The 112,160-nt window shown below is 68.8% G+C and carries 100 protein-coding genes, 2 tRNA genes and 1 riboswitch (2 of these 103 running past the window's edge); of the genes, 44 read left to right on the plus strand and 58 right to left on the minus strand.

Features of this window, described 5'->3' with window-relative positions; genetic code table 11:
- The 6 genes from M0L44_RS03970 to M0L44_RS03995 form a co-directional block, all read left to right on the plus strand.
- Positions 1 to 25, plus strand: the 3' portion of a protein-coding gene (locus tag M0L44_RS03970; protein WP_252768328.1) for a gamma-butyrobetaine hydroxylase family protein. Its footprint begins 380 nt before the window's first position; the window shows 25 of its 405 coding nt (coding positions 381-405); its start codon lies beyond the left edge, outside the window; it ends in the stop codon at positions 23 to 25.
- 45 nt (positions 26 to 70) lie between these two features.
- Positions 71 to 802, plus strand: a complete 732-nt coding sequence (ubiE, locus tag M0L44_RS03975; protein WP_022983089.1) for a bifunctional demethylmenaquinone methyltransferase/2-methoxy-6-polyprenyl-1,4-benzoquinol methylase UbiE — start codon at positions 71 to 73, stop codon at positions 800 to 802.
- Between the two features lie 88 nt (positions 803 to 890).
- Entirely contained in the window at positions 891 to 1,913 is a 1,023-nt protein-coding gene (gene galE / locus M0L44_RS03980; RefSeq protein ID WP_252768330.1) for a UDP-glucose 4-epimerase GalE, read from the plus strand.
- Between the two features lie 72 nt (positions 1,914 to 1,985).
- Entirely contained in the window at positions 1,986 to 2,513 is a 528-nt protein-coding gene (locus M0L44_RS03985; protein WP_252768331.1) for a hypothetical protein, read from the plus strand.
- A 14-nt stretch (positions 2,514 to 2,527) separates the two neighbouring features.
- Positions 2,528 to 4,093: a ubiquinone biosynthesis regulatory protein kinase UbiB gene (gene ubiB, locus M0L44_RS03990; protein WP_252768332.1), complete on the plus strand. Its 1,566-nt coding sequence runs from the start codon at positions 2,528 to 2,530 to the stop codon at positions 4,091 to 4,093.
- A gap of 110 nt (positions 4,094 to 4,203) precedes the next feature.
- The gene (locus M0L44_RS03995; RefSeq protein WP_252768334.1) at positions 4,204 to 4,641 is read left to right on the plus strand and encodes a hypothetical protein; all 438 of its coding nucleotides are present in this window, start codon (positions 4,204 to 4,206) and stop codon (positions 4,639 to 4,641) included.
- A 68-nt stretch (positions 4,642 to 4,709) separates the two neighbouring features.
- Here the strand turns inward: M0L44_RS03995 and M0L44_RS04000 are convergent, their stop codons facing one another.
- On the minus strand, positions 4,710 to 5,837 hold the full coding sequence (locus M0L44_RS04000) for a polyamine ABC transporter substrate-binding protein (RefSeq protein WP_252768336.1): 1,128 nt from the start codon (positions 5,835 to 5,837) through the stop codon (positions 4,710 to 4,712).
- A gap of 146 nt (positions 5,838 to 5,983) precedes the next feature.
- Between M0L44_RS04000 and M0L44_RS04005 the strand changes: the two genes are divergently transcribed.
- The 9 genes from M0L44_RS04005 (at position 5,984) to clsB (ending at position 15,477) form a co-directional block, all read left to right on the plus strand.
- Entirely contained in the window at positions 5,984 to 6,292 is a 309-nt protein-coding gene (locus M0L44_RS04005) for an FmdB family zinc ribbon protein (RefSeq protein WP_252768337.1), read from the plus strand.
- A 13-nt stretch (positions 6,293 to 6,305) separates the two neighbouring features.
- Positions 6,306 to 6,965, plus strand: coding sequence for a DUF502 domain-containing protein (locus tag M0L44_RS04010; RefSeq protein WP_022982300.1), 660 nt, complete (start codon positions 6,306 to 6,308; stop codon positions 6,963 to 6,965).
- A 135-nt stretch (positions 6,966 to 7,100) separates the two neighbouring features.
- On the plus strand, positions 7,101 to 8,891 hold the full coding sequence (aspS, locus tag M0L44_RS04015) for an aspartate--tRNA ligase (protein WP_252768338.1): 1,791 nt from the start codon (positions 7,101 to 7,103) through the stop codon (positions 8,889 to 8,891).
- 310 nt (positions 8,892 to 9,201) lie between these two features.
- Complete coding sequence (locus tag M0L44_RS04020) at positions 9,202 to 10,389, plus strand: S53 family peptidase (protein ID WP_252768340.1); 1,188 nt, start codon at positions 9,202 to 9,204, stop codon at positions 10,387 to 10,389.
- 186 nt (positions 10,390 to 10,575) lie between these two features.
- Positions 10,576 to 11,841 (plus strand): hypothetical protein, encoded by a 1,266-nt coding sequence (locus M0L44_RS04025; protein ID WP_252768341.1) that lies wholly within the window; start codon positions 10,576 to 10,578, stop codon positions 11,839 to 11,841.
- Between the two features lie 68 nt (positions 11,842 to 11,909).
- Positions 11,910 to 12,842 (plus strand): prenyltransferase, encoded by a 933-nt coding sequence (locus M0L44_RS04030; protein WP_252768342.1) that lies wholly within the window; start codon positions 11,910 to 11,912, stop codon positions 12,840 to 12,842.
- Between the two features lie 34 nt (positions 12,843 to 12,876).
- The gene (gene nudB, locus M0L44_RS04035; RefSeq protein WP_252768343.1) at positions 12,877 to 13,359 is read left to right on the plus strand and encodes a dihydroneopterin triphosphate diphosphatase; all 483 of its coding nucleotides are present in this window, start codon (positions 12,877 to 12,879) and stop codon (positions 13,357 to 13,359) included.
- Positions 13,356 to 14,180 (plus strand): endonuclease/exonuclease/phosphatase family protein, encoded by an 825-nt coding sequence (locus tag M0L44_RS04040; protein WP_252768350.1) that lies wholly within the window; start codon positions 13,356 to 13,358, stop codon positions 14,178 to 14,180. The genes nudB and M0L44_RS04040 overlap by 4 nt, the downstream gene beginning before the upstream one ends.
- A 1-nt stretch (position 14,181) precedes the next feature.
- Positions 14,182 to 15,477, plus strand: a complete 1,296-nt coding sequence (clsB, locus tag M0L44_RS04045; RefSeq protein WP_252768351.1) for a cardiolipin synthase ClsB — start codon at positions 14,182 to 14,184, stop codon at positions 15,475 to 15,477.
- A gap of 9 nt (positions 15,478 to 15,486) precedes the next feature.
- On the opposite strand, the gene M0L44_RS04050 is transcribed toward clsB, so the two are convergent.
- The 6 genes from M0L44_RS04050 to hutC are packed head-to-tail and all read right to left on the minus strand — an operon-like array spanning position 15,487 to position 20,651.
- Positions 15,487 to 15,897, minus strand: a complete 411-nt coding sequence (locus tag M0L44_RS04050; protein ID WP_252768354.1) for a DUF805 domain-containing protein — start codon at positions 15,895 to 15,897, stop codon at positions 15,487 to 15,489.
- 33 nt (positions 15,898 to 15,930) lie between these two features.
- The gene (gene hutF / locus M0L44_RS04055) at positions 15,931 to 17,337 is read right to left on the minus strand and encodes a formimidoylglutamate deiminase (protein ID WP_252768355.1); all 1,407 of its coding nucleotides are present in this window, start codon (positions 17,335 to 17,337) and stop codon (positions 15,931 to 15,933) included.
- Positions 17,334 to 18,155, minus strand: coding sequence for an N-formylglutamate deformylase (gene hutG / locus M0L44_RS04060; RefSeq protein WP_252768357.1), 822 nt, complete (start codon positions 18,153 to 18,155; stop codon positions 17,334 to 17,336). Before hutG ends, hutF begins: the two co-directional genes overlap by 4 nt.
- Entirely contained in the window at positions 18,152 to 19,396 is a 1,245-nt protein-coding gene (gene hutI, locus M0L44_RS04065; RefSeq protein ID WP_252768358.1) for an imidazolonepropionase, read from the minus strand. Before hutI ends, hutG begins: the two co-directional genes overlap by 4 nt.
- Positions 19,393 to 19,935, minus strand: coding sequence for a HutD/Ves family protein (locus M0L44_RS04070; protein WP_252768360.1), 543 nt, complete (start codon positions 19,933 to 19,935; stop codon positions 19,393 to 19,395). Before M0L44_RS04070 ends, hutI begins: the two co-directional genes overlap by 4 nt.
- Positions 19,932 to 20,651: a histidine utilization transcriptional repressor HutC gene (gene hutC / locus M0L44_RS04075; RefSeq protein WP_252768361.1), complete on the minus strand. Its 720-nt coding sequence runs from the start codon at positions 20,649 to 20,651 to the stop codon at positions 19,932 to 19,934. The genes M0L44_RS04070 and hutC overlap by 4 nt, the downstream gene beginning before the upstream one ends.
- A gap of 87 nt (positions 20,652 to 20,738) precedes the next feature.
- Here hutC and hutU point away from each other — a divergent pair, with 87 nt between their 5' ends.
- Both hutU and hutH read left to right on the plus strand, forming a co-directional pair.
- Entirely contained in the window at positions 20,739 to 22,526 is a 1,788-nt protein-coding gene (hutU, locus tag M0L44_RS04080) for a urocanate hydratase (protein ID WP_252768362.1), read from the plus strand.
- Between the two features lie 6 nt (positions 22,527 to 22,532).
- Positions 22,533 to 24,080, plus strand: a complete 1,548-nt coding sequence (gene hutH / locus M0L44_RS04085; protein ID WP_252768363.1) for a histidine ammonia-lyase — start codon at positions 22,533 to 22,535, stop codon at positions 24,078 to 24,080.
- A 12-nt stretch (positions 24,081 to 24,092) separates the two neighbouring features.
- On the opposite strand, the gene M0L44_RS04090 is transcribed toward hutH, so the two are convergent.
- Complete coding sequence (locus M0L44_RS04090; RefSeq protein ID WP_252768365.1) at positions 24,093 to 24,707, minus strand: hypothetical protein; 615 nt, start codon at positions 24,705 to 24,707, stop codon at positions 24,093 to 24,095.
- 121 nt (positions 24,708 to 24,828) lie between these two features.
- Between M0L44_RS04090 and M0L44_RS04095 the strand changes: the two genes are divergently transcribed.
- Positions 24,829 to 26,145, plus strand: coding sequence for a winged helix-turn-helix domain-containing protein (locus M0L44_RS04095; protein ID WP_252768366.1), 1,317 nt, complete (start codon positions 24,829 to 24,831; stop codon positions 26,143 to 26,145).
- Between the two features lie 22 nt (positions 26,146 to 26,167).
- Here M0L44_RS04095 and M0L44_RS04100 read toward each other — a convergent pair whose 3' ends face one another.
- On the minus strand, positions 26,168 to 28,096 hold the full coding sequence (locus tag M0L44_RS04100) for a methyl-accepting chemotaxis protein (protein ID WP_252768368.1): 1,929 nt from the start codon (positions 28,094 to 28,096) through the stop codon (positions 26,168 to 26,170).
- A gap of 261 nt (positions 28,097 to 28,357) precedes the next feature.
- On the opposite strand from M0L44_RS04100, the gene M0L44_RS04105 reads away from it, so the two are divergent.
- The gene (locus M0L44_RS04105) at positions 28,358 to 30,223 is read left to right on the plus strand and encodes an ATP-binding protein (protein WP_252768369.1); all 1,866 of its coding nucleotides are present in this window, start codon (positions 28,358 to 28,360) and stop codon (positions 30,221 to 30,223) included.
- Here M0L44_RS04105 and M0L44_RS04110 read toward each other — a convergent pair.
- Entirely contained in the window at positions 30,158 to 31,060 is a 903-nt protein-coding gene (locus M0L44_RS04110; RefSeq protein WP_252768370.1) for a LysR substrate-binding domain-containing protein, read from the minus strand. The two genes, M0L44_RS04105 and M0L44_RS04110, sit on opposite strands and share 66 nt — an antisense overlap.
- 102 nt (positions 31,061 to 31,162) lie before the next feature.
- On the opposite strand from M0L44_RS04110, the gene M0L44_RS04115 reads away from it, so the two are divergent.
- Both M0L44_RS04115 and dkgB read left to right on the plus strand, forming a co-directional pair.
- Complete coding sequence (locus M0L44_RS04115) at positions 31,163 to 32,365, plus strand: MFS transporter (RefSeq protein ID WP_252768372.1); 1,203 nt, start codon at positions 31,163 to 31,165, stop codon at positions 32,363 to 32,365.
- Positions 32,366 to 32,420: 55 nt separating this feature from the next.
- Positions 32,421 to 33,230, plus strand: a complete 810-nt coding sequence (gene dkgB, locus M0L44_RS04120; protein WP_252768373.1) for a 2,5-didehydrogluconate reductase DkgB — start codon at positions 32,421 to 32,423, stop codon at positions 33,228 to 33,230.
- A 20-nt stretch (positions 33,231 to 33,250) separates the two neighbouring features.
- On the opposite strand, the gene M0L44_RS04125 is transcribed toward dkgB, so the two are convergent.
- The 3 genes from M0L44_RS04125 to M0L44_RS04135 all read right to left on the minus strand — a co-directional run bounded on the left by M0L44_RS04125 (position 33,251) and on the right by M0L44_RS04135 (position 35,860).
- Positions 33,251 to 33,340: transfer RNA gene (locus M0L44_RS04125), tRNA-Ser, on the minus strand.
- A gap of 71 nt (positions 33,341 to 33,411) precedes the next feature.
- Positions 33,412 to 34,749, minus strand: coding sequence for an MFS transporter (locus tag M0L44_RS04130; RefSeq protein ID WP_252768374.1), 1,338 nt, complete (start codon positions 34,747 to 34,749; stop codon positions 33,412 to 33,414).
- A 283-nt stretch (positions 34,750 to 35,032) separates the two neighbouring features.
- Positions 35,033 to 35,860: a symmetrical bis(5'-nucleosyl)-tetraphosphatase gene (locus M0L44_RS04135; RefSeq protein WP_252768375.1), complete on the minus strand. Its 828-nt coding sequence runs from the start codon at positions 35,858 to 35,860 to the stop codon at positions 35,033 to 35,035.
- A 71-nt stretch (positions 35,861 to 35,931) separates the two neighbouring features.
- Between M0L44_RS04135 and M0L44_RS04140 the strand changes: the two genes are divergently transcribed.
- Both M0L44_RS04140 and M0L44_RS04145 read left to right on the plus strand, forming a co-directional pair.
- Entirely contained in the window at positions 35,932 to 37,242 is a 1,311-nt protein-coding gene (locus tag M0L44_RS04140) for a hemolysin family protein (protein WP_252768376.1), read from the plus strand.
- Entirely contained in the window at positions 37,229 to 37,990 is a 762-nt protein-coding gene (locus tag M0L44_RS04145; RefSeq protein ID WP_252768378.1) for a SapC family protein, read from the plus strand. Before M0L44_RS04140 ends, M0L44_RS04145 begins: the two co-directional genes overlap by 14 nt.
- Here the strand turns inward: M0L44_RS04145 and M0L44_RS04150 are convergent.
- Both M0L44_RS04150 and M0L44_RS04155 read right to left on the minus strand, forming a co-directional pair.
- Positions 37,983 to 38,603: a tRNA-uridine aminocarboxypropyltransferase gene (locus M0L44_RS04150; RefSeq protein ID WP_354004093.1), complete on the minus strand. Its 621-nt coding sequence runs from the start codon at positions 38,601 to 38,603 to the stop codon at positions 37,983 to 37,985. The genes M0L44_RS04145 and M0L44_RS04150 overlap by 8 nt on opposite strands.
- 48 nt (positions 38,604 to 38,651) lie before the next feature.
- On the minus strand, positions 38,652 to 39,377 hold the full coding sequence (locus M0L44_RS04155) for a methyltransferase, TIGR04325 family (protein ID WP_252768380.1): 726 nt from the start codon (positions 39,375 to 39,377) through the stop codon (positions 38,652 to 38,654).
- A 289-nt stretch (positions 39,378 to 39,666) separates the two neighbouring features.
- Here M0L44_RS04155 and moeA point away from each other — a divergent pair, with 289 nt between their 5' ends.
- Both moeA and M0L44_RS04165 read left to right on the plus strand, forming a co-directional pair.
- Positions 39,667 to 40,941 carry a molybdopterin molybdotransferase MoeA gene (gene moeA, locus M0L44_RS04160; RefSeq protein ID WP_252768382.1) on the plus strand — a complete coding sequence of 425 codons (1,275 nt, stop codon included), beginning with the start codon at positions 39,667 to 39,669 and terminating at the stop codon, positions 40,939 to 40,941.
- Positions 40,942 to 41,006: 65 nt separating this feature from the next.
- On the plus strand, positions 41,007 to 43,061 hold the full coding sequence (locus M0L44_RS04165; protein ID WP_252768384.1) for an alpha/beta hydrolase family protein: 2,055 nt from the start codon (positions 41,007 to 41,009) through the stop codon (positions 43,059 to 43,061).
- 6 nt (positions 43,062 to 43,067) lie between these two features.
- Here the strand turns inward: M0L44_RS04165 and M0L44_RS04170 are convergent, their stop codons facing one another.
- The 4 genes from M0L44_RS04170 to M0L44_RS04185 all read right to left on the minus strand — a co-directional run bounded on the left by M0L44_RS04170 (position 43,068) and on the right by M0L44_RS04185 (position 48,671).
- Positions 43,068 to 45,095, minus strand: a complete 2,028-nt coding sequence (locus M0L44_RS04170) for a sigma-54-dependent Fis family transcriptional regulator (protein WP_252768385.1) — start codon at positions 45,093 to 45,095, stop codon at positions 43,068 to 43,070.
- 91 nt (positions 45,096 to 45,186) lie between these two features.
- A complete protein-coding gene (locus M0L44_RS04175; protein ID WP_252768388.1) occupies positions 45,187 to 47,724 on the minus strand; it encodes a GspE/PulE family protein in 2,538 nt (845 codons plus the stop codon).
- A gap of 139 nt (positions 47,725 to 47,863) precedes the next feature.
- Complete coding sequence (locus M0L44_RS04180; protein WP_252768389.1) at positions 47,864 to 48,079, minus strand: zf-HC2 domain-containing protein; 216 nt, start codon at positions 48,077 to 48,079, stop codon at positions 47,864 to 47,866.
- 19 nt (positions 48,080 to 48,098) lie between these two features.
- The gene (locus tag M0L44_RS04185; RefSeq protein ID WP_252768391.1) at positions 48,099 to 48,671 is read right to left on the minus strand and encodes a sigma-70 family RNA polymerase sigma factor; all 573 of its coding nucleotides are present in this window, start codon (positions 48,669 to 48,671) and stop codon (positions 48,099 to 48,101) included.
- 120 nt (positions 48,672 to 48,791) lie between these two features.
- Here M0L44_RS04185 and M0L44_RS04190 point away from each other — a divergent pair, with 120 nt between their 5' ends.
- The 4 genes from M0L44_RS04190 to M0L44_RS04205 are packed head-to-tail and all read left to right on the plus strand — an operon-like array spanning position 48,792 to position 51,215.
- Positions 48,792 to 49,079: a BufA1 family periplasmic bufferin-type metallophore gene (locus M0L44_RS04190; RefSeq protein WP_252768393.1), complete on the plus strand. Its 288-nt coding sequence runs from the start codon at positions 48,792 to 48,794 to the stop codon at positions 49,077 to 49,079.
- A complete protein-coding gene (locus M0L44_RS04195) occupies positions 49,076 to 49,963 on the plus strand; it encodes an MbnB/TglH/ChrH family RiPP precursor modification enzyme (RefSeq protein ID WP_252768395.1) in 888 nt (295 codons plus the stop codon). Before M0L44_RS04190 ends, M0L44_RS04195 begins: the two co-directional genes overlap by 4 nt.
- Positions 49,936 to 50,757: an HvfC/BufC family peptide modification chaperone gene (locus M0L44_RS04200; protein WP_252768396.1), complete on the plus strand. Its 822-nt coding sequence runs from the start codon at positions 49,936 to 49,938 to the stop codon at positions 50,755 to 50,757. The genes M0L44_RS04195 and M0L44_RS04200 overlap by 28 nt, the downstream gene beginning before the upstream one ends.
- A complete protein-coding gene (locus tag M0L44_RS04205) occupies positions 50,754 to 51,215 on the plus strand; it encodes a DoxX family protein (protein ID WP_252768398.1) in 462 nt (153 codons plus the stop codon). Before M0L44_RS04200 ends, M0L44_RS04205 begins: the two co-directional genes overlap by 4 nt.
- Here the strand turns inward: M0L44_RS04205 and tolA are convergent.
- The 10 genes from tolA to ribD form a co-directional block, all read right to left on the minus strand.
- Complete coding sequence (gene tolA / locus M0L44_RS04210; protein ID WP_252768399.1) at positions 51,199 to 52,221, minus strand: cell envelope integrity protein TolA; 1,023 nt, start codon at positions 52,219 to 52,221, stop codon at positions 51,199 to 51,201. The two genes, M0L44_RS04205 and tolA, sit on opposite strands and share 17 nt — an antisense overlap.
- A 4-nt stretch (positions 52,222 to 52,225) precedes the next feature.
- Positions 52,226 to 52,654: a protein TolR gene (gene tolR, locus M0L44_RS04215; RefSeq protein ID WP_252768402.1), complete on the minus strand. Its 429-nt coding sequence runs from the start codon at positions 52,652 to 52,654 to the stop codon at positions 52,226 to 52,228.
- Positions 52,655 to 52,669: 15 nt separating this feature from the next.
- Entirely contained in the window at positions 52,670 to 53,359 is a 690-nt protein-coding gene (tolQ, locus tag M0L44_RS04220) for a protein TolQ (protein WP_252768404.1), read from the minus strand.
- Entirely contained in the window at positions 53,356 to 53,772 is a 417-nt protein-coding gene (gene ybgC / locus M0L44_RS04225) for a tol-pal system-associated acyl-CoA thioesterase (RefSeq protein ID WP_252768406.1), read from the minus strand. Before ybgC ends, tolQ begins: the two co-directional genes overlap by 4 nt.
- A 60-nt stretch (positions 53,773 to 53,832) precedes the next feature.
- On the minus strand, positions 53,833 to 54,879 hold the full coding sequence (locus M0L44_RS04230; protein WP_252768407.1) for a serine/threonine-protein kinase: 1,047 nt from the start codon (positions 54,877 to 54,879) through the stop codon (positions 53,833 to 53,835).
- 71 nt (positions 54,880 to 54,950) lie between these two features.
- The gene (locus tag M0L44_RS04235) at positions 54,951 to 56,135 is read right to left on the minus strand and encodes a pyridoxal phosphate-dependent aminotransferase (protein WP_252768409.1); all 1,185 of its coding nucleotides are present in this window, start codon (positions 56,133 to 56,135) and stop codon (positions 54,951 to 54,953) included.
- Positions 56,136 to 56,199: 64 nt separating this feature from the next.
- Positions 56,200 to 56,685 (minus strand): transcription antitermination factor NusB, encoded by a 486-nt coding sequence (nusB, locus tag M0L44_RS04240; RefSeq protein WP_252768411.1) that lies wholly within the window; start codon positions 56,683 to 56,685, stop codon positions 56,200 to 56,202.
- Entirely contained in the window at positions 56,682 to 57,146 is a 465-nt protein-coding gene (gene ribH / locus M0L44_RS04245; RefSeq protein WP_252768413.1) for a 6,7-dimethyl-8-ribityllumazine synthase, read from the minus strand. The genes nusB and ribH overlap by 4 nt, the downstream gene beginning before the upstream one ends.
- Positions 57,147 to 57,162: 16 nt before the next feature.
- Positions 57,163 to 58,263 (minus strand): bifunctional 3,4-dihydroxy-2-butanone-4-phosphate synthase/GTP cyclohydrolase II, encoded by a 1,101-nt coding sequence (ribBA, locus tag M0L44_RS04250; RefSeq protein ID WP_252768414.1) that lies wholly within the window; start codon positions 58,261 to 58,263, stop codon positions 57,163 to 57,165.
- 21 nt (positions 58,264 to 58,284) lie between these two features.
- Positions 58,285 to 59,433, minus strand: a complete 1,149-nt coding sequence (gene ribD / locus M0L44_RS04255; RefSeq protein ID WP_354004094.1) for a bifunctional diaminohydroxyphosphoribosylaminopyrimidine deaminase/5-amino-6-(5-phosphoribosylamino)uracil reductase RibD — start codon at positions 59,431 to 59,433, stop codon at positions 58,285 to 58,287.
- A gap of 207 nt (positions 59,434 to 59,640) precedes the next feature.
- Between ribD and M0L44_RS04260 the strand changes: the two genes are divergently transcribed.
- The 6 genes from M0L44_RS04260 (at position 59,641) to M0L44_RS04290 (ending at position 66,503) form a co-directional block, all read left to right on the plus strand.
- Complete coding sequence (locus tag M0L44_RS04260) at positions 59,641 to 60,171, plus strand: GspH/FimT family pseudopilin (protein ID WP_252768420.1); 531 nt, start codon at positions 59,641 to 59,643, stop codon at positions 60,169 to 60,171.
- A 3-nt stretch (positions 60,172 to 60,174) separates the two neighbouring features.
- Positions 60,175 to 60,780 (plus strand): type IV pilus modification protein PilV, encoded by a 606-nt coding sequence (gene pilV / locus M0L44_RS04265; protein WP_252768422.1) that lies wholly within the window; start codon positions 60,175 to 60,177, stop codon positions 60,778 to 60,780.
- Positions 60,781 to 60,790: 10 nt separating this feature from the next.
- Positions 60,791 to 61,645 carry a PilW family protein gene (locus M0L44_RS04270; RefSeq protein ID WP_252768423.1) on the plus strand — a complete coding sequence of 285 codons (855 nt, stop codon included), beginning with the start codon at positions 60,791 to 60,793 and terminating at the stop codon, positions 61,643 to 61,645.
- Positions 61,645 to 62,205 carry a pilus assembly PilX family protein gene (locus tag M0L44_RS04275; RefSeq protein ID WP_252768425.1) on the plus strand — a complete coding sequence of 187 codons (561 nt, stop codon included), beginning with the start codon at positions 61,645 to 61,647 and terminating at the stop codon, positions 62,203 to 62,205. The genes M0L44_RS04270 and M0L44_RS04275 overlap by 1 nt, the downstream gene beginning before the upstream one ends.
- Before the next feature lie 174 nt (positions 62,206 to 62,379).
- Complete coding sequence (locus M0L44_RS04280; protein WP_252768426.1) at positions 62,380 to 66,030, plus strand: pilus assembly protein; 3,651 nt, start codon at positions 62,380 to 62,382, stop codon at positions 66,028 to 66,030.
- 20 nt (positions 66,031 to 66,050) lie between these two features.
- A complete protein-coding gene (locus M0L44_RS04290) occupies positions 66,051 to 66,503 on the plus strand; it encodes a type IV pilin protein (protein WP_290429033.1) in 453 nt (150 codons plus the stop codon).
- 24 nt (positions 66,504 to 66,527) lie between these two features.
- Here M0L44_RS04290 and nrdR read toward each other — a convergent pair whose 3' ends face one another.
- The 3 genes from nrdR to M0L44_RS04305 form a co-directional block, all read right to left on the minus strand.
- Complete coding sequence (gene nrdR, locus M0L44_RS04295) at positions 66,528 to 66,971, minus strand: transcriptional regulator NrdR (RefSeq protein WP_022981497.1); 444 nt, start codon at positions 66,969 to 66,971, stop codon at positions 66,528 to 66,530.
- A gap of 122 nt (positions 66,972 to 67,093) precedes the next feature.
- Complete coding sequence (gene glyA / locus M0L44_RS04300; RefSeq protein WP_252768427.1) at positions 67,094 to 68,344, minus strand: serine hydroxymethyltransferase; 1,251 nt, start codon at positions 68,342 to 68,344, stop codon at positions 67,094 to 67,096.
- A gap of 61 nt (positions 68,345 to 68,405) precedes the next feature.
- Positions 68,406 to 68,565, minus strand: a riboswitch (ZMP/ZTP riboswitch).
- A gap of 11 nt (positions 68,566 to 68,576) precedes the next feature.
- Positions 68,577 to 69,476 (minus strand): lytic transglycosylase domain-containing protein, encoded by a 900-nt coding sequence (locus M0L44_RS04305; RefSeq protein WP_252768574.1) that lies wholly within the window; start codon positions 69,474 to 69,476, stop codon positions 68,577 to 68,579.
- A gap of 293 nt (positions 69,477 to 69,769) precedes the next feature.
- Here M0L44_RS04305 and M0L44_RS04310 point away from each other — a divergent pair, with 293 nt between their 5' ends.
- The 3 genes from M0L44_RS04310 (at position 69,770) to msrA (ending at position 76,040) form a co-directional block, all read left to right on the plus strand.
- Entirely contained in the window at positions 69,770 to 71,326 is a 1,557-nt protein-coding gene (locus M0L44_RS04310) for a UbiD family decarboxylase (protein WP_252768428.1), read from the plus strand.
- Between the two features lie 333 nt (positions 71,327 to 71,659).
- Positions 71,660 to 75,469 carry a DUF748 domain-containing protein gene (locus tag M0L44_RS04315; RefSeq protein ID WP_252768429.1) on the plus strand — a complete coding sequence of 1,270 codons (3,810 nt, stop codon included), beginning with the start codon at positions 71,660 to 71,662 and terminating at the stop codon, positions 75,467 to 75,469.
- A 34-nt stretch (positions 75,470 to 75,503) separates the two neighbouring features.
- Positions 75,504 to 76,040, plus strand: a complete 537-nt coding sequence (gene msrA, locus M0L44_RS04320) for a peptide-methionine (S)-S-oxide reductase MsrA (protein ID WP_252768430.1) — start codon at positions 75,504 to 75,506, stop codon at positions 76,038 to 76,040.
- A 30-nt stretch (positions 76,041 to 76,070) separates the two neighbouring features.
- Here msrA and pdxH read toward each other — a convergent pair whose 3' ends face one another.
- The gene (gene pdxH, locus M0L44_RS04325) at positions 76,071 to 76,709 is read right to left on the minus strand and encodes a pyridoxamine 5'-phosphate oxidase (protein ID WP_252768431.1); all 639 of its coding nucleotides are present in this window, start codon (positions 76,707 to 76,709) and stop codon (positions 76,071 to 76,073) included.
- Positions 76,710 to 76,822: 113 nt separating this feature from the next.
- On the opposite strand from pdxH, the gene M0L44_RS04330 reads away from it, so the two are divergent.
- Together M0L44_RS04330 and edd are read left to right on the plus strand one after the other, a co-directional pair.
- The gene (locus M0L44_RS04330) at positions 76,823 to 77,443 is read left to right on the plus strand and encodes a nucleotidyltransferase family protein (protein ID WP_252768432.1); all 621 of its coding nucleotides are present in this window, start codon (positions 76,823 to 76,825) and stop codon (positions 77,441 to 77,443) included.
- Positions 77,444 to 77,546: 103 nt separating this feature from the next.
- Positions 77,547 to 79,388: a phosphogluconate dehydratase gene (edd, locus tag M0L44_RS04335; protein WP_252768433.1), complete on the plus strand. Its 1,842-nt coding sequence runs from the start codon at positions 77,547 to 77,549 to the stop codon at positions 79,386 to 79,388.
- 9 nt (positions 79,389 to 79,397) lie between these two features.
- Here edd and M0L44_RS04340 read toward each other — a convergent pair whose 3' ends face one another.
- The 17 genes from M0L44_RS04340 to M0L44_RS04420 form a co-directional block, all read right to left on the minus strand.
- A complete protein-coding gene (locus M0L44_RS04340; protein ID WP_252768434.1) occupies positions 79,398 to 80,381 on the minus strand; it encodes an MBL fold metallo-hydrolase in 984 nt (327 codons plus the stop codon).
- A gap of 8 nt (positions 80,382 to 80,389) precedes the next feature.
- Positions 80,390 to 81,586: a hypothetical protein gene (locus M0L44_RS04345; RefSeq protein WP_252768435.1), complete on the minus strand. Its 1,197-nt coding sequence runs from the start codon at positions 81,584 to 81,586 to the stop codon at positions 80,390 to 80,392.
- Between the two features lie 125 nt (positions 81,587 to 81,711).
- Positions 81,712 to 82,137 (minus strand): ExbD/TolR family protein, encoded by a 426-nt coding sequence (locus M0L44_RS04350; protein ID WP_252768436.1) that lies wholly within the window; start codon positions 82,135 to 82,137, stop codon positions 81,712 to 81,714.
- Positions 82,138 to 82,148: 11 nt separating this feature from the next.
- Entirely contained in the window at positions 82,149 to 82,577 is a 429-nt protein-coding gene (locus M0L44_RS04355; protein WP_252768437.1) for an ExbD/TolR family protein, read from the minus strand.
- Between the two features lie 106 nt (positions 82,578 to 82,683).
- Positions 82,684 to 83,526 carry a MotA/TolQ/ExbB proton channel family protein gene (locus tag M0L44_RS04360; protein WP_252768438.1) on the minus strand — a complete coding sequence of 281 codons (843 nt, stop codon included), beginning with the start codon at positions 83,524 to 83,526 and terminating at the stop codon, positions 82,684 to 82,686.
- An 88-nt stretch (positions 83,527 to 83,614) separates the two neighbouring features.
- Positions 83,615 to 84,292: an energy transducer TonB gene (locus tag M0L44_RS04365; protein ID WP_252768439.1), complete on the minus strand. Its 678-nt coding sequence runs from the start codon at positions 84,290 to 84,292 to the stop codon at positions 83,615 to 83,617.
- 374 nt (positions 84,293 to 84,666) lie between these two features.
- Positions 84,667 to 84,742, minus strand: a tRNA-Ala gene (locus M0L44_RS04370).
- 76 nt (positions 84,743 to 84,818) lie between these two features.
- Positions 84,819 to 85,700 (minus strand): EamA family transporter RarD, encoded by an 882-nt coding sequence (gene rarD / locus M0L44_RS04375; protein WP_252768440.1) that lies wholly within the window; start codon positions 85,698 to 85,700, stop codon positions 84,819 to 84,821.
- A 74-nt stretch (positions 85,701 to 85,774) separates the two neighbouring features.
- Positions 85,775 to 86,548, minus strand: a complete 774-nt coding sequence (locus tag M0L44_RS04380) for a pseudouridine synthase (RefSeq protein ID WP_252768441.1) — start codon at positions 86,546 to 86,548, stop codon at positions 85,775 to 85,777.
- Entirely contained in the window at positions 86,549 to 86,974 is a 426-nt protein-coding gene (locus tag M0L44_RS04385; RefSeq protein WP_252768442.1) for a YchJ family protein, read from the minus strand.
- A gap of 45 nt (positions 86,975 to 87,019) precedes the next feature.
- Entirely contained in the window at positions 87,020 to 87,877 is an 858-nt protein-coding gene (locus M0L44_RS04390) for a DUF2189 domain-containing protein (protein ID WP_252768443.1), read from the minus strand.
- A 121-nt stretch (positions 87,878 to 87,998) separates the two neighbouring features.
- A complete protein-coding gene (locus M0L44_RS04395) occupies positions 87,999 to 89,693 on the minus strand; it encodes an ABC1 kinase family protein (RefSeq protein ID WP_252768444.1) in 1,695 nt (564 codons plus the stop codon).
- 38 nt (positions 89,694 to 89,731) lie between these two features.
- Positions 89,732 to 90,247, minus strand: a complete 516-nt coding sequence (gene lspA, locus M0L44_RS04400; protein ID WP_252768445.1) for a signal peptidase II — start codon at positions 90,245 to 90,247, stop codon at positions 89,732 to 89,734.
- A 12-nt stretch (positions 90,248 to 90,259) separates the two neighbouring features.
- A complete protein-coding gene (gene ileS / locus M0L44_RS04405; RefSeq protein WP_252768446.1) occupies positions 90,260 to 93,181 on the minus strand; it encodes an isoleucine--tRNA ligase in 2,922 nt (973 codons plus the stop codon).
- Between the two features lie 238 nt (positions 93,182 to 93,419).
- Positions 93,420 to 94,385 (minus strand): bifunctional riboflavin kinase/FAD synthetase, encoded by a 966-nt coding sequence (locus tag M0L44_RS04410; protein WP_252768447.1) that lies wholly within the window; start codon positions 94,383 to 94,385, stop codon positions 93,420 to 93,422.
- Between the two features lie 27 nt (positions 94,386 to 94,412).
- Positions 94,413 to 95,102, minus strand: coding sequence for a 16S rRNA pseudouridine(516) synthase (locus M0L44_RS04415; RefSeq protein WP_252768448.1), 690 nt, complete (start codon positions 95,100 to 95,102; stop codon positions 94,413 to 94,415).
- Positions 95,103 to 95,163: 61 nt separating this feature from the next.
- Entirely contained in the window at positions 95,164 to 95,658 is a 495-nt protein-coding gene (locus tag M0L44_RS04420; protein ID WP_252768449.1) for a YajQ family cyclic di-GMP-binding protein, read from the minus strand.
- Between the two features lie 62 nt (positions 95,659 to 95,720).
- On the opposite strand from M0L44_RS04420, the gene murB reads away from it, so the two are divergent.
- Positions 95,721 to 96,737 carry a UDP-N-acetylmuramate dehydrogenase gene (gene murB / locus M0L44_RS04425; RefSeq protein ID WP_252768450.1) on the plus strand — a complete coding sequence of 339 codons (1,017 nt, stop codon included), beginning with the start codon at positions 95,721 to 95,723 and terminating at the stop codon, positions 96,735 to 96,737.
- A gap of 24 nt (positions 96,738 to 96,761) precedes the next feature.
- Here murB and M0L44_RS04430 read toward each other — a convergent pair whose 3' ends face one another.
- The 4 genes from M0L44_RS04430 to M0L44_RS04445 all read right to left on the minus strand — a co-directional run bounded on the left by M0L44_RS04430 (position 96,762) and on the right by M0L44_RS04445 (position 100,584).
- Entirely contained in the window at positions 96,762 to 97,301 is a 540-nt protein-coding gene (locus M0L44_RS04430) for a 3'-5' exonuclease (RefSeq protein ID WP_252768451.1), read from the minus strand.
- 99 nt (positions 97,302 to 97,400) lie between these two features.
- Entirely contained in the window at positions 97,401 to 97,691 is a 291-nt protein-coding gene (locus M0L44_RS04435) for a GNAT family N-acetyltransferase (protein ID WP_252768452.1), read from the minus strand.
- Positions 97,692 to 97,715: 24 nt separating this feature from the next.
- The gene (locus tag M0L44_RS04440) at positions 97,716 to 99,866 is read right to left on the minus strand and encodes a prolyl oligopeptidase family serine peptidase (protein WP_435526381.1); all 2,151 of its coding nucleotides are present in this window, start codon (positions 99,864 to 99,866) and stop codon (positions 97,716 to 97,718) included.
- Positions 99,867 to 100,017: 151 nt separating this feature from the next.
- Complete coding sequence (locus M0L44_RS04445) at positions 100,018 to 100,584, minus strand: YaeQ family protein (protein WP_252768453.1); 567 nt, start codon at positions 100,582 to 100,584, stop codon at positions 100,018 to 100,020.
- A 164-nt stretch (positions 100,585 to 100,748) separates the two neighbouring features.
- Here M0L44_RS04445 and M0L44_RS04450 point away from each other — a divergent pair, with 164 nt between their 5' ends.
- Entirely contained in the window at positions 100,749 to 102,827 is a 2,079-nt protein-coding gene (locus M0L44_RS04450; protein WP_252768454.1) for a M3 family metallopeptidase, read from the plus strand.
- Here the strand turns inward: M0L44_RS04450 and M0L44_RS04455 are convergent.
- Positions 102,734 to 104,401: a DEAD/DEAH box helicase gene (locus M0L44_RS04455; protein WP_252768455.1), complete on the minus strand. Its 1,668-nt coding sequence runs from the start codon at positions 104,399 to 104,401 to the stop codon at positions 102,734 to 102,736. The two genes, M0L44_RS04450 and M0L44_RS04455, sit on opposite strands and share 94 nt — an antisense overlap.
- A gap of 505 nt (positions 104,402 to 104,906) precedes the next feature.
- Between M0L44_RS04455 and M0L44_RS04460 the strand changes: the two genes are divergently transcribed.
- Positions 104,907 to 107,108 (plus strand): TonB-dependent receptor plug domain-containing protein, encoded by a 2,202-nt coding sequence (locus tag M0L44_RS04460; RefSeq protein ID WP_252768456.1) that lies wholly within the window; start codon positions 104,907 to 104,909, stop codon positions 107,106 to 107,108.
- A 33-nt stretch (positions 107,109 to 107,141) separates the two neighbouring features.
- On the opposite strand, the gene M0L44_RS04465 is transcribed toward M0L44_RS04460, so the two are convergent.
- A complete protein-coding gene (locus M0L44_RS04465; protein WP_252768457.1) occupies positions 107,142 to 107,378 on the minus strand; it encodes an RNA-binding S4 domain-containing protein in 237 nt (78 codons plus the stop codon).
- 329 nt (positions 107,379 to 107,707) lie between these two features.
- Between M0L44_RS04465 and rsgA the strand changes: the two genes are divergently transcribed.
- Positions 107,708 to 108,793: a ribosome small subunit-dependent GTPase A gene (gene rsgA, locus M0L44_RS04470; RefSeq protein ID WP_252768458.1), complete on the plus strand. Its 1,086-nt coding sequence runs from the start codon at positions 107,708 to 107,710 to the stop codon at positions 108,791 to 108,793.
- Positions 108,794 to 108,809: 16 nt separating this feature from the next.
- Here the strand turns inward: rsgA and M0L44_RS04475 are convergent, their stop codons facing one another.
- Positions 108,810 to 111,305: an alkaline phosphatase D family protein gene (locus M0L44_RS04475; protein WP_252768459.1), complete on the minus strand. Its 2,496-nt coding sequence runs from the start codon at positions 111,303 to 111,305 to the stop codon at positions 108,810 to 108,812.
- An 88-nt stretch (positions 111,306 to 111,393) separates the two neighbouring features.
- Positions 111,394 to 112,160 carry the final stretch of a S9 family peptidase gene (locus M0L44_RS22070; protein ID WP_290429034.1) on the minus strand. Its footprint extends 1,267 nt past the window's final position, so only the last 767 of its 2,034 coding nucleotides appear in the window; the start codon falls outside the window, past its right edge; the stop codon is at positions 111,394 to 111,396.

Raw genomic sequence — 112,160 nt, forward strand, 5'->3', positions numbered from 1 at the left:
CGGTCCGTCCTGCCACTCGCACTGACCCGGGCGCCCGTCGGCGCCACCACCCATTCCAGGAAAGAGTTCCATGTCGCAGACCCACTTCGGTTTTGAAACCGTGGACGAGGCCGAGAAGGCCGGCAAGGTCAAGGGCGTGTTCGATTCGGTCGCTTCCAAGTACGACCTGATGAACGACTTCATGTCCATGGGCCTGCACCGGGTCTGGAAGGCCTACACGGTGGCGGTGGCCAACCTCAAGGAAGGCGACGCGGTGCTGGACATCGCTGGCGGCACGGGCGATCTCTCGCGCGCCTTCGCCCGCAAGGTCGGCCCGACGGGCACCGTGGTGCACACCGACATCAACGAGGCCATGCTGCGCACCGGCCGCGACCGCCTGCTCGACGAAGGCCTGTCGCTGCCGACAACGATCTGCGACGCCGAGAAGCTGCCCTTCAAGCCGGGCACCTTCGACCTGGTGAGCGTGGCCTTCGGCCTGCGCAACATGACCCACAAGGACCAGGCCCTGGCCGAGATGTGCCGGGTGCTCAAGCCGGGTGGCCGCCTGCTGGTGCTGGAGTTCTCCAAGGTCGCCAAGCCGCTGCAGAAGCCCTACGACTGGTACTCGTTCAACATCCTGCCCAAGCTGGGCCAGTGGGTGGCCGGCGATGCCGACAGCTACCGCTACCTGGCCGAGTCGATCCGCATGCACCCGGACCAGGCCACGCTCAAAGCCATGATGAAGACGGTGGGCTTCGGCCATGTGGATGTGCACAACCTGACCGGCGGCGTCGTGGCTCTGCACGTGGGCATCAAGTGCTGAGCTGAATCCCGAGGGCAGGGGAGGGCGCGGCATCGAAGGGTCCTGGCCGCGCGGCATACTGTGCGGGCTTGCATTGAACGGACCCGAGATGCCCCAGATCCTGTTGACCGGCGCGGCCGGCTACATCGCTTCCCACACCTGGCTCGCCCTGCAGGCCGCGGGCTTTGACGTCGTGGGCGTCGATGACTTTTCCAACAGCTCGCCCGAGGTGTTGCGTCGCATCGAGGCCCTGGGCGGCCGGCCGGTGGTGTTCGAGCAGGCCAATGTCTGCGACGCCGCGGCCATGGACGCCATCTTCCGCAAGCACCGCATCGACGCGGTGGTGCACTTCGCCGCCTTCAAGGCCGTGGGCGAATCGGCCGAGAAGCCGCTGGCCTACTACGCCAACAACCTCGGCGGCCTGGTCAACACCCTGCAGGTGATGCAGCGCCACGGCGTGAAGACCTTCGTCTTCAGCTCCAGCGCCACCGTCTACGGCACGCCGGTCTTCCTGCCCTACACCGAGGCCCATCCGCTGGCTGCGATGAACGTCTACGGCCGCACCAAGCTGATGGGCGAGCAGATCCTGCGCGACCTGGAGACGGCCGATCCGTCCTGGGCCATCGCCTGGCTGCGCTACTTCAACCCGGTGGGCGCCCACGAGAGCGGCCAGATGGGCGAGGACCCGCGCGGCGTGCCCAACAACCTGATGCCCTATGTGCAGCAGGTGGCGGTGGGCCGGCGAGAGTTTCTCTCCATCTTCGGTGGCGACTACGACACCCCGGACGGCACTGGCGTGCGCGACTACCTGCACGTGATGGACCTGGCCGAGGGCCATGTGGCGGCCCTGCGCTACCTGCTGGACGCGAAGAAGGGCTGCACCGTCAACCTGGGCACCGGCGTGGGCTACAGCGTGCTGGACCTGGTCCGGGCCTTCGAACGGGCCGCCGGCAAGCCCATTCCGTACAAGATCGTGGATCGCCGTGCGGGCGACCTGCCCAGCTACTACGCCGACGCCACCCTGGCCCGGACGCTGCTGGGTTGGCAGGCCCGCCGCAGCCTGGACCAGATGTGCGCCGACAGCTGGCGCTGGCAGAGCCAGAACCCGCAGGGCTACGCCCCGGGGGGCTGAGCCGCTGGCCCCCGCGCCGGGCCGATTGACCGGTCGCAGGAGCGGGCGGGAGCCCCCTCCTACAATGCCGGCATGCCTGATCCCATCGCCGCACTGACCGACCTGGTCCTGCCTGCGCTGACCGCGCGCTTCGTCCTGCTGGCCAACCATGTGCTGACGGCTGCTCCGGTGGCCCCGGAACGCCTGAAGTCCCACGCGGGGCGCGTGCTGAAGGTCGAGGTGGAAGGCTGGAGCGGCCCGCTGCCACCGCCGCCGCCGCTGGCCTTGCGGGTGACTCCCGCCGGCCTCTTCGAAGCGGCTGACGAAGCCGGTGCCGTGGCCGATGCGGACCTGCACCTGCGCCTGGATGCGTCCCGCCCGCTGGATGCCGCGCGCCGCCTGGCCGGCGGCGAGCTGCCGCCGGTGCAGATCGAGGGCGACGCCGCCTTCGCGGCCGATGTGAACTGGGTGGTGGGCAATGTGCGCTGGGACATCGCCGCCGACCTGGAGCGCGTGATGGGTCCCGGCCTGGCCGAAGGCCTCAGCCAGGCCGGCAGCCAGGCCCTGGGCGTGCTGCGCCAGATGGCCCAGGGCGTGGCCGGCTCGATGCAGCGACCCTGAGGACCGGCGCGCCCATGCGGTATTTCATGCGTCTGGCCTTCATCGTCCTGACCCTGCTGCGGCACGGGGTGGACGATCTCGTGCTTTCCCGCTTCGACCAGCACCGCTGGCTGCGGATGCTGTCCTGGGTCACGACCCGCGGCCGGCGCCTGGACGCGCCGCGCGGCCAGCGCCTGCGTCTGGCCCTGGAGGCCCTGGGCCCCATCTTCATCAAGTTCGGCCAGGTGCTCTCCACCCGGCGCGATCTGGTGCCGCCAGACATCGCCGACGAGCTGGCCCGGCTGCAGGACCGGGTGCCGCCCATTCCGGCGGCCCAGGCGCGCCGCCTGATCGAGCAGGGCCTGGGCCAGCCGATCGAGGCGGTGTTTGCCAGCTTCGAGAGCGAGGCCGTGGCCAGCGCCTCGATCGCCCAGGTGCACTTCGCGGTGCTCAAGGATGGCCGCGAGGTGGCGGTCAAGGTGCTGCGCCCGGGCATGCTGGACGTCATCGAGGACGATCTGGCCCTGCTGCACACCCTGGCCCGCTGGGTCGAGCGCCTGTCGGCCGACGGCAAGCGCCTGCGCCCGCGCGAGGTGGTGGCCGAGTTCGACGGCTATCTGCACGACGAGCTGGACCTGGTGCGCGAGGCGGCCAACGCCGCCCAGCTGCGGCGCAACATGGCCGATCTGCCGCTGATCCTGGTGCCCGAGATGCACTGGCAGTGGTGCAGCGAAACGGTCATCGTGATGGAGCGGATGAAGGGCATCCCCATCAGCCAGACCGATCGCCTGCGCGAGGCCGGCGTGGACATCCCGAAGCTGGCGCGCGACGGCGTGACCATCTTCTTCACCCAGGTCTTCCGCGACGGCTTCTTCCATGCCGACATGCACCCGGGCAACATCCAGGTCAGCGTCGATCCGGCCACCTTTGGCCGCTACATCGCGCTGGACTTCGGCATCGTCGGCACCCTGACCCAGGTCGACAAGGAGTACCTGGCGCAGAACTTCCTGGCCTTCTTCCGGCGCGACTACCAGCGCGTGGCCGAGCTGCATGTGGAAAGCGGCTGGGTGCCCCCCAACACCCGGGTGGATGCACTGGAGGCGGCGATCCGCGCCGTCTGCGAGCCGCACTTCGACCGGCCGCTGCGGGAGATCTCGCTCGGTCAGGTGCTGATGCGCCTGTTCCAGACCTCGCGCCGCTTCAATGTGGAGATCCAGCCGCAGCTGGTGCTGCTGCAGAAGACCCTGTTGAACGTCGAGGGCCTGGGCCGCGAGCTGGACCCGGACCTGGACCTCTGGTCCACCGCCAAGCCCTTCCTGGAGCGCTGGATGAACGAGCAGCTGGGTTGGCGCGCCCTGGTGCGCCAGCTCAAGGCCGAGGCGCCGCGCTACGCCCAGCTGCTGCCCGAATTGCCGCGCCTGGTGCACCAGCGCCTGCAGGAACGTCCCGGCCGCGAGCCCGATCCGGTGCTGCTGGCCCTGCTGCGCGAGCAGCGCCGCACCAACCGCCTGCTGTCCGCCGGCCTGTGGAGCGCGCTGGGCTTCCTGCTCGGCGTGATGGTGGCCCGCCTGGTGGTGCAGTTCCACGGCGGCGGCTACTGAGCGAACTGCGCATTCCGTCACACCCGGCCGCTTGCGGCCGTCCACGATCGGTCGATAGAGGGGGCAGATGCGGCCCCTGGCGGGCCGGGTGGATTGTGTGGAGGCGGATCATGCGGTGGTGTGTGGCAGGGTGGGGGCGTCCGGTGCTGGCGCTGGGCCTGGTGCTCGGCTTGGCGGCCTGCGGCGGCGGCGAAGGGGATGATGGGCTGGAGACCTACCAGGCCACAGCCTATGCCGGGACCCTGTCGGGTGGTCTGTCCGGCAGCCTGAACTTCACCGCCGAGGACAAGTACGGCAACCTGAGTGGCACGGCCACCGTGGACGGCCAGCTCTACTGCCTGAGCGGCACCCGCGAGGACGACACGGTGGACCTGGCGCTCACCGGAAGCGCCGGCCAGGGCCGGATCTCGGCCCAGATGGACGGCGAAGCCCTCCGGGGTCAATGGACGCTCACCCTGGACGGGCAGACCCGCGGCGGCACCGCGGTGGCCACCGAAGCGGCTGCGATCAGCCCGGACACGGCGGCCTGCACCACGGCCATCGACTGAAGGCTGGCCCGGACTGACCCCATGAAAAAAGCCGCCCCTCGGGGCGGCTTTGTCATGCTCGGGCCGGTTTACTTGCTGGCCTTGAAGTGGGTGAAGACCCGGGTCTGCACCCGCTTGATGTCCTGTGGCACGCTGTCCGGCGGCGTCATCTTGGCCATGTCCGTGGCGCTCAGGAAGATGCTCGGGTTGCTGGCCACGTCCTTCTTCACGAACTTCAGCGAAGCCTTGTTCGGGTTGGCGTAGAACACCTTGTTGGTCAGGCCGGCATGCACCTCGGGGCGCAGGATGTAGTTGATGAACTTCAGCGCGTTCTTCGGGTGCGGCGCATCGGCCGGAATGGCCATCGAGTCGAAGAACAGCGTGGCGCCCTTTTCCGGGATCAGCGCTTCCAGCTTGACGCCGTTCTTGGCCTCGATCGCGCGGGCGCGGGCGATGTTGATGTCACCCGAGTAGCCCATCACCGCGCACAGCGAGCCCTGGGCCATCTCGTCGATGTAGCCCGAGGACGAGAAGCGGGTCACGTAGGGGCGGACCTTCTGCAGCATGTCCTCGGCGGCCTTGTAGTCGGCGGCATTCTTGCTGAAACCTGGCTTGCCCACGTAGAGCATGGCCACTGGCAGCACCTCGGACGGTGAATCCAGGAAGCTCACGCCGCAGCCCTTGAGCTTGGCGGCGTACTTGGGATCGAAGATCAGCGACCAGGCGTTTTCCGGCATCGGCAGGTCGCCCAGGGCCTTCTTGACCTTGTCGACGTTGATGCCCACGGTGACATAGCCCCACAGCCAGTCCACCAGGTACTGGTTGCCCGGGTCCACGCTCTCCATCTGCTTGAGCAGGGCCGGGTCCAGATTGCCCCAGTTGCTCAGCTGGCTGCGGTCGAGCTTCTGGAACAGGCCGGCGGCGATCTGCTGCTTGGCGAAGTGGGCACCGGGCACCACGATGTCGTAGCCGGTCTTGCCCGCTACCAGCTTGGCATGCAGGATCTCGTTGTTGTCGTAGTTGTCGTAGTGGACCTTGATGCCGGTTTCCTTCTCGAAGTTGGCCAGCGTGTCCGGGGCGATGTAATCGGACCAGTTGTAGATGTTGAGCACCTTGGGCTCGTCGGCGGCCAGGGCGGCGCCGGCGGCCAGGCCGCCGAACAGCGCGGCCAGGGTTGCGGGCAGCCAACGGCGCCATGCAGAGGTCTTCACATCCATCTCCTTTCAGCGGGGTTGCAGCCCTGCCGGGGTGGCGCAGGGCGGGCGCATTCTAGGGCCGGCACCTGGGGGTGCGCCTGAACCTGCATCAGACATGGGGCCTCCGTATAATTCCGGGTTCATCCTGTTGTCTTCCTCTTCCAGCCATGCCGATCTACGCCTACCGATGCGCCGCCTGCGGCCACGCGAAGGACGTGCTGCAAAAGATGTCCGATGCGCCGCTGACCACCTGCCCGGCCTGCGGGGCTGAACAATTCCAGAAGCAGGTGACTGCCGCCGGGTTCCAGCTCAAGGGTTCCGGTTGGTATGCCACCGATTTCCGGGGTGGCTCGGGGGGCACCTCCGCCGCTGCGCCCGCCGCCACCTCCGCACCAGCGTCGTCCGACACTGGCGGCAGCAGCGGTGGCGACAGCGGTCCCTCCACCCCCTGTGGCGGCTCCTGCGCCTGCCACTGAACGACTGCCCCCAGTGAAGAAATACCTCATCGCCGGCCTGCTCACCTGGCTGCCCCTGGCCATCACGGTCTGGGTGCTGCTGTGGGTCCAGGGCCTGCTCGACGGCGTGTTCCGCATGCTGCTGAAGGTGGCCGGCGTGGTGCTGCCCGAAGGCGCGGCCGACGGCCTCAGCCACCTGGGCACCTGGCCGGGGATGGGGGTGCTGGTGATGCTGGTGCTGATGCTGGCCACCGGCATGTTCGTGACGAACATCTTCGGCCAGTGGTGGCTGCGCCAGTGGGATGCGCTGATGAGCCGTATCCCCATCGTCAAGTCCATCTACAGCTCGGTCAAGCAGGTCTCCGACACGCTGTTCTCGAGCAACGGCAACGCCTTCCGCGAGGCCGTGCTGGTGCCTTACCCGCATGCCGGCTCCTGGACCATCGCCTTCGTCACCGGCAAGCCCGGTGGCGAGGTGGCCGAGCAGTTGGGCGAGGAGCATGTCAGCCTGTACGTGCCCACCACGCCCAACCCGACCTCGGGCTTCTTCCTGATGATGCCGCGCCGCAGCGTGCGGCCGCTGCAGATGAGCGTGGACGAGGCCCTCAAGTACATCATCTCGATGGGCGTGGTCACGCCCCCGGCCGGGCATGCGCACGGGCCGGAGGAGGCCGACCCCAATCCGGTGGGCTGAACGCATCCGGCCCACCTCCCCGCGTTCAGTCCTGAGGGTCGCTCCCCGCCCCTGGGTCCTGTCCCCCGAATCCTTGCCGGAGCCGGCACCATCCCCGCCGTCTCCCCCCTGAATCCGAAGCACGGAGTGCATTCCATGAGAACCACGTACTGCGGCCTGGTCAGCGAAGCGCTGATGGGCGAAACCGTCACCCTGATGGGCTGGGCCCACCGCCGCCGCGACCACGGTGGCGTCATCTTCATCGACCTGCGCGACCGCGAAGGCCTGGTGCAGATCGTCTGCGACCCGGACCGTCCGGACATGTTCAAGACCGCCGAAGGCGTGCGCAACGAGTTCTGCCTGAAGATCGTGGGCAAGGTGCGGGCCCGGCCGGCCGGCACCGAGAACACCAACCTCGTGTCCGGCAAGATCGAGGTGCTGTGTCACGAACTGGAGGTGCTGAACCCCTCCGTCACGCCCCCGTTCCAGCTCGACGACGAGAACCTGTCGGAGACCGTGCGCCTGACCCATCGCGTGCTGGACCTGCGCCGCCCGCAGATGCAGCAGAACCTGAAGCTGCGCTACCGCGTGGCCATGGAGGTGCGCAAGTTCCTGGATGCGAACGGCTTCATCGACATCGAGACGCCGATGCTGACCAAGTCCACGCCCGAAGGCGCGCGCGACTATCTGGTGCCCAGCCGCGTGCACGACGGCCACTTCTTCGCGCTGCCGCAGTCGCCCCAGCTGTTCAAGCAGCTGCTGATGGTCGCGGGCTTCGACCGCTACTACCAGATCACCAAGTGCTTCCGTGACGAGGACCTGCGCGCCGACCGCCAGCCCGAGTTCACCCAGATCGACATCGAGACCTCCTTCCTGGGCGAGGAGGAGATCCGGGCCATGTTCGAAGGCATGATCCGCTCGGTGTTCAAGAACGCCATCGGCGTGGAGCTGCCGGTCTACCCGGTCATGACCTACGCCGACGCGATGTTCAAGTACGGCTCGGACAAGCCCGACCTGCGCGTCAAGCTCGAGTTCACCGAACTGACCGACGTCATGAAGGACGTCGACTTCAAGGTCTTCTCGACCCCGGCCACCACCCCGGGCGGCCGCGTGGTGGCCCTGCGCGTGCCCGGCGGCGCCGACATGTCGCGTGGCGAGATCGACGGCTACACCGAGTTCGTCAAGATCTACGGCGCCAAGGGCCTGGCCTGGATCAAGGTCAACGATGTGGCCAAGGGCCGCGACGGCCTGCAGTCGCCGGTCGTGAAGAACCTGCACGACGCCGCCATCGCCGAGACCCTGGCCCGCACCGGCGCCTGCAATGGCGACTTGATCTTCTTCGGCGCCGACAAGGCCAAGGTGGTGAACGACGCCATCGGTGCGCTGCGCATCAAGGTCGGCCACAGCGAGTTTGGCAAGTCCAAGGGCCTGTTCGACGACCGCTGGGCGCCGCTGTGGGTGGTCGACTTTCCGATGTTCGAGTACGACGAGGGTGAGGACCGCTGGAACGCCTGCCACCACCCCTTCACCAGCCCGAAGGATGGTCATGAGGAACTGATGACCACCAACCCGGGTGCCTGCGTGGCCAAGGCCTACGACATGGTGCTCAATGGCTGGGAACTGGGCGGCGGCTCGATCCGTATCCACCGCGCCGACGTGCAGGCCAAGGTCTTCGAGGCCCTGAAGATCACGCCGGAAGAGCAGCGCATCAAGTTCGGCTTCCTGCTGGACGCGCTGCAGTACGGCGCGCCGCCGCACGGTGGCCTGGCCTTCGGCCTGGACCGCCTGATCACCCTGATGACCAAGGCCGAGTCGATCCGCGACGTGATCGCCTTCCCCAAGACCCAGCGCGCCCAGTGCCTGCTGACCGGGGCCCCGTCGATGGTCGACGAGAAGCAGCTGCGCGAGCTGCACATCCGCCTGCGCAACGTCCAGGCCGCGGTCTGACCCCCTGGTCCTGACCCCAGCCCTGCTGGAAACGCCCCGGAGAGATCCGGGGCGTTTTTGCTTTCTGGGGGCCACGCGGGGCCCGCCGGGGTGACGACATAGGGGGGTGAGCGCTGTCGGACCGGGATCGACAGACTTCGGACAGGTTGACGGCCGGCCGTCGGCGCAGCATCCGTCGCCTGACACGTGGCCTCACTCGAGACCGCGGTCGCGTGACTGAAAGTGCCCCGCCGCACCGGAGGCGTTGCCCACGAGGAATGTCATCTCGGGTGACGGGGAATGTTGTGACAAATGCAGAGGAGTCAGTGGTATGCGAAGAATCAAGCTCCGTCATTGGGGCATGGCGTTGGCCGTGGCGGCCCTTCAGCTGGCAGGCGCCAGCGCAAGCGCTCAGGATCTGGCCGCCGGCCCGGTTCTCAAGAAGGTGTTGTCCCGCGAGGTTTGCGGGCATGACGTGGCCGAGGGGCATGCCCGCTGCCATTCGCACATCGTGCTGGACCGCAATGGCAATGACCTGACCGCCACCACGCCCAGTGGGCTGAGTCCGGCCAACCTGCGCTCGGCCTACAAGATCACGGGCACCGGCTCGGCATCAACGGTGATCGCCGTGGTGGATGCCTACCACTACGCCAACGCCGAATCCGATCTGGCCGTCTATCGTTCGCAGTTCGGCCTGCCGGCCTGCACCAAGGCCAATGGCTGCTTCAAGCAGGTGGACCAGAACGGTGGCACCAAGTACCCGTCGGGCAACAAGGGCTGGAACCAGGAAGCCGCGCTGGACCTGGACATGGTCAGCGCCATGTGCCCGTCCTGCAGCATCATGCTGGTCGAGGCGTCTTCCAGCAGCATGAGCAACCTGGCCACGGCCGCCAACACCGCAGCGCAGCTGAGCGGCGTGCGCGCCGTGAGCAACAGCTACGGCGGCAGCGAGTCGGGCAGCACCAGCTATGACGCCCTCTACAACCACCTGAATGTGGCCATGGTGGTGAGCTCCGGTGACAGCGGCTACGGCGTGCAGTACCCGGCCTCCTCGCCGCATGTGACCGCCGTGGGTGGCACCTCGCTGAAGACGGCCTCCAACAGCCGCGGCTGGACCGAGACCGCCTGGAGCGGCGCGGGCAGTGGTTGCAGCACCGTGTATGCCAAGCCGAGCTGGCAGACCGACAGCGGCTGTGCCCTGCGCACCGTGGCCGACGTGTCGGCCGTGGCCGATCCGGCCACCGGCGTGGCGGTGTACGGGCCCAAGAAGATCGGCACCCAGTCCGCCTGGCAGGTCTACGGCGGCACCAGCGTGGCCGCGCCCGTCATCGCCGGCATCTACGGTGTCAACGGTGGCCCGGTGACCTATGGTTCCGATCCGTACAGCCACACCAACTCGCTGTTCGACGTGACCTCCGGCAGCAACGGCAGCTGCAGCCCCAGCTACCTGTGCACCGCGGGTGTGGGCTACGACGGTCCGACCGGTCTGGGCACGCCCAACGGTTCCACCGCGTTCTGATGACGGTGGTTTGACGGGCGTCATTGGCGCCCCCTGACAGGGCCCCGCTTCGGCGGGGCTCTGTCGTTTTCAGGGCATGATGCAGGCGCAGCAGTACCGTGGGGCCTGAGCTGTACCCCTTCCTTGTCGAGCCGTCATGGGCCTCCGGGAACGGGGACTCAGGCGGCATGTGCGAAAGGGCACGCCATGTCATCACGCCGGGTACTGTCGCGGGCCTGCCGTCTCGTCTTCACACTGTGGGCCACGGCCGCAGGCGGCCTGCCCGCCGGTGCCCAGGCGACGTTGCCCGAAGTCCAGGTCTCCACCAGCCTGCTTCTGGACTATGAATTCGACTGGGGCCGCGACGGTGTGAGCTGCCCCAGTTGCAACCAGGGTGCGGGCAATGCGCGGGTGGCCTTCGTCGATTCGCTCAGGCGCCTCTGGGTGGCCGATGTGGATGTGCTCACGGGCAACTTCGTGCCCGCCAATGGCCGGGGCATCCTGGTGGACAGCAACGCGGCCTTGACCTCCACCTACCTGAACGGCCCCGAATGGGTGAACTCCCAGCTGGGGTCGCAGCTGGTCTACAACAAGTACCAGACCGGTGCCGCGCCCAGCGACCAGACCGTGGGATTGGGCGTGGCCTCCTTTGACGGCACCGCCTGGAGCTCGACCCTGCTGGGCAGCAGCCTGGGCAAGGTCAATCCCATCGGCTCCGGCGATGCCGGCGACACCGCGCCCATCCTGCACTACCAGAACACGTCCACCAGCGCAGCCTTCGCGCGCCGGGAACTGGAGCCCACCAGCCAGGTTGCGCTCTCGGTCTGCGTCGGCACCGCCAGTTCCTCCCGTCGTTCGGTGCCCGGCACCCACAAGATCATCATCACCGGGGTGGCGGGGGCCGGGCTGTACCAGATCTTCCTGTACGACATGGACACGGGCGTCACCGAGCAGTTGACGGATGAGTGGGCCAGTCTCAGCGGCGCCTTCATGTGGCCGGCACCGGAGTACGGTGGCGAGTATGTGTTCTTTGCCGTGCGTAACGGGCAGGAGATCGTTGTCTACCGCCAGCTGCCTGATGGCCAGGGCCAGCCACGCTGGACGGCCGTGCTGAGCCAGGGTATGCCGGATGCCGCCTACCCCTTTGTGTGGTCGCCGGAGTACTTTGTCCACAACGGACGCTCCTACATCTTCTTCCAGATGAACGCGAGCCCCGTGGCCTTGAACTACACCCAGCCCAGCCGCCTGGCGATGATGGGCATCACCCCGGAGACAGGGAACATCGTGATGCTGACCCCCGACGACGCCCCGGTGCGTGCGCGCACCGACCCGGAATACTTCATCACCACGCAGGGGCCCTTCATCTACTACAACCGCTATCGGACGGTCTCGGGCCTGCCGGTGTCGGAAGGGGTCTGGCGCGTGGACACGGGCCTGGGCGCGCCGGCGACCGGGCTCGGTGTGGGCCGCTGACATCGCCCTCCCGCCCGTCTTGACCAATCTCAAGCGACTGAATCGGGCGGGCCGTCATCCTTGACGGCATGAGGGAGACATCGATCCAGTCCGCTCCAGGACGCTGGCTGCTCGCCAGCCGGCCGGGGTTTGTCGTGGTGACCTTGGTGGCGGCGGCCCTGGGCATTGCCCAGGCCCAGGCCTGCGGCTGTGGCTGGGATGCTCCGGCGGCCGTGGCCACGCTGCTGCTGGCTGCGCTGGCCCATGCGGCCATCAACCTCTACAACGACTATGGCGACGCGGTGGGTGGCTCCGACGCCGTCAACACCGGGCGCCTCTTCCCCTTCAGCGGCGGCTCCCGCGTGATCCAGGACGGGGTGTTCACTGCCCAGCAGATGCGCGATGCGGCCCGCATGCTGGGTATCGTGGTGGTGGGGGGCGGTCTGGTGCTGGCGGCCCGCGCCGGTCCCGGCCTGCTGCTGGTGGGGCTGTGCGGCCTGCTGCTGGGTTGGGCCTATTCCAGCCCCCGGGTGGCCCTGATGTCGCGCGGCCTGGGCGAGCTGTCGGTGGGGCTGGCCTGGTGGGGCATCGTCGTCGGCGCGGACTATGTGCAGCGCCACGGCTTCAGCGCCATCGCCGCGCTCTCGGGGGTGAGCATGGCTCTGCTGGTCACGGCCATCCTCTGGGCGGCCGAGTTCCCGGATGCGGTGGCCGACGCCCAGGTCGGCAAGCGGACCCTGGTGGTGCGCTGGGGCCCCGTGCCGGCGGCCTGGGGCTACACGGCCCTGGTGTTGTGTGCCCACGCCTGGGTGGCGCTCTGGTGGGCCTGGCAGTGGCTACCGTCCACCGCCTGGTGGGGGTTGGGCTCGGCCCCGCTGTCGCTGGCGGCGGCGGCGCTGCTGCTGCGCCATGCCCGCCAGCCGGACCGGTTGCGGCCGGTCATGGCCCTGTCCATCGCCGCGGCGGTGCTGCACGGGGCCCTGTTGACGGCGGCCTTCGTGGCCATTGCGCGCCTGCGCTGAGGCCGGGGCCTTCCCGCCGCGCTAGGATGCTGGCATGAGCGAGAGCCCCAAGCCGCCCAAGATCCCCGAATCGGTGCTGGTGGTGATCCACACCGCCGACCTGAACGTGCTGCTGATGGAGCGGGCCGACGCGCCCGGCTACTGGCAGAGCGTGACCGGCTCCAAGGACACCCTGGACGAAGCCCTGCGCGAGACCTGCCGCCGCGAGGTGCTGGAAGAGACCGGCATCCGCATCGGCACCGATGCGGTGCCCGACGCGGCCTTGCGCGATTGGTCGCTGTCCAACGTCTATGAGATCTACCCGCGCTGGCGGCACCGCTACCCACCTGGCGTGACGCACAACACCGAGCATGTTTTTGGCCTGTGCGTGCCCGCCGGCATACCGGTCACGCTGGCACCGCGCGAACACCTGCAGTACCGCTGGCTGCCCTGGCAGGCCGCGGCCGATGCCTGCTTCTCGCCCTCGAATGCGGAGGCGATCCTGCTGTTGCCGCGTTTCGCGGTCCCCACCCCATGACGCCCGTCGCCCCGGTCCATCCCGGCCAGCTCAATGCCCTGCCGCCGGCGCGGCGCACCGACACCCCGCGCCTGCGGGTGGCCACCTACAACATCCACAAGGGCGTGCGCGGCCTGGGGCCGGGTAAGCGGCTGGAGATCCACAACCTCGGCATGGGCGTGAAGGCCCTGGATGCCGACCTGGTGTTCCTGCAGGAAGTGCGGCTGTTCAACCAGCGCGAGGCCCGGCACTTCGACCACACCTGGTTCGGCTGGCCGGAAGAAGGGCAGGCCGAGTTCCTGGCGCCCGAAGGCTACGAGGCCGCCTACCGCACCAACGCGGTCACCCGCGACGGCGAGCACGGCAATGCGCTGCTCTCGCGCTGGCCGATCGGCGAGATCCGTCACCACGACGTCTCCGACCACCGCTTCGAGCAGCGCGGCCTGCTGTACGTGCCGGTGAGCTGGCAGGGCGGGGTGGTGCACACCGTGGTGGCCCACCTGGGCCTGATCCATGCCAGCCGGGTGCGGCAGGTGCAGCGCCTGCACGACTTCATCGCCTCGCATGTGCCGGCCGGCGAGCCCCTGCTGGTGGCGGGCGACTTCAACGACTGGGGCGAACGCCTGGACACCCCGATGGCCCGTCTGGGCCTGCTGCGGGCCCGCTCGCCCGATGGTCGCCTGGCCAGCCGCCTGACCTTTCCCTCGCGGGTGCCCGTCTTCGCGCTGGACCGGGTCTACACCCGGGGCTTCCGCTGCGTGCGCAGCAGCGTGCCACGCGGGCCGGCCTGGGCCCGCATGTCCGACCACCTGCCGCTGCTGGTGGAGCTTGAGCTGAGCTGAGATGCCACCCACCGACGCGTCAGCCGATGACACGCCGGTCCATCCCGGCAGTTGGTACATCTTCTCCCGGCCGGTCTTCTTTGGCCACAACGAGGTGCGCCTGCTGCGCGGCGGCGACGAGCTGTTCCCCCGCCTGATCGAGGCCATCGGTCACTCCTTGCACGAGGTCTGGCTGGCCACCTACATCTTCTATGACGATGCCGCGGCCGAGGCCGTGGCCCAGGCCCTGGCGGCGGCCGCGCGGCGGGGCGTGCGGGTGCGCGTGGTGGTCGATGGCTTCGGCTCGCACCGCAGCCTGCCCACGCTGCAGCGCTGGCTGGAGCCGGCAGGCGTGCACTTCACCGTCTTTCGCCCGCTGGAGCGCTGGTGGAACTGGCTGCAGCCCGGGCAGATGCGCCGGCTGCACCAGAAGCTCTGCGTGGTGGATGGGCAGCGCGCCTTCATCGGCGGCATCAACCTCATCGACGACCGCAACGACATCCACCATGGCCGCAGCGAGCGGCCGCGCCTGGACTTTGCCGCCGAGGTGCACGGCCCGGCCGCCATGCCGGTGGAGCAGACGGTGCGCGCCATCTGGACCCGTGCCGCCTTTGGCGAGGACTGGCGCCAGGAGGTGCTGAACCTGGTGCGCAGCACGCGCCCCGTGCGCTCGGCCCGCCAGTACCTGCGGCAGCTGCGCATCCTGCCGCCGCATCCGGCGCTGCCTGCCGGCGATGGCGCGCCGGTGCAGGTGGCCTTCGTCGTGCGCGACAACATGCGCCAGCGCCGGGCCATCGAGCGCAGCCTGATCGACGCCATCCGCCAGGCCGAGCGCCGGATCGACCTGGTCACGCCCTACTTCTATCCGGGCCACTCGTTCCGCCGGGCCCTGATCAAGGCGGCGCGCCGGGGCGTGCGCGTGCGCCTGCTGCTGCAGGGCAAGCTGGACTACCGCATCGCCGGCCTGGCCGCCCGGGTGCTGTACGACGAGCTGCTGGTCGAGGGCATCGAGATCTACGAATACATGCCCGCCTTCCTGCACGCCAAGATGGCGCTGGCCGACGACCACTGGACCACGGTGGGCAGTTCCAACGTCGACCCGCTGTCGCTGCTGCTCAACCTGGAGGCCAATGTGGTGGTGCGCGACGAGGCACTGACCGCTGCCGCCTCGCGCGAGTTCGAGCTGGCACTCACCCAGTCGCAGCACATCACGGTGGCGCCGCTGCGCCGCGGCTGGGCGGCCATGCTGGGCCGTGGCCTGGTGGCCTGGATGGCCCACTGGTACCTGCGCCTGGCCGGCTGGAACGAACGCTACTGAATCCGCAGCTCAGACCACCGGCGGCGGGCCGTAGTCGTTGTCGCCCGGGGTGCCGCGCAGCATGCCGTTTTCGATCAACACCCACAACCAGCCCACCAGCGGGATCAGGTTGACCAGCACCCACCAGGCCGAGCGGTTGCGGTCATGCCAGCGCTTGACCGAGATGGCCAGGGCCGGCCACAGCAGCAGCAGGTTGGTCAGGCCGTCGGCCTGCTCGGCGTCCAACCCCACGATGCCCAGCAGGCCGTTGAACAGCAGCGTCATCAGCAGCAGCCACAGTACACCGTGGCGCCAGAAGGTGGCGCGCGAAATGCGGCCGCGAAAGCTCAGGTAGAGCCACAACGGCGGCAGCGGATCGGCAAAGGGGTTGCCGCCCTCGGCGGGCTGGAGCGGGGGAGAGAACAGCGCGGGCGGCGACATGGGCGCAGTATTCCATGGGGCCCGGTGGTGGCTTCAATGCCACAGCGCGGACATCAGCTGGGTGTAGGCCGAAGGCCCCTTCTCGGCCCTGCAAGAGTGGTCTGCACGCAACAGGCCGTCCCTCAGCACCCAGTCGCCGGCCACCATCACCGCCGCCCAGGGCGTGCCCGGGCCGGTCATCACCAGCGCGTCCAGCCAGCGGTCCATCGGCAGGCCGGCGCACTCGGGCGCGGCCGCGTCGGCCACCAGCAGGTCGGCCCGCGCGCCGGCCTGCAGACCCCAGGCCGCCTGGCCCGCCGCGGCCTGCCCGCCGCGCAGCGCGCTGCGCCACAGGCGGGTGCTGCCGGAGGGCTCGCCGCCGGCCGGATCGGCCGCCACATTGCGCTGCAGGCGCTGCAGGCGCTGGCCGTACTCCAGCCAGCGCAGCTCTTCCCGCCAGTCGCGGGTGACCTGGCTGTCCGAGCCGATGGCCAGCGGCACGCCCGCGGCCAGCCAGCCTGGCAGGTCGGCCAGGCCGTCGCCCAGGTTGGCCTCGGTGCCGGGGCACAGCACCACGCCTGCGCCATGGGCCGCCACCGCGGCTATTTCCTCGGGCGTGCTGTGGGTGGCGTGCACCAGCTGCCAGCGGGCGTCCAGCAGGCCCTGGGCGGCCAGCCACTGCATCGGCCGCTGGCCGGTGGCGGCCAGGCAGTCGCGCACCTCGGCGGGCTGCTCGGCCACGTGGATGTGCAGCGGCACGGCCTGGCCGGCGGCCAGCGTGGCCAGGCGCTGCAGGCTCTCGAGCCGGGCCGCGCGCAGCGAATGCACCGCCACGCCGGCATTCAGCCGCGCATGGCCCTGGGCGTTCACTGCTTGGCAGATTGCCCAGGCGCCGTCGGCATCCAGCCGGAAGCGGGCCTGGTCGGGCCGCAGCGTGGGCTGGCTGAAGCCGGCGCGCTCGTAGATCACCGGCAGCAGGGTCAGGCCGATGCCGGTGTCGGCCGCCGCGTCGATCAGCGCACGCGACAGGGTCAGCGGGTCGTCATAGGGCGTGCCGTCAGGCTGGTGCTGCAGGTAGTGGAACTCGCAGACCTGGGTGTAGCCGCCGCGCAGCAGCTCGCCGTAGAGCTGGCGGGCGATCGTGCGCAGCTCGGCCGGGCCCACCCGGCCGGCCACCCGGTACATGCGGTCGCGCCAGCTCCAGAAGTCGTCCTCGGCGCGGGTGCGCTGCTCGGCCAGGCCGGCAAAGGCGCGCTGGAAGGCGTGGCTGTGCGCATCCACCAGGCCGGGCAGCACCGGGGCCGCCAGCCGCTGCGCGCCGGGTGGGCAGGGCTGGCCCGCCTGCACCGTGGCCCAGCAGCCCTGGGCATCCACCGTCAGCAGCACATCGGCCTGCCAGCCCTCGGGCAGCCAGGCCCAGGGGGCCCACAGGGTTTGAGTCGGGGTCGTGGCGCGGCTCATGCCGTGGCCCCCGGCCGCCAGGCCAGCATCGTGTCCACCAGCCGGCCCAGCAGCGGCTGCACCTGCGCGGCGTGGGCGGCGTCCCAGGCCCAGGGCGGGGCCTCGGTCATGTAGCAGGACCAGCACATCTCCAGCTGGATGGCATGCCGGCCGCGGGCGGGCTGGCCGTAATGGCGGGTGATGTGGCCACCCTTGAAGCGGCCGTCGACCACCTGGGTGCAGGCGTCCTGGCCGGCCAGCACGTCGGCCAGGCGCTGGCGCAGCAGCGGGTCGCAGCTGCTGCCGCCCACGGTGCCCAGGTTCAGGTCGGGCAGCCTGCCTTCGAACAGCCAGGGCAGCTCGGAGCGGATGCTGTGGCCATCGAACAGCACCGCATGGCCGTGGGCGGCCTGCAGGCGGGCCAGCTCGGTGCCCAGCGCGTCGTGGTAGGGCTGCCAGTAGCGGGCGCGGCGGCGCTGCACCTCGGCCGGGTCCGGGGCCTGGCCGGCGCGGTAGAGCGACTCGCCGCTGAAGAAGCGGGTGGGGCAGAGCTCGGTGTTGTTGGCGCCGGGGTACATCGGCGCGTTGTCGGGCGGCCGGTTCAGGTCGATGACGTAGCGCGCGAAGCGCGGCACGATCAGGCTGGCGCCGCGCTCGCACACGAAGGCGTAGAGCTTCTCCAGGTGCCAGTCGGCGTCCTCGGTGGCCAGGGCGCGCGGCACGAAGGCCGCTCGCAGATCGTCCGGGATGGCGGTGCCGGCGTGCGGCACGCTCACCAGCAGCGGGCCGGTGCCGCGCCAGAGGGTGAAGGTCTCGGTCTCCAGGTCGGGGGCGTTCATGCAAGAACCTCCTGGACAGGCTGGCCGGCCCGCACGACGCGGCAGACCGGGGCGTGGCCGAAACGGTAGGCCAGTTCGTTCGGATGGTCCACCGCCCAATGGGCCCAGTCGGCCTGGCGGCCGGGGGTGAGCTGGCCCAGGTGCGCGTGCAGGCCCAGCGCCTGCGCCGCATGGCGGGTGAAACCGGCCAGGGCCTCCTCGGGCGTCAGGCGGAACAGGGTGCAGGCCATGTTCATCATCAGGAGCGGCGACAGCGTGGGCGAGGTGCCGGGGTTGTGGTCGGTGGCCAGGGCGATGGGCACGCCCGCGGCGCGCAGCGCGGCCACGGGTGGCAGCTGGGTGTCGCGCAGGAAGTAGTAGGCGCCCGGCAGCAGCACGGCCACCGTGCCGGCCGTGGCCAGGGCCTGCACGCCTGCGGCGTCCAGATGCTCCAGGTGGTCGCAGCTCAGGGCCTGGTGGCGGCAGGCCAGGGCGGTGCCGCCGCTGTCGCTCAGCTGCTCGGCATGCAGCTTGACCGGCAGGCCCAGCGCGCGGGCGCGGCTGAACAGGCGGTCGATCTGCGCGGGGCTGAAGGCGATGGCCTCGCAGAAGCCGTCCACTGCATCGACCAGGCCCTCGGCCTGCCAGCCGGGCAGCCAGTCGCACAGGGCGTCGATGTAGTCGTCGGCCCGGCCGGCGAACTCGGGCGGCAGGGCGTGGGCGCCCAGCGCGGTGGTGCGCACCGTCATCGGCAGCCGCTCGCCCACGGCCCGTGCCACGCGCAGGCAGCGCGCCTCGTCGGCCTGGCTCAGGCCGTAGCCGGACTTGATCTCCACCGTGGTCACGCCTTCGCGCAGCAGCACCCGGGCGCGGGCCAGCGTGGCGTCCAGCAGGGCGGCGTCGCTGGCGCTGCGGGTGGCCTGCACGGTCGAGCGGATGCCGCCGCCCGCACGGGCGATCTCCTCGTAGCTGGCGCCCTGCAGGCGCAGCTCGAACTCGCGCGCCCGGTTGCCGCCATAGACCAGGTGGGTGTGGCAGTCGATCAGGCCGGGGGTGACGACGCCGCCGCCCCAGTCCTGCTCGGCATCCACCGCCAGGCCGGCCGGCAGCGCGGCCGCCGGGCCGACCCAGGCGATGCGCTCGCCTTCGGTGACGATGGCGCCGTCGGGGATCCAGCCCCAGGGGCTGTCGGGGCTCAGGGTGGCCAGGTGGGCGCCGCGCCAGAGAGCGCGGTTGGGGCGGCGCACCGCGGGGGTGTTCATGGCATGTCCTCCAGGGTGAGCCACCAGGCGCGGGCCGGCGGGTCGATCTGCCAGGCGCCGGGCGCGTCATCGCTCCAGACCAGGGTGTGCGGGGGCAGGGCCAGGGGCTGGGTGCCGGCCCGCAGCGTGGTGGCTTCGGCGGTGTAGAGGCCGCGCCAGCCGGGGCCCGCCTGCCAGGGCTGTGCGGCGGGCCACAGCCGGCCCCGGCCGCCGGCCACCATCAGGTTCAGGTCGCGGGTGGGGCCGGCCAGCAGCGTGCAGTCCGGCGCCAGGGCGCCGTCGAAGGCGTGGGGCGGGCTGTCTGGCGTGAGCGGGGTGTCCATGCCCCCCAGCCGCACGCCCGCGCCGCTGAGCACCTGGAAGCTGCGGTGCACGCCGGGAAAGGGCGAGAAGGGGCCGTCGCGTTCGATGTTGGCCACGCTGACCCGCAGCCGCCAGCCGCCGGGCGCGGGCCAGGCCAGCAGCTCGCGGGTGCGGCCGCCGCCGTTGCGCCAGGGCTGATCGGGCACCTCGGCCCAGCGGACGGTGTGCAGGCTCATGGCGTGAACTCCCCCGCCAGCTGGTAGCGCCGGCCCGGGTAGACCAGGCGGCCCAGGGTGATGGCGTGCTCGCGGCTGAAGGTGCGGCGCACCACCACCAGGCAGGGCTCGTCCTCGGCGATGCCCAGCAGCCGGGCCTCCTGCGCGGTGGGGCGGGCGGCCTCGATGGCGTACTGGGCGCGCCACAGCGCGGTGGCCTCGAACAGGTACTGGGTGGGTGTGCGGCGCGTGAAGTCCTGCGCCAGATAGTCCGGCGCGGCGGCGGGGTTCACATAGCGGTCCTCGCACTGCAGGGCCACGCCGTTGTCGCGGTGCACGATCAGGGTGTGGAAGACGGTGGCCCCCTCGGCCACGCCCAGCTGGGCGGCCAGCGCGGCATGGGCGGGTTCGGCCTGCTGCAGCACCACCCCGCTGTCGTGGCGGTGGCCGCGGGCGGCGATCTCCTCGTGCACATCGTGCAGGGTCAGCGTGGCCGAGACCTTGTTGAGCGCCGCGGCGAAGGTGCCCACGCCCTGTACCCGGTCGACGAAGCCCTCGGCCTGCAGCTCCTTGAGGGCGCGGTTGACCGTCATGCGGCTGACGCCGAACTGGGCCACCAGCTCGGCCTCGGAGGGCATCTGGGCGCCCGGGGCCCAGTCACCGGCGGCGAGCCGGTCCTTGAGGTGCTGCTTGACCCGGGCGTAGGGCGCCAGGGCGGCGGAAGTGTGCGTGACCATGGTGGGGCTGATGCTACTTGCATGAGCTTGTCTAGACAAGTAGCATCCGCCCCATTCGATGTCTGGCCACCCTGTCTGGAGACCGCCATGTCCACTGCCCACACCCCTGCCGGGCCGCGCCCGGTGAAGGCGCCCACCGGCGCCACGCTGCACTGCAAGAACTGGCTGATCGAAGCCGCCTACCGGATGATCCAGAACAACCTGGACCCGGCCGTGGCCGAAAACCCCGATGCGCTGGTGGTCTATGGCGGCATCGGCAAGGCCGCGCGCAACTGGGACTGCTTCGAGCAGATCCTGGCCAGCCTGCGCAGCCTGGGCGAGGAAGAGACCCTGCTGGTGCAGAGCGGCAAGCCGGTGGGCGTGTTCCGCACCCATGCCGACGCGCCGCGGGTGCTGATCGCCAACTCCAACCTGGTGCCGCACTGGGCCACCTGGGAGCACTTCAACGAACTCGACCGCCAGGGCCTGATGATGTACGGCCAGATGACGGCCGGCAGCTGGATCTACATCGGCACCCAGGGCATCGTGCAGGGCACCTACGAGACCTTTGCCGAGGCCGGTCGCCAGCACTATTCGAGCCCCTCGCCCGCCGAGTACGGCGGTCGGTCCCCCGAGGGGACGGCGCCTGGCTTGGGGCGGCCCGGCGCTCAGGCGCCCGCGCCGGCTCCGCTGGAAGGGCGTTGGATCCTGACCGCCGGCCTGGGCGGCATGGGTGGCGCGCAGCCGCTGGCCGCCACCTTCGCCGGTGCCTGCTCGCTCAACATCGAGTGCCAGCAGTCGCGCATCGACTTCCGGCTGAAGACTCGCTACGTGGACGAGCAGGCCGCCGACCTGGACGATGCGCTGGCCCGCATTGCCAAGTACACGGCCGAGAAGAAGGCCATCTCGATCGCCCTGCTGGGCAACGCCGCCGAGATCCTGCCCGAGCTGGTGCGCCGTGTGAAGGCCGGCAGCGCGCCGCGGCCGGACATCGTGACCGACCAGACCTCGGCCCACGACCTGATCAACGGCTACCTGCCCGCCGGCTGGACGGTGGAACAGTGGAAGGCCGCCGCGGCCGACCCGGCCCAGCACGCCGACCTGAAGGCCGCCGCGGCCCGCGGCTGCGCGGTGCATGTGCAGGCCATGCTGGACTTCCAGGCCCTGGGCATCCCGACCGTGGACTACGGCAACAACATCCGCCAGGTGGCCTTCGACCAAGGGGTGAAGAACGCCTTCGACTTCCCCGGCTTCGTGCCCGCCTATGTGCGGCCGCAGTTCTGCGAAGGCCGCGGCCCCTTCCGCTGGGTGGCCCTGTCGGGCGACCCGGAGGACATCCGCAAGACCGACGCCAAGATCAAGGAACTCTTCCCCGAAGAGACCCGGGTGCACCGCTGGCTGGACATGGCCGGCGAGCGCATCGCCTTCCAGGGCCTGCCCGCGCGCATCTGCTGGCTGGGCCTGGGCCAGCGCCACCGGGCCGGCCTGGCTTTCAACGAGATGGTCAAGAGCGGCGAGCTCAAGGGCCCCATCGTGATCGGCCGCGACCACCTGGACTGCGGCTCGGTGGCCAGCCCCAACCGCGAGACCGAGGCGATGAAGGACGGCTCGGACGCCGTGTCCGACTGGCCGCTGCTCAACGCCCTGCTCAACACCGCGGGCGGCGCCACCTGGGTCAGCCTGCACCACGGCGGTGGCGTGGGCATGGGCTTCTCCCAGCACAGCGGCGTGGTCATCGTGGCCGATGGCACCGACGCGGCGGCCCAGCGCCTGTCGCGCGTGCTGTGGAACGACCCGGCCACCGGCGTGATGCGCCATGCCGACGCGGGCTACGACATCGCCCAGCGCTGCGCCCGCGAGCAGGGCCTGAACCTGCCGATGCTGAACAAGGACTGAGACACCATGACCGACTTGACCCTGACCCCCGGCGCACTGACGCTGGACTCGCTGCTGGCGGTGCATGCCGGCGGCACCCGCCTGGTGCTGGACGCCGCCGCGCGCCCGGCCATCCGCGCCAGTGCCGCAGTGGTGCAGGCCGCCGCGGCGGGCGATGCGCCCGTCTATGGTGTGAACACCGGCTTCGGCAAGCTGGCCAACCAGCGCATCAGCGCGGCCGACCTGGCCACGCTGCAGCTCAACCTGATCCGCTCGCACTCGGTGGGCGTGGGCGAGCCACTGGCGCCGCCGGTGGTGCGCCTGATGCTGGCCACCAAGGCCGCCAGCCTGGCGCGTGCCCACTCCGGCGTGCGCGAGGTGGTGATCGACACCCTGCTGGCCGTGCTCAACGCCGGTCTGGTGCCGCTGGTGCCCAGCCAGGGTTCGGTGGGCGCCTCGGGTGACCTGGCGCCGCTGTCGCACATGACGCTGGCCCTGCTGGGCGAGGGCGAGTTCCTGGTGGACGGGCAGCGCCGCCCCGCGGCGCCCGTGCTGGCCGAGGCCGGCATCGCCCCGCTGGTGCTGCAGGCCAAGGAAGGCCTGGCCCTGATCAACGGCACCCAGACCTCCACCGCGCTGGCCCTGCACGGCTTCTTCAGCTTCGAGCCCGTGCTGGAGTCGGCCCTGGTGATCGGCGCGCTGACGGTGGACGCCGCCCGCGGCAGCGACGGCCCCTTCGACCCGCGCATCCACGCGCTGCGCGGCCAGCCCGGTCAGATCGATGTGGCGCAGTACTACCGCAGCCTGCTGGCCGGCAGCGCCATCCGCCAGTCCCACACCGAGGGCGACGACCGCGTGCAGGACCCGTACTGCCTGCGCTGTCAGCCCCAGGTGGTGGGCGCCTGCCTGGACCAGCTGCGCCACGCCGCCTTGGTGCTGGTGCGGGAAGCGAATGCCGTGACCGACAACCCGCTGGTGTTCCCCGAAGATGGGGCGATGATTTCGGGGGGGAATTTCCACGCCGAGCCGGTGGCCCTGGCCGCCGACGCGATGGCGGTGGCCATTGCCGAGGTGGGGGCGATCGCCGAGCGCCGCATCGCCATGCTGATCGACGCCAGCGTCTCGCGCCTGCCACCCTTCCTGACCAGCAACGCCGGCCTGAACAGCGGCTTCATGATCGCCCACGTCACGGCCGCGGCCCTGGCCAGTGAGAACAAGTCCCTGGCCCACCCGGCCAGCGTGGACAGCCTGCCCACCAGCGCCAACCAGGAGGACCATGTCTCGATGGCCACCTTCGCGGCACGCCGCCTGCAGCCCATGATCGCCAACGTGGCCCACATCCTGGGCGTGGAATGGCTGGCCGCGGCCCAGGGCATCGAGTTCCTGCGGCCGCTGGCCAGCTCGGCCGCGCTGGAAGAGGCCCATGCCCTGCTGCGCCGCCACTGCGCGCCGATGCTGACCGACCACTACCTGGCGCCGGACATCGAGCGCGCCAGCGCGCTGGTGCGCGAAGGCGCGCTCTCGGGCATCTTCCGGGCGCTGCCGGACCTGCCCGCGCTGTGGACCCCGACCTGAGGCCGGCGGGCCTCACTCGCCGGCGATGCCGTCCACGATGAGGCCGGGGGCGGCGCCGTCACCGCCCGTCTGCCAGGAGCCCTGGGACGTGGTGGTGGAGAACAGGGTGCCGCTGGCGGCGGTCACCCACACCGGGTTCTGCAGCGCTGGTGCGGCCGATTCGGCCACCACCCAGTAGCGGTGCCCGGCCTGCAGCCAGGGCTTGCTGGCGCTGGTGAAGAACTGCTTGACCGGGGTCCAGCCCAGGGTGTCGACCTTGGCGGTCCAACTGCCGAGCGTGCTGCCGCTGGGCAGCGACTGGCTGCCGCCTTCGTCCAGCGCATCGGTCTGCACGGAGACGGTGACCCGGCCCTGGAAGCTGCCGGAATTGTTCATCAGCCACAGGCCCACCCGGGCCAGACGCACGTCGGCGCCGGTGGGCACCTCGAAGCGGGCGCCCACCTTCTGATCGGTGTAGAGGTCGAAGCCCCAGTAGCCGAACATGCCGCCGGGCTGGTCGGTGCGCACCAGCGAGACATAGCGGGTGCTCGTGTTGGCGCCGGCTTCGGTGGCCTGGGCGGTCACCGGGCTCAGCGCCAGGGGGGCGAGGAGGGCGGCCGCCAGGGCCAGGGGGAGGGGACGCATCATGTTTTCACTCCGGCCGACATCGGCTTGAAAGGGGTTGAAAGCCCGGATGCTAGGAACGCCAGCTGTGGCAAGCTTGATCGAATCCTGATCGTTCGCCCCGTCCCCCACGTTCCCTATTCCCATGTCCCCCATGTCTGCCGACGCGCTGAGCCTGGACGAGCACGGCTTTCCCCTGCTGGATGGCCAGCCGCTGAAGCTGCCGCCCAAGGAGCGGGCGGTGCTGGCCCTGCTGCTGCGCCGCCAGCCGGCGGTGGTGTCCAAGGACGATTTCGCCCAGGCGGTGTGGCGGGGCACGGTCATGTCCGACGAAAGCCTGGCGCGCAGCATCAGCCGGGTGCGGCGTGCGCTGGCGGGTCCGGGCTGGCAGCTGGAGTCGGTCTATGGCATCGGCTACCGGCTGCACCCGCCGGCGGCCGGACCGGGCGCGCCGGTGGCAGAGGGCGGCGCGACACGCTGGACCTCCGTGGCCTTGGCCGCGCCCGGCGTGCTGGACACCTACCTGCATGCCCGCCAGCTGGTGCAGCAACGCACGCCGGAGGCGATGGACCGGGCCATCGCGCTGCTGCGTGCGCTGCTGCGCGAGCATCCCGACTATACGCCGGCGGCGGTCGCCCTGGCCGAAGCCCTGACCGCCGCGGTGGGCTGGGGCCAACTGGACACCCCGGCTGTGGTGCAGGACGGCCTGTCGGTGCTGGACGCCGCAGCCGCGCGGGATGCTCTCACCCCCGGGCTGGACGCGGCTCACGGCGCACTGCTGGACATGGCCTGGCGCTTCGACGAGGCGGCTCGGGCCCATGCGCAGGCCCTGCGCAGCGGTGCCAACGACCCGGACACGCTGATGCTCCATGCCCGCCATCTGCTCTACACCGGCCAGGCCGAGGCGGCCGTGGCCCGGCTGCGCCATGCGCTGACACTGGCGCCGCACCACCTGATGCTGCGCATGCACCTCTCGCGCGCGCTGGTGCAGGCCGGGCAGGGGGAGGCGGGGCTGGCCGAGGCCGACGCGGCCCTGGCCGACCACCCGGGCCAGTTGGTGATCGTGGCCTTTGCGCTGGCCATCCGCGCCATGGTGGCGCCCGAGCCCGACCTGGCCGCGCCGGCCTGGCGGTTGACCGAGGGGCGCGACACGCCGCCCTTTGTCTGGACGGTGCTGTCCTTCGTGCTGGCCCGGCTGCAGCAGCGCGAGCCGGCGCTGGATGTCATCGACGCCAGCCTGCTGTGCAGCCGCACCACGCCGGGCGAGGCCACGCTGTATGCCGCGCCGCTGGCCTGCCTGGGCGAGTTCGACCGGGCGGCGGCGCTGCTGCGTCGGGCCCTGGATGAGCGCTGCGGCATGCTGGCCATGGTGTTGCGTGACCCAGTGCACGCCGATTGGCTGCGCGGGCATCCGGAGGGCCGCCGCCTGTTGGCGGCAGTGTTCGGGCCGGCCGGCGCCTGAGCCCGGCGGGCCCGGGCGGCGTTCAGCCCACGAACTGGCCGACGGTGCCCACCAGGCGCTCGGACTGCTGGCGCAGCGAGTCGGCCGCGGCCGCGGCTTCTTCCACCACGGCGGCGTTCTGCTGGGTGTTCTGGTCCAGCTCGCCGATGGCGCCGGTGACCTCGGCGATGCGGCTGGACTGCTCGCGCGTCGAGACGCTGATCTCGGCGATGCGGGCGTCCACCGTGTGCACCGCCTCGCCCAGCTCGGCCAGGGTCTGCTCGGCGGTCTGGATCAGCGCGGCGCCGCTGGCCACCCGCTGTTCGGAATCGACCGTCAGCGCACGGATCTCCTTGGCCGCGTCGGCACTGCGCTGGGCCAGCGTGCGCACCTCGCCGGCCACGACGGCAAAGCCGCGTCCCTGCTCGCCGGCGCGAGCGGCTTCCACCGCGGCGTTCAGGGCCAGGATGTTGGTCTGGAAGGCGATCGAGTCGATCAGGCTGGTGATCTCGGCGATGCGGCGGCTGGCGTCGTTGATCTGGTCCATGGCCGTGCGGGTGTCCTGCATGACCTGCTGGCCACGCCGGGCGCGCTCCACGGCTTCGCGGGCCAGGGTGGCCGCCTCGCCGGCGGAGGCGGCGCTCTGACCGGCCGACTCGGCCAGCTCGCGCAGGGTGGCGGCGCTGGACTGCAGGTGGGCCGCCTGTTCCTCGGTGCGCACCGAGAGGTCGTGGTTGCCGCTGGCGATCTCGTCGGAGGCCTGGGCCACGCTGCGCGAGACCTCGCCCACCTCGCCGAAGGCACCGCGCAGCTTGGCGGCGAAGCGGTTGAAGCCGTCGCTGATCTCGCTGATCTCGTCCTGGCCCTGCACCGGCAGCTGCACCCGCAGGTCGGCATGGCCGCTGGCCAGCCCATGGATGGTGTGGCTGAGCTGGCGCAGCGGGCCGGTGAGGGTGCGCACCAGCCAGGTCATGGCCACGGCGGCCAGCAGGCAGGCCAGCAGGGCGGCGGTGACGACCCAGCCCAGCAGCTGGCGCGCGGCCGCAGTGGCCACCTCCGGCGGGTAGGACACGACCACGCTCCAGGGCGTCACGCCTGCCAGCACGGTCACGGGGTTGAGCACATGCTCCCAGCCCTGCGCATCGGTGAACTGGTAGGGCCGACCCTGGTCGATGGCGGCCAGGGCCTCCGGCGGCAGGTCGGTGGCCTGCTTGGCCAGCATCTCGGTGTGGCGCGTGGCCACGTAGAGGCCGCCGTGGCTCAGCAGCTCCACATGGGCGCCCGGCAGTGGCTGCATCTCGCCCACGCGCCGGCTCAGGTCGGCCAGCGGCAGGTCGGAGCCGGCGGCGCCGGCGAACTTGCCGTCGACCAGGATGGGGGCGACCATGGTGGTCATCAGCACGTCCTTGCCGGCGACCGGGTAGAGGTAGGGCTCGATCAGCGCCTCGTGCAGGGTGCGGCGCGGGATGTCGTACCAGTCGTTGGCACCAGCCTTCTCGTAGTCCAGCAGGGCTTCCACCGCGATCTGCCCGCTGCCGCGGTTCCAGTAGGCGATGTAGCGCCCGGTGTCGTCGTAAGGCGCGCCGCTGTGGGCGAATTCGGCATCGCGTCCGTCCAGGGCGTTGGGCTCCCAGATCGAGTAGCTGCCGATGAACTCCTTGTGCTCGGACAGCGTCTGGCGGGCCATCGCGTCCAGCTGCGGGCGGGTGGGCGCCAGGTTGGCGGCCTTCAGACCGGCCAGGCTGTCGCGCAGGTTCTTCACGGCGGAGAAGCTGCGGCCGAGCTCACCGCCGACCTGGGCCGAGGTTTCGCGGGCCGCCAGTTCGGCTTGGCGGGCCGTTTCTTCGCGGGCCGTCTTGGCGGCGCGGGTGCCCACCACCGCGCTGGTGATGCCCACGCAGAGCACACACAGGGCCGTGGCGGCGATGGACAGTTTGGTGGTCAGGCTCAGGGAGCGAAACATCGTGGACATGGGAGATGCGTGGGTGAGTGAGGGTTTTCACTGACTATCGGACGGCCCCCGCGGTGCTGAAGGTCGGAAAAGCCTGCCTTTTGCGTCATCCCCCTTGTCGGCGGCGCCTGTTTGTGCGTGTCCATCAGGTAAATCTGCTCCATTGATGTCAAAAAGTGACGATCACGACCAAATGCAAGCGTTTTTCCGCGTCACGGGCCCTGCGAGACCGACACTGTGGCCTGCACAACCGCTGTCGCCAGCCCTGCCCTGCCACAGACCATGAACGAGCCTTTGCCGATGGATGCTTTGACCCTGCGCGGTGGCGCAGGGTTGATTCGCCGTCTGGCCTGGCTGCTGATTGCCGCCGCGGTGCTGTTGGAGGGCCTGCAGCTGTACTTCCTGCACCGCCCTCGCCTGGGTGCCGTGCTGGGCGCCCTGGCCGGTGGCGGCATGCTGCTGCTGCTGCGCTGGGGCAGGACGCGCTGGGCGGCCTGGCTTTTCCCAATGTCGCTGGTGCTGATCACGCCGATGGCTGCCTTCCAGGTGGCGGGGGTGCGCAATGCCGCCTGGGCCTTGCTGCCGCTGGCCACCATCCTGGCCGGCTGGATGCTGGGGCGGCGCCAGGCCTATGCCGTGGCGCTCCTGGGGCTGCTGGGTCTGGCCGCGGTGTGGCTGCTGCGGGTGCGGGGCGTGGAGACCGAGCCGGCCGTGCCCGGGGTCTACGCGGTGCTGTACGGCATGATCGGCCTGATGGGCGCGGTGATGGGCACGGCCACGGCGACCAGCTTCGATCGCCAGCTCGAGCGTGTGACCGCGCTGACCCAGGCCCTGCAGCGCAGCAATGAGCACCTGGAGGCCCGTGTGGTGGAACGCACCCGTGAGCTGCTGGCCACCAACGAGGCCCTGGCCCAGGCCAAGCAGGCTGCAGAAAGCGCGGCCCAGGCCAAGGCGGCCTTCCTGGCCAACATGAGCCACGAGATCCGAACCCCGCTCAACGCCATCCACGGCCTCAGCCACCTGCTGCTGCAGACAGCGCTGGACGGTCGCCAGCGTGCCCATGTGAGCCAGCTGCACCAGGCCGGCACCCATCTGTTGGCTATCGTCAACGACATCCTGGATCTGAGCAAGGCGGATGCCGGTCGCATGACGCTGGCCACCGAGCCCTTTGCGCTGGACATGGTGCTCAGCCGCGTGCAGGCCCTGATCGGCGAGGCGGCACAGCGCAAGCAGCTGCGGCTGAGCAGTCGGTTGGACCCCGCGGTGCCAACCTGGCTGATCGGCGACCCCTTGCGCCTGGGCCAGGTGCTGATCAACCTGGGCCACAACGCGGTGAAGTTCACCGACCAGGGCGAGGTGACGCTGAAGGTGCAGGTGCTGGAGCGCCAGCCCGACAGCGTGCAGCTGCGCTTTGCCGTGCGGGATTCGGGCGTGGGCATCGCGCTGGAAGATCAATCCCGCCTGTTCCAGGAATTCGAGCAGCTGGACAATTCCTCCACCCGCCGGCATGGCGGCACTGGCCTGGGCTTGGCCATCTCGCGCCAGCTGGTGCGGCTGATGGGGGGCGAGATCGGGGTGGAGAGCCAGCCCGGGCAGGGCTCGACCTTCTGGTTCACCGTGCGGATGCCGGTGGCCCTGGTGCCCGAGGATGGCGGGCTGGCGCATCCCCCCGCGCCGCCCGCACCGCGGCTGGATGGCGTGCGGGTGCTGCTGGCCGAGGACCATCCCGTCAACCAGCTGGTGGCGGCGGAGCTGCTGCGCGCGATGGGCGCGCGGGTGGATGTGGCCGAAGACGGCCACCAGGCCGTGAACCTGGGCGCGCAAGGGCACTACGACGTGGTGTTGATGGACCTGCAGATGCCCGGCCTGGATGGCGTGCAGGCCACACGGGCGCTGCGGCGCCTGCACGGTGTGGCCCGGCTTCCCATCATCGCCATGAGCGCCAGCGTGATGGCCGAGGACCGCCGGCGCTGCCTGGATGCGGGCATGAACGACTTCGTGGCCAAGCCCTTCGAGCCGGAGGAGCTGTGTGCGGTGCTGCTGCGCTGGACCCAGGCCGCGCGCCGGGCGGAAGTGCCCCGCTCAGCGCTCGAAAGCCCGCGGCCCCAGGTGCTGGACCGCATGGTCCAGGAAGCTGGCGATGCGTGAGGACAGCGCGGTGTTGCGGTAATAGACCGCATGGATGGCCTGGCGGATGTCCAGGCTTTGCCGCACGAACAGCGGCACCAGCCGGCCGCTGCGGCGGTCCTCCAGGGTCATGAAGTCCGACAGGCAGACGATGCCCGCGCCCGCCAGGGCCAACTGGCGCAGCGTCTCACCGCTGGATGAGGCGATGGCCGGTGTGATGCGCAGCGGCGTGCCCTCGGGCGTGCGCAGCGGCCAGTCGTTCAGGCCCTCAGGCTGGGTGAAGCCCAGCAGGGTGTGGCCGGCCAGGTCCTGCAGCCGGCGGGGCGTGCCGCAGCGGGCCAGGTAGTCCGGGCTGGCCAGCACCCGGATGCGGCTGCTGCCGAGGGGCCGGGCGTGCAAGGTGGAATCGCGCAGCGTGCCGATGCGAAAAGCCACATCGGTGCGGTGCTCGATCAGGTCGGTGATGCCCTCGTTGCTGTGCAGCTCCAGCGTGACCTGCGGGTGCGCGGCACGGTAGCTGTCCACCAGCGGCACGATCACGTGCAGCATGAAGGGCGTGGCCGCATCCACCCGCAGCCGGCCGGCCGGCTGCTCGCGCCGGGCAGCCATCTGCTCCTCGGCGTCATCCACGGCGGCCAGGATCTGCCGCGCCTGGGCCAGGAAGACCTCGCCTTCCTCGGTCAGTTCCAGGCGGCGGGTGGTCCGGCGCAGCAGGGTGGTGGCGAGCTTCTGTTCCAGCCGGCCCAGGCTGCGGCTGATGCCGGAAACGGTCTGCCCCAGCCGCTCGGCCGCGGCGGTGATGGAGCCGCCATCCACCACCGCGGCAAAGGCCTGGAGTTCGTCGAGGGTGGTCTTCATTCTTGATTCCGCCGCAAGAGAGTTTCGTCGTCACACGGGTTTTTCCGCAAGTATCCCGTGGGCAGACTGCGCGCATTCCATTTCCTTCCACAGGATGCCGCCATGCCCATTGCCTTGCTGGCGCTGACGCTCAGCGCCTTCGCCATCGGAACCACCGAGTTCGTCATCGTGGGGCTGATCCCCACCATCGCCGCCGATCTGCAGGTCAGCCTGCCCTCGGCCGGTCTGCTGGTCAGCCTCTACGCCCTGGGCGTGGCCGTGGGCGCGCCGGTGCTCACCGCGCTCACCGGCCGCGTGCCGCGCAAGGCCCTGCTGCTGGGCCTGATGGCCCTGTTCACGCTGGGCAACCTGGCGGCCTGGCAGGCGCCGGGCTACGGCACCCTGGTGCTGGCGCGGGTGCTCACCGGCCTGGCCCATGGGGTGTTCTTCTCCATCGGCTCCATCATCGCCACCAGCGTGGTGCCCAAGGACAAGGCCGCCAGCGCGATCGCCATCATGTTCACCGGCCTGACCGTGGCCCTGGTGACAGGCGTGCCGCTGGGCACCTTCATCGGCCAGCACTTCGGCTGGCGCGAGACCTTCCTGGCCGTGTCGGCGCTGGGTGTGCTGGCCTTCGTCGGCAGTCTGCTGTTCGTGCCGCGCGACGTGCACCACAGTGCGCCGGCCACGCTGCGCCAGCAGTTGGCGGTGCTGGGCCAGCCGCGCCTGCTGCTGGTCTATGCGATGACAGCGGTGGGTTACGGCGGCTCCTTCGTCGCCTTCACCTTTCTGGCGCCCATCCTGCAGCAGGTCAGCGGCTACTCGGCCAACGCGGTCAGCGCGGTGATGCTGGTCTATGGCGTCTCGGTGGCGGCGGGCAATCTGTGGGGCGGCCGGCTGGCCGACCGGCGCGGGCCGGTGGCGGCGCTGGTGCTCATCTTCGGCCTGCTGGCGCTGGTGCTGCTCGTGCTGCAGTTCACTGCACCCCACCCCGTGGCGGTGCTGCTGACCGTGTTGGCCTGGGGCGCGGTGGCCTTCGGCAACGTGCCGGGCCTGCAGGTCTATGTGGTGCAACAGGCCCAGCGCTTTGCACCGCAGGCGGTGGACGTGGCCTCGGGCCTGAACATCGCCGCCTTCAACCTGGGCATTGCCGGCGGCGCCTGGCTGGGTGGTCACATCGTGGCCGGCTGGGGGCTGATGCACACGCCCTGGATCGGCGCGGGAGTGGTGCTGGGCGCTGTGGGCCTGACGGCCTGGAGCGGGCGGCTGGATCGGCGTGGTTCCGTGGTGGCCCGGTCCTGCGTCGGGGCCGTGGCGCCGCGCTGAGCCGCAGCCCTCCCTGGCCTTCCACTCTCGCAGCATTCACTTCAAGGACTCCATCATGGGCATTCCCGCCTTCGGCCTGGGCACCTTCCGCCTGCAGGGCCAGACTGTCATCGACAGCGTGCGCACGGCGCTGGAACTAGGCTATCGCGCGATCGACTCCGCGCAGATCTACGGCAACGAGACCGAGGTGGGGCAGGCCATCGCCGAAGCCGGCGTGCCGCGCGGTGAGCTGTTCCTGACCACCAAGGTGTGGATCGATTCACTGGCGCGCGACGCCGTGGTGCCAGGCCTGGAGGCGAGCCTGCGGCGCCTGCGCACGGACCACGTCGACCTGGCCCTGATCCATTGGCCTTCCCCAGGTGGGCAGGTGCCGCTGAGCGCCACCCTGGACGGCCTGCTGGAGGCCCGTGAACGCGGGCTGGTGCGACAGATCGGCCTGTCCAACTTCACCGTGGCGCTGATGCGCGAGGCGCTGGACAGGATTGGCCCCGGCGTGCTGGCCACGAACCAGGTGGAGCTCAGCCCCTACCTGCAGAACCGCCGGGTGGCCGCCTTTGCCCGCGAGCACGGGCTGCACCTGACGTCCTACATGACCCTGGCCTATGGCAAGGTGCTGGGCGACCCGGTGCTGCAGGGCATTGCGCAGCGGCATGGCGCCACGGTGGCACAGGTGGCACTGGCCTGGGCGATGCAGCTGGGCCATGCAGTGATCCCGTCATCGACGAAGCGCGAGCACCTGACCAGCAACCTGAAAGCCCGGGCGCTGCACCTGGACGAGGCCGAGATGGCCGCCATCGCCAGGCTGGACCGCCATGAGCGGCAGGCGGACCCGGAGGGGATTGCGCCTGCGTGGGATCCGGCCTGATGCGACGGGGGCGCAGGTCTTGGCGGAAGCGGTGAGATTCGAACTCACGGATGGGTTCCCCCATCGCTGGTTTTCAAGACCAGTGCCTTAAACCGCTCGGCCACGCTTCCTGACGAAGGCGCCGATTATGGCGCAGGAAAAGCGGGCGGCCCTTCCCAGGGCAGCCCGCTGAGCGGTCGGGTCAGGCCTTGACCAGTGTGAGGTCCAGCAGCCGCGTCTCGCGGGTGGCCAGCAAGGCCCCCAGGGTCAGCAGGCCGTTGGCGGCCAGGTACAGGCCCACGCCCCACAGGCCGAAGTTCTTGTTCAGGTCCAGGGCGACCAGGGTGGGGATGGAGGCACCGACGATGGAGGCGAAGTTGTAGGCCAGCGAGGCCCCGGAGTAGCGCACCTCGGTCGGGAACATCTCGGGCAGCAGGGCAGCCATCGGGCCGAAGGTGCAGCCCATCAGCGCCAGGCCGATGATGATGAACACCAGCACCGTCATCGGGGTGCCGTTGGTCAGCAGCGCCGGCATGGCCAGACCGAAGGCCATGATGCCCAGTGTGACCAGGATGAGCCACAGGCGTCGGCCCATGGCGTCGGCCAGCACGCCCGACAGGCTGGTGAAGATGCCGAAAACGATGGCGCCAATGAGCAGGATGCCCGTGAAGATGTTGGCCGGGATGCCCAGGCCGGTGGGGTGACCCGCCGGCGAGGTGCCCACCGGGCTCTTGGAGTACACCTGCACGAAGGCGGTCATCAGGTAGAACAGCACGTAGGTGGTGGTCATGATCAGCGTGCCCAGCAGGATGGCGCGGCCATGCTGGCGCAGCACGGCGGCGACCGGCGCGTGCAGCTTGCGGCCGGCCTTCTCGGCTTGCTCGAAGACATGGCTTTCCTGCAGGTTCAGGCGCACGTACAGGCCCACCGCCACCATCACGAAGGACAGCAGGAAGGGAATGCGCCAGCCCCAGGCCACCATGGCCTCAGGGCCCAGGAAATAGCTGACCAGGAAGAAGCCGCCATTGGCCAGGAACAGACCGATGGGCGCGCCCAGTTGCGGGAAGGTGCCGAACCAGCCGCGGCGGCCTGCTGGCGCGTTCTCGGTGGCCACCAGTGCGGCACCACCCCACTCGCCGCCCAGGCCGATGCCCTGGCCGATGCGGAACACGCACAGCAGGATGGGGGCCCAGACGCCGATTTGTTCATAAGACGGCAGCAGGCCGATGGCCACGGTGGACAGCCCCATGGTCAGCAGCGAGGCGACCAAGGTGCGCTTGCGGCCGATGCGATCGCCAAAGTGGCCGAACAGGGCCGAGCCCACTGGCCGGGCCACGAAGGCCAGGGCCAGCGTGGACAGCGACAGCAGCGTGGCAATGGAGGCGTCGCCCTTGGGGAAGAACTGGGTGTTGAACACCAGCACCGCGGCCGCGGCGTAGATGTAGTAATCGTAGAACTCGATGGCGGTGCCGACCAGGGAGGCGATGGCGACCTGGCGGGCGGAGTTGCGCGGCTGAACAGCGGCAGCAGGGGCAGACATGGAAACCTTTCAAGCAATGCGCGGCAGCGCAGGGGCGTGCGGCGCCTGCGGGCAGCATCAGGGGCGTGGTCGGCCTCGGGGTGTCAGGGCCGTCCGCCAGACGGGGCGGAATGTCGGTGTGGGGGGCATTCCGCCATTCGGCGGTGCCAGGCCGGGGGCATGAACCGGTGAACCGGGCCTGGAAAAGCAGCAAGGGTAACTTCTGCGTTACAGGGATTTTACTGATCTGACGGTTGACCGCGGACAGCAGGGTCTCTGCAGAGGCGAGGTCCGTGGCGGTACATCAGCCCTTGCCGGGCGCCTGGGCTTGGGCGCATTGCACCTGAACGACGTCGCGCCGGCCACCGTCCACCCGCACGGCGGTGAGGGCGCCGCCCCAGATGCAGCCGGTGTCGATGGCCAGCAGGGTGGGGCGGTTGATCAGGCCCAGGGTGGACCAGTGGCCAAAGGCGATGGGTTGGGCGGCGGTGGCCCGGTGCGGGTGCTCGAACCAGGGGCGCATGCCGGGTGGCGCGGCCTCGGCGCTGTCCTTGGTTTCCAGGTCCAGGGTGCCGTCGGCGGCGCAGAAGCGGATGCGAGTGAGCACGTTGACGATGGCGCGCAGGCGGTCCAGGCCCTGCAGATCGTCCTGCCAGCGGGCCGGGTGGTTGCCGTACATCTGCTGCAGGAAGGCCGGCAGCTCGGGGCCTCGCAGCAGGTCTTCCACCTCGGCGGCCAGGGCCAGGGTCTTGGCGGTGTCCCACTGGGGCAGCACGCCGGCATGCACCATTAGCCAGCCCTGGTCCAGGTCGGCCAGCTTGCGCTGGCGCAGCCAGGCCAGCCAGCCTTCGCGGTCTTCGTCCGCCAGGATGGCGTCCAGCGTGTCCTTGCGGTTGGGGCGCTTGACGCCAGCGGCCACCGCCAGCAGGTGCAGGTCGTGGTTGCCCAGCAGGCAGGTGGCGCTGCCCTCCAGGTCGCGCAGGCAGCGCAGCACGCCCAGCGAATCGGGGCCGCGGTTGACCAGATCGCCCAGCAGGTGGATGTGGTCGCGCGAGGGGGAAAAGTCCAGTTCGGCCAGCAGCCGTTCGAAGGCGTCGCAGCAGCCTTGGAGGTCGCCGATGAGGTAGTGCATCACACGATTCTGCTACGCTCCTGCCCCATTGCTTTCAGCTCCGCGGCGTGGAACTTGCTCCGCCGCCTCCCATGGACTTTGCGTTACTTGCCTTCCTGATCCTCCTCAACGGCCTGTTCGCCATGTCCGAGATGGCCTTGGCCGCCAGCCGCAAGGCGCGGCTGCAGGTCATGGTGGAAGCGGGGGAGCGGGGCGCGGCCACGGCCATGGAACTGCAGGACCATCCGACCCACTTCCTCTCGACGGTGCAGATCGGCATCACCTCGATCAGCGTCCTCAACGGCATCGTGGGTGAATCGGCTTTCTCGGCGGGCTTGTCGCAGTGGCTGCAATCGGTCACGCCGCTGGTGGGCCGCACGGCGGACATCACGGCGACCGCGCTGGTGGTGATCATGATCACCATCCTCAGCATCATCTTCGGCGAACTGGTGCCCAAGCGGCTGGGCCAGATGTACCCGGAAACGGTGGCCGGGATGGTGGCCGGGCCGATGAAATGGCTGTCCATGGTGGCCAGCCCGCTGGTGGCCGTGCTGGCCGCCTGCACCGAGGCCGTGCTGCGCCTTTTGGGCATCCGCAACGACCTGACCCGCAGCGTGACGGAAGAAGAAATCGCCGCCAGCCTGGAAGAGGGGCTGGACGCGGGCGTGATCGAGGCCCAGGAGCACCAGATGGTGCGCAATGTGTTCCGCCTGGACGACCGCCAGGTGGGCTCGATGATGATTCCCCGTGCGGAGATCCGCTGGCTGGATCTGAATGCCTCGATCGAGCAGGTGCTGCACACCGTGGCGGATGAACAGCATTCCCGCTACCCGGTGTGCCGGGGCAGCCTGGACGACGTGGTGGGCGTGGTGGCCGCGCACGACCTGCTGGCGCCCATGTCACGGGGCCACATCGATTCTCTGGACGACTACATCCAGCCGCCGGTGTTCGTGCCCGAGACCCTGTCCGGCATGGAGCTGCTGGAGCACTTTCGGCGCACCCGTGCCGAACTGGTGTTCGTGGTGGACGAGTACGGTGCAGTGCAGGGTGTGATCACCGTGCGCGATGTGCTGGAGGCCATCACCGGTGAGTTTGGTGTGCCCACGGACGACGATGCCTGGATGGTCGAGCGCGAGGACGGCAGCTGGCTGGTGGATGGCCTGATCCCGGTCCATGAGCTCAAGGACCGGCTGCAACTGAAGGAATTGCCCGAGGAAGACCGCGGGCGCTATAACACCCTGGCGGGCATGATCATGCTGCTGCTGGGCCGGCTGCCCCTGACCGCCGATGCGGTGGAGTGGGGCGGCTGGCGCTTCGAGGTGGTGGACCTCGATGGCAAGCGCGTGGACAAGGTGCTTGCCAGCCCTTTGCTGAACACGGAGAACCCGATTGATCACCCCTGACCTGCACAAGAAGCCCGTCGGCCTGGACCGCGAGAAGCACAAGAACCTGAAGCTGCGCCGCGAGCTGAGCAATCTGCGTGCGGCCGCCGGCCTGAACGCCCTGTTCCTGACCGGCGCCGAGTTCGGCGATGCCTGCAAGGAATACCCGATCCTGTTCCTGAATGCGGGGCAGGATGATCAGGGCAAGACGCAGGTGGCCCCGGTGGCCGTCTTCGGCGTCACCCAGGGTGAGAACCTGTTCCTGCAGCCCGACGGTCGCTGGGATGCCTACTACGTGCCGGCCATGTTGCGCGCCTACCCGTTCACGATGGCCCGCCTGGACGCCGACCGCTTCGTGGTGGTGTTCGATGAATCCTATGACGGCCTGTCCGAGACCGAAGGCCAACCCTTCTTCGACGACCAGGGCGAGCCCACCGAGATGCTCAAGGAACTGCGCCAGTTCATCGAGAACGTCGAGATCGAGATTGAGCGCACCCGCCGCGCCGGCCAGCGCCTGATGGAGCTGAAGCTGCTGCAGCCCAAGCGCTTTGATGCCACGCTGCCCGATGGCAGCCCCTTCGCGGTGGACGGCTTCCTGGCGCTGGACGAGGAGCGCCTGGCCCAACTGAGCGACGCCGAGATGCTGGAGCTGAGCCGCAGCGGCCTGCTGGCCTTGCTGCACGCACACCAGATCTCGATGTCCAACATGCGCCGTCTGCTGGACCGCCGTCTGGCCCAGCAGGCTGTGGCGGGCCAGGCCGTCAACTGACCGGGGGGGCGTTCGGCGGCAGGCCCGCCATCCAGCGGGCCTGTTCGCTGACAAAACCATCGAAGGCGGCCAGCAGCGGCTGGTAACGCCCGGGCTCGCCTTCCAGTTCGGCCAAGGCCTGGCAACAGGCTTCCAATGTGGACAACTGGTGGGCCTGCCGAGCCTGGCGGATGAAGTAGCGAGAGGTCGGTGTGCTCTGCAGGGCCAGGCGCGGCAAGGCCTGCAGAAGCGGGTTGCAGGCCAGCATCCGCAGGCTCTTGCGCCAGGTGGCGTCGATGATCACCAGCTTGCGGACCTGAGCCGCCTGGGCGCTTGTCTCAGGGCCCAGCCGTGTGCTGGGATAAAGCAGTGCGGCATCCTGCGCCGGGCCGATCCAGTCGCTCAACTGTGCCGGATCGAAGACCTCCCCCACCTCGCGATGGCAGTGTGCCAAGCCGCGGGCCAGCAAACCCGCACTGTTCTTGACGTGATGCTGCTCCTGCGGGTGCTGCAGGATCAGCACCGGCACCTGGTTGTCGGTCGGACAGGTCCAGTGGCACACGCAGGCTGGCTGGGGCCGGTCACAGCGCGGGCAATGCGGGCGGAGTCGTCGGGTGGGCGGCGCAGAGGACACGGCAGGGCAGGCGGCAGGCGGGCCGCCACGATACCAGTGCCGGTGCGTTCAGCATCCGTCGACCGACGTGGGGTCCAGGCGGAAGGCCGCCCCGTGGTAGCGGTCCAGACTGTGTTCGTCGTCGAAGGCGACCCAGCAACTCTTCTCGAGGTTCTCCCAGCGGTCCAGCTGCCGGTATCCCAGCCGACGGAGGTCCTGGAAGAAGCCGTCGTCGTGCTGGATTCGGTAGGGGCAGTAGGCCGTGCCGATGCTCTGGACGGTCCAGTAGCCTCGGGCAGGGTGCAGTGGCAGCAGGTTCACCAACAGCCACTCGGGTTTGCGGGGAAGCGATGACACCCGCTGGGCCAGGGTTTCCTGCAGGTACTGAAGGCAACCGGCGGTGAACAGCACGTCGGCCCCGGTGGCCTCTGAGAAGTCGGCAGTGAAGTGCAGGCGGCGGGTGTGGTCCCGCGCCTTGGCCTCCTGCCGACCGTTGTCGACGACGGCCGGCACATCGCAGACCTGCCAGGAGAGATCCTGCGGCAGCTCCATGCGGGAGGCATAGCTGTAGTAGGACAGCCCGATGTGCCCGCCCAGATCGAACACCCGGCGCGCACCTTGGGCCAGGGCACGCTGGAGCCAGAACATCATCGGGTAGTCGCTGGGGTAGATCTGACCGATTCGGTCGCGGTACATCTCGGCGGCTTCGCCGTGGTCGTAGCCCAGAGGGCGCGAGGCCGGGGCGGCGGCGGCGGCGGCCTCGTAGCTGTCAAACACACCGCGGCAGGTGCCCACGGCCTGTCCGCTCTCGAACCGGCTCCTGAAGCGCTCATGGCGCCAATGGCGAACTCCAGGCAGGTTGCCGATGAAGCTTCTGGCGTTCGACAGGTGTTCTCCCACAGAGTCCCCTTGCGGTGTGATGCGACAGCGTAGCGAATTGTTGCCCCGCCATTCTGGTCGTCGCATCCGCAAATATGACCCTTTGCCACAGACCTGGGTCGGGATCGCCCATCTCCAGGAGACCGTGCACGGCTGAACGGGTCGGCACAATGTGGCGTCTGCTGCCACTTGGGGTGCTTTGAGCATGTCGACCTTCACTTCTGCTGTCTCCGCCACTGCGGAGTCCCTGTCCGTTGTCGATGCACAGCGGCGCATCGCCGACGCCGTGGCGGGGCAGGCGCCGCAGGAGAGCGAGGTTGTCGACCTGATGGCGGCCTTGGGGCGGATCCTGGCTGAGGACGTGCTGGCCCCCCAGGACGTGCCTCCCCACGACAACTCGGCCATGGACGGCTTTGCCCTGGCGGGCCAGGCCCTGGTGTCCGGGCAGGCCACGCGGCTGCGGGTCGTGGGTCGGGCGTTGGCCGGGCATCCCTTCGCTGGCGTGGTGACGCCCGGTGATTGCGTTCGCATCATGACCGGGGCCGTGATGCCGGTCGGGACCGACACCGTGGTGCCGTTCGAGCGTTGCGAGCATCAGGACGACGTGGTGCTCATCGCACCCGGGGCCGTGCAGGTGGGCGATAACCGTCGCCGTCGCGGCGAGGACCTGGCTGCGGGGACCGCCGCGCTCCCGGCGGGCCGTCGTCTGCGGCCTGCGGACCTGGGGTTGGCGGCATCGCTGGGGTTGACCCAGCTGCGCGTGCGTCGGCGTCTGGTCGTGGCGTTGTTTTCCAGCGGGGACGAATTGCGGTCTCCGGGGGAACTCCTGGCGCCGGGGTGTCTTTACGACAGCAACCGATTCACCCTGGCGGCGGCCCTCACGCAGCTGGGCTGCGAAGTTATGGACCTGGGCCGTGTGCCGGACGACCCCCAGGCCTTGGACGTGGTACTACGGCAGGCTATCGACCAGGCCGACGCGGTGCTCACCAGCGGCGGCGTGAGCGTGGGTGATGCCGACCACACCCGCGCCCTGCTGGCCCGCCACGGGCAGGTGGATTTCTGGTCGGTGGCTATGCGGCCGGGCCGTCCCTTTGCCTTTGGGCGGCTGGAGCGCCCTGATCGCGCGCCCTGCTGGCTCTTCGCCCTGCCGGGCAATCCGGTCGCAGCTCTGGTCAGCTTCCAGGTGCTGGCGAGGGGGGCATTGCTGGCGCTGTCTGGGGCAGACGGTGAAGTCGCTCCGATGTTGGCCGCCCGCTGCGCCGAACCCATCCGCAAGCGTCCGGGCCGTGCCGAGTTTCCACGCGTGCGTCTGTCCCTCGGTTCCGATGGTCACGCTCAGGCCCAAGTCTGGGGTGGGCAGGGTTCTGCCGCCTTGAGTGCGGTGGTCGGGGCCCATGGCCTGGCTGTGCTCCAGCCACAACAGGGTGATGTCGGCATCGACGACTGGGTGGATGTCCTGCCATTCGAGGGGCTGTCCTGATCCTCCTGGCTTCGTAACATCCGTCACTTGCCGCAAGGCGTGACAGGCTCAGGGAGGGCCGTGCGATGTTGTTGAAGTACCTGGATCGGGATGTGCATGCATGCGCGACGGATGATGTAGTCGTTTCAAGGTGGCGCGGTCTGGTTGCGGGCGCAGCGCGCAGCCTGTTGCCCTGCTTGGCCGCCTGGAGCATCGTCGCAATGGCGCCGTCGGCAGCTGGTGCGGAGCCGCCCCCCGTTTCAGTGTTCGCAGCCCGTCCCCAACTGGCAAGGCTTGCGCTTTCGCCGGACGGTCAGAAGCTGCTGGGTGTGATGAACGTCGGCGGCGACTCGGTGGTCGTGGTCGGAGCCTGGGATGGCTCAGACCTGCAGTCCCTCCTCCGCACAGACAACAACAAATACGTCATCAACTGGGTGCACTGGGCCAGCAACAAGCGTGTGGTGGTGAGCCTGCGCTTCCCTTCGATCACCCGGGGGGCCACTGCCACGGAGACCCGGGCACTGGCGATGGACCTGAAGGGCGAAAACATCGTGACCCTGGTCCCGCCGCCGCGTAACCGGGACGTCAAGTGGCTGGCCCAGTTCCAGGACGTGGTGATTGACTGGCTGCCCGAGGACGAGGACCACGTCCTGATGGCCATCAGAGACGATCCGGTCGTCTTCGCCCCGAGTGTCTATATGGTCGATGTCAACACGGGGCAGCGCAAACAGGTGCTTGGTCCGCGTGAGAACGTCTGGGCCTGGATCACAGATCACGAGCACAAGGTGCGCATCGGTGTGCGTGACGATCGTGAGAAGGGAGAGGTCACCATCCTGGGCAGGAAGTCGGAAAACGACAGCTGGCAGAAGCTGTGGTCCTTCGAGCATTTCAGCCGTGATGATGTGGGTCCCATCACCTTCGGCAAGGACCCTCAGTCCCTGTATGTGACCAAGCTGAAGGACGATCGGCAGGCGCTCTACCTGGCGCATCTCGACAAACTGGATCCACAAGGCCAGCCCACCATGGATTTGGTTGCCGCGCGCGAAGAGGAGGACGTCGAGAACGTGCGCATTCTGGCGAATGGTGAATTGATTGGATTCGGTGGCGTTCGAGAGGGGGATTCACAGCGGTCCTTCATTGACGAGTCGCTGAAGGAACTGGCCCGAGGGGTCGACAAGGTGCTCCCCGGGCGTTTCAACTGGATCTATGGATTCAGCAAAGATCGCAATCGCTACCTGGTGGAGTCCACAGGCAATGGCATTCCGGGGCAGTTGCTGGCAGGTGACCGTGCGGCAGGCACCCTGAAGGTCATCGGTCAGCGGTACCCGGGCCTGGATACGAATCAACTCGTGGGTAAGCGCAAGATCAAGTTCAAGGCTCGGGATGGACTGGAGATTCGCGGTTATCTGACCGTACCTAAGGGGGACACGCCTGAGCATGGCTGGCCCATGGTGCTGATGCCCCATGGCGGCCCGATCTCTTCGGACGACATCGACTTTGACCCCTGGACGGAGCTGCTGGCTTCGCGCGGCTATGCCGTGCTGCAGGTGAATTTCCGCGGATCGGACAACCAGGGGCGGACCTTCCGGGACGCCGGTCTGAAGCGCTGGGGCATGGAGATGCAGGACGACCTGACCGATGGTGTGAAGTGGGCCGTGGACAACCATGTAGCCGACGCCAAGCGCTTGTGCATCGTGGGTGCCAGCTACGGTGGCTATGCCGCGCTGATGGGCGCCGTCAAAACGCCCGACCTCTATCGCTGCGCAGTCAGTTTGGCGGGGGTGAGCGATCTGTTGGACATGTCGCGCGAATGGTCCGGTTGGAAGGGCGACAAGGTCGCCGACAAGCAATTGGGCAACTATTGGAATGACCGGGACAGTCTGAAGAAGACCTCCCCCGCCAACCATGCTGCTGAGATTCGGATACCGGTTCTGCTCATCCACGGCACGGCCGATGCCCAGGTGCCCTACGACCAGTCTGAGACCATGGACAAGGCGTTGAAGTCGGCCGGTAAGTTCCACCGTTTCGTCACGCTGGAGGGGGGCGACCACCAGCTGACTCGCCTGGTGGACAGCCAGAAGTTCCTGGAGGAAACACTGGGGTTCCTCAATCAGTACATCGGCCCCAATGCACAGCCCTGAGACGTCTCAGTCGCTCGTGTTTCGCAGTGCGCGATAAACCGTGTTGCGGCTCACGCCCAGCCGGCGGGCCGCCAGGCTGATGTTGCCATCGCACTGCGCCACCGCCTGCCGGATCGTCTGGTGGGCCAGGGCATGCAGCGGCACAGAGGGTGGCGTGATGCCGGACGAGGCGATCTGAGGTTCTTCCGCAGCAATCAGCCGCTGACCGGCCGCCTGCATCGCCTGCCGTGCCTCTTCCACGAAGTCATCGGGCAGGTGCTCGGGCAGCACCTCCTGCCCGGGCCCGGCCATGACACAGGCGGTGCGCAGCACGTTGTGCAGCTGGCGAACATTGCCCGGCCAGCTGCAGTGCTGGAACAGCCGGCGCACCGGGCCGGACAGGCGGGGGGTGTTTTCGGGGGCAAGCTGACCCAGCAGGCGCTCCACCAGGGTGGGCAGGTCTGAGCGTTCGCGCAGCGGCGGCAGCTTCAGGGCCAAACCGTTGAGCCGGTAGTAAAGGTCTTCCCGAAAGGTCTGGGCCTGGATCATCTCGCGCAGGTTGCGGTGGGTGGCGCAGACCACGCTCACATCCACCGGGATGGACCGGCTGCCGCCCAGCGGCATGACCTGACGCTCCTGCAGCACCCGCAGCAGGTGGGCCTGCAGCGACAGGGGCATGTCGCCAATCTCGTCCAGGAACAGGGTGCCGCCATGGGCCTGCACGATCTTGCCGACCGCGCCGCGGCGGCGGGCCCCGGTGAAGGCGCCTTCCTCGTAGCCGAACAGTTCTGCTTCGATCAGTGTTTCCGGGATCGAGGCGCAGTTCACGGCAACGAAGGGCTGCCGGGCGCGGCGCGAATCCTGGTGAATGGCGCGGGCGAAGACCTCCTTGCCGGTCCCGGTCTCGCCCAGCAGCAGGATCGGGATGTCCCGGTCCATTACCCGGCGGATCTTGTCCACCACGGTGGCGATCTGCGGGTCGCCGCTGTGCAGTGCCTGCAGGCCGGGCGCCTGGGAGGGTGCGGTCCGTGGTGCCGGGCGCGATGGCAGATCGGCGACAGGGCTGTCCAGATCGGCCCGGTCCAGGGGAGTGGGCAAGGCAGAGGACGTCGCATCAGCGCTGCGTTCCGTGGCGGCACTCGCCAGGGAACTGGCGGTCCACACCGGCCAGTTGAAGCGGGGCTGCAGGTGAAAGCGCCGCCCGTCGGGCAAGGTCACGGCCAGTGGCTGCCCCAGCGGATGACGGAAGCGGTCGACCAGGGCGCCGATCTCCACCCCCATCAGCGTGGACAGCGTGTGGGCCCGCAGGGCGGCACCCGACAGGCCCGTCAATTCCAAGGCCCCCCGGTTGGCACCAAGGATGCGCCCGTCAGGGCTCACCGCGACGATGCCTTCCACCAGTGTCCCGATGAATTCGGGCCGGGGGTGGAAATGCAGGCGCAGGGCCTGCCGGTGATCGTCGGCCAGCCAGTGGTTTTCGATCATCCGGGCGGACATCTTGACCAGGGCCATGGTGTGTTGGTGGTAACCCCGCTGGTCGCCTGACACGTCCAGCACGCCCAGGATGTTGCCGCGCGGGTCCAGGATGGGGGCGGCCGAGCAGGTCAGGAAGCGGTTGGAGCGGACATAGTGCTCGTCCGCATGGATCAAGGTGGGGACCTCCTCGATCAGCGCCGTGCCGATCGCATTGGTGCCCTGGGCGGCTTCGGACCAGTTCGCGCCGGGTTGCAGCGTGACGCGGGCCGCGCGGCTCAGGAAGGCGCTGTCGCCGATGGCATGCAGCACGGTGCCTGCCGCGTCGGTCAGCAGCACCATGCTCTGGCTGTCGACGATCTGTTCGAACAGCATCTCCATGACCGGTGCGGCGTGGCTGCACAGCCGCTCGTTGCGCTGCAGGGCCAGGGCCAGTTCGGGGCGGCCGGCCAGGGCCTCGTCGGCACCCCGCACGGGGTCGATCCCCAGCGCCTCGCAACGCAGGTGCGAATTGGCGATCAGGCTGGCGCGCGCGGGCGAGGCGGCGACGGACAGAGGGGTCAAGGGGGGCTGGCCTGGCATGGCGGGTTCCTCCGCGGGCCGTCCATGGGCGGCCCCGAAGGCGCCAGTGTGCCTCAGCGACAACTCAGCCGTGCTGCGCAGCGCGCATTGCTCAGCGCGTGTTGCTGGTGGCGCGCACCTCTTCCATGCTGGTGATGCCGGCCAGCACCTTCTCGATGCCGTCCTGGCGCAGCGTGCGCATGCCCTCGCTGAGGGCCTGCTGTTCGATGTCTTCGGCGTGGCCCTTGCCGTGGATCAGCTGCCGCATGGCCCGGGAGGAGGTCATCAGCTCATGGATCCCGGCCCGGCCATGCAGGCCCGTGTTGTTGCACTTCTCGCAGCCCGGGCTGTGGTACCGACGGAGCACGCCTGCGTTGCCATGGCGCTGCATCCATTCCTGCCGCAGGGCGGCCCGGTCGGGCCCGCCGGTACGGCCTTTCCAGGCACTCAGGTAGTCGTCCAGGAGCTCGTTGATCCATTCTTCCGGCGCTGGCTCGGCGCGGCGGCAGTCGGGGCACAGGCGGCGCACCAGACGCTGGGCCAGCACGGCCAGCAGGGCGTCCGCAAAGTTGAACGGGTCCAGGCCCATGTCCAGCAAGCGGGTGACTGTCTCGGCCGCGCTGTTGGTGTGCAGCGTGGACATCACCAGGTGACCGGTCAGCGAGGATTCGATTGCGATGCTGGCGGTTTCCTCGTCCCGGATCTCGCCGACCATGATCACGTCCGGATCAGCCCGCAGAAAGGCGCGCAGCGCCTTGGCGAAGGTCCAGTCGATCTTGGGGTTGACCTGCACCTGGCGCAGGCCGATCTGGGTGATTTCCACCGGGTCCTCGGCCGTCCAGATCTTGCGCTCGGGGGTGTTGATGCAGCTGAGCGCCGAATGCAGCGTGGTGGTCTTGCCAGAGCCGGTCGGGCCGACGCACAGCACCAGGCCGTAGGGGCGGTTGATCGCTTCCTTCAGGGCCAGCAGGTTGCGCGGCGACAGCCCCAGCTTCTCGATGGGGGGCAGGGCCTTGTTGGACGCCAGCAGCCGCAGCACCACATCCTCCAGCCCGTTGTTGGTCGGGATGGTGGCCACGCGCAGTTCGATGGGGCAGGACGGGACGAAGCGGGCAAAGTTGATCTTGCCGTCCTGGGGTCGGCGACGCTCGGAGATGTCCAGGTCGCACATGATCTTGATGCGGGCGACCAGGGCGCTGCGGTAGGTGTGTGGCAGCTCCAGATAGGGCTTGAGCACGCCATCGAGGCGGAAGCGCACGCGCAGCTTGCCGCGGCCCGGCTGGGGCTCGATGTGGATGTCGGAGGCGCCCTGCGCATTGGCTTCCACGATCATCGTGTTGATCAGCCGCACCAGGGTGTTGTCGGACTGCTCGATCGGCGGATCTTCGAGGGCATCCGTTTCGCTCACCCGGACCTGCTCCAGGTCCGCCAGCAGGTGCTCGGTGCCCTTCTCGTCGAAGCTCAGCCGCGTGGGTTCGCTGAGGTTGACCTGGGCCTGCTCGATCAGGCCATGGCGCTGATAGGCCGAGATGATGGGCTGCGCCAGGTCCTCGGTGGCGGCCAGCACGGGAATGACCTTGCTGCGCGAGGCGAAGCTCAGCTCGTCGATCAGGCTCTTGCGCGAGGGGTCGTCCATCGCGACGACCAGCCGTCCCGGCAGGGTCTGCAGGGGCAGCACGTTCAAGCGTTGGGCCAATCCGAAGGGCACCAGTCGCAGCGCTGCGGGATCCACTGGGTAGGTCTCGATCTGCACCACCGGATAGCCCATCTTGCGGGCCAGCGCCGAGCGCAGGGCATCCCGCTTGATGTAGCCGGCACGCACCAGCAATTCACCCAGCGGCACGGTGCGGTTGCTGCGCTGCTCGATGAGTGCGGCGTCCAGCTGGTTCTGGCTGATGTGGCCCATGGCCAGCAGGGCCTCGCCGATGCGTACCATCGGCATGCTGGCCTGGGTCTCCAGGGCCGCTTCCAGCTGCTCGCGGGTGACCACGTCCTGGCCCAGCAGCACGTCACCCAGGCGGCGTTCGCGCAGCTGGCTCTGCATGGCCAGCACCTCGGCAATCTGGGCCGGGCTGGCGGTGTCTTCGGCCACCAGCATGCTGCCCAGGCTTTCGCCCAGCTGGAAGCGGGCATAGACGTCGCGCGGGCAGAACAGGCGCTGCACCGTGCCCTGGTCGTCCATGGGCGGGAAGAGGAAAAGCCCCTCGGGCTGCTCGACATGGCCCACGGTGCGGCCGGTCAGCACGCTGCCGTCCATCATGTCCACCCGGTAATCGATCGAGGGGTGGAAGTCGGTCAACTCAGGCGGGACGGCGCCACGGTCCATGAAGGAGGGCCGCAGAGGCGTGAGCAGGGTGATGCGCCGAAAGCGGTTCGGTCGCAGGGCCATGGCCTTGCGCGCGGGTGGCACCACCAGCTGAATCACATTCTGAGCCGGCAGATAGGCCAGCAGGCTGGCCTGCATCACCTTGCCGTTCAGACCTTCGATCTCGCAGGGCTCAGGTTCCTGCTGGGGCAGGCTGGTCGGGTAGATGGCGTAGGGCGGTGTGGGCCAGGCGAAGGCCCCCGAGATCGGTTCGGCCACGGGAACAGCAAGATCGTCGTGGGGATCTGTCGTGAGAAAGGACGGCAGCTGCGACATGTTGCTCATGGCCAGAGGGGGTGCACCCGACACGGAAGGTCGGCGATGGTGGTGATCCTAGGCGCGCGGCCCATCGGGCCATGCCGAGATAAGCCCAGGGATTCCCGTCCTGCTCGAGGTCATGAACCTCCGCGCGGACTCACCCTGTTCACCGAGGCGGCTCCTCGGTATCGGTGTCGTCCCGGTAGTGCTTCCAGCGGTCCACCGCCTGATGCATCACGCGGACTTGTCGCAGAAAGCGCGGGCAGGGGTCACAGATGGTGAGGTGCAGGCGCAGCTTCACGCGCTCGGCCAGGGTCAGGGGCCGGTCTTCGGCCTGGAGGATGAGTGCGGTGGCCTGTCGGCAGGAGATCTGGAAGAGCATGGCGGACGGGTCTCAGGGATCAGGCCACTGCCGCAGAGGCACTGCCGAACCAGTTGGCCTGCAGGCAGTCGCGCAGGCGCAGGCGGGCGCGGTGCAGCAGCACCCAGAGATTGGCACTGGTGATGGCCAGTTCCTGGCAGATCTCGTCGGTCTCCAGTTCCAGCCAGATGCGCATCATGAACACCCGCCCCTGCACCGGTGGCAGGTGGTCCATGCACGCGTCGAGCACCTGCAGAAACTGCTGCTGGCCCAGCAGGGCCTCGGGATGGGCCTGCCATTCCACCGGGGTGTCGCGCCAGTGGCCCGTCTCGTCGAACAGCAGTGGGTCCAGGTCTTCGGCGTCGTCGGTCTGCAGCACCGTGGCTTCGCGCGAATGGCGTCGGAGCTGGTCCACCAGCTTGTGCTTGAGGATGCCCACCAGCCAGGTCTTGAGCTGGGATTGGCCCGCAAAGGCCTGGGGGCGCTCCAGCGCCGCCAGCAGTGTGTCCGACACGGCGTCTTCGGCCCAGGCCTCGTTGCGCAGCTGGGTGCGGGCATAGCGCATCAATTGCGGGCGCAGCGCCTCGACGGCGCGCTGGAAATCGTCGGCCATGCGCGAAACAGGAGTGACAACCACCCGAGTGTAAGGAATGCAGGGCCTGCCGCGACCACCGAATGAAGGGCAGCGCAAGGGGCGCGGCCTTCACCACCATCCTCACACCAGGAGCTTTCCATGCATTCGAACCATCTGCTCGTGACCTCTGCCTTGTCTGCCGTGCTGGCCATGGGGCTGGGCGCTTCCGCGCACGCCGAAACCGGGGCCAAGGAGAAGTGCTTCGGCATGGCCAAGGCGGGTGCCAATGACTGCGCCAATCTCTCGGGCACGCATTCCTGTGCCGGGCTGGCCAAGGTGGACCATGGCGCCGACGAGTGGAACTACGTGGCCAAGGGCAGCTGCCACGCCCTGGGCGGGCGCACGCTGGACGAAGTCAAGGCCGGTGCCAAGGGCGGCGGCAAGTGAACCCGGGCTCTGCCACCCCCGGCGTGGGCATTGGCTGGCGGGCTCCCCACGCGAAGGACCTGTTCCAGCGCCGGCCCGCCCTGGGGTTCATCGAAGTCCACAGCGAGAACTTCTTTCCCCAGGGCGGGGAGGCCCGCGCCGCCCTGCGTGCGGCAGCCGAGCTGTATCCGCTGAGCTTGCACGGGGTGGGGCTTGGCCTGGGCTCGGCCGGTGGGCTGGATCCCTGGCACCTGGACCACCTGGCGGAGCTGGTTGCCGAGTTGCAGCCTCGGCATGTGTCTGATCACGCTGCCTTCACCCATGGGCCGGGCCCCGATGGCAGCTGGGCACATGCGGGCGACCTGCTGCCGATTGGCTTCAATCCGACGTCCCTGGCCTTGATGGCCCGGCATGTGGACCAGGTCCAGCAGCGGCTGGGGCGGGTGCTGGCGGTGGAGAACATCAGCGCCTGCCTCTGGCGGGATGACGACGAGATGGATGAGCCGGCCTTCTTCAACGCACTCACCCGTGCGACGGGCTGCCGACTGCTGCTGGACCTCAACAACCTGGTGGTCAATGCGCTGAACCGGGAGGCCGGCGATCCAGTGACCGCTGCCTGCGCCTGGGTGGATGCGATCGATGCGAACAGCGTCGACGAGATCCACCTGGCCGGCCACGATGCCAGCGGCCCCCTGGTCGTCGATGACCACGGCAGTGCGGTGAGCGAGGCGGTCTGGGCCGTCTACCGCCACACCCTGGGCCGGCTGGGGCCGGTGCCCACCCTGATCGAGTGGGACACCGCCCTGCCGGAATTCGACACGCTGCTGCAGGAGGCCAGGCGTGCGGCGGCCTGCCTGCAGCAGCCCTGGAGCACGCCATGGACGCCCTTGCCACAGGCCGCCTGAGCCCGGTGCTGACGCCGGAGGCACTGCGCCTTGAGCAGGAACGGCAGGCCCGGCTATTGGCGGCCATCCGGGCCGGGCAGGGCCCGCTGCCGGCCGGCTGGGCAGGGCACCGGGTCGGGCTGCGGGCCCACCAGCGCCATGCCCGCGCCACTGCACGCCGGGCCCTGGCCGGTGCTTACCCCGTCCTGGCCAGCTGGCTGGGAGACCCGGGATTCGACGATCTGGCGTGGTGGCTCTGGCGGCGGTCACCTCCTGCGAATGGAGACCTCGGGACCTGGGGGGGCGAATTGCCTCGGGCCCTGGCCGGCCCAGCCGCTTCGGTGTCTGCCGACCAGGCGTCGCTGGCGCGCCTTGAATGGGCGGTGCATCGGGCTGCACGGGCGGCCGACCCGGTGCCGGGCTGGCCGACGGGCTTGGCGGCCTTGCACGCCACCCCGCCCGATGCCTTGTGGCTGTGGCCGCAGGCCGGCCTGTCGGTCGTGCCGTGTCGCCCGCAGGCGCTGGCGCGGTGGCAGGCCGCCCAGTCCCCGTCACCTGAAGGCGCCAGCCCGTTGGGGGCGGTCGACTGGGTTCTGGTGCGACGCGTGGGTTGGCAGGTGGCGGTGCGGGGCCTGTCGGCCGATCAGGCCCGCTTCACACGGCGTCTCCTGGCGGGAGACAGCCTGGGTCAGGCCCTGACGGCTGCTGCCCCTGCGGATTTTCAGGACTGGCTGCGCGACGCGCTGGCCGAAGGCTGGTGGAGGGCGGTGAGTCACACCGCGCACCGCCGCTTCCACGATGAGGACGAACCATGAAGATATCGATGATCGAACGCGGCCAGGCCGTGTGGCACCCACTGGAGGCCGTGTTGAATGCGCTGCAGGCGCCAGCCCAGCTGGCGGCACGCTGCTACGTGGGCTCGGTGTTTTTCCGCTCCGGGCTGACCAAGCTGCGCGACTGGGACACCACGCTGGCACTGTTCCAGGACGAGTACCACGTGCCCTTGCTGCCGCCTGAGGTGGCCGCAGTGGCTGGCACCACCGGGGAACTGGCACTGCCGGTGCTGCTGGTGCTGGGCCTGGCCGGGCGTTTCGCGGCGGCCGGGCTGAGCGTGGTGAACGTGGTGGCGGCCATCAGCCTGGTGGACATTGCCGAGGCGGCCCTGACCCAGCACCAGTTCTGGGGCAGCCTGCTGCTGGCGCTGCTGCTGTGGGGGCCGGGCGGCTGGTCGGTAGACGCCTGGCTGCGCCGCCGCCTCAGTCCTTCGGTGTGAAGCCGATTTCCATTGTCGGCGGGATGGTGCCGTCCACGTCGCGCGGCAGCTTGCCGGTGCGGTCGATGGCGCGCAGCACCGTCTCATCCCAGTCATGGTTGCCGCTGGAGTGGGTCAGGCGCCGGCCAATGATGCTGCCGTCCGGCGCGCAACGCACCTCCACCACCGCCCGCGGGTTGCCGTCGATGCTGTCGAGCTGGACGATGTTGGGCTTGATGTAGGCCTTGAGGCGGCCTGCATAGTTGGCCGAGGGGCCGGAGGTGCGCTGGGCCGTGCCGGTGCTGCCTTGAGCACCATTCGCGCCGGCCACGCCATTGGGGCTGCCCAGCTGGGCGGCCATGCGTCGCAGCTGATCCTGGCGAGCAGCCTCGGCCGCCTTGGCCTGGCGCTGCTGGTCCTGCTTGGCCTGACGGTCCTTGTCGGCCTGTTCCTTCGCCGCCTGCTCCTTGGCGGCCTTGTCCTTGGCGGCTTTCTCCTCGGCCGCCTTGGCCTGCGCGGCTTTTTCCTTCTCGCGGGCGTCGCGCTCGGCCTGCTGGCGCTTCTCGCGGGCACGCTGGTCGCGCTCGCGCGCCAACTCGGCTTCGCGTTCTTCCTGGGCCTTTTCGGCAGCCGCCTGCGCGGCCTTGGCTGCCTTTTGTTCGGCCGCCTTCTGCGCCGTGGCCCGCTCGGCAGCGGCCTCGGCCTGCTGTTGACGGGCCTCCTGCCGGGCCTCTTCCTGCGCCTGGCGGGCCTGCTCGGCCTGGGCGGCCGTGTCCTGCGGCGGCGTGGGGGTCGGCTGGCCGTCGGTCTGGCCCTGGGGGGCTGCGGCGATCTGCGGCACGGCGGACCACAGCTCAGCGGTCACCCCTTCGGGATCGGCGGTGTGCCACTGCACGCCCAGCGTCAGCCCCAGCACCAGCAGCAGGTGGGCCAGCAGGGACATGATCCAGCCCGTGCGCGGGCTGTCCGCGGTGGGCGGGTGCAGGGCCTCGCGCGGCGTGGCCAGGGTCTGCAGCGGGCTGCTCACGGCATCAGCCTCCCTGGCGGACGGACAGCCCCACATGTTGCACACCGCGCCGCTGCAAGGTGTCCATCACCTTCACCACGCTCTCGTAGCGCACCTGCTTGTCGGCCGAGATGATGACCGGCACGTTGTCGCTGCCCGCCTGGGCGCCCAGCACCTGATCGGCCAGTGCGTTCAGCGTCGTGGTCTGGGCCTCGCCCTTGTCGAGCTTCAGCTGCAGCTTGTCGTCGCTCTTCACGATGATCTCGACCACGCTTTGCGGGCGGGTCTTGGCCTTGCCCACACTGGGCAGGTCCACCACGCCGGTGGTGATCATCGGCGCGCTGACCATGAAGATGATGAGCAGCACCAGCATCACGTCGATGAAGGGGACCATGTTGATCTCGTTCATCGAGCGGCGCCGGCGGCCACCGCCGCGGGGAGCAACTCCTGGCATCTAGGACGTCCTCGCTCAGTGGGTCGTCGCCCCGCCAGGGGTGCCGACGTTGCGCTGCAGGATGTTGGAGAACTCCTCGACGAAGCTCTCGAGCTGGATGGCGATGCGGTCGATGGTGCGGGCGAAGTGGTTGTAGGCCAGCACCGCGGGAATGGCCGCGAACAGGCCGATGGCCGTGGCCACCAGTGCTTCGGCAATGCCCGGGGCCACGGTGGACAGCGTGACCTGCTGCAGATTGGACAGGCCGACGAAGGCGTGCATGATCCCCCACACCGTGCCGAACAGGCCCACATACGGGCTGATCGAGCCCACCGAAGCCAGGAAACCGATGCTGCCTTCCAGCGCGTCCAGCTCGCGCTGCAGGGTGGCCTTCATGGCGCGGCGGGCGCCATCGAGCTGGCTGCCGGCGTCGAGCTGGCGCTCGCGCAGCTTCATGAACTCGCGCATGCCACTGGCGAACAGGCGCTCCATCGGCCCGGTGTCCGGCTTGTTGCTGGCGCTGCGGTAGAGATCGTTCAGGTTGCGGCCGGACCAGAACTCCTGCTCGAAGTTGCCGTCGCGCTCGCGGGTGCGGGACAGGCCCACCACCTTGGAGAAGATCACGCTCCAGCTGGCCAGCGAGATGAGCAGCAGCGCGGTGACCACCAGCTGCACGATCAGGCTGGCGTGCATCAGCAGGGAGACGATGGAGAGGTCCTGGTTCATGGGAAAAGGCGGGAGAGGACGTCGGAAGGGATGCGGCGGGGGCGAAAGTCGGCCTGGTCCACGCAGGCGATCTCGATCTCGCCTTCGCACAACAGGGTGTCGCCTCGCCAGGCTTGCTGGAACACGGTCATGCGGGCCCGGCCGGGCTCGGCACGGTCCACACTGACCATCAATGCATCATCGAGCCGTGCGGGGGACAGGTAGCGCAGCCGGGTCGATGCGACGACGAACAGGGCGCCGCTGCGTTCACGCAAGTCCTGCTGGCCGATGCCGGCCGCGCGCAGCCACTCGGTGCGCGCGCGCTCGAAGAACTTGAGGTAATTGGCGTAGAACACCACCCCGCCAGCGTCGGTGTCCTCCCAGTAGACGCGCACTGGGAAGCGGAAAAGCGGGGCTGTCGTGGGCTCGGACATGCGAAGCCGCGATGATACGCCCACTGCTGCGATGCAGCAGCAGAGCCCCTGGGCGCGCCGTCAGCCGCGAGGTCCCCGCAGCCAGGCAAACAGGCTGCGGCGGATGGGCAGGGTGGCTTCCAGATCCGGCTCCTGACCGTGCTTCCAGTCCCGCAGGGCGTTGGCCATGTGGCGCGCCGACGGGAAGCGCGCGGCCGGGTTGCGCGCCATGGCCTGCGCGGCGATGGCCGAGAGGCCGTCCGGTGCCTGGGGGTTCCATTGGCAGGCCACCGGTTGCGGTGCAGTGAGCACGGCTTCGGTGATTTCTTCCATGGATTTGCCGGTGTAGGGCGGACGGCCCGTGAGCAGCTCGAACAGCACGATGCCCAGGGAATAGACATCGCAGCGCCGATCGATCGGCTGCTGGCGCAGTTGCTCCGGCGAGAGGTAATGCGGGGAGCCGATCGAGGCCGCCTGCACGGTGCTGCCATCGCCGCGTGCCAGCCGGGCGATGCCGAAATCCAGCACCTTGGGCATGCGCCGGTCCACCATGAAGATGTTGGCTGGCTTGACGTCGCAGTGGATCACGCCCTTGCCGTGGGCATAGGCCAGCGCCTCGGCCACCCGGCGCACCAGGCTGGCGGCCTCTTGCGGGTTGGGGCGCCAGCCCTGACGCAGCAGCTGCCGCAAGTCCATGCCCTGCAGCGTCTCCATGGCGATGTAGATGCCCTGGGGCGAGGCCCCGGCATCGAAGACCGTCACGATGTGCGGGTGGGACAGGCGGGCAGCCGCACGGGCTTCGTTGAGCGTGAGTTCGGCGGCTGAAGGCATTCCGGCGGAGGCCGGCACGTCGTCCACCACCTGCCGCTTGAGCATCTTGACCGCCACGCGGCGAGAGAGCAGGGGATCCCAGGCGCCGTAAACGGTGCCCAGTCCACCCTCACCCAGGATGGTGCGCAGCTCGTAGCGCCCCACGGTGCCCAGTTCCCCTGGGGCCTCCTCCTGCTGGAGCAAGGCATGCAGGGCATCGAACTGGCTGCGGCCACGGTCTTCGATGACCGTGTGCTGAAAGACCGGCGAGGCGCTATCGGTACTGCTTTGACGCGTCTTGAACGGATTCCACGACATGGTGGCGGAGGATAAGCAATTCCGGAGAAAAACACCCCGGGGTTGGCACAAACGGTGGGGTCTCCCGCGCCTCAGCTTGCAACGAATTGTGTGAGCCGGCGGGCGGCTTCCTGCAGCTGTTCCAGGCTGCTGGCGAAGGACAGGCGCAAGTACCGTTCGGCCGCTGCGGGCCCGAAGTCCCGCCCTGGGGTGAGGGCGACGTGGGCTTCTCGCATGGCGCGCATGCAGAAGTCCCAGCTGCTGTCGGTGTAGCGGCTGCAGTCGGCCCAGGCGTAGAACGCGCCATCGGGCATGACCGGCACGCTCAGCCCGATCGCGTCGAGCGCGGGCACGATGAAGTCGCGCCGCTCGCGGAAGGCCTGGCGGCGGCGTTCGAACTCGGCCAGGGTGTCGGGCTGGAAGCAGGCCAGCGCGGCATGCTGGGCCACCGACGAGGCACAGATGTACAGGTTCTGTTGCAATTTCTCCAGGGCGGGCACCAGCGCGGTGGGCACCACCAGCCAGCCCAGCCGCCAGCCGGTCATGCCGAAATACTTCGAGAAGCTGTTGACCGAGATGACGTCCTCGCCCAGGGCCAGGGCGCTGTGGCCGTAGCGATCGTCATAGGACAGGCCCAGGTAGATCTCGTCCACCACGGTGACGCCGCCGCGCTGGCGCACCTCGCGCACGATGGCGGCCAGTTCTTCGGGGGCGATGGAGTTGCCGGTGGGGTTGGAGGGCGTGGCCAGCAGCACGCCGCGGGTGGCGGGCGTCCAGTGCTCGGCCACCATGCGGGCATCGAGCTGGAAACGCTGGTCCGGTCCGGCTGGCAGCGAGACGGCGGTGGCCCCGGCGGCGGCCACGAAGTGCCGGTTGCAGGGGTAGGCCGGATCGGGCATCAGCACCTCGTCGCCCGGCTCGAAGAGGGCCAGGCTGGCCAGCTGCAGCGCACCGGAGGCGCCGGCCGTGATGACAAAGCGCTCGGGGGCGATGTCCAGGCCGAAACGCTGCCGGTACCAGCCGGACAGCGCCTCGCGCAGGGCCGGCAGGCCATTGGCATCGGTGTACTGGGTGCGCCCGCCGCGGATGGCGGCCTCGGCGGCGGCCTGCACGGCCGGCGGCGCGGTGAAGTCGGGTTCGCCGATGTTCAGGTAGATCATCGGCGTGCCCCCCTGCGTCGGGTCGCACTCGGGCAGGCGGGCGATCTCGGCCGCTGCCTTGGCGCACTCCATGACGTAGAAGGGGGCGATGTGGTCGAGGCGGCGGGCGAGCTTCATGGCGGGCAGGGTCGCCTGGGGGCACCAGGCCCCCGGCGAAGGATCACAGGGGGAGGGCGGGGCTTCAGCGCCGGGCGGCGCTGGTCTCGGCCGGGCGCAGCACGACGGCGGCCTTGTCCAGCACGCCGTTGACGTACTTGTGGCCGTCGGTGCCACCAAAGCTCTTGGCCAGTTCCACCGCCTCGTTGATGGCCACCTTGTAGGGCACGTCCAGGCAGTGCTTGAGCTCGTAGGCGCCGATCAGCAGCACGGCATGTTCGACCGGTGAGAGCTCGGTGGTGGGGCGGTCCACATGGGCTCCCAGCACGCTGTCCAGATCGGCAGCCTCGGCGATGCAGCCATGCAGCAGGGCATCGAAATGCGCCTGGTCGGCGCGCTCGAAGTCACCCTGCTCGCGCATGTGGGCATCGATGGTGCCGGCCTCGGCGCCGGAGATCAGCCATTCGTACAGGCCTTGCAGGGCCAGCTCGCGCGAGCGGCGGCGGGCGGACTTGGGCGCCGAACGCTTGTTGGGGGCGGGGCGGGCCGGGTTGGGGGAGGTCGCGCTCACGGCAGTTCGTTCAGCAGGTTGGCCATCTCGATGGCGACGCGGGCGGCGTCGCGACCCTTTTCCTCGGTGCGGGCCCAGGCCTGGGCCTCGTTCTCCACCGTGAGGATGGCGTTGGCAATGGGGATCTGATGGTCCAGGCTGACACGGGTCACGCCCGCGCCGCTTTCGTTGGACACCAGCTCGAAGTGGTAGGTTTCGCCGCGGATGATGCAGCCCAGGGCGATCAGTGCGTCGTAGTCGTCGCTGTCGGCCAAGGCTTGCAGGGCCAGCGGCACCTCCAGGGCGCCGGGCACGGTCAGTTGCTGGACGTCCTCGGCGCGCACGCCGCAGGCGGCCAGCTCGGCCAGGCAGCACTCGGCCAGCTTGCCGGTGATGGCGTCGTTGAAGCGGGCCCGCACGATCCCGATGGTCAGCCCCTGGCCGTCCAGCGAACCGCTCTGTCCCTTGTCAGCGTCTTGCATGGGTGTTCTTCCGGGGTCAGGGTTGGTCGTCGGGGCGGACGAAGCCGGTCACTTCCAGGCCGTAGCCGGTCATGCTGGGCATGCGGCGCGGGCTGGCCAGCAGCTTCATCCGGCTCACGCCCACGGTCCGCAGGATCTGGGCGCCCACGCCGTAGGTGCGCAGGTCCACCGCATGGGGCGCGCGGGGTTCGTCACCGGGCAGCAGGCGGTCCAGCAGCGCGTCGCCGTTGTCTTTGCCGCAGTTCAGCAGCACGACCACGCCCTTGCCCGCACGCTGCAAGGTGTTCAGGGCCTGGGGCAGCGGCCAGGAGTGGGCGCAGGGGCCGGCGTCCAGCATGTCCAGCACCGACAGGGGCTCGTGCACACGCACCAGCACTTCCTCGCCAGGTGCCCACTGACCCAGGGTCAGGGCCAGGTGCACGCCACCGGAGCGGTCGCGGAACACGTGGCTGTCGAAGGTGCCCTGGGCGGTCTGCAGCGAGCGTTGTCCGACCCGGGTGACCAGGGTTTCGTTGCGGCTGCGGTACTGGATCAGGTCGGCGATGGTGCCGATCTTCAGGCCGTGCTCCTCGGCAAAGCGCTGCAGATCCGGCAGGCGGGCCATGGTGCCGTCGTCGTTCATCACCTCACAGATGACGGCCGCAGGGGTCAGGCCGGCCATGGCGGCCAGGTCGCAACCCGCTTCGGTGTGACCGGCGCGCATCAGCACGCCGCCGTCCTGCGCCTGCAGGGGGAAGATGTGGCCAGGCTGCACCAGGTCGCTGGCCTTGGCGTCACGCGCCACGGCAGCCTGCACGGTGCGAGCCCGGTCGGCGGCGGAGATGCCGGTGGTCACGCCCTCGGCGGCTTCGATGGACACGGTGAAGGCAGTGCCATGCGGGGCGCCGTTGCGCACCGTCATCGGCTGCAGGTGCAGCTTTTCGCAGCGTTCGCGGGTGAGCGTCAGGCAGATCAACCCCCGGCCGAACTTGGCCATGAAGTTGATCGCTTCGGGGGTGACATGGTCGGCGGCCAGGATCAGGTCGCCTTCGTTCTCACGGTCTTCTTCGTCGACCAGGATCACCATGCGACCGGCGGCCAGTTCGGCCACCAGCTCGGGAACAGGGGAGATGGGCATCCCCAGATTGTAGGCGGGCTGTCAGGTCGGCGTGGCTGTCCTGCGTCGCAGCAGCAGCCGCAGATCGTCGCCGACACGGGTCTGGTCGTGAAATGCGTAACGCCAGGCGCCATCCAGTGCTTGCAGGGGCGGCAGGGCGGCCAGGCCCCGGCCTTGGCCCAGGAGCATAGGGGCCAGATAGACCAGGCATTCGTCCACCAGGTCGGCGGCGATCAGGCTGCCGTTCAGGCGTGGACCGGCTTCGACGTGGAGCTCGTTGATGGGCCGGCGGGACAGATCGGCGATGACCGCAGCCAGGTCCACCCGGCCGCTCGCGCCACCAGCGCTCGGCAGCGCGACGATCTCGGCGCCGCGGTCGGCAATGGCGGCCCGTCGCTCCGGGGTGGGGTCGGCCACGTAGAAGACCAGCGGGCCATCGACCTCGAACAGGCGGGCCGACGGGGGCGTGTCAAGCCGGGCATCCACCACCGCCCGCAGAGGTTGCCTGGGCGTGTCCACCAGCCGTACGTCCAGCCGCGGGTCATCCGCCAGCACCGTGCCCACGCCCGTGAGCAGGGTGCCGGCCCGGCGGCGCCAGGCATGGCCATCTCGGCGGGCCTCGGGGCTGGTGATCCACTGGCTCACGCCATTCTCTAGGGCCGTTCGTCCGTCCAGGGATGCTGCGACCTTCAGCCGCACCCAAGAGCGGCCGGTGCGCATGCGGTGGAAGAAGCCCAGGTTGAGCGCCTCCACCGCGGCGGTGGCCTCGGCTGGGCTGTCCACGACGGTGATGCCGGCGGCCCTCAGCCGCGACAGTCCCTGGCCGTTGACCAAGGGGTTGGGGTCACCCGCAGCCACCACCACCTTGCCCACGCCGGCGGCCACCAGGGCGTCGCAGCAGGGCGGGGTGCGACCGTGGTGGGCGCAGGGCTCCAGCGTCACATACGCCGTGGCACCACGGACGTCGTGGCCGCGGGCAGCGGCATCTCGCAACGCCATGACCTCGGCGTGGGCCTGGCCCGCCGGCTGGGTGTGGCCTTCTCCCAGCACCCTGCCGTCCTCCGACGTGATGACGCAACCCACCCGCGGGTTGGGCTCGGTCAGCCCGACCGCCGCCTCTGACAGGGCCTGCGCTCGTGCCATGAAGACAGCATCCTGAGGGGTGAATACGAGGGAAGAAGGCTGGGACATGGGGTGTGAGCGAGCGTCGGCATCGTCTCGATGTGGGGATTCTCCCCCCAAAGGTGGGCACACCGAGGGGGGAATGACATCCACGGCGACCTGTTCCCAGAATCCTCGACATCGCGAAATACATCGGGCATCCGAGTCCGACAGGGAGAGGACATGAGGCGAGGATTCGAGGGGGCGGTCCAGCCGCGTCGGAGGACGCAGCATGGCGTGACGCTGATCGAGACCACTTTGGTGGTGGGCATCGCTGCTGTGCTGATGGGGCTGGCGGCACCTTCCATGCAGGCCACCCTTCACCGCCAGGCCATTCTGGCGGAGGCCAAGCTGCTTCGTGAAGGGATCCATCAGGCGCGTTCTGAGGCAGTGCGGCGCGGCGAGATGGTGGTTCTATGTGCCCTGGATCCCGAACCCCAGTCGGAAGGGCCGTTGCGTTGCGCGTCTTCGGGCAAGGACTGGAGCCATGGCTGGCAGGTCTTCCTGGACCGCGATGGCAGTGGAGACCAGGATGAGGGTGACACCGTCTTGATGGTGCACCAGCAGCGGTCAGTGGTCGGCACAGTGACGGCGACCTTGCGTTCGATCAGTTTTCACCCACTTGGCTTCTCGACCAGTGCGGCCTCCCATTTCCGGTATGTCCCTCCTGGCCAACCGGCCGACGCGCGAGGTGTGCCTGGCAGTCTGCTGGTCTGCGTGAACAAGCCCGGGCGGGTTCGGTTGATCGAGACAGACGACTGTGCGTGAACCATGGGCGAACACTGTTTGACTTGGCCGGATACCGCAGGCTCCGCGAAGCCAGTCGAGCGACGGTCTGTGTTGACAAGCGGTTCCCATCGGCGCGTTCGCGGGGCGACTCTTGTCGAGGTGCTGGTGGCCATCCTCATTGTTTCCATCGGCATGTTGGCCATGGCGGGGTTGCTGGGCAACGCCACGCGCTTTGGCAAGACAGCAGAGTTCCGGGCGATCGCCACGCTGCTGGCATCGGACATGGCCGATCGCATGCGGGCGAACTTCGGGGCGCCAGCGGGTGCCGTTTACGCCAAGGTGACGCCTTCCATTTTGGCCAAAGGTATTCCGGCGGCCGCAGATTGTGTGAATCCCGATGTCTGCACTCAGACGGAGATGGCGGCCCAGGACGTGGCGGCTTGGGAGGCGGCCTTGTTCAAGGCACTGCCCAGTGGAACCGGCTACATCAGTGCGAACACGGACTACAACCTGTTTGACGTCTGGGTGATTTGGCGAGAGACAGACGCAGATTCCGCTGCGGCGGCCGGTGTTGGCAAGGATGGGTGTCCTCCCCACTTCTCTGTTGAGGGGGCACCCCGCTGCATGCACTTCCGTGTGGGGCTGTGAGGGCATTGGGATGAAGATGTCGGTTCCCCGATCCTGGCAGCATGGCTTCACCCTGGTCGAACTCATGGTGGCCATGGTGATCGGCCTGGTGCTCCTTGCTGCCATGTATTCCGGCTACCTCGCGTCCAGCCGCACCACAGGCGTGGGGCGTGCGCTGTCCCAGATTGCCGAAGATGCCAGCGCCGCCATGGGGGTGCTGCGCAGCCAAGTCAATGCAGCGGCATACAGTGCACCTGTGGGTGGGGCGGCTGGGCCCGGGACGGGCTTCACCCACCACGCATCCACCGGCGATTGGGTGCGGGGCTGCGACACCGATTTTGCGGACATGACGCAGCCCATCGGCTTGTTGACCTGCGGTGCCAGTGGCTCGAATGCGCTGGCCGTGGCCTATGAGGCCCACGAATTCAACAGCATCACGAAGCTGGTTGCTGGCGCGAGAGTGCCGATGGACTGCCTGGGCAACGCATTGCCGTTGACCAGTGGCTACTACCTGTCCTACAGCCGGTTCTACATCAAGGACAACGCGCTCTATTGCATGGGGCCAGGCAATGCGGGCGGCCAGGCGCTGGTCGACAACATCTCGGGCATGCGGATCACCTATGGCGTGGCGGCTCCGGGAAGCCACGTGGCTGCGTCCTACAAGAGCGCTTCGGAGGTGGATGCTGCGGGCACCTGGCCTCGGGTGGTCGCTGTTCGAGTGTGCCTGGTGGTCCGCAGTGCAGACCCTGTCCTGGATTCGCCGACACCGTATCAGGACTGTGATCCGTTTGAAGAGAGCAAGGTCCCGGGGGCAGGTGACCGCCGCATGTACCGGACCTTCACATCCACGTTCGTGATTCAGAACCGGAGGGGGACTGCACTGTGATGAACGTACGTCTACAGATCACGGCGGGAGCAAGAGTCCAGCGGGGCGTTGTTCTTATCGTCGCGCTGGTGATGCTAGCGATCATTGCGCTGATGTCCGTTTCCGTCATGCGTGCCTCCCTGGCCTCCGACCTGATCGTCAACAACGTGCGGGCGCAGAGTTTGGCCCAGCAATCGGCCGAGCTGGCGTTGCGCTACTGTGAGCGGCAGGCCAATGCCGACGTGCAGTCTGGTCGGGCTGCTTTCATCCTGCCGGCGCTGGATGACGACGATGGCGACCCAGCCAATGGACGTCCTACCCGCTGGAACACCTTCTCCAACTGGTTCGGTGGCAGTGCGGTGGCGGTGACTGTGCCTGATGCGGTGGTGGTGTCTGTGGACAGTCCAGTGAAGCCGCCTAACCCGCAGTGCCTGCCTGAGTACACGGTGCTCAACGATGGCACCACCACGATTGTTCTGATCACCGCACGCGGCTTCAGTCCCGATCATCGGCAGGATGTCATCGGACGGACTCTGGCGGGGTCAGTGGTCTGGCTTCAGTCCATGCTGAGGTTCAACTGATTCTCTGCCAGTAGACCGGCATCAGGAATTCGCCACATGAGATCGTTTCAGGGCACCAGGATCCGAAACCGGGTCTGTCTGCTGACCGCGATGGCGGCATGCGCGACCTGGGCCACCGAGCCTTCGCAGAGGCCGCTGACCAGCCAGTCCGGTTCGACCCCTCTGCCGAATGTGATGACCACGATCGACGATTCCGGCTCGATGCTGTCGGATGCGATGCCAGAGGGGACGTTTTCGGTGAACGGGAAGAGCGTTTCGCTCCTCTCCAAGTGGGTGGCGGGGTTCCCTGGGGATCCTCGCAAGGGAACCACCTATGGCGATTGCTACGCTCCTGCTGACCCTGCATCCACGAGCACCTACCAGCGCTGGTACCGGTCTCCGGACATCAACACCATCTGGTACAACCCGGAGGTCCGTTATCGCCCATGGCTCAAGCCAAAGCCTGCGCCGGATGGGTCCGGTGTGCGCATGAGCAATGTGGCTGATCCCAAGAAGGCGCCCTGGGATCCTGTGACGACCGGTCTGAGTCCGGCCACCTTTGATCTGGTGACCAAGCGCAGCATCAACACGACCTGGTGCACCGGCTCAAGCGCGACCAGCAGTGGTAGCAAGAACTTCAGCCCTGGCATTTACTATCGTCTGAAGACTCCGACTTCGGCTCCCGACGTGGCGGGCAACTTCGTGCTCTACGACGTCAATGGCGTGGATGGTCCCTATTCGCCTGACCTGAAATCGGCCGATCGCACCGACTGCGCAGGTACCAAGTGCACCCAGGCCGAGGAGATTCAGAACTTCGCCAACTGGTTCACCTACTACCGCATGCGTGAATCGATGGCCAAGGCCGCGGTGACCGAGTCCTTCTTCAACTTCAAGGACAAGCTGCGGGCCGGTTGGGGGCGCATCAACAAAACGACTGCCACCAAGGTTGACGGTACCGCCGCGACCAAGAGCTTCTCGATCGTGGAACTCGGCGTCAAGCAATTGGACGCCACTCAGCTGGAGACCATGCTGACCGGTGTGCAGGGCATTCAGTCCTGGCCCTCCACGCCGCTGCGTACCGCACTGGACGGAGTGGGCCAGTACTTTTACAAGCGCACCGACAGCTACAGCCCCTGGATGACCACACCGGGTGACACCTCGGCGCCCGGCAACGTGAAGCTGGCCTGTCGGCGCACGGTCAACGTGCTGACCACCGATGGCTATTACAACGACAGCTACACCGCCGCAAGTGACCAGGACACCACGGCCAGTTCCTTCAGCTATCCCTACGACGAGGCGCATCCGGACCAGAACCCTGGCAACTACAGTCCCTACACCTACACGCCGGGCCGGCCCTTCACCGACGCGCCCGGAAAGTACAGCAACACGTTGGCCGATGCAGCGATGCGTTGGTACGTCGAGGATTTGGACCCCAGCATTGCGAACAAGGTGGCGCCGATCGATGGCGACATCGCGTTCTGGCAGCACTTGACGCAGTTCACGGTGGGCATTGGCGTGAAGGGCACCCTGGATGCCTCGACGGATGCGGCCAAGGCCTCGACGCTGGCGGCACTCACCCAGGGAACGGCGACCTGGCCCGACCCGAGCCAAGGCAACCCGCAGAAGATCGACGACCTGTGGCACGCGGCGGTCAACACGGGCGGCGATTTCAATTCGGTCAAGAACGTCACCGAGTTGACCCAAGCCTTGTCGGCGGCCTTCGGCAAGGCCGTAGACAACACGGCAAGCGAGTCCGGTGCGGGCACAGTGGCGTCCACCCTGGCGCTGCAAAACATCAAGTTCGTGCCGGAATACAAGTCGGGCGCCTGGTACGGCGATGTCTTGGCCTACAAGCTCGACACCAGTGGCAATGTGATCGGTACTTCCCCGGTCTGGAAGGCATCGTCGACCCTGCCAGCGTTCACGGATCGCAAGCTGTTCACATGGAGTGGCTCCAAGCCAGAGGCGTTCACGATCAAGGGCGTCGATGCCGCCGGCAAGACCCTGATCTCCGCGACCGAGACGGACGCGGAGAACCTCATCAGCTACATCCGTGGAGATGCATCCAACGAAGGAGCTGCCTCGAGTTACCGCTCCCGGGGTGGGCAGTTCCTGGGCGACTTCATCAACTCCCCTCCCGTGTTTGTGAAGAACCTGGTGAACCTGGGGTACGACCAGTTGAGCAACGGCACTTGGAAGGGGGCATACGCTGACTACCTCGCAACCAAGTCCAGCCGCACCGACGGTGTGGTGGCAGTGGGTGCCAACGCGGGTGTCTTTCATCTTTTCCAAGGGTCCACCGGCAAGGAGGTCTTCGGCTTCCTGCCGCGGGAGGGCTTTTCGCATTACGCCGCGCTGGCCAGCAAGACCTACGGCAGCAACGACAACTATCACCGCTTCTTCGTGGACGGACCGACGGTGGAGTCGGACGTCTACATTCAGCCGCGCGGTGAGACCGGTGCGCGCTGGACCAATGTGCTGATCGGCAGCATGGGCGCTGGCGGGCGGGATGTGTTTGCATTGCACCTGCCCACGGCCGATCCCTCTGCCGATCTGGGGGCCAGCAATGTGCTCTGGGAGCTCTCCGGTCACGCGGATCTCGGCTATGTGATCGGCGACATCCGTGTCGGGGCCATCCAGGGCGCGACGCTGGCCGACCATTCCGGTTGGTATGCGTTTGTTGGCAACGGGGCCTACAGCAGCAGCGGCAACGCCGCACTGTTGGTGGTCGATGTGCAGAGCGGTGCTGTCGTCAAGTCCATCCAGGTGCCCACCTCGGGCGCCAACGGGTTGGGGGGGGTGTACCTGTTGCGCAATGCGCACCAGGAGGTCTATGCCGCTTATGCCGGCGACCTGCAGGGCAATCTGTGGCGCTTCGACTTCGGCGATGGTGCCAACACGGACAGCTGGAAGGTTTCCTTTGGGGGGCAGCCGCTGTTCAAGGCGCTTGATTCCGCGGGGGTCGCGCAGCCCATCACGGCTTCACCGATGGTGATCGCCCATCCCAGCCAAGGCTATGTGGTGCTGTTCGGGACCGGTAAGTTGTTCGATGAAAGCGACCCGACCAACATGGCCCTCCAGAGCTTCTATGGTGCCTGGGATAACACGGCAGCGGGCAGTCCTGGCGGCAACGCCAGCCCCTTCTATGCAGCGGTACAGGCTGGTGGAGTCTCTCCCTATCGCAGCGTGTTGGTTCAGCAGACCATCAACACCACCGATGTCGTGACGGGAACCAAGGTGGTCAATGGTCAAACGGTGACCACCAACGAGCGGTTCTACAAGGTGTCCTCCAACAGCATCGACTGGACTACGAAGAAGGGTTGGTATCTGGACCTGAACATCATGGGGGGGCAGCGGGTGGTGTATCCGTCGCAGGGCGTTTTGACCTTCGCCTATATCAACACCATCGTGCCGGCCCAGCCGGCGGCCCAATGCGAATACAACGTGGGGACAGGCTTCAATTTCGTGATCGACGCCTATTCCGGGGCGGCACCGACAACCCCGGTGTTTGACACCAACGGCGATGGGGTGGTGAACAGTTCCGATGCCATCGTGGCCGGCGCGCAGAGTCTGGCCGATGGCGTCGACAAGCTGTTGACCAGCCAACCGGATGTCGTGGGCGATCAACCGCCGGTGGCCCAATGCTTGGAAGACAAGGAGGGACGTTGTCCTGTGGGCTACTGCCTGACCGTGGCGGTCAACAGCAGTGGGGAGGGGCAGGAGATGTGCCTGCCCGACAAGTGCACGATCAACCCTGCGGCCTGCCCACCTGCGGCCAGCCATGTGATCACCGATCGGGTGTGGCGCCAGATTCTCAACCCGCCCACGCCGGCCGCCGCACCGTGATCAACCCGCGAGACACCGTCATGCTTCACTCCCGCCCCAACCGGGTCCCGCGGTTCGCCCGGGCCATGGCCGGCTTCACCCTGATCGAATTGATGATCGTGGTGGCCATCGTGGCCATCCTGGCTTCGGTGGCCTACCCGGCCTACACCAGCCAGGTCAGAAAGAGCCGGCGGGCCGATGCCGAGACGGTGCTGCTACAGGCTGAGCAGTACCTGCAGCGCTATTACGCGACCAGCAGCAAGGGCTACACCGGGGCGGACCTGTCCACGCCGGGGCTGACGATCTCGCCGATGGGTTCCGGCTCGGGCAAGCAGTACTACGACATCTCGGTGGAAATTCCGGACGACGGGCAAAGCTACACACTCAGTGCGGCGCCGACCCAGACTGGTGACCCCTGTGGCACGCTGACGTTGACCAGCACCGGGGCCAAGGGGCAAGCCGATGGCGCCACCTTGTCTCAGTGCTGGCAGTGATGCGCCGCCGCGCTCTCGCCGGTTTCAGATCTCCTTGATCAGCCGGCTGAACTCGTCCACGTCTTCGAAGCTGCGATAGACCGAGGCAAAGCGGACGTAGGCCACCTTGTCGAGGCGCTTGAGTTCGCGCATCACCAGTTCGCCCACCCGGGTGGAGGGCACTTCACGCAGACCGCTCGCCAGCAGCTTGTCCTGGATGCGCTCAATCGCTGCATCGACCTGTTCGATGCTCACCTGCCGCTTGCGCAGCGCCAGGGTCATCGAGGCGCGCAGCTTGGCCGGATCGAACTCCACCCGGGCGCCGCTGCGCTTGACCACCGCGGGCAGGGCGATCTCGGCCCGCTCATAGGTGGTGAAGCGCTTGTCGCACTTGGTGCAGCGCCGACGCCGTCGCACCACATCGCCTTCGTCGGACTCGCGGGTCTCGACGACCTGGGTTTCATCGTGGGCACAGTAGGGGCAGCGCATGCGGGATGCTCCAGACAACAGCAACGACGCCTGAGCGCCAAATATGCCACGGGCCCGACAACGGTGCGTTGACGGGCCCGTGGGGCAGTGAAGGGCAGCAAGGCCGCCCCCGCAGCGAAGGGTCAGCGGTAGACCGGGAAGTCGCGGGTCAGCGCGGCAACCTGCTCGCGCACACGGGCAATGTTCGCCTCGTCATGCGGATTGTCCAGCACGTCAGCGATCAGGTGGGCGGTGGCGCGCACCTGCTCTTCCTTGAAGCCACGGGTGGTCATGGCCGGGGTGCCCAGGCGGATGCCGCTGGTCACCATGGGCTTCTGCGGATCGTTCGGGATGCCGTTCTTGTTGCAGGTCATGTGGGCTGCGCCCAGGATGGCCTCGGCTTCCTTGCCGGTCAGGCCCTTGGGGCGCAGGTCCACCAGCATCACATGGCTCTCGGTGCGGCCGGAGACGATGCGCAGGCCGCGCTCGATCAGGGTCTCGGCCAGCACCTTGGCGTTCTTGACCACCTGTTCTTGATAGGCCTTGAACTCGGGGCTCAGCGCTTCCTTGAAGGCCACGGCCTTGCCGGCGATGACATGCATCAGCGGGCCGCCCTGGATGCCGGGGAAGATGGCCGAGTTGATCTTCTTGGCCACATCCTCGTTGTTCATCAGGATGATGCCGCCACGGGGGCCACGCAGGCTCTTGTGCGTGGTCGAGGTCACCACGTCGGCATGCGGCACAGGGTTCGGGTAGACGCCCGCAGCCACCAGGCCGGCATAGTGGGCCATGTCCACCATGAAGTAGGCGCCGATCTCCTTGGCGATCTTGCCAAAGCGCTCGAAGTCGATGCGCAGGGCGAAGGCCGAGGCGCCGGCGATGATCAGCTTGGGCTTGTGCTCGCGTGCCAGGGCCTCCATGGCCGCGTAGTCGATGTCCTCGTTGGCATCCAGGCCGTAGCTCACGACCTTGAACCACTTGCCGGACATGTTCAGCGGCATGCCGTGGGTCAGGTGGCCACCTTCGGCCAGGCTCATGCCCATGATGGTGTCGCCGGGCTGCAGCAGGCCAAAGAAAACGGCCTGGTTGGCCTGCGAACCCGAGTTGGGCTGCACGTTGGCGAAGTTGGCGCCGAACAGTTGCTTGACCCGATCGATGGCCAGTTGCTCAACCACGTCCACGTTCTCGCAGCCGCCGTAGTAGCGCTTGCCGGGATAGCCCTCGGCGTACTTGTTGGTCAGTTGGCTACCCTGCGCCTGCATCACGGCCGGCGAGGTGTAGTTTTCCGAGGCGATGAGCTCGATGTGCTCTTCCTGGCGCTTGTTTTCAGCCTGGATGGCGGCCCACAGGTCGGGGTCGACGTTGGCGATCGTCGATTGGGAACGGTCGAACATGGAAGCTTCCTTCAAGTCGGGGCGAGTTCACCCGGCGGCCCGATGTGTGGCCACATCAGGTGCGGGTTGCCCAGGCGAACGGCAGAATCGATGCGGAACGCTGGACGGGCAAGCCCGTCGCGGCGTTGCACTTCGCGCTTCCCGGTGGTGATCCACCTCGTCGGTCGGGCAGCTCGCGTGGAGCGTGCCGCGACCCTCTATCGCCAGTCGCGCGAAGGCAGCTAGTGTACCGTCAGCCGGTCACCAAGGCGACATGGTCGCCCTTGGCAGCGTCGGGCATGTGGCCCACCGGCGCCTCAGTCTTGCCGTTGGCGGCATCGGGCAGCACTGCATGGGAGGCGGCTTCCGCGGCTGGCGCCGCGGCCACCGCATTGGAGACGTTCACCGAGATGTTCTGACCGGCGGCGACGCGCCGCAGGCGATCCTGTTCGGCCAGCACCCGCACGGCGTAGCCGCCGTCGGCGTCCGAATTGGCGGCGCCCACGTAGTAGCGCAGCCCCGCCTCGATGCCGCCGGCCCGCGAGATGCACTCACGCAACACCTGCACACCCACACGCAGGTTGGAGACGGGGTCGAAGGCGGCCAGGGTGCCGCCAAAGGCCTCGTATTTCTGGTTGTGAACGCGGGTCATCACCTGCATCAGCCCCTGGGCGCCCACGGGGCTTTGGGCGAAGGGGTTGAAGTTGGACTCGATCGCAACCACAGCCAGGATCAGGGTCGGATCCATGCCGGTGCGTTGGCCCACATGCCAGGCTTCCTGCACCAGCAGGGCCACCGGTTCGGGGGCCACGCGGTAACGGCGGGCCAGCCAATTGGCCACCACCGCCTGTTGGCGGCTCAAGGTCTTGGGGTCCACGGCCAGGGCCTGGGCCAGGTTGGCATTGGCCGGGTCTTCGGGCAGCAAAGCGTCATCGGCCGGGCTGACGGCGTCCGGCGGGGCCAGGCGGGCTTGCAGCCAGCCATAGGCCTGTTGCTCGATGGACGCACGCAGGTCCGCGCGGCCAGCCAGGAAGATCGTGGTCGTGACGACCACCAATCCCACCAAGGCCAGCATGTTGTGGCTGACGTCCAGCAGTCCGCGTCCCACGTCGCGCAGGAACACTCCTGCGCTGTGGCGCACTGCGTCGGTCATGCGCTGCCACCATTGCGGTTCAGTCATGTCCTTCCTCACTTCTCGGGTCGCCGCCCATTCAGGGGTCTGTGCGGCGTCGCGCCGTCGATCAGACCAGGGTGGCGATAATCGGATGCTTCGGCGGTGCCGGGGCTGTGCTCGCCGGCCTTCACGTCGAAGCGGAAGGTTTCCCTGTCACGGCACCCCAGGGCGGGGCGCGGGCAAACCTGAAACTTCAGTTGTCGAGGCGGATTGTAGGAAGACCGGAAATAACCGGTCAAGTATATGGAATTGATTCTTTATAACCAGAATCTATGAAATACCGTGACCTGAGGGACTTCGTCCAGGGGCTGGAACGGCAGGGCGAACTGTGCCGCGTGGCCCAGCCGGTGTCGCCCCATCTCGAGATGACGGCCCTGTCCGACCGCGTCCTGCGGGCCGAGGGGCCGGCACTGTTGTTCGAGCGGCCCACCGGGCACACCGTGCCCGTGCTGGCCAATCTCTTTGGCACGCCGCGTCGGGTGGCCCTGGGCATGGGGGCCGAATCCGTGGCCGATCTGCGCGATGTGGGGCGCCTGCTGGCCGCGCTGAAGGAACCCGAACCGCCGCGCAGTCTGCGCGAGGCGGGCAAGCTCTGGGACATGGCCAAGGCGGTCTGGGACATGAAGCCCGCCAAGGTGGGATCGCCGGCCTGCCAGGAGGTGGTGCTGGAAGGCGCGCAGGGGGACCTGGCTCACTGGCCGATCCAGCACTGCTGGCCTGGCGATGCCGCACCGCTGATCACCTGGGGCCTGGTCATCACCCGGGGGCCGCAATCGGTGCCCCAGCCGCGCCAGCGCCAGAACCTGGGCATCTACCGCCAGCAGGTGATCGGCCGCAACGAGGTGATCATGCGCTGGCTGGCCCACCGTGGCGGAGCGCTGGATTTCCGCGAGTTCGCGCGGGTGAATGCAGGCCAGCCTTTCCCGATCGCCGTGGCGCTGGGTGCCGATCCGGCCACCACGCTGGGGGCCGTCACGCCGGTGCCCGACACCTTGTCTGAGTACCAGTTCGCCGGCTTGCTGCGCGGCGGCCGCACCGAGCTGGCGGACACCCAGGTGGGCGAAGGGGGGCTGAAGTTGCAGGTGCCCGCTCGGGCCGAGATGGTGCTGGAGGGGCACATCCCTACCGCGCCCGCGGGCTACAGCGGCCACAGCGATCATGGCGTGCCGGTCAAGGAGATCGGCGGCTACCTGCATGCCTTGGAGGGGCCCTACGGCGATCACACGGGTTATTACAACGAGCAGGACTGGTTCCCGGTCTTTCGCATCGACCGCCTCACCCACCGGCGCGACCCGATCTACCACTCCACCTACACCGGCAAGCCACCGGACGAGCCAGCCGTGCTCGGCGTGGCCCTCAACGAGGTCTTCGTGCCGCTGCTGCAGAAGCAGTTCCCGGAGATCGTGGACTTCTACCTGCCGCCCGAGGGCTGCAGCTACCGCATGGCCATCATTTCGATCCGCAAGGCCTATCCGGGTCATGCCAAGCGGGTGATGTTCGGCCTGTGGAGCTTCCTGCGCCAGTTCATGTACACCAAGTTCATCGTCGTGACCGACGAGGACGTGGACATTCGCGACTGGAAGGAGGTGGTCTGGGCCATCACCACCCGCATGGATCCGGTGCGCGACACCACGCTGGTGGAGAACACACCCATCGACTACCTGGACTTCGCCTCGCCGGTCAGCGGCCTGGGCGGCAAGATGGGGCTGGACGCCACGAACAAGTGGCCGGGCGAGACCTCGCGCGAGTGGGGGCGGACGATCGAGATGGAGGCTGGCGTGCAGCAGCGCATGGACGCGCTCTTCGAGCAACTGATGGCGGGGCGTTGAAGCACCTTCGCATTCACCCCCTTGCCAACCTCCTGGGGCGGGAGTAATCTGAAACTGCCTCTTCTGAGAGGCAATCCTCGAAGGCGCCGTCGGTGCGCTTCGGGGGCACAGGCCCAATTTTCGCCAGTGCCCCATCGGGTGAGACATTCACCCCGGGCCCCTCTGAACCATCCGGTACAGAGGGGCTTTGTGCTTCTGGGCGCATGCAGGCGAGGGACGGGGCAGCAGCGAAGATCTATCGGCCTATAGTGATGCTCAGTCCATTGTTCGGGGTGCCGTGACCCCGAGAGCCCCATGTCTGTTGCCTCCAGCCTTTCCCTTCTCTCCCGCCTTGTGAGTCGCCGCCGTCTGGCCTGGGCGGCCGGGGCACTGGTCCTGCTGGCTGCCTCGATGGCGGTGGGTGTGCCCCTGGGGCTGCGCTGGGCCCTGGAGACGCGGGCGCCCGAGTGGATCGGCCGCCCGGTGCAGGTCCAGGCCGTCCGCTTCAATCCCTTCCTGCTGCGTTTGCGGCTGGAGAACTTGGACGTCGGCGCGGCACAGGCCGGCCAGCCTCCGCAACTCCATGTGGACGAACTGTCGCTCTCCCTGGGGTGGTCTTCGCTGTGGCACCGCGCGCCGGTGGTGCGTGCGCTGTCCCTGCGGGCGCCAAGGCTGAACCTGAGCCGCACGGCCGAGGGGCACTATGACGTGGACGATCTGCTGCAGCGCTGGCAGAAGCCTGCACAGACGCCCTCGTCCGCCGAACCGGCCCGTTTCGCGCTCTACAACCTGCAGATCCAGGACGGTCAGGTCCATGTCGATGACCGCCCGGTGGAACAGCGCCACAGCCTGACCGGCCTGACCCTGGGCATCCCTTTCATTTCCACCCTCAGCGAGGCGGACGAAAAGATCGAGGTCCAGCCCCGGTTGGCCTTCGACCTGGACGGCAGCCAGTTCGACACGGGCGCCCGACTGACCCCCTTCGACCCGAAGGCGCCAGAGCAGGTGCATCTGCGCCTGCCCGATCTGGACCTGGCCCATTGGGTGCCCTATCTGCCGGCCAGCCTGCCGTTGAAGCTGCAGCAAGGACATCTGGCGCTGGATCTGACCTTGGGCCTCGAGCAGGCTCCGCAGAGCATGGACTGGCGTCTTTCCGGCCAAATCGGGCTGAAGGACCTCGCCCTGCAGTGGCCGGACCGGACGCAGGCGCTGGCCGTGCAGGCGCTGAACCTGAAGATCAAGGCGGTGGCGCCGCGGCAGCACACGCTGGACCTGGACGAACTGCAGCTCAAGGGCTTGCGTTTGGCCACGCGGCGCGATGGGCAAGGCCGTTGGGATTGGCTGGCCCTGGCCGGCGCGCCAGCGGTGCCCGGCAAAGCCACCTCCGCATCGGCGCCGGCAGCCGCGCACCCTTCGGCACCGTCTTCCGCAGGGGCGCCCGGCACGGCCGACACGGCGGCCTGGACCGTCTCCCTGGACCGGCTCACGCTTGAGGACACCCGGGTGGCGTTGGTGGATGAACTGCCCCGTCCGGCCGGGCAGTGGTCGCTGTCCTTGCCCACCGTGTCGGCGCAGGCCCTGCGCTGGCCCTTGGCCGACGCCGCCCGGGCCACCCATTGGCAGGCTCGCGTGGCCCTGGCCGCTGGCGAGAAGGGCGTGCCGTCCGGCGAGGCCGAGGTGCAGGGCAGCCTGAGCCGAGAAGGCGGTCAGCTGGACCTGAAGGCCACGGACTGGACGGTGGAAGCCTGGCAACCCTATCTGGCGGCCTATCTGCAACCCCGGCTGCAGGGCAGCGTGTCGACCCAGGCACTGGTTCGCTGGCAGGGAGCGCCGGGGGCGCAGCTTCCGAGCGTGCAGGTGCCCGAGCTGTCGCTGGACCAATGGAAGGTGATCGATGGTGACGGGCGCGCGGCGCGCACCGCGGTGGCCTGGGAGCACCTGGCCGTGCAGAACGTCACCGTCGACGGCCCGGCGCGGACCGTCAAGGTGGAGCAGCTGCGCTGGACGGCGCCCCAGGCACAGTTGCGTCGGGATGCCAAGGGCGCACTGGACCTGGCCCACTGGGTCCGCCCGCAGCCTGACGGGGCCGGCCGCGGTGCCGCCGGAGCGGACAAGGGGCCGGCCTGGCAGATCGCCCTGGGGCAGACCCTCATCGAGAAGGGGCGGCTGCAATGGCGCGATGAGGCCCAGGGGGGCGAGCCCATCCAGGTGAACCTGGACACGCTGGGCCTGCGCGCTGGCGCGCTGCAGTGGCCAGCCGCCAGGGGCGCGGCGGTGCCGCTGCAGGGCGAGTTGCGCTGGCTGGCCGCCGAGCGCTCTCGCCGCCCAGGCAGCCTGCGCTGGCAGGGGCAGCTGGGGCTGGACCCCTGGTCCTGGAAGGGCCAGGTCCGTGCCGACCAGCTGCCGCTGTCCACCGCCTCGGGCTATCTGGATGGCGGCTGGCCCGTGGCGGTGGACCATGCCCAGGCCAGCGCGCGCCTGCAGACCCGGGTGGCCTGGGGGCCGGCCGGTCTGAGTCTGGGCGTGCAGGGCGAGGCCCGGTTGAACGACTTCCGCCTCAACAGCCGGCTGGGGGCCGTGGGGGACGCCACTGCCGCGGCCCAGGCCGACGAACTGATGAGCTGGCAGTCGCTGGGTCTGACCGGGCTGGACATCCGGATGGTGCCGGGACAAGCGCCGCACTACGGGCTGGGGCAGGTGAGCCTGTCCGACTTCTTCGCGCGGCTGGTGGTCACGGAGCAGGGGCGCCTCAACCTGAACGACCTGGCCGCCCGGCGGGCCGCTGGGCTGGCGCCGGCAGAGACGACACCCTCCGCCCCCCCGGTGGCTCCCCCGGCTGGCGTGGCCCTGTCGGCGGCGCCGGTGGCCTCGGCCGCTTCGGCCGTCATCACGGCCGCCCAGTCTCCGGCGGCGGCTGGCGTGCCTGCAGCCCTGGCTCCCCAGATCGTCATCGGGGGCGTGGAGCTGCTGCGTGGGCGGGTGGATTTCGAGGACCATTTCATCCGCCCCAATTACCGGGCGGACCTGACCGAGTTGAACGGCCGCATCGGCGCTTTCAGCAGCGCCTCGCCGCAGATGGCCGCGGTGCAGCTCAACGGCCGGGCGGCCGGCACGGCCCAGCTGGCCATCCAGGGCACGGTGAACCCGCTGGCCAGCCCCCTGGCCATGGATCTGCAGGCCCGGGCCAGCGACCTGGAGCTGGCCCCCCTGTCGCCCTATGCCGGCAAGTACGCCGGCTACGCCATTGAGCGCGGCAAGCTGACGATGGACGTGGCCTACCGCATCGACCCGGATGGCAAGCTGCAGGCGCGCAACCAGATCGTGCTCAACCAGCTGACCTTCGGTGACAAGATCGACAGCCCGGAGGCCACCAAGCTGCCGGTGCTGCTGGCCGTGGCCCTGCTGAAGGATCGCAACGGCGTGATCGACCTGGATCTGCCGATCAGCGGTTCGATCAACGACCCGCAGTTCAGCATCGGCGGGCTGATCGTCAAGGTCATCGTCAACCTGTTGGTCAAGGCGATCACCGCGCCGTTTGCGCTGTTGACCGGTGGCGGCGGCCCGGACCTGAGCCAGATCGCCTTCCTGCCAGGCACCGCGGCACCGGCACCTGGCGCAGAGGCGGCCCTGGACAAGGTGGCCAAGGCCCTGCAGGACCGGCCGGGCCTGCGCATGACCGTGACCGGCACGGCCGACCCGACGGCCGAGCACGAGGCTCTGCAGGCGGCCTGGGTCCAGCAGCGGGTCCTGGCCGAGCAGCGGCGTCTGGCCCTGCGCGAAGGGTCCGCACCGGATGCTCCGCTGCCTGCGCTGGATGCCGCCACCCGCGAGACCCTGCTGAAGCAGGTCTATGCCGACACCAAGCTGCCCGACAAGCCGCGCAATGTGCTGGGCCTGGCCAAGGATATTCCGGTGGCCCAGATGGAGGCCCTGCTGCGCAAGGCGGCCCCCGTCAACGAGGACACGGCACGCCAGCTGGCGCTGGATCGCGGCATCGCGGTGCGGGATGCCCTGCTGGCCCGCGGTCTGCCCAGCGAGCGGCTGTTCCTGGCCGCGCCCAAGGCGCACGCCGCCAGCGCCACGGGCGGGGAGGGAACCGCTGGGCGGGCCCAGGACTCCCAACCCTGGCAGCCCAGCGCACAGCTGAGCCTGGACACCCGCTGAAACCACCCATCACTTCCTGACCGAGGACCTCGCCATGGATCGCTCCACCGACACCATCACCCTGGCCGGAGGCTGTTTCTGGTGCCTGGAGGCGGTCTACGAGCAGGTGCGCGGCGTCAGTTCGGTGCTGTCCGGTTACGCCAATGGCCAGATCGAGGCGCCCAGCTACGAGCAGGTCTGCACCGGGCGCACCGGGCATGCCGAGGTGGTGCAGGTTCGCTTCGACCCGGCCCAGGTCAGCCTGCGTGAGTTGCTGGAAGTCTTCTTCCTGATCCACGATCCGACCACGCTGAACCGGCAGGGCAACGATGTGGGCAGCCAATACCGTTCAGGCATCTATGTGGACCGCGACGAACAGCGCGCCGTGGCTGCCGCGGTGATGGCGGAGGTGCAGGCCCATCTGAGGGACCCGGTGGTGACCGAACTCGAACCCCTGCGCGCCTTCTGGCCCGCCGAGGACTACCACCAGCACTACTTCGCCCAGCACCCGGGCCAGGGCTATTGCGCCTTCGTGGTGGCGCCCAAGGTGGAGAAGTTCCGCCGGACCATGGCGCAGCTGATGCGCTCTTGATGCGCAGGCCGGACCACCGGTGAGCCGTGTCTAGGGGGCCAGCCGCTCGCGCAGCCACTGGCCGTCCACCAGGCGGTAGCGCAGCCGGTCGTGCAGTCGCGACTTGCGGCCCTGCCAGAACTCCCAGCCGTCGGGCACCAGGCGAAAGCCGCCCCAGTGGGGTGGCCGGCCGGGGTTCAGCCCATGCTGGGCGGCGGCCTTGGCCGCATTGGCCACCAGCACGGCCCGGGAGCTGATCACCTCGCTTTGCGGCGAGGCCCAGGCGCCCAGGCGGGAATCCAGCGGGCGGGATGCATAGTAGGCGTCCGACTCGGCGTCGCTCACCTTCTCGACCCGGCCTTCGATGCGCACCACCCGCTCCATCTCCACCCAGTGGAACTGCAGCGCGGCGAAGGGGTTGCCGGCCAGCTCACGCCCCTTGCGGCTGTGGTAATTCGTGTACCAGACGATGCCGCGGGCGTCGAATGCCTTGATCAGCACGACGCGGGTGGAGGGCCGCCCTTCGGGCGAGACGGTGGCCACCGTCATCGCGTTGGGTTCGGGCACCACGCCCGAGGCCAGGGCCTCCTTCATCCACTGTTCGAACTGCCTCAGCGGTTCGGAGGAGGCTTGGATCTCCTCCAGCGTGTCGCGCTCGTAGCTCTTGCGCAGATGTCCCAGATCGCTCATGCCGACAGTGTATGCCTGGGGTGAGGCCTTAAGTGATGCTCCCATTGCCCGGAGGGGGCGGGTCCCTGAAGCTCTCCATGCCGTGCCCCGTCAACCTTCGCCGCCGCGCGTTCATGACCGCCACACCCGTCGTCATCGTCACCGTGCCTCAGGCCACACCGGGCCACCGGGGGGGCCGGCTGCGTCCTGCGGTGTCCGAGGCCCTGGGCGAACGCAGTGTGTTGGCCCACACCTTGCACAACGTGATGGCCAGCAGCCTGCCCATGCTGGTGGTCACACCGCCAGAACTGGCCGAGGAGGCCTCCCGCTGGGTGGCGCGGCGGGACGTGCTGGTCCAGGAGGGGGGCTCGTCCGGTCCCAGGAGCGCCCATGCCCTGGCCCGCGGCGTGGCCGCGCGGCCCGACGCGTCCGGCTGGCTGCTGCTGCCGGCCGACAAGCCCCTGGTGCGGCCCGCCGTGCTGCAGGCCGTGGCGCGCGCCCTGGATGAACATGCGGTCGCCTACGCCGCACACCGGGGGCAGCGCGGACATCCCCTGGGCTTCGGGTCGGAGCTGTTCTCGGAACTGGTGCGCCTGGACGGGGATGAGGGGGTGCGGCGCCTGCTGGTGCGCTATCCGGCCGCCAGTGTTTCCGTGGACGACCCGGGCGTGCTGCAAAGCCTGGACAGTGAGGCCGATCTGGCGGGATTGCGCGCCCGTTGGCCGGAGGTGGCCGCTCTGAGCGCCCACGGATGACCGTGACGCGGTCTTCTCCCCAGGTTTGACCCTGCCGCTTGGGGCACCCAATAATGCCGCGATCGGCCCTTCCCGCGGCCGGCGCTTGCAGAAGAGGTCCGCCATGCGTCCCTTGCACCCCGTTCTGGCCGCGCTCACTGCCCGCATTGGCGCGCGCAGCCAGGGTCTGCGTGCCGCCTACCTCCAGCGGGTGGACACGCTGCGTCAGCGCCCGCCTGCGGTGCAGCGCATGGGTTGCGCCAATGTGGCCCACGCCTTTGCCGCCATGCCGGGGGGCGAGCGCCTGCGGGTGGTGGCCGAGCGCGCGCCCAACCTGGGCGTCGTCACGGCCTACAACGACATGCTCTCGGCCCACCGGCCCTACGAGGCCTTTCCGGCGCTGATCCGCCAGGCGGCCCAGGCGGCCGGTGCCACGGCCCAGGTGGCCGGCGGCGTGCCGGCCATGTGCGATGGCGTGACCCAGGGCCAGCCCGGCATGGAGCTCTCGCTGTTCTCGCGTGACACCATCGCCATGGGCACTGCCATCGCGCTGTCGCACGACGTCTTCGACGGTGCCTTGCTGCTGGGCATCTGCGACAAGATCGTGCCGGGCCTGCTGATTGGGGCCCTGCATTTCGGTCACTTGCCCTGTGTCTTCGTGCCGGCGGGCCCGATGAGTTCGGGCCTGTCCAACGAGGCCAAGGCCAAGGTGCGCGAGCAGGCGGCCCAGGGCCTGGTGGGGCGGGCGGAACTGCTGGCGGCCGAACAGGCGGCCTACCATGGCGAGGGCACCTGCACCTTCTATGGCACGGCCAACTCCAACCAGATGCTGCTGGAGGCCATGGGCCTGCATGTGCCGGGGGCGGCCTTCATCCACCCGCATGCGCCGCTGCGCGAAGCGCTGACCCGCGAGGCGGTCCACACGGTGCTGGCGCAGCGCGCACAAGGAGGCTGCATCGGCCATCAGGTGGATGAGCGTTGCATCGTCAACGCCATGGCGGCGCTGCTGGCCACCGGGGGCTCCACCAACCACCTGATCCACTGGGTGGCCGTGGCCCGCGCGGCCGGCCTGCTGATCAACTGGAGCGACTTTGCCGGATTGTCGGCCGTGGTGCCGCTGCTGGCACGCGTCTACCCGAACGGGGCCGCGGACGTGAATCAGTTCCAGGCCGCTGGCGGACCGGCCTTCGTGATCCGGGAACTGCTGCAGGCCGGACTGATGCACCCGGATGTAGCAACCGTCACGGGCGAAGGGTTGGCCGCCTATGCCACCGTGCCTGGCCTGGGGGCGCAGGGGCAGGTGATCCGCACGCCGCTGGCCGCGGCCAGTGGGGACCCGGAGGTGTTGCGGCCGGCGTCGGATCCGTTCTCGGTCACCGGGGGGCTGAAACTGCTGACCGGCAACCTGGGCCGCGCGGTCATCAAGGTTTCTGCCGTGCCGGTCGACCGGCATGTGATCGAGGCGCGTGCCCGGGTCTTCGACAGCCAGGAGGCGCTTCAGCTGGCCTTTCAGGCGGGCGAACTGACCGGAGACTTCGTGGCGGTCGTGCGCTTTCAGGGGCCACAGGCCAATGGCATGCCCGAGTTGCACAAGCTCACGCCGCCGCTGGCGGTGCTGCAGGGGCGCGGGCAGCGTGTGGCGCTGGTGACCGACGGGCGCATGAGCGGCGCTTCCGGCAAAGTGCCAGCCGCCATCCATGTCTGCCCCGAGGCCTTGGGCGGCGGACCTTTGGCCAAGGTGCAGGATGGCGACCTGATCCGGCTGGATGCCGACGCGGGCACGCTGCAAGTGCTGGTGCCGCAAGCGGCCTGGGCCGCTCGCGTTCCACAACAACGGCCGGCTGTCCTGGCCGAGGATGCCGCCCATGGCTGGGGGCGGGAGCTGTTCGCGGGTCTGCGGCAACAGGTGCTGACGGCCGAGGAGGGGGCTTGCACCTGGGTGCCCAAGCCGCCTCAGGCCGGCTGAGAGAGGCGCTCAGGCGCGCAGCTTGTCCAGCCAGACGCCCATGCCCTGGGCGTTGAGCTCGATGTCCATCGCCAGCAGGTGGTCGATCTCCTCGGCCGTGAGGGTGCTGCCGGTGGCCAGCAGGCTGCCGCGGTAGATCTGCGACAGGCCTTGACGCAAGGCCTCGTGGCGATCCGGGGCGTCCTTCAGGCGCAGGCCCAGGGCCTCGACCTTGTCCAGCAGGGCCAGCAGCTGGGTGGCCATGGTCGGCACCGACGCACAGCGGCCATAGTGGGTCAGGTACATGCACTCGGGCTGGCTGGCCATCAGGCGGGCGATGGTCTGACGCATCGCGGCCGGATCGAACTGCACTGGTGTGGTGGTGGGCATGACCCAGGGCTGGCCATCAATGTCGAGCTCACGGTAGCTCAGGCCAAAGGTGTCGCCGGTGAACCAGCCGCGGGAGACTGGATCCCAGATGCAATGGTGGTGACGCGCATGGCCCGGGCTGTCGATCAGCGTGAGCACCCGTTGACCCAGCGGCACCTGCTGGCCGTCCTCGCTCTCCACCACGCGCTCGGCCGGCACCGGCACCAGCGTCCCGTAGGAGCGATCCATCTCGGCCTGGCCGTACACCGCCAGGGCGCCCATGTACAGCACGCTGGGGTCGATCATGTGGGGGGCGCCGCGGGGGTGGACCAGCACCCGGGCCCGAGGCAGTTGTTGCACCAGGGGGCCCACGCCGCCGGCATGGTCCAGGTGCACATGGGTGGGAATCACCCAGTCGACCTGATCTCGGCGCAAGCCCAGCGCATCCAGGGCGGCCAGCAGGCGCGGCACGGCCAGGCCGGTGCCGGTGTCGACGAAGGCCGCGTGGCCATCGTCGACGATCAGGTAGGCCGCATCGAAATGGGCCCGCTGGAACAGGGTGTCGATCTGGTAGATGCCATGCCCCAGCGGCCGGACCACTTCCGGGTTCAGGGGACGGTCGTCAACCACAGGGCTGGACGTCATGATCGATCTCAGGATTGGCTGGCCAGGATGGCGTACAGGCGGGCGATGTCGGCCACGCCGTCATTGCCCTGGACGCTGCGCAGCGTCTGCAGGCCCTTGGCCTTGTTCTTCTTCAGCTGGGCCAGACCCAGGCGCAGCTTGGCATCGGCTGGCTTGCGCAGCTGGTCCTTGGCGATGCCCTTTTCCAGGAGGTCGATGCCCTGGTCTACCTGACCGTAGGCCACCAGCTGGGTCCCGACCTGCACCATGGCATTGCCGTCGCGGGCCTGTTCGACTTCCTGGGCCAGATGGGCTTTGCCTTCCTGCTCCTGCTTCACGGCCAGGTCCAGCAGACGCTTGTGGCGGGCGGCTTCTGCGCCGACCCCCAGCACGCCGGCGGCCATGCCCTTGTCCACCACGGCCTTGCCTTCCGGGGCATAGCCAGCCTGCAGGGCCAGTTGGGCCAGCTCCATGTAGTCATCGGCGCTGCTGAGATTGCCGGTGGCCAGTTTCAGGCGCAGTACGTCCACGGCGAAGCGGTCCGAAAAGCCCGGCTTGCGCTGGATGCGACCCAGCAGGGCCGACCAGTATTCCTTCTTGGGGTAGTTGGCGACCAGCTTCTCCAGCGCCGCGTGCTGACCTGCCGCGTTGTTGGTGTGCTGGTAGGCGTCGGCCAGGCGCAGCAGGTCGGCCTCTTCCGGGCGTTTGCCAGCCTGCTCTGCCGCGGCCACGGCCGCTGCTGCGTTTTTGGCGATGGCGCCGTAGTCGCCACCGGACGCCTGCAGGTAGGCGGCCAGTTGCTTGAGCTGCGGACTGTTGCTGCCCAAGGCCTGGGCCTTTTGCACCCACTGGCCGGCCTTGGCGTTGTCCTTGAGCTGCGAATAGGTGAAGGCCAGGGATTCGGCCACCTGGGTCTGCTCGGCAGCACTGAGCTTGCCGGTGGCGAAGGCGGCTTCGAAGGCCTTGGCGGCCGTGGCGTTGTCGCCGGCGCGCTGCGCGGCCGCACCGCGCATGCGCTCGATCATCACGGTCTCGGCTGGGGTCTTGTTGGCTGCACGGTCGGCTTCACCGACCTTGGCCAGGGCTTCCTTGGCCTTGCCTGCGCGCAGCAGGTCGCTGGCCTGCTGCAGCGGCTTACCCACTTCGGGGCGCAGGCTCTGGGCGTGAACGGCGGTGAGGCTGCCGGCGAGCAGCAGGGCGGCGGCGAGATGGCGCAGCGTGGTCATGTGATGCGAATTCCTTAGCGGGAGGGTCCGAAAAGACATCGGGGTTCGGACCTTGCGGAACGAACCCCGATTCTGCGGCAAGCGGTGCAGCACTTCGCCTGGGCGGCGAAAGGCCGCACCCAGGGTCAGTTCATGAACTGCTCGTTGCCGATGATGCCGATCTTGGTGACGCCCAGGCGCTGGGCCTCGGCCAGCACCATCGCGACGTACTTGTAGGTCACCAGCTTGTTGGGGCGCACATGCACCTCGGGCTGATCCGGCAGCTGCGACAGGCGGTACAGCCGCGCTTCCAGGTCACCCCGGCTGGGCACCTGCTCGCCGTTCCAACCAATGGTGCCATCGAAGTCGATGTCGATGCGCACGATCTCGGGCGGCTTGGGCGGCGGTGCATTGTGGGAGTTCACCGGCATGTTCATCTTCACTGCGTGCGTCTGCACCGGGATGGTGATGATGAACATGATCAGCAGGACGAGCATCACGTCGATCAGCGGCGTGGTGTTCATCTCGACCATCATGTCGTCTTCGGCGGACGACCCGACACTCATGGCCATGGTGCTTCCTTTCAGTTCTTGGCCGGCGGCTCAGTGATGAAGCCCACCTTGGCGATGCCGGCGCGCTGGCAGGCGACGATCAGGCGGCCCACCGACTCATAGCGGGCGTTTTCGTCACCGCGGATGTGCACTTCGGGCTGCGGATCCTTGACCGCTTCCTTCTTGAGCATGTCCACCAGGGTCTCGGTGTCGGGGATGTACTTGGTGGACCAGTACACGTCGCCATCCTTGGTCACCGCCAGCAGGATGTTTTCCGGCTTGGTCTGCGTCGGGACGTTGATTTCCTTCGGCAGGGACAGGTTGACGGACTGGGTCACCACAGGGATGGTGATCAGGAAGATGATGAGCAGCACCAGCATCACGTCCACGAGGGGCGTGGTGTTGATGCTGGAGTTCATCTGCTCTTCATCGCCATCGGCGGAGCCAACGCTCATAGCCATCTTGCGTTCCTTTGTTCGAGCGGACGGTTCGTCCGGTGCGCCGGGGATCGGCCCGGCGCGGCCGGGGTCGCAGCCCGTGGGCGGTGCTCGGCACCGCCCAGGAAAATCACTTCTTGCCGGACAGCAGCACGTTGTGCACGTCGCCCGAGAAGGCGCGGACCTTTTCCATCACCGATTTGTTGCGGCGGATCAGCCAGTTGTAGCCCATCACCGCGGGCACGGCGACGGCCAGGCCGAAGGCGGTCATGATCAGGGCTTCACCCACGGGACCAGCCACCTTGTCGATGGAGGCCTGGCCGGAGATGCCGATGGCGGTCAGGGCGTGATAGATGCCCCACACGGTACCGAACAGGCCGACGAACGGAGCGGTGGAGCCGACGGTGGCCAGGAAGGCCAGACCATCTTGCAGGCGGCTGTTGATGTTGCCCACGGCGCGCTCGACGCTCATGCCGATCCAGGTGTGCAGGTCGATGTTGTCGACCAGCGTGCCTTCATGGTGCTCGGCCGCCTTGATGCCTTGGTCGGCCACGAAGCGGAAGGCGGAACCGTCATCCAGCTTGGCGGCGCCGGCCTTGATCGAGCCCGACTTCCAGAAGTCCTCGCCCACCGAACCGGCGCTCTTGAACATCTTGTGCTGTTCCCAGAGCTTGGTGAAGATGATGTACCAACTGCCCATCGACATCAGGATCATGATGATCAGCGTGCCGCGGGCCACGAAGTCGCCCTGGCTCCACAGCGCGTCCAGGCCGTAGGGGTTGTCGATCGTTTCCTTCTTGGTCTCGGGCGTGGGCACCGAGCCAGGGGCGGGGGCGGTGACGTCGGTCGGGGCGCTGGCCTCGGCCGGAGCGGAAGCGGCGGTCTCCTGCGCCAGAGCGGCCAGCGGCAGGGTGCCGGTGAAGGCGATGGTGGCTGCCACGAGGGGCGCGCGCAGAAGCTTCAGAAAGGACATGTTCACTCCAAGGGGTATCCAGGGGGAGGGGGGGAGGCCCGTCACACCGGCGGGTCGCCGAGCGGAGGGGCGGTTCAAAAAAGAAGGTTTACTGCAGGGTCCAGACGTACTCGGCCTCGAACGTGCCACCCGCCGGGTGACCGTTCTCGTCCACGCCCGGGCGGAACTTGCATTCGCTGAGCTTGTCGACCGCGATGCGATCGAGCATGCGGTGCTCGCGGCTGGGTCCGGCGGACTTGACGATCTCTGCCTTGGCCAGTTTGCCCTCGGCGTCCACGGTGAAGCGCACGCGGGTGGTGCCGGTGGCCTGGGCGCGGGCCGCGGCCACGGGGTAATCAGACCCCTTGGGCGCGCAGGCCGAGATGTCTGCGATGGCAGGGCGCGCGGCGCGCGGAGCCGCCGGCGCGGGTGGCGCTTGCACGGCCGGGGCGGCCTGGCTGATCTTCACCTCTTGTGGCGGCGGTTGCACGTTCGTGGTGGTGATCGTCGGCGCCTGCGGTTGAGCGACCTGCACTTCAGGCGGCGGCACAAAGGCCGGCGGCGGGGGCAGGTTCTTGGGAGGCGGCGGCAGATTCTCGGGCGGTGGCGGCGGTGGCGGCTTGACCTCCTCGATGATCTTGGTCTCGATCGGGGCCTTCACGACCTCGACCACCTTGCGGGCCAGGCCACTGAGCAAGGCCCAGCCCAGCAACACGTGCAGCACGATCACGATGATCAGCCCCACAGGGTGCTTGCCCGGGCGGCGCTGCGATTCAGCGAAATCCACTCGTATCCTCCAGTCGCCTTGCGGCGCTGTCTTTCATCGACGGCAGCCTTGTGGGCCACCAAAAGGCGCCACTATAGCGCCCAACTTCATCCACCTTACCGAGGCCAGACCCTTAGAAGGTTTGGGTAAACGCTCCAAAAGTAAACAAATTGAAGCGTTGGGCCCTTGTTTCTCCGAGTCTTGCTTGCTCGAGAGGCATCGCGGTAGTGGATCACCCCAGCGAGTTCTGTGCCAGCGCGCTGCACCAGTATGGTGACCTGTCGGCAGGTTTGCCTATCCCAAGCTCGCAGAACGCCCGCAGAACGCCTTTGGACGGGTCGTTCTCCCAAAGACAAAGGGGTTGCGGCCTTTCGGTGCAACCCCTGTGCGGTTCTTGGTGGAGACGAGGAGGATCGAACTCCCGACCTTCGCATTGCGAACGCGACGCTCTCCCAGCTGAGCTACGTCCCCAGAAGCTTGAAATCATAGCATGGCCGCCCAGGGTTAGGGCAAGCCGCGCGATCGCGGTGCAAGCGCCGCGCAGGCATCAGGCTGGGCGAGACAGCCGGCGTGCCCGCCAGAGGGTTTCGCCGCTGTAGAGCAGCAGGGCCAGCCAGATGAGCGCGAAGCCGGTCAGCCGGGCCGCCTGCAGCGGCTCGTGGAACAGCCAGACGCCCAGCAGGAACTGCAGTGAGGGGCTGATGTATTGCAGCAGTCCGAGGGTGCCCAGCGGAATGCGGCGCGCGCCGTGTCCGAACAGCAGCAGGGGCACGGCGGTGATGGGGCCCGCCAACAGCAGCCAGGCCCACAGGCTGGTCGGGGCGCCCGCCAGCGCGCTGTGGCCGCCCAGATCCCAGGCCAGCAGGACGGGGGCCGCGACGGTGGCCAGCAGCAGGGTCTCCAGCGTCAGGCCCTCGAGGGCATCGAGCGGTGCGGTCTTCTTGATGAGCCCGTACACGCCGAAGGTCAGCGCCAGTGCCAGTGCGATCCAGGGAGGTGCGCCGGTGTGCCAGCTCATCCACAGCACGGCACCCGCCGCCAAGGCCAGCGCAGCCCACTGCGCGGGCCGGGGCCGCTCCCGCAGCACCAGCACGCCCAGCAGCACATTCACCAGTGGATTGATGAAATAGCCCAGGCTGGCCTCCAGCACATGCTGGTTGTTGACCGCCCAGACATAGATGAGCCAGTTGACCGACAGCAGGGTGGCGCTGGTGGCGTACAGGATCAGCACCCTGGGCTGGCGAAAAGCATTGCTCAGCCATTGCCACTGCTTGCGCCAAGCCAGCACCAGGAGCAGGAAGCCCAGTGCCCAGAGCGTGCGATGCAGGACGAGTTCGAAGGCGCTAATCTGGCTGAGCTGATGAAAGTAGAGCGGGAACAGGCCCCAGATGACATAGGCCAGGGCGGCGGCAAGCAGACCGTTTTGCATGGAGCGGCGACGGAGCCTCGTGGGGTCCGTCCGCAAAGACAGCGGGCAGGCATTGTCGCCTGGGGGGCTCGGCCTCAGGGGCGGTGGGGGCTCGCTGGGGCCATGATCCCTGCCAGGGTCGCTTCGTCGTCGATGGCCCAGTTTCCGCGGTCCAGCAGGGCCCCCCATTCCTGCTCGGCCGCGGCATGCAGTGTCAGGGGACGCCCCGTGGCAGGATGTGGAAGGCTCAGGTGATGAGCCAGAAGCCACAGCCGGGTCGTGCCGGTCCAGGCGGCCACGGCCCGGTTGTGCGGGCCCTTGCCATGGGTGGCGTCGCCGATCAGCGGATGGGCCAGGTGCTTGAAGTGGCGCCGGATCTGGTGCCGGCGACCGGTCTGTGGCAGCGCCTCGACCAGGGCGTAACGCGCGGTGGGGAAGCGGCCATCCACCCCCAACGGCCACTCCACACGGGCCAGCCGGCGAAAGTGGGTGAGGGCGGGCAGCAGAACCTGGCCCTGGCTTGGACGCTCCGGGTCGCGGGCCAGCGGATGCTCGCAGCTGCCTTCGGGCGCCGGCCAGCCGCGCACCAGGGCCAGGTAGCGCTTGTGGACCTGACCGGTCTCGAACAGTTCGCCCATGCGGCGTGCGGCCTGGGCGTGGCGGGTGAAGACCAGCAGGCCCGAGGTGCCCTTGTCCAGTCGGTGGGCGGGCGCCAGATGGGCCGCTTCGTCGACGGGCAGGCCTTGGCGCAGGCGGTCCAGCACGCTGTCATGCTCATGCCAGTCCAGGGTGGTCCGGTGCACCAGCAAGCCGGCGGGCTTGTGGACCACCAGCAGGTCCTCGTCCCGGTACAGGATGGGCGGCAGCATTCAGTCGGGGAAGGCCCCGTCGAGGTACAGCCAATGGCCCTGGGCATCGCGCTCGAAGCGGCTGCACTCGTGCAGGCGCTGGGCCCGTCCGCCCAGCTTGCAGCGGGCCACGAATTCGACCATGGCGTGGTCGTCGTCCTGCTGGAGGAGCCTGCGCACCTCCAGGCCCAGCCAGCGCAGGCCCGGTTCGTCGGGCGCCAGGGCGGTGGGGCGCGTGTCGGGGTGCCAGGTGTCCCGCAGGTAATCGTGCAGGCCCAGCACATAGGCGCTGTAGCGGGAGCGCATCAGGCTTTCGGCATCCGGGGCCTGCAGATGGGACGGACCCTCGTGCCAGCGGCCGCAGCAGTCGCGGTAAAGCAGGGGCGCCTTCCGGGTGTCCGGTGACAGGCGGCCGCAGGGGCAGGGGGCATCGGGGGCAAGCGACATGCCGTCATCTTGCCTCAACCCCCGCTCGGAGGGCGGTCGCCAGGCTCAGTCCGGGTCTGCCGAGCCGTCCTCTTCGGCTTCCGGCAGCACCGCTTCGCGGTAGGCGTGCCAACTGGCGTGACCCAGCACCGGCGCCACCACCAGCAGGCCGGCAAACCACGGCAGCATGGCGACCACCACCAGCACCATCAGCAGCAGTGCCCACAGCAGCATCACCAGGGGCTGGCCCAGCACCAGGCGCAGGCTGGTCAGACCGGCGGTCACCGCGTCGGTGTCCCGGTCCAGCAGCATGGGGATGGAGATGGCGCTCACCGCGAAGATCAGGCCGCCGAACACGGCCGCCACCGACAGGTAGGTGATGGCGAACTCGATGTTCTCGGGGTTGAGCAGGGCTGTCAGCGAGCCCTTGAAGTCGGGCATCCCGTCGAAGCTGACCGCGAAGACGATCAGCGAGGCCCGGCCCCAGAGCATCTCGAGGATCAGCAGCACGAAGCCGAAGATGGCCAGTTGCCCGGTGCGCGTCTCCCAGGCCAGCAGGGAGCGGCCCAGGTCGGGCGTCTCGCCCAGGTGCAGGGAGCGGCTGGCCTGGTAGATGCCCAGGCACAGGCAGGGCCCCAGCAGCAGGAAGCCGGCGGACAGGGCCAGCGTGTAGGCCGGCGCATGGTGGAAGACCGAGAGCAGCAGCCAGCCCATGGCCATGAAGGCGGTCCCGTAGAACAGGCCGATCGCCGGGCACTCGTTGAAGTCGCGCCAGCCCATCAGCAGCCAGCGAAAGGGGGCGGACAGCGGCAGCTGTCGCAGCACCGGCGAGCCGGTGGAGGCCGGCAGCGGCCGTGGCGCCGTGGTGGATGCCGCTGCGGCGGCACCGAAGGAGACTCCAGGGTGGTGTTCAACCTGTGGCATATGCAAACCCTCCTGTCCCCGTACCCTACGCCGCTGGCGCGGGGTTGGAGAGCGGGAGAGCCCTGTCCGCAGCAACCCGGGTGACGAGGGCGTCAGCCGGCTGCCGAGGCCGCACAGGCCTTCACTCGTCGTCCAGGTGCCTTCGGCTGCGGATGATCGAACGCACCAGCCAGAAGGCCCCGAGGGCGGCACCGACGAAGCCCATCAGGCCGAAGGCCGGCAGGCCCAGCAGCTGCGGGCCGCTGTGCACCGTCATGACGATGGACGAGCCGATGATCAGGGCGGCGATCACCAGCGCCACTGAAAGCCGGCTGGCGGCGCGGTCGAGCTGGTCGCCCACCCGCTGCAGCGACTGCACCTCGATGTTGATGTTGAGCTGCCCTCGGCGCGCACTGCGCAGCAGGCGCGAGATGTCGTGCGGCAGCTGCTCGGCCAGCTGGAAGACCCGCTGCAGCGATTGCAGGCCGCGGCTGGCCAGGGCCTTGGGCTGGTAGCGGGCCCGCACCACCTGGCGCAGCAGGGGCAGGGCTTCCTGGGCCATGTGGAAGTCCGGGTCCAGTGCGCGGCCCATGCCCTCCAGCGAGATGAAGGCCTTGATCAGCAGCGCCAGGTCGGCCGGCAGGGCCAGGCTGTGCTCGCGCAGGATGGCGGTCACGTCGGTCAGCATCTGGCCCAGGCTCAGCTGGGCCAGCGGCGTGCCGTGGTACTGGTCGACGAATTCCTCGATCTCCGCCTCGAGCTGGTTGAGCTGCACATTGGCCTCGGCACCGGCCCAGTCCATCAGCACATCGGCCACGGCCTGGGGGCGGCGCTGCACCAGGCCCAGCAGCAGCTGCAGCAGCTCCTCGCGCCGGCGTGACGAGAGCCGGCCGACCATGCCGAAGTCGATGAAGGCCAGCCGGTTGTCCGGCAGGTAGAAGACGTTGCCGGGGTGCGGGTCGGCATGGAAGAAGCCGTCCTCGACGATCATCTTCATCACGGCCTGGGCGCCGCGCTTGGCCAGCAGCACCTTGTCCATGCCCTCGGCCTCCACCCGGGCCAGGTCGGTGCCGGGTGTGCCCTGGATCAGCGTCTGCACGTTGAGGCGAGCGCTGGTGTGTTCCCAATGCACGGCCGGGATCACGACAAAGCCCAGCGGCATCAGGTTGGTGGCGATGCGCTCGGCGTTGTGGCATTCGGCCGCCAGGTCCAGCTCACGGCGCAGCGAGCGGCCGAACTCCCGCACCAGGTTCTGCGGGCGGTAGGGCTTGAGGGCGGGCACCTGCTTCTCGGCGATGCCGGCAAAGCGCTCCAGCAGACGCAGGTCCGATTCGATGATGGCGTCGATGCCCGGGCGGCGGATCTTGACGACGACCTCGGTGCCGTCCTTGAGCGTGGCCCGGTGCACCTGGGCGATGGAGGCCGCCGCCATGGGCTCGGGGTCGAAGCCGGCGAAGACTTCCTCCGGCTCGCCACCCAGGTCCTGCACCAGTTGGGGCCGCAGCTGGTCCAGCGGCAGGGCCGGTACCTGGCTGTGCAACTGTTCCAGCTCGTGGATCCATTCCGCGTCGAGCAGGTCGGCGCGGCCGGCCAGGATTTGCCCGAGCTTGACGAAGGTGGGCCCGAGCTCCTCCAGGGCCTTGCGCAGCTGCACCGGCGGGGGCAGGCGGGCCAGGTCGGCTGCGCCTTCCCAGTGCAGGCGGTGGCCGGCGCGGTCCAGCGTGTCGGCCAGGCCCCAGCGGCGCACCAGGTCGCCCAGGCCATGGCGGATCAGCACCCCGGCGATGGTCTTCAGCCGCCCCAGGTCGCGGGCGGTGTCGATGGTCTCGAGCAGCATGGGGCCAGTCTACCGTCCGGCCGCTGCGCGACCGGGGCTCAGGCTTTGCGCACGCGGCGCAGCTCGTCCAGGACCAGGCAGATGGCCCCCAGCGTGATAGCGCTGTCGGCCAGGTTGAAGGAGGGGAAGTAGCGCCCGGCGTAGTGGACCTGGATGAAGTCGACCACATAGCCGTGGATGACCCGGTCGATCACATTGCCCAGCGCACCACCCAGGATCATGCTGACCGCGAAGCAGAACAGGGTCTGGCCGGGGTGGCGGCGCAGCATCCAGACGATGAAGGCGGAGGCGGCCGCGCCCAGGCCGATGAAGAACCAGCGCTGCCAGCCCGAGGCCCCGGCCAGGAAGGAGAAGGCTGCACCGGGGTTGTGCACCCGCACCACGTTGAAGAACGACGTGACGGTGTGGCTGTCGCCCAACTCGAAGAAGCCCAGGATCAGCGTCTTGCTGAACTGGTCCAGCAGGATGACCACCGCGGCCAGGCCCAGCCAGACCCACAGGTTGGTACCGCCGCCGGACGACTTGCTGCGCGCGCTGCTGATGCTGCGGGCCATGCTGTCCCCCGCTCAGGCCACGGTGCGGGTTTCGCCCGCGCCGTAAAGGTTGCTGCTGCAGCGGCCGCACAGCGTGGGGTGGGCGGCATCGCTGCCCACGTCCTCGCGGTAGTGCCAGCAGCGCTCGCACTTGGCGGCGGTGCTGGGCGCCACGGCGACAGCCAGCTCGGCACCGTCCACCACCGTGGCGGCGGAGGTGATGGTGACGAACTTCAGGTCCTCGCCCAGCGAACGCAGCAGGGCCGCGTCGTCGGCGCCGGCGGTGATCGTCAGTGTGGCCTGCAGGGAGGCGCCCACGGCACCAGCCGTGCGCACGGCCTCGATCTCCTTGTTGGCCAGCTCGCGGATGGCGCGGATGCGGCCCCACTTGGCCAGCAGGGCCTCGTCCGGCGTCGTGAACTTCCAGAAGGTCTCGAAGAAGATCGAGCCCTGGTTCTTGGCCCCGGCGATGATCGGCCAGGCTTCTTCGGCGGTGAAGCTGAGGAAGGGGGCCATCCAGCGCAGCATGGCCTGGGTGATCTGCCACAGTGCGGCCTGGGCCGAGCGGCGGGCCAGGCTCTTGGGCGCCGTGGTGTAGAGCCGGTCCTTCAGCACGTCCAGGTAGAAGGCCCCCAGGTCTTCCGAGCAATACACCTGCAGCTTGGACACCACCGGGTGGAACTCGTAGCGGTCGAAGTGGGCCAGGATCTCGGCCTGCAGTTCGCCGGCCCGGGCCAGCGCGTAGCGGTCGATCTCCAGCAGCTCGGTGTCGGCCACGGCGTCGGTGGCCGGGTCGAAGTCGGCCGTGTTGGCCAGCAGGAAGCGCAGGGTGTTGCGGATGCGGCGGTAGGCGTCGATCACCCGGGCCAGGATCTTGTCGTCACCGGCGATGTCGCCGGAGTAGTCGCTGGCGGCCACCCACAGCCGAATGATCTCGGCGCCGAGCTTCTTGTTGACCTCCTGCGGGTCGATGCCGTTGCCCAGGCTCTTGCTCATCTTGCGGCCCTGGCTGTCCACGGTGAAGCCGTGGGTCAGCAGGCCCTTGTAGGGCGCGCGGCCGAACAGCGCGCAGCCCAGCAGCAGCGAGCTGTGGAACCAGCCGCGGTGCTGGTCATGGCCTTCCAGGTAGAGGTCCGCTTCGGGGCCTTCGGCATGGAAGTCGCCGTTCGGGTAGGCCTTGGCGTGGCTGCCGCGCAGCACATGCCAGAAGGTCGAACCCGAGTCGAACCACACCTCCAGGATGTCGGTGCTCTTGGTGTAGAGCGGGGCGTCGGCCGCGCCGAGGATCTCCTCCGCGGTCACGCGGCTCCAGGCCTCGATGCCGCCCTTCTCGACGATGTCGGCGGCCTGGTCCAGGATCTCCATCGTGCGCGGATGCAGCTCACCCGTGTCCTTGTGCAGGAAGAAGGGCACCGGCACGCCCCAGCTGCGCTGGCGCGAGATGCACCAGTCCGGCCGGTTGGCGATCATGTCGCGCAGCCGGGCCTGGCCGTTCTCCGGGTAGAAGGAGGTGTGCTCGATGGCTTCCAGCGCCATCTGGCGCAGGGTCTTCTCGGCGCGGTCCTTGACGAACACGCCACGGCTGTCGGGCGTCTCTTCGTCCATGCGGATGAACCACTGCGCGGCGGCGCGGTAGATCACTGGCGTCTTGTGGCGCCAGCAGTGCGGGTAGCTGTGGGTGATGGGCACGGTGGCCATCAGCCGGCCGGCGTTCTTCAGCGCCTCCAGGATGACCGGGATGGCCTTCCAGATGTGCAGGCCGCCGAAGAGCGGGAAGTCGGCCGCGTAGCAGCCGTTGCCCTGCACCGGGTTGAGGATCTGGTCGTAGCTCAGGCCGTTGGCGACGCAGGAGTTGAAGTCGTCCAGACCGTAGGCCGGCGAGGAGTGGACGATGCCGGTGCCGTCGCTGGCGGAGACATAGTCGGCCAGGTAGACCGGGGAGAGGCGGCGATAACCTTGTCCTGATTCACCGGCATCCACGTCATACAGCGGGTGGCGGAAGTTCAGCCCGCCCAGCTTCTCGCCCTTGGCGGTGGCCAGCACCTGGCCTTCCAGGCCGAAGCGCTGCAGGCAGCTCTCCACCAGCTCCTCGGCCAGCACCAGGCAGCCCTTGGGGGTGTTGACCAGGGCGTAGCTCAGCTCGGGGTGGGCGTTCAGGGCCTGGTTGGCCGGGATGGTCCAGGCGGTGGTGGTCCAGATGACGATGAAGCCACTCTTGCCCACGGGCAGCGCCGGCAGGCCGAAGGCGGCGGCCAGCGCATCCGCGTCATCGGTCTCGAAGGCCACGTCCAGCGTGTCGCTCTTCTTGTCGGCGTATTCGATCTCGAACTCGGCCAGCGAGCTGCCGCAGTCGAAGCACCAGTAAACCGGCTTCAGGCCGCGGTAGACGAAGCCGCGTTCGATCACCCGCTTGAAGGCGCGGATCTCGCCGGCCTCGTTGGCGAAGTCCATCGTGCGGTAAGGACGCTCCCAGTCGCCCAGCACGCCCAGGCGCTTGAAGTCCTCGCGCTGCTGCTGGATCTGCTCCGTGGCGTAGGCACGGCTCTTGGCCTGCATGTCGTCGCGGCTCAGATTGCGGCCGTGCTTCTTCTCGATCGCGTTCTCGATCGGCAGGCCGTGGCAGTCCCAGCCCGGGATGTACTGGGCGTCGAAGCCGGCCAGCTGGCGGCTCTTGACGATCATGTCCTTGAGCACCTTGTTGACGGCGTGGCCCATGTGGATCTGGCCGTTGGCGTAGGGCGGGCCATCGTGCAGCACGAACAGCGGGGCGCCGTGGCGGGCGTCGCGCAGGCGCTTGTACAGGCCGCTCTCGTTCCAGTCCTTCACCCAGCCCGGCTCGCGCTTGGGCAGGTCGCCACGCATGGGGAAGGGGGTGTCGGGCATGTTCAGCGTGGCGCGGTAGGCACCGCCGCTGTCCTTGGCGTCGTTCTTCGGGGCAGGGTTCTTGTCGGTCATGGCGTCTCGCACGGCGCGTGGGGCCGCGCGCAGGGGCAGGCGAAAAGGGAGGAACGGCGCCGCGGGCGCCGCGCGACAGGGCTGGCGGGGCCGGGTTCAGGCCGCGCCGAGCGGAATTCGGTCGCGCGTGGTCTGCCGCCGCACGGCGCTGTGCGCGCGGGGGTGGCCGGCCAGGAAGGGAGCGGGGCGCATCCAGTGATTCTAACGGCCGGGCCCGCCCGAAGCGGCCGGCCCAGGTTCAGGCCTGGGTGCGCCACCAAGCCTTGGCGTCCACCACGTCCTGGGCGATGCCCTCGCGCAGCGCGTCCAGCGAGGGGTAGCGGCGCTCGTCGTGCAGCTTGTGCATCAGCTCCACCCGCAGCAGCCGGGCGTAGCCGCCCTCCAGCGCGATGTGGGCCGGCCAGTTCAGGCAGTGCACCTCCAGCAGCACGCGGCCGGCGTCTTCCACCGAGGGCCGCACGCCCAGGCTGGCCACGCCGGGCAGCGGGCTCGGCCCCAGGCCATGCACCCGCACCACGAAGATGCCCTGGGCCGCAGGCCGGTGGGATGGAAAACGCAGGTTCAGGGTGCGGAAGCCCAGGTCGCGGCCCAGCTTGCGGCCATGCACCACATGGCCGGAGATGCTGTAAGGCCGGCCCAGCAGGGCCGCGGCGCGACGCATGTCGCCAGCGGCCAGGGCCTCGCGCACGGCCGAGCTGGACACGCGCAGGCCGTGCACCTCGTAGCTCATCATCCGGGCGACATCGAAGCCCAGGTCGTTGCCCGCGGCGTCCAGCAGGGCGTAGTCGCCCGCTCGCTTGGCGCCGAATCGGAAGTCGTCGCCCACCAGCACATAGCGGGCGCGCAGCTGCTCCACCAGCACCTGGCGGATGAAGTCCTCGGCCGGCAGACTGGCCAGGCGGTCGTCGAAGCGCATCAGCACCACATCGTCCACGCCGCAGTGCTCCAGCTCCTGCAGCTTGTCGCGCAGGGTGGCAATGCGCAGCGGCGCGGCCTCGGGCTTGCCCAGCTTGCGGGCGAACCAGTCGCGCGGATGCGGCTCGAAGGTCATCACGCAGCTGCGCAGGCCGCGCAGCCGGGCTTCGTTGTTCAGCAGGGCCAGCATGGCCTGGTGGCCACGGTGCACGCCGTCGAAATTGCCGATGGTGAGGGCGCAGCCGGAACCGGCAGCGAAGGACGGGTGATGACCTCGGAAGACTCGCATGACCGGCGGATTATCGGCGCGCAGCCATCACTCTGCGGGCCAGCCGGGAATCCAGCACCACTGGCCCGGGGCCAGGTCGGCCGGCAGGACCAGCGGGCCGAAGCGGCTGCGGTGCAGCGCCTCCACCCGGTTGCCCACTGCGGCGATCATGCGCTTGACCTGGTGGTACTTGCCTTCGGTCAGGGTCAGGCGCAGGTGGGTGTCGTCCACCTGCTCGCAGGCGGCCGCGGCCACCGGGGCGGGGTCGTCGTCCAGCACCACGCCGGCCAGCAGGCGAGGGACCGCATCGGCGGCCAGCGGGTGCTTGCAGGTCACCTCGTAGACCTTGGGCACATGGTGCTTGGGCGATGTGAGCTTGTGGATCAGCCGGCCGTCCTCGGTCAGCAGCAGCAGGCCCGTGGTGTCCTCGTCCAGCCGGCCGATGGGCTGCACGCCGCGCTGGCGCAACGGCGGCGGCAGCAGGGTCAGCACGCTGGGGTGGTGCTTGGGCTTCTGCGAGCACTCGTACCCGGCAGGCTTGTGCAGCATCACCAGCGCCTGGGCGTGGAAGGGCCAGTCGCGGCCCTCCACGTTCAGCACCAGGCCCTCGGTGGGCAGGTCCTCGTCGGGGTCGTCCAGTTCGCGGCCCGCGTGGCGGACCAGGCCGGCGTAGACCAGGCCGGCGCAGGCGCGGCGGGTGCCGAAGCCCTGGGAGAACAGGATCTGCTGGAGTTTCATGGCCGGGCCGGCAGGCGACGGCCGGACAAAAGAGGCAAGGGGCGGGTCGGAAGGCGCTGGATCAATCGCGGAAGTTGTCCATCGTCAGCGGCTGCTCGGCGAATTCCTTGCGCAGGAAGCTGATCGCCAGCTGCAGGTCGTCGCGGTTCTTGCCGGAAACCCGCACCTCGTCGCCCTGGATGCTGGCCTGCACCTTGAGCTTGCTGCCCTTGATCGCACCAGTGATCTTCTTGGCCAGCTCGGACTCGATGCCGTCCTTGATCTTGTCCGTGCGGCGCAGCTTGTCGCCGCCGAGCTTCTCGAGCTTCTCGCCCCTGTCGATGAAGTTGACGGTGACGCCCTGCTTGACCAGCTTGCCCACCAGCACGTCGGTGAGCTGCTCGATCTGGAAATCGCTGTCGCCGATCAGGTGGATCTCCTTTTCCTTCTCCTTGAGCTCCAGGCTGGCGCTGGTGCCCTTGAAGTCAAAACGGGTGCTGACTTCCTTGATGGCGTTCTCGACCCCGTTGCGCACCTTGACCATGTCGGGCTTGAGGGAGACGTCGAAACTGGGCATGGGGAACTCTTTCGCTCGGAAGGAAGGTGAAAACAAGGACGGGAAAGGCGGAAAATTCTGCCATGCAAATCGAACCGGGCGTCAGCCTGAAACCCTACAACACCTTCGGCCTGCCCGCCGTGGCCGGCCAGTTGGTGCGCATCCGCTCCGAAGCCGACGTGCGCGCCGTGGTGGACCACCCCGAACTGGGCCTGGCGCCCAAGTTCGTGCTGGGTGGCGGCAGCAATGTGATTCTCACCCGCGACATGCCCGAGCTGGTGCTCAAGGTCGAGATTCTGGGCCAGCGTCTGGTGGCCGAGACGGACCGCGCGGTGATCGTCGAGTTCGGTGCCGGCGAGCGCTGGCACGACGCCGTGGCCTGGACCCTGGACCAGGGCTGGCCCGGCCTGGAGAACATGGCCCTGATCCCCGGCACGGTGGGGGCGGCGCCGGTGCAGAACATCGGGGCCTATGGGCTGGAGCTGCAAGACCGCTTCGAGTCCCTGGACACGGTGGACCTGGTGACGGGCCGGACGGTGACGCTGAACGCCGCCCAGTGCAAGTTCGCCTACCGCGATTCCATCTTCAAGCGGGCGCTGGCGGGCAAGAGTCTGATCACCCGGGTGCGGCTGCGCCTGCCCAAGCCCTGGCAGCCCATGCTGGGCTACCTGGACCTGGAGCGCAAAATGGAGGAGACCGGCAACCGGCAGCCGGATGCTCGCACCATCTTCGACTGGGTCTGCAGCATCCGCCGCGCCAAGCTGCCGGATCCGGCCCAGATCGGCAATGTGGGCAGCTTCTTCAAGAACCCGGTGGTCACGCCGGAGCAGTGCCGCGACATCATTGCCCGCGACCCGCATGTGGTGCACTACCTGCTGGAGGACGGCCGCTTCAAGCTGGCCGCTGGCTGGCTGATCGACGCCTGCGGCTGGAAGGGCAAGACCGTGGGCCATGCCGGGGTCTATGACAGGCAGGCCCTGGTGCTGGTCAACCGGGGAGGCGCCATCGGCTCGGAGGTGCAGACGCTGGCGCTGGCCATCCAGGAGAGCGTCTACGGTCGTTTCGGCATCCGCCTGGAAATGGAGCCGGTGATGGTCTGAGCCCGGCCTGCGGGCCGTGGGCGTTCAGGCGGCGCCGGTCGCGCCGGCTGTGGCCGGCTGCTGGCGCAGCTGACCCAGGGCCAGCTGCAGCACCCGGGCGTCGCTGCTGGCGCGGTGGCGGGTCAGCTGCAGGTTCGCCCGCACCTCGGCGCAGGTGTGGTCCCAGCGGGGGGCGTTGTCTTCGCCGATCAATTCGTGCAGGTGGCGCAAGGTGAAGGCCGGGTGCAGGCCGGCCTCCTCGAACAGCATGGCCAGCCAAGTGTAGTCATGGGCCCAGCCGTCGCAGTAGACAGTGCAGCCGCGCAGCCGCTCGTTGAGCAGCCGGGCCACCTCTTCAGGGTCCCGCCCGCGCTGCTCCAGCAGCTCGCGGTTCAGGCCGTGCAGGCGCTCGGCCCGGCCGTCCCAGTGGGTCCAGTGGGCCGGGGGGCGGACCAGGGTGCAGACGGCTTCGCCGTCGGGCATCACGAAACCGACCTCGATCGGGTAGCTGCCACGGCCGAAGCCGGAGGCTTCGACGTCGATCACGCAGGGCAGCGGACCGAAGGGGTGGGGGGCTGACGACATGGAACTTCCTGCAATGCTGAACGGAGTGTCTCCCCGCACCCAGCAACTCGCGTACCCGGGAGAGCCCTGAGGTGCCTGCTGTGTCCCCCGCCTGGGGGATCAGCGCACCTGCAGGTCCAGCGTCTCGGGGTGGCGGCGCATGTACACCGCCACATAGCTGCAGCTGGGGCGCACCTTCCAGCCCTGGGTGCGCGCATGGTCCAGCGCCGCCGCCACCAACCGGCCGGCAATGCCGCGGCCCTCCAGGGCCGGGGGCACGCCGGTGTGCACCATGTCCATCACGCCGTTGTGCAGGTGGTAGCTGGCCACGCAGAGCAGGCCGTTCACCTTGGTCTCGAAACGCGAGGCGGCGGCGTTGTGCACGATGACAGGTTCGGTCGAATCGCTCATCGGGGGCTCCGGTCGATCAGCGGGTCAGCGCTGGGGCATGGGCCCCAGCTGCTCCCACAGGAAGGCGAACTCCAGGGCCTGGCGGTCGGCCAACTGGGCGTTGTTGGCCGCGCTGCCATGGCCCCCTTCGATGTTCTCGTAGTACAGCACATCGTGGCCCTGCGCCATCATGCGCGCGGCCATCTTGCGCGCATGGCCCGGGTGCACCCGGTCGTCGCGGGTGGAGGTGACGAAGAAGACCTTGGGGTAGGTCACGCCGACCTTGACGTTCTGGTAGGGGCTGTAGCGCGAGATGTAGGCCCATTCGGCCGGCACATCCGGGTTGCCATACTCGGCCATCCAGCTGGCGCCGGCCAACAGCTTGTTGAAGCGCTTCATGTCCAGCAGCGGCACCTGGCAGACCACGGCGTTGAACAGGTCCGGCCGCTGCACCAGCACCGCGCCCATCAGCAGGCCGCCATTGCTGCCACCCATGATGCCCAAGTGCTTGGGCGCTGTGATCTTGCGGGCCACCAGGTCCTCGGCCACGGCGATGAAGTCGTCGTAGCTGTGCTGCTTGTTGGCCTTGACGGCGGCCTGGTGCCAGGCCGGGCCGTATTCGCCGCCGCCGCGAATGTTGGCCACCACGGCCACGCCGCCATGGGCGAGCCAGGCCTGGCCCCAGCTGGCCGAATACCAGGGCTGCATCGAAACCTCGAAGCCGCCATAGCCGTAGAGCAGGGTGGGGTTGCTGCCATCCGCCTTGGCGCCCCGAGGCCAGACGACGAAGTAGGGCACCCGGGTGCCGTCCTTGGAGGTGGCGAAATGCTGCTCCACCTTCATGCCGTTGGCGTCGAAGAAGGCCGGGCGCGACTTGATCTTGACCAGCCGGTCGGTCGTCGCGTCACCCAGGTACAGCGAGTCCGGGGTCAGGAAATCGACGTAGGACAGCAGGTACTGCTCGGCCAGGGCATCCTGGGCCACCTGCGGGTCGTGCAGGGCCTGGACCTGCAGGGTGCCGGGGAAGGGGGTGTCGATGGCGCGCTCGACCCACTGGCCCTGGGCGCCCTGGCGCCATGCCACCACACGGTTGGCCACGTTGTCCATCACCGACAGCAGCACCTGCTGGCCGGTGGTGGTGTAGGCATCCAGCGAACGGGTGCTGGTGGGCGTGAACAGCGCCGTGAAGTGGCGCTCGCCCTTCAGGTAGGCCGCCGCATCGCCCAGCAGCAGCGCGCCGCTGGGCCAGGTGCGGCCGGCCACGGTCCAGTCGCTGCGCAGCTTGATCAGCACATGCTGGCGCCAGAAGCTCAGTTGGGCGTCCAGTGGCTTGTCGATGGGCAGCAGCTTGCCGTCCTGCCACAGGGCCATTTCGTTGGTGTAGAAGTCCGGCGAGCGGCCGACCACCACCCGCTCGAAACCAGGTGTCGGGTCCACCGAGGCGAAGGCCGCCACATCGGCCTTCTGGCCTTCGTAGACGGTGCTCGCCGCGCTCAGCGGGGTGCCGCGCTTCCACAGCTTGATCACCCGCGGGTAGCCGGAGTCGGTCAGCGCGCTGGGGCCGAAATCGGTGCCGACCAGAAGATGGTCCTGGTCCAGCCACTCCACTTCGGACTTGGCTTCGGGCAGCGAGAAGCCGTCGGCCAGGAAGCGTCGGGTGGCCAGGTCGAATTCCCGCACCACCTTGGCGTCGGCGCCGCCGCGCGAGAGCGAGATCAGGCAGCGGTTGGATGGGCCGCCCACCTGCTGGACGCCGCCCCAGACCCAGTTCTCCTTCTCGTCCCGGGCCAGGGCGTCCAGGTCCAGGATCACGTCCCAGGTCGGCGCCGCCAGCTGAAAGCTCTGCAGCGTGGTGCGCCGCCACAGGCCGCGGGGGTTCTTTTCGTCGCGCCAGAAGTTGTAGAGCCAGTCGCCCCGGCGGACCACCGCAGGGATGCGTTCCTTCGAATCCAGGATGGCCTGCAGGCTCTGGCGGGTGTCGGCAAAGCCCGGCTCGGCCTCCAGCAGCTTTCGGCTGGTCGCGTTGTGCTCGCGCACCCAGTTCAGGGCGCGCTCGCCTTCCACGTCCTCCAGCCACAGGAAGGGATCCTCTTCGGTAGAGGGCAGAGGGGTTGCAGCAGCGGTCTGGGCCATGGTGAAGGGGGCGCTGGTGGCGCCCAGCAGGGCAAGGGCCTGGCGGCGGGTGAGCAAGGTCATGCGAGAAAGCGGCATGGGTGGTGCCGGAACAAGCGGCCGGGGCGGGTCGCGCCATCAGCCAATCAACACGAACAAGGGGGTGCCCGGGCTCCCTGAGGTCACACCGGGACGACGATGATAGGGGCCATGCCGGCTCTTGTTCTGGGGATGGTCAGCGACGCGCGGTGGGGCGTTGCAGCGCCACCGGTTCCAGGGCGACCGAGTGATCGCCGTTGCCCACCCAGATCTGCCCTTCCTGGACCGTGATCTGCAGCTGCATGCCACGTGCCGCCAGGGCGGCCAGCTCGCGACTGGCCTCGGGGGGCACCTGCCAGACCTCCAGGTTGCTCAGCCGGGCCACCTTGCCGGCGATGCTCTGCCACCAGATGGGGGTGGAGCTGCCGTAGGCCCAGATGCGCACCTGCTCGGCCCGGCCGCAAGCCTTGGCCAGGCGGCGGTCGTCGGGCTGCCCCACCTCGATCCACTGCACCAGGGCGCCGGTCAGGTCCTTCTGCCACAGGTCCGGCTCGTCGGTGTCCGACAGACCCGCGGCGAACTCCAGCGCGCCACGGTCGGTGTCGGCCGGCACCGCCAGCGCAAAGGCCAGCAGCCGCATCATCATGCGCTCGTCGGTCTCGGACGGGTGGCGGGCCAGGGTGAGCGAATGGTCCGCATAGAGCGAGCGGTCCATGTCGGCGATCTGGATCTGGGCCTTGTAGATGGTGGACTTGAGAGCCATGGAGAGGGGATGAGAGGAGATGGGCAAGCGTGCAAGCCCGGCAGTGTAGGCCGACCGGTCTGGAACCCCGGTTCACACCAGGGCTGGCATGGCCTGTCACCGGCGTGGTGGCATCATGGTGTCACCGTTTCGCCATGAAACGCTTTCGACCAGAAGAGACTTCGATGAACACCAAGAACAACCCCTTGCTGTCCCCCTGGTCCACGCCCTTCGGGCTGCCGCCCTTCGATGAGATTCGCCCCGAGCACTTCGTGCCGGCCCTGCAGGCGGCCATGGCCGAGCAGCGCCTTGAACTGGACGCCATCGGGGCCCAGGCCGAGCCCCCCAGCTTCGAGAACACCGTGGCGGCCCTGGATCGCTCGGGCGCCTGGCTCTACCGCCTGGACGCGCTGCTGTCCAACCTGACGGCCTCGGCCACCTCACCAGCCTTGCAGGCGGTGCAGCGCGAGCTGGCCGCGCCGCTGGCCGCGCACGACAGCGCGGTGAAGATGCACCCCGGGGTGTTCGCCCGGCTGGATGCCCTGCACGCCCAGCGCCACAGTCTGGGCCTGGAGCCCGAGGCCCTGCGCCTGCTGGAGCGTCTGCACCTGGACTGCGTGCGCGCCGGCGCCCGCCTGGGGCCGCAGGCCCAGCAGCGCTACGCCGCCATCATGCAGGAGCTGGCCACGCTGTGCACCCAGTTCGCCCAGAACGTGCTGGCCGACGAGGCCGCCTACCAGCTGGTGCTGCGCGGCGAGGACGATCTGGCCGGTCTGCCGGATTTCGTGCGGGCCGCGGCCCGTCAGGCGGCCGCCGAGCGCGGTCTGGATGAGGCGGCCCATGTCATCACCCTGAACCGCTCGTTGATCGAACCCTTCCTGACCTATTCCGACTGCCGCGACCTGCGCGAGCAGGCCTGGCAGGCCTGGAGCCGGCGCGGCGAGATGCCGGGTGAGACCGACAACCGCACGCTGATCCAGCGCATCCTGGTGCTGCGCAACGCCCAGGCGCGCGAGCACGGCTTCGACAACTACGCCGACTACGTGCTGACCGACAGCATGGCCGGGGCGCAGCGGGCGGTGCGGCAGCTGCTGGGCGAGGTCTGGCAGCGTGCCCTGCCGGCGGCCGAGCGCGAGCGCCAGGCCCTGATCGCGATGATGCGCAGCCATGGCGTGCAGGGCGAGCCCGAAGCCTGGGATTGGCGCTACTGGTCGGAGAAGGTGCGCCAGGCCCGCTATGACATCGACGACGCCGAGGTGAAGCCCTATTTCTCGCTGGAGCGCATGGTCGAGGCCCTGTTCGACTGTGCCCAGCGCCTGTTCGGCGTGCGCTTCGAAGTGCGGCCGGAGGTGCGCGCCTACCACCCGGATGTGCAGGTCTACGAGATGTTCGACGCCCAGGGGCGCAGCGCCGGGCTGTTCCTGCAGGACAACTTCGCGCGGGCCACCAAGCGCTCGGGTGCCTGGATGAGTGACTTCGCCTACCAGTCGCGCAACCGTGGGGTGGACCGGCCCATCATCGTCAACAACAACAATTTCGCCAAGGCCGCGCCCGGCCAGCCCACGCTGCTGTCCTTCGACGACGCGCGCACGCTGTTCCACGAGTTCGGCCATGGCCTGCACGGGCTGCTGTCCAACGTCACCTACCACCGGCTGGCCGGCACCCAGGTGCTGCGCGATTTCGTGGAGCTGCCTTCGCAGTTGTTCGAACATTGGCTGGGCGAGCCCGAGGTGCTGCGCCGCCACGCCCGCCACTGGCAGACGGGCGAACCCATCCCGCAGGCGCTGATCGACCGTCTGCAGACGGCACGGCGCTGGGGGCAGGGTTATGAGACGGTGAGCTACACCGGCAGCGCGCTGGTGGACCTGGAGATCCACGCGCTGAGCGACCCGGCGGGACCGGGCGATGTGGTGGCCTTCGAGCAGGCCACGCTGCGGCGGCTGGGCATGCCGCCGGCGGTGGGCATGCGGCATCGCTTGCCGCATTTCCAGCATCTGTTCGCCGGCGCGGGCTATGCCGCGGGCTACTACGTCTACCTCTGGGCCGAGGTGCTGGACGCCGATGCCTTCAACGCATTCGTTGAGGCCGGCAACCCGTTTGATCCGATGGTGGCGCAGCGCTTGCTGCGCCACATCTACGCGGTGGGGGACACAGTGGACCCCACCACGGCTTACACGTCCTTCCGGGGACGCTTGCCGGCGTTGGAACCGTTGCTGGCAAAGCGCGGCTTGTTGCCGGCAGAGGCCGGCTTGCCGGCGCCCTGACGCGGGCCGCGGTTGCCTTCCCAGCCGCCTTCGCGGCGGGCTTCGAACGGGGCGCGCTGCGGGCGGTCGCCACCCTCGCGGCGCTCGAAGGCCGGGCGATCGGCGCGCGGGGCGCGATGCTCGAAGGGCGCGCTGTCGCGGCGCTCGAACTGACCGCCTTCGCGGCGCTGCTCGAAGTGGCCGCCGTCACGGCGTTCGAACGGACCGTCCTGACGACCGAAGGCCGGACGCTCCGAGCGCTGCTCGAAGGGGCGGTCGTTCGGACGGCGGTCACGCGGGGGGCGTGCGCCGTAGCCCTGGCGGTCCTGCTGGCCACTGAAGCCACCGCCGAAGCCGCCACCAAAACCACCGCGACCGCGGGGGGCACCGCCACGCGGCGGGCGCTGGTTGAAGATCTCCGGCGACGGCCGGCTCGGCTCCAGGCCTTCCACCGTGGCCACCGGGATGGGCTGGGTGGTGTAGTGCTGGATGCGACGGATCATCGGCACGTCACGGCGCTCGGCCAGCGTGACCGCACGGCCTTCGCGGCCGGCACGGCCGGTGCGGCCGATGCGGTGCACGTAGTCCTCGGCCTTGAGCGGCAGGCCGTAGTTGATGACGTGGGTGATGGTGGGCACGTCAATGCCACGGGCGGCCACGTCGGTGGCCACCAGGATGCGCAGCTGGCGGCTGCGCAGGCCTTGCAGCACGCGGTTGCGGCGGCCTTGCGGCATGCCACCGTGCAGGGCGGCCACGCGGTGACCCATGTCGGCCAGACGGTCGGCCAGGAAGTCGGCATCCACCTGGGTGCTGGTGAAGACCACGGCCTGGTCCACCGCGTTGTCGGTCAGCAGGCTGTCCAGCAGGGCCTTCTTGTGGTCCAGGCTGTCGGCCCACATCAGTTGCTGGGTGATGTTCTCGTGCTTGGCGGTGTGGCCGGCGATTTCGATGCGCTCGACGTCGTCCTTCTGCAGGCGCTGGGCCAGACGGCCGACTTCGCCGTCGAAGGTGGCGCTGGCCATCAGGGTCTGGCGCTTGGCGGGCAGTTGCTCGGCAATGTGCTCGATGTCCTCGATGAAGCCCATGTCCAGCATGCGGTCGGCCTCGTCCAGCACCAGCATCTCGACGTTGTCCAGCACGGCCTTGCCGCTCTGGATGTGGTCGATCAGGCGGCCCGGGGTGGCGATCAGGATGTCCAGCGGGCTGCGCAGGGCCTTGAGCTGGGCGGGGTAGGGCACGCCGCCGACCACGCTGGTCACGGTCAGCCAGGGCACGTTGCGACCGTAGTCGGAGGCGGCCTTGGCCACCTGCATCGACAGTTCACGGGTGGGCACCAGCACCAGGATGCGCGGGCCCTTGATTTCGCCGCGCTTGGGCTTGTTGGCCGGATCCTTGCGGGCCTCGAGCACGCGCATCAGCGCGGGCAGCACGAAGGAAGCGGTCTTGCCGCTGCCGGTGGAAGAGCACACGCGCAGGTCGCGGCCTTGCAGGGCTGCGGGGATGGCGCGGGCCTGGACTTCGGTGGGGTTCTCGTAGCCGGCGGTGCGAACAGCGCTCAGCAGGGTCTCGTCGAGACCCAGGGATTCAAAACTCATGATCAACCTTGGAGAGCACCGGTCAACCCACGGAAGGCAGGCTGAAAACGGCGCGGTGGGGCAGTAAAAGGCATCGCCACCGACCGCGCTGGGCCAACTGCAAAAGCAGCCTGCCCGGCTCTGCTGAACTACCCCGCATGCCGAAGCGCGCAAGGCAAAAAACCGGAGGGTCGAAGGGGATGTGCGAAAGGCGGCTTGAACCGGTTCAGGACCAGATCAAGTCCGCAGGAGCGGCCAGATGGCTCCGGCAAAAGACCAACTCACACAGAAAGACCAGAAGGAATCCAGTCCGTGGCGGTCAGCATTTTTGCTCCAAGCCTGAGATTCTATCAGCTTGTGTCAGTTTCGACAAACTGGGAACTCGGTCGGACTTCACAATTCACAGCAGACGCGTGTCGCTTCGCCTGTGCGAAGCCCGCCGCCGCCCGATGCGCGTCGTTCCCGCATCCCAACAGAATCCGAGGCCTTCTTGTCGTCCACACCCCTCCGGCGCCCCCGTCCGGCCATGCGTCTTTCCCTTCTGGGCCAGAGTCTCGCGGCGGCCGGCCTGCTGATCAGCCCCCTGTGCAGCTTGGCGCAGTCGACGCCCACTGCCACGCCGGCGCCGCCAGCATCGGCACCGGCGCAGACGGCTCCGCCGGCCAGCCCCACGGTGCAACAGATCCAGATCAACGGCAACAAGCTCAGCGACGTCGAGGAGCGGCGGCGCTCCACCGCGGCCAAGATCATCGTCGGACGCGACGAGATCGAGAAATTCGGTGACAGCACCGTGGGCGACCTGCTCAAGCGCCTGCCGGGCGTCACGTTGTCGGGCACACCTGGGCGTGGCGGCAACATCCGCATGCGCGGCCTGGGCGGCGGCTACACCCAGATCCTGCTGGACGGCGAGCGGGTGCAGGGCGGCTTGTCGCTCGACTCCATCGACCCGGACCAGATCGAACGCATCGAGATCCTGCGCGCGCCCACCGCCGAGACGGGCGCCCGGGCGATCGCCGGCACCATCAACATCATCACCCGCGACGGCTTCACCAAGCGCCGCAACGATGTGCGGGCCAGCATCGGCCTGGAAAATGGCCGCGTGCAGCCGCGGGCCTCGTGGTCGCGCGAAGACACGCTGGGGCCGATGAACTACAACGTCACGCTCTCGGCCTTCCGCTTCGACCGGGCCGATGCCAGCCAGGTCCGCACCGTCAACGACACCGACGACCGCACCGAGGACAAGCGCTCCAACAGCACCCGCAACGGGGTGCACCTGGGCAGCAAGTTCCAGTGGAAGTTCGAGGATGGCGACACACTGATGCTGATGCCGATGCTGGTGTACTCCAGCGGCAGCAGCCATGGTGACTCGAGCTTCGAGCCTGGGGCCCTGGGCACGCTGCCCTACAGCGCCAGCAGCAGCAAGACGGACAGCGAGTTCTCGCTGGCGCGGGTCAACAGCCAGTGGCGCGGCCGGGCCGGCGAGGGCAGCCTGGAGCTCAAGGCGGGGGTGGGCCAGTCGCGCAACCTCAGCCACAGCTGGACCACCGAGTTCGACAGCGAGCAGGGCGGTGACCCACTGGAGGACGACCGCTCACAGGGCGTGGAGCGCACCGGCAACGCCAGCGCCAAGTACAGCCTGCTGCTGGAGAACGACCACAGCCTGGTCACCGGCTTCGAGAGCGAGTACGCGCGCCGCAACCAGACCAGCCAGCAGCTCACCAACGGCGTGCCCGCCACCGCCGACTATGGGGATGACTACCTCGCCAACAGCCTGCGGCTGGCCGGCTATGCGCAGGACGAGTGGAACATCAGCCCGCAGTGGGCCGCCTATGCCGGCCTGCGCTGGGAGGGCATCCGCACCCAGAGCCAGGGCAGCGACGATGTGAACCACAGCAACCTCAGCAGCGTCTGGACGCCGCTGCTGCATGCGGTCTACAAGTTCGACCCCAAGAGCCGCGACCAGATCCGCATCAGCCTGACCCGCAGCTACCGCTCGCCCGACCTGAGTGACCTGATCGGCACGACCTGGCTGGCCAAGGGCACCAATTCCGAGACCAACCCGGACAAGGCCGGCAATCCGAACCTGAAGCCCGAACTGGCCACCGGGGTGGACCTGGCCTACGAGGTCTACCTGGACGATGGCGGCATGCTCAGCGCCAACCTGTTTGCGCGCCGCATCAGCAACCTGATGCGCACCCTGACCACGGCCGTGCCGCAGGGCGATGGCAGCACCCGCTGGGTGGCCCGCCCGCAGAACATCGGCAACGCCTCCACCCAGGGCATTGAGCTGGAAGCCAAGTTCCGGTTGACCACCTTGTGGGCCGATGCGCCGGCGGTGGACCTGCGCAGCAACGCCAGCCTCTACCAGTCGCGCGTGGACGGGGTGCCCGGGCCGGACAACCGCCTGAGCCAGCAGGCCGCGGGCTCGCTGAACCTGGGGGCCGACTACAAGATCCCGCACACCCCGGTGACGGTGGGCGGCAACGTCAACTGGACGCCGGGCTACCGCACCCGCCTGTCGGAGAACCAGTGGGCGTTGCAGAGCCCCAAGCGGGTCGTCGACCTCTACGGGCTCTACCAGATCTCCCCCAATGCCCGGGTGCGGCTGAGCGCCAGCAACCTGGACCCGCGCGAAGTGGAGACGGCCAGCACCGTGGGCGATGAAACGGCCACCACGCTGTCGCGCAGCTACATCAACTGGGCGCTGCAGCTCGAGATGAAGCTCTGAGCGCGGGGTGGACTCCGGACCCCGGGCGGGGGCTTAGCCCTCGCCGGTTTCCGTGTCGGCCACCACGTGCACGGCCTGGTCGCCCAGCGTGACGCGCTGGCCTGCGCGGATCTTGCAGGTCTTGCGCAGTTCCACCTGTCCGTCCACCTGCACGTCGCCCGCGGCAATCAGCTGCTTGGCCGTGCCGCCGCTGGGGGCCAGGCCGGTGGCCTTGAGCAGGGCGTCCAGGGGGATGTGCTCGCCGCGCAGCGGCAGTTCGATCTCTTGCATGCCAGGCATTGTGCTTGACAAGCTCCGGTGACCGGGCGCAGAGTGCGCCTCTCATCTCATTCATCAACCCCTCAACCCGCAGGAGGACGACCATGATGCACCGCACAGATCTTTCCCACCCTGCCGTGGCCCGTTGAGCGCCGGTTGATTCTTCTCGCGGGTGTGCCATCCGCGTCGCCCCACCGGGGCACCTTCCTCCCGCTTCCTTCCGGTCACGGCCCCTTCCGCCGTCACGCGTGCGCCCGTTGGCGCCTGCGCGTCTCTCGACCCTGTGCGCCTTGCGCGCACCCGGGCGGGCCCCCCGTGGCCGGCCCACGGAAGCGACTCCCATGTTCGACTCGAACGACTTCGACGCCTTGCGTCGTCTCGGCCTCCAGACCTCTCTTGTTTCCCAGGCCCTGGGCCTGTCCACCCAGGACGAAGAGCGCCTGATGCGCGTCGTCGAGGTGCAGCGCGACCGCTGCACCCTGCACGACGGCCACCAACTCCACGAGGCCCGGCTGTGGCCCGCCCTGCAGGCGCGCCTGCAGGTGCAGGGCGAGGGCCTGACCGTCGGTGACTGGGTGCTGGCCCGCCCGGACGGCTGCGGCGGCCAGTGGATCTCGGCCCAGCTGCCACCCGACCACCGCCTGGTGCGGCGGGATGCCAGCGGGCACCGCCAGGGCCTGGTCAGCCATGTGGACCATGCCTTGCTGGTGATGACCTGCGGGCACGACTTCAACCTGCGCCGCCTGGACCGCTACCTGGCCCTGGTGCGCCTGGCCGAGGTGGACCCGGTGGTGGTGCTCACCCAGGCCGACTGCCATGCCGATCCGGACGCCCGCGTGCGTGCGGTGCATCAGCACCTGGGGGCAGGCGCGCTGCAGCCCCCGGTGCTGGCGGTGGACGGGCGCCAGGCCCAGGCGGCCCAGGCGCTGTCGCCCTGGCTGGCGCCGGGGCGCACCCTGGTGCTGCTGGGCTCCAGCGGAGCGGGCAAGAGCACGCTGCTCAACACCCTGGCCGGCCATGGCGCTGACGATGCGCAGCCCACCGGCGCCGCGCGCGAGCACGATGGCCGCGGACGCCACACGACCACCGCGCGCTCGCTGCACCTGTGTCCCTCCGGGGCCTGCGTGATCGACACACCGGGCCTGCGGGGCCTACAGCTGGATGCCGACGAGGCCGATCTGGCGCGCGCCTTCGACGACATCGCGGCGCTGTCGCACCACTGCCGCTTTCGCGACTGCCAGCACGAGGAGGAGCCCGGCTGCGCGGTGCGCGGCCGGGTCTCGCCCGACCGCCTGCTGAGCTGGCACAAGCTGCAGCGCGAGGCGCGCCGGCATGAGCAGGACGCCTTGCAACGGCGCGAGCAGCTGTCGGTGTGGAAGGCGCGCAGCCGGGCCACGCGCGAGGTGATGCGGCTCAAGCGGGGCTGAGCCGCATCGGCCTTGTTCAGCTCACCGTGACGGCCGCGGTGCCGGCCGTCACCACCGCGGTGGTGGTGCGGGCGATGACCGAGGTGGCCGGGGCGCTGCTGCCCACCAGCCGGTTGACCTGGCGGAACTCGCAGCTCAGCTGCTGGGCCGTCAGCGTCACCACCGAATAGCCCTGGGCGTCGGTGTTGACGTGCTGCAGCCAGGGGTTGGAGTTCAGCCCGGCCAGCTGCTGGGCCAGCCCCAGCAGCGTGGTGTTGAAGCCGCTGTCGGCCTTCAGGGCGGTCAACACCGTGTCGGTCGTGCTGTCCAGCGCGGCCTCGGCCATGCCGGCCTGGGCCAGCGCGCCGCGCAGCCGCACGCGGGCTTGCTCGGCCAGGCTGTCCAGCGTGGGCGTGGCCTTGCCCATGGTGTAGTCCAGCAGGTTGAAGGGCACGCTCAGGGGGCCGGCCGACGTCGGAATGGACAGGGTGTAGACCACCAGCGTGGCCAGTTCGGCCGACAGGTCGCCCACCGCGCTGCTGAGGTAGGAGAAGAAGGAGTCCGAGCTCATGCCCGCGGTCACCAGGTCCACCATCACGTCCTGGCCCGTTTCGGCGTCGTAGTCGTCGCGCACCGTGCCGGCGAAGAAGGCGTGGATGTCACCGGTCAGCGCCACCACGTTCTGGATGGCGTGGTCGCGCAGAAAGCCCATCATCGACTTGCGCTCGGCGTTGTAGCCGTCCCACTGGTCGCAGTTGAGCAGGAACTTCTGGAAGTAAGGCGCCAGACTGGTTTGCAGGCCCGCGGCGGTGATGAAGCTGGAGCCGACCCCGTGGGCCTGGATGTCGGGTTGGATCAGGCCGAAGGCGATCACCTGGGCGGCCGCGCCCGCCTGGGCCGTGCTGCCCGCGGTGGCCGCTGACTTGGCGGCACCGTAGGCGGCCACGGCGATGCCGGCCTGGATGGTGTTCAGGCCCGCGCCCACGGCGGCGGTGGCCAGGTCGGCGCTCGTCGCGTCGGCGGTGGCGATGGCCACGGCCGCGTTGGTGGCCGTGGTCTGGCTGGCGCCGGCCGTCATGGCCGCCACCAGGGCCGCCGCCACCGTCACGCTGCCGGTGCTGCTGGCGGCGCTGCCGATCTGGGTGGCCAGGGTGCCGATGGCGTTCAGGGCCACCAGCGTGGCGATGGCGTCGGTGCCGTTCAGGCCCATGCGCAGCAGCGAGACTTCATTGCCCCACAGCTTCCAGGTGGTGGTGGCCTGCTTCATCGTGTCCTGCCACCAGGCACGCTGGGTGGTGCCCAGCATGGACACGGGGGCCAGCGGGTCGGCCGCGCCGGCGGACTGCGTGGCCGCCATCTTGGCGGCGGTGGCCGAAGCGATGGTGGCCGCCGGCACCATGTAGCGCGAGCCGATGCTGGAGCCCACGGCCGCCTCGGGGAGGGTGTGGTCGGCGCGGTAGAGGCGCTCGTCGGTCATGGCCAACTGGGCCAGGTTGCCGAACTGGAAGCTGCGGTAGATCTGGATCGCGTCGATGCTGCTGCTGTTGGCGTCGTAGCTCACATCGGCCGGCATGAACTCGAACCAGGCCCGGTTGGCGTGCAGGCGGCGGGGCGTCTGGCGGGTGTTGTCGGCCGCCCCGGTGGCGGCGTCGTAGGTCCCCAGGTCGTAGGTCTCCGCGTCCTGCCAGCAGTCGTCGCTGAACTCGTGGTCGTCCCAGATGGCGATCATCGCGAAGCGCTCATGCAGGGCCTGGATGCGGCTGTCGCTGCGGTAGGTCTTGTAGAGGTAGCGGTAGTCGTCCAGCGCATTGGCGTACTTGCCGCTGCTGCCGTCGGCCTTGGTAGCGCCCTCGGGCAGGGTCATCGCGGCATGGCGGCTCTCCACCAGGCCGGTCTGGAAGTCGGCGCCCACCGTTTCGTAGATGTAGTCGCCCAGGTGCAGGAAGAAGTCCAGGTCGGTTTCGCTGGCCACCAGGTGCTCGTAGCCGGCCCAGTGGTTGATGCTCCAGTCCTGGCAGGTGATGAAGGCGAAGCGCAGTTGGTCCAGCGCCGCGCCGCTGGCCGGGGCGGTCTTGAAACGGCCCACCTTGGAGCGCACGGCCCCGGCGGTGAACTGGTAATAGTAAGTCGTGGCCGGGGACAGGCCGGTCAGCTTGTGGCGGATGGTGCCGTCGTAGTCGGCATAGGCCGTCAGTTTCAGGTCGGCCAGGGCCGTGCCGACCAGAGGACTGTCGCTGCCCAACATGGCGCCGTTGTCCGCGGCTGTCACCACCAGGCGGATGGCGACGTCCGAGCCACCCTGCAGGGACGCGGCGTCATCCACGCTGCTGGGTGACACCCGGGTCCACAGCACGATGCTGTCGGGCCGCGGGTCCGCCGAGGCCACGCTCTGCGGGAACTTCCAGTTGGCGCCGGTGGCTTCGGGGGTGCTGGGGTCGTCCCCGTTGCAGGCGCTCAGCCCGGCAGACAGACCGGCAGTCAGGGAGGAGACGGAGAAGAAGCTGCTCAGCTTCAGAAAGCGACGGCGATCCATGGGTCATGCTCCGGAAAAACAAGGGCCCGCAGCGGCGGGCAGCGGGCCATGTTTGCCGGCGACGGTGACCGTCGCGTGACGGGAGTGCTCAGTTTTGCGGCTTGAGCAGCGTCTGCTGCATGAACAGCACCGTGGCGTAGAACTGGAAGTCGGCGTTCTCCTTGCGCTGGAAGCCGTGGCCTTCGTTCTCGGCGCGCAGATACCACACGGGCACGCCGTTGGCACGGGCCTTGGCCACGATCTGCTCGGCCTCGGTCCAGGGCACGCGCGGGTCGTTCTTGCCCTGCACCACGAACATCGGCTTCTGGATCTTCTCGGCGTTGGCCAGTGGCGAGATGCGATCCAGGAAGGCGCGCATCGCCGGGTCGCGCTCGTCGCCGTACTCCACGCGGCGCAGGTCGCGCCGGTAGCTCTCGGTGTTGTTCAGGAAGGTGACGAAGTGCGAGATGCCGACGATGTCGATGTTGCCGGCGATGCGGTCGGCGTAGTGCTCGGCCACGGCCAGGCTCATGTAGCCGCCGTAGCTGCCGCCGGTCACCAGCACGCGGCTCGGGTCCAGGTCGGGCTGGGTGGCGATCCAGTCGAGCAGGGCGCCGATGTCCTTGACCGAGTCCTCGCGCTTCATGCCGTTGTCCGCGGCCAGGAAGGTCTTGCCGAAGCCGCTGGAGCCGCGCACATTGGGCTGGATGAGGGTGACGCCCAGTTCCTGCACGTAGTAGTTGCCCCGGCCCAGAAAGCCCACGCTGGCCTGGCCCTCGGGGCCGCCGTGGATGGCGATCAGCACCGGCCGGCGGCCCGGAAAGCGCTGCGGGTCGGCGCGTGAGATCAGGCCCGAGATGCTCAGGCCGTCAAAGC

This window comes from Ideonella oryzae, from assembly GCF_024055665.1.
Taxonomy (GTDB): domain Bacteria; phylum Pseudomonadota; class Gammaproteobacteria; order Burkholderiales; family Burkholderiaceae_C; genus Ideonella; species Ideonella oryzae.

Bases quoted from the DNA above. Each gene is read 5' to 3' on its own strand.
- ubiE (WP_022983089.1), top strand. From the start codon at position 71: ATGTCGCAGACCCACTTCGGTTTTGAAACCGTGGACGAGGCCGAGAAG.
- galE (WP_252768330.1), top strand. From the start codon at position 891: ATGCCCCAGATCCTGTTGACCGGCGCGGCCGGCTACATCGCTTCCCAC.
- M0L44_RS03985 (WP_252768331.1), top strand. From the start codon at position 1,986: ATGCCTGATCCCATCGCCGCACTGACCGACCTGGTCCTGCCTGCGCTG.
- ubiB (WP_252768332.1), top strand. From the start codon at position 2,528: ATGCGGTATTTCATGCGTCTGGCCTTCATCGTCCTGACCCTGCTGCGG.
- M0L44_RS03995 (WP_252768334.1), top strand. From the start codon at position 4,204: ATGCGGTGGTGTGTGGCAGGGTGGGGGCGTCCGGTGCTGGCGCTGGGC.
- M0L44_RS04000 (WP_252768336.1), bottom strand. From the start codon at position 5,837: ATGGATGTGAAGACCTCTGCATGGCGCCGTTGGCTGCCCGCAACCCTG.
- M0L44_RS04005 (WP_252768337.1), top strand. From the start codon at position 5,984: ATGCCGATCTACGCCTACCGATGCGCCGCCTGCGGCCACGCGAAGGAC.
- aspS (WP_252768338.1), top strand. From the start codon at position 7,101: ATGAGAACCACGTACTGCGGCCTGGTCAGCGAAGCGCTGATGGGCGAA.
- M0L44_RS04020 (WP_252768340.1), top strand. From the start codon at position 9,202: ATGCGAAGAATCAAGCTCCGTCATTGGGGCATGGCGTTGGCCGTGGCG.
- M0L44_RS04025 (WP_252768341.1), top strand. From the start codon at position 10,576: ATGTCATCACGCCGGGTACTGTCGCGGGCCTGCCGTCTCGTCTTCACA.
- M0L44_RS04030 (WP_252768342.1), top strand. From the start codon at position 11,910: ATGAGGGAGACATCGATCCAGTCCGCTCCAGGACGCTGGCTGCTCGCC.
- nudB (WP_252768343.1), top strand. From the start codon at position 12,877: ATGAGCGAGAGCCCCAAGCCGCCCAAGATCCCCGAATCGGTGCTGGTG.
- M0L44_RS04040 (WP_252768350.1), top strand. From the start codon at position 13,356: ATGACGCCCGTCGCCCCGGTCCATCCCGGCCAGCTCAATGCCCTGCCG.
- clsB (WP_252768351.1), top strand. From the start codon at position 14,182: ATGCCACCCACCGACGCGTCAGCCGATGACACGCCGGTCCATCCCGGC.
- M0L44_RS04050 (WP_252768354.1), bottom strand. From the start codon at position 15,897: ATGTCGCCGCCCGCGCTGTTCTCTCCCCCGCTCCAGCCCGCCGAGGGC.
- hutF (WP_252768355.1), bottom strand. From the start codon at position 17,337: ATGAGCCGCGCCACGACCCCGACTCAAACCCTGTGGGCCCCCTGGGCC.
- hutG (WP_252768357.1), bottom strand. From the start codon at position 18,155: ATGAACGCCCCCGACCTGGAGACCGAGACCTTCACCCTCTGGCGCGGC.
- hutI (WP_252768358.1), bottom strand. From the start codon at position 19,396: ATGAACACCCCCGCGGTGCGCCGCCCCAACCGCGCTCTCTGGCGCGGC.
- M0L44_RS04070 (WP_252768360.1), bottom strand. From the start codon at position 19,935: ATGAGCCTGCACACCGTCCGCTGGGCCGAGGTGCCCGATCAGCCCTGG.
- hutC (WP_252768361.1), bottom strand. From the start codon at position 20,651: ATGGTCACGCACACTTCCGCCGCCCTGGCGCCCTACGCCCGGGTCAAG.
- hutU (WP_252768362.1), top strand. From the start codon at position 20,739: ATGTCCACTGCCCACACCCCTGCCGGGCCGCGCCCGGTGAAGGCGCCC.
- hutH (WP_252768363.1), top strand. From the start codon at position 22,533: ATGACCGACTTGACCCTGACCCCCGGCGCACTGACGCTGGACTCGCTG.
- M0L44_RS04090 (WP_252768365.1), bottom strand. From the start codon at position 24,707: ATGATGCGTCCCCTCCCCCTGGCCCTGGCGGCCGCCCTCCTCGCCCCC.
- M0L44_RS04095 (WP_252768366.1), top strand. From the start codon at position 24,829: ATGTCCCCCATGTCTGCCGACGCGCTGAGCCTGGACGAGCACGGCTTT.
- M0L44_RS04100 (WP_252768368.1), bottom strand. From the start codon at position 28,096: ATGTCCACGATGTTTCGCTCCCTGAGCCTGACCACCAAACTGTCCATC.
- M0L44_RS04105 (WP_252768369.1), top strand. From the start codon at position 28,358: ATGAACGAGCCTTTGCCGATGGATGCTTTGACCCTGCGCGGTGGCGCA.
- M0L44_RS04110 (WP_252768370.1), bottom strand. From the start codon at position 31,060: ATGAAGACCACCCTCGACGAACTCCAGGCCTTTGCCGCGGTGGTGGAT.
- M0L44_RS04115 (WP_252768372.1), top strand. From the start codon at position 31,163: ATGCCCATTGCCTTGCTGGCGCTGACGCTCAGCGCCTTCGCCATCGGA.
- dkgB (WP_252768373.1), top strand. From the start codon at position 32,421: ATGGGCATTCCCGCCTTCGGCCTGGGCACCTTCCGCCTGCAGGGCCAG.
- M0L44_RS04130 (WP_252768374.1), bottom strand. From the start codon at position 34,749: ATGTCTGCCCCTGCTGCCGCTGTTCAGCCGCGCAACTCCGCCCGCCAG.
- M0L44_RS04135 (WP_252768375.1), bottom strand. From the start codon at position 35,860: ATGCACTACCTCATCGGCGACCTCCAAGGCTGCTGCGACGCCTTCGAA.
- M0L44_RS04140 (WP_252768376.1), top strand. From the start codon at position 35,932: ATGGACTTTGCGTTACTTGCCTTCCTGATCCTCCTCAACGGCCTGTTC.
- moeA (WP_252768382.1), top strand. From the start codon at position 39,667: ATGTCGACCTTCACTTCTGCTGTCTCCGCCACTGCGGAGTCCCTGTCC.
- M0L44_RS04165 (WP_252768384.1), top strand. From the start codon at position 41,007: ATGTTGTTGAAGTACCTGGATCGGGATGTGCATGCATGCGCGACGGAT.
- M0L44_RS04170 (WP_252768385.1), bottom strand. From the start codon at position 45,095: ATGCCAGGCCAGCCCCCCTTGACCCCTCTGTCCGTCGCCGCCTCGCCC.
- M0L44_RS04175 (WP_252768388.1), bottom strand. From the start codon at position 47,724: ATGAGCAACATGTCGCAGCTGCCGTCCTTTCTCACGACAGATCCCCAC.
- M0L44_RS04180 (WP_252768389.1), bottom strand. From the start codon at position 48,079: ATGCTCTTCCAGATCTCCTGCCGACAGGCCACCGCACTCATCCTCCAG.
- M0L44_RS04185 (WP_252768391.1), bottom strand. From the start codon at position 48,671: ATGGCCGACGATTTCCAGCGCGCCGTCGAGGCGCTGCGCCCGCAATTG.
- M0L44_RS04190 (WP_252768393.1), top strand. From the start codon at position 48,792: ATGCATTCGAACCATCTGCTCGTGACCTCTGCCTTGTCTGCCGTGCTG.
- M0L44_RS04200 (WP_252768396.1), top strand. From the start codon at position 49,936: ATGGACGCCCTTGCCACAGGCCGCCTGAGCCCGGTGCTGACGCCGGAG.
- M0L44_RS04205 (WP_252768398.1), top strand. From the start codon at position 50,754: ATGAAGATATCGATGATCGAACGCGGCCAGGCCGTGTGGCACCCACTG.
- tolR (WP_252768402.1), bottom strand. From the start codon at position 52,654: ATGCCAGGAGTTGCTCCCCGCGGCGGTGGCCGCCGGCGCCGCTCGATG.
- tolQ (WP_252768404.1), bottom strand. From the start codon at position 53,359: ATGAACCAGGACCTCTCCATCGTCTCCCTGCTGATGCACGCCAGCCTG.
- ybgC (WP_252768406.1), bottom strand. From the start codon at position 53,772: ATGTCCGAGCCCACGACAGCCCCGCTTTTCCGCTTCCCAGTGCGCGTC.
- M0L44_RS04230 (WP_252768407.1), bottom strand. From the start codon at position 54,879: ATGTCGTGGAATCCGTTCAAGACGCGTCAAAGCAGTACCGATAGCGCC.
- M0L44_RS04235 (WP_252768409.1), bottom strand. From the start codon at position 56,135: ATGAAGCTCGCCCGCCGCCTCGACCACATCGCCCCCTTCTACGTCATG.
- ribH (WP_252768413.1), bottom strand. From the start codon at position 57,146: ATGCAAGACGCTGACAAGGGACAGAGCGGTTCGCTGGACGGCCAGGGG.
- ribBA (WP_252768414.1), bottom strand. From the start codon at position 58,263: ATGCCCATCTCCCCTGTTCCCGAGCTGGTGGCCGAACTGGCCGCCGGT.
- ribD (WP_354004094.1), bottom strand. From the start codon at position 59,433: ATGTCCCAGCCTTCTTCCCTCGTATTCACCCCTCAGGATGCTGTCTTC.
- pilV (WP_252768422.1), top strand. From the start codon at position 60,175: ATGGGCGAACACTGTTTGACTTGGCCGGATACCGCAGGCTCCGCGAAG.
- M0L44_RS04270 (WP_252768423.1), top strand. From the start codon at position 60,791: ATGAAGATGTCGGTTCCCCGATCCTGGCAGCATGGCTTCACCCTGGTC.
- M0L44_RS04275 (WP_252768425.1), top strand. From the start codon at position 61,645: ATGAACGTACGTCTACAGATCACGGCGGGAGCAAGAGTCCAGCGGGGC.
- M0L44_RS04280 (WP_252768426.1), top strand. From the start codon at position 62,380: ATGACCACGATCGACGATTCCGGCTCGATGCTGTCGGATGCGATGCCA.
- M0L44_RS04290 (WP_290429033.1), top strand. From the start codon at position 66,051: ATGCTTCACTCCCGCCCCAACCGGGTCCCGCGGTTCGCCCGGGCCATG.
- nrdR (WP_022981497.1), bottom strand. From the start codon at position 66,971: ATGCGCTGCCCCTACTGTGCCCACGATGAAACCCAGGTCGTCGAGACC.
- glyA (WP_252768427.1), bottom strand. From the start codon at position 68,344: ATGTTCGACCGTTCCCAATCGACGATCGCCAACGTCGACCCCGACCTG.
- M0L44_RS04305 (WP_252768574.1), bottom strand. From the start codon at position 69,476: ATGACCGACGCAGTGCGCCACAGCGCAGGAGTGTTCCTGCGCGACGTG.
- M0L44_RS04310 (WP_252768428.1), top strand. From the start codon at position 69,770: ATGAAATACCGTGACCTGAGGGACTTCGTCCAGGGGCTGGAACGGCAG.
- msrA (WP_252768430.1), top strand. From the start codon at position 75,504: ATGGATCGCTCCACCGACACCATCACCCTGGCCGGAGGCTGTTTCTGG.
- pdxH (WP_252768431.1), bottom strand. From the start codon at position 76,709: ATGAGCGATCTGGGACATCTGCGCAAGAGCTACGAGCGCGACACGCTG.
- M0L44_RS04330 (WP_252768432.1), top strand. From the start codon at position 76,823: ATGACCGCCACACCCGTCGTCATCGTCACCGTGCCTCAGGCCACACCG.
- edd (WP_252768433.1), top strand. From the start codon at position 77,547: ATGCGTCCCTTGCACCCCGTTCTGGCCGCGCTCACTGCCCGCATTGGC.
- M0L44_RS04340 (WP_252768434.1), bottom strand. From the start codon at position 80,381: ATGACGTCCAGCCCTGTGGTTGACGACCGTCCCCTGAACCCGGAAGTG.
- M0L44_RS04345 (WP_252768435.1), bottom strand. From the start codon at position 81,586: ATGACCACGCTGCGCCATCTCGCCGCCGCCCTGCTGCTCGCCGGCAGC.
- M0L44_RS04350 (WP_252768436.1), bottom strand. From the start codon at position 82,137: ATGGCCATGAGTGTCGGGTCGTCCGCCGAAGACGACATGATGGTCGAG.
- M0L44_RS04355 (WP_252768437.1), bottom strand. From the start codon at position 82,577: ATGGCTATGAGCGTTGGCTCCGCCGATGGCGATGAAGAGCAGATGAAC.
- M0L44_RS04360 (WP_252768438.1), bottom strand. From the start codon at position 83,526: ATGTCCTTTCTGAAGCTTCTGCGCGCGCCCCTCGTGGCAGCCACCATC.
- rarD (WP_252768440.1), bottom strand. From the start codon at position 85,700: ATGCAAAACGGTCTGCTTGCCGCCGCCCTGGCCTATGTCATCTGGGGC.
- M0L44_RS04380 (WP_252768441.1), bottom strand. From the start codon at position 86,548: ATGCTGCCGCCCATCCTGTACCGGGACGAGGACCTGCTGGTGGTCCAC.
- M0L44_RS04385 (WP_252768442.1), bottom strand. From the start codon at position 86,974: ATGTCGCTTGCCCCCGATGCCCCCTGCCCCTGCGGCCGCCTGTCACCG.
- M0L44_RS04390 (WP_252768443.1), bottom strand. From the start codon at position 87,877: ATGCCACAGGTTGAACACCACCCTGGAGTCTCCTTCGGTGCCGCCGCA.
- M0L44_RS04395 (WP_252768444.1), bottom strand. From the start codon at position 89,693: ATGCTGCTCGAGACCATCGACACCGCCCGCGACCTGGGGCGGCTGAAG.
- lspA (WP_252768445.1), bottom strand. From the start codon at position 90,247: ATGGCCCGCAGCATCAGCAGCGCGCGCAGCAAGTCGTCCGGCGGCGGT.
- ileS (WP_252768446.1), bottom strand. From the start codon at position 93,181: ATGACCGACAAGAACCCTGCCCCGAAGAACGACGCCAAGGACAGCGGC.
- M0L44_RS04410 (WP_252768447.1), bottom strand. From the start codon at position 94,385: ATGCGAGTCTTCCGAGGTCATCACCCGTCCTTCGCTGCCGGTTCCGGC.
- M0L44_RS04415 (WP_252768448.1), bottom strand. From the start codon at position 95,102: ATGAAACTCCAGCAGATCCTGTTCTCCCAGGGCTTCGGCACCCGCCGC.
- M0L44_RS04420 (WP_252768449.1), bottom strand. From the start codon at position 95,658: ATGCCCAGTTTCGACGTCTCCCTCAAGCCCGACATGGTCAAGGTGCGC.
- murB (WP_252768450.1), top strand. From the start codon at position 95,721: ATGCAAATCGAACCGGGCGTCAGCCTGAAACCCTACAACACCTTCGGC.
- M0L44_RS04430 (WP_252768451.1), bottom strand. From the start codon at position 97,301: ATGTCGTCAGCCCCCCACCCCTTCGGTCCGCTGCCCTGCGTGATCGAC.
- M0L44_RS04435 (WP_252768452.1), bottom strand. From the start codon at position 97,691: ATGAGCGATTCGACCGAACCTGTCATCGTGCACAACGCCGCCGCCTCG.
- M0L44_RS04440 (WP_435526381.1), bottom strand. From the start codon at position 99,866: ATGACCTTGCTCACCCGCCGCCAGGCCCTTGCCCTGCTGGGCGCCACC.
- M0L44_RS04445 (WP_252768453.1), bottom strand. From the start codon at position 100,584: ATGGCTCTCAAGTCCACCATCTACAAGGCCCAGATCCAGATCGCCGAC.
- M0L44_RS04450 (WP_252768454.1), top strand. From the start codon at position 100,749: ATGAACACCAAGAACAACCCCTTGCTGTCCCCCTGGTCCACGCCCTTC.
- M0L44_RS04455 (WP_252768455.1), bottom strand. From the start codon at position 104,401: ATGAGTTTTGAATCCCTGGGTCTCGACGAGACCCTGCTGAGCGCTGTT.
- M0L44_RS04460 (WP_252768456.1), top strand. From the start codon at position 104,907: ATGCGTCTTTCCCTTCTGGGCCAGAGTCTCGCGGCGGCCGGCCTGCTG.
- M0L44_RS04465 (WP_252768457.1), bottom strand. From the start codon at position 107,378: ATGCAAGAGATCGAACTGCCGCTGCGCGGCGAGCACATCCCCCTGGAC.
- rsgA (WP_252768458.1), top strand. From the start codon at position 107,708: ATGTTCGACTCGAACGACTTCGACGCCTTGCGTCGTCTCGGCCTCCAG.
- M0L44_RS04475 (WP_252768459.1), bottom strand. From the start codon at position 111,305: ATGGATCGCCGTCGCTTTCTGAAGCTGAGCAGCTTCTTCTCCGTCTCC.